Origin of the sequence: Vicingus serpentipes (genome assembly GCF_007993035.1) — a bacterium.
GTDB classification, from domain to species: domain Bacteria; phylum Bacteroidota; class Bacteroidia; order Flavobacteriales_E; family Vicingaceae; genus Vicingus; species Vicingus serpentipes.
The window spans coordinates 1-115,343 of sequence record NZ_VOOS01000005.1; the positions used below are offsets into that span (position 1 = coordinate 1).

General features: G+C 31.7%; 98 protein-coding genes, 1 pseudogene and 1 riboswitch (1 of these 100 running past the window's edge). Of the genes and pseudogenes, 48 read left to right on the forward strand and 51 right to left on the reverse strand.

All coding sequences use genetic code 11. The features are described 5' to 3' along the window. From FRY74_RS10425 to FRY74_RS10465, 9 genes and pseudogenes are all read right to left on the reverse strand, one after another. Positions 1–1,691 (reverse strand): annotated as a pseudogene (locus tag FRY74_RS10425) (hypothetical protein); the annotation flags it as partial. 28 nt (positions 1,692–1,719) lie between these two features. Continuing rightward, positions 1,720–2,112 carry a hypothetical protein gene (locus tag FRY74_RS10430; protein WP_147101243.1) on the reverse strand — a complete coding sequence of 131 codons (393 nt, stop codon included), beginning with the start codon at positions 2,110–2,112 and terminating at the stop codon, positions 1,720–1,722. A gap of 239 nt (positions 2,113–2,351) precedes the next feature. Beyond that, the gene (locus FRY74_RS10435) at positions 2,352–4,346 is read right to left on the reverse strand and encodes a tetratricopeptide repeat protein (RefSeq protein WP_147101246.1); all 1,995 of its coding nucleotides are present in this window, start codon (positions 4,344–4,346) and stop codon (positions 2,352–2,354) included. Positions 4,347–4,366: 20 nt separating this feature from the next. Then, the gene (locus FRY74_RS10440) at positions 4,367–5,305 is read right to left on the reverse strand and encodes a hypothetical protein (protein ID WP_147101248.1); all 939 of its coding nucleotides are present in this window, start codon (positions 5,303–5,305) and stop codon (positions 4,367–4,369) included. Next, positions 5,305–6,738, reverse strand: a complete 1,434-nt coding sequence (locus FRY74_RS10445) for an MBOAT family O-acyltransferase (protein WP_147101251.1) — start codon at positions 6,736–6,738, stop codon at positions 5,305–5,307. Before FRY74_RS10445 ends, FRY74_RS10440 begins: the two co-directional genes overlap by 1 nt. Next, positions 6,728–7,774: a sulfotransferase family protein gene (locus FRY74_RS10450; RefSeq protein ID WP_147101254.1), complete on the reverse strand. Its 1,047-nt coding sequence runs from the start codon at positions 7,772–7,774 to the stop codon at positions 6,728–6,730. The genes FRY74_RS10445 and FRY74_RS10450 overlap by 11 nt, the downstream gene beginning before the upstream one ends. Further along, complete coding sequence (locus tag FRY74_RS10455; protein WP_147101256.1) at positions 7,755–8,816, reverse strand: sulfotransferase family protein; 1,062 nt, start codon at positions 8,814–8,816, stop codon at positions 7,755–7,757. Before FRY74_RS10455 ends, FRY74_RS10450 begins: the two co-directional genes overlap by 20 nt. A 77-nt stretch (positions 8,817–8,893) precedes the next feature. Then, positions 8,894–9,640, reverse strand: coding sequence for an aspartyl/asparaginyl beta-hydroxylase domain-containing protein (locus tag FRY74_RS10460; protein WP_147101259.1), 747 nt, complete (start codon positions 9,638–9,640; stop codon positions 8,894–8,896). After that, complete coding sequence (locus FRY74_RS10465) at positions 9,637–10,398, reverse strand: aspartyl/asparaginyl beta-hydroxylase domain-containing protein (protein ID WP_170228008.1); 762 nt, start codon at positions 10,396–10,398, stop codon at positions 9,637–9,639. The genes FRY74_RS10460 and FRY74_RS10465 overlap by 4 nt, the downstream gene beginning before the upstream one ends. A gap of 107 nt (positions 10,399–10,505) precedes the next feature. Between FRY74_RS10465 and FRY74_RS10470 the strand changes: the two genes are divergently transcribed. Continuing rightward, on the forward strand, positions 10,506–11,168 hold the full coding sequence (locus tag FRY74_RS10470; RefSeq protein WP_147101263.1) for an aspartyl/asparaginyl beta-hydroxylase domain-containing protein: 663 nt from the start codon (positions 10,506–10,508) through the stop codon (positions 11,166–11,168). Here FRY74_RS10470 and FRY74_RS10475 read toward each other — a convergent pair. From FRY74_RS10475 to FRY74_RS10500, 6 genes are read right to left on the reverse strand one after another with little or no spacing between them, the layout of a single operon-like run. Further along, positions 11,165–11,779, reverse strand: coding sequence for a GNAT family N-acetyltransferase (locus tag FRY74_RS10475; protein WP_147101266.1), 615 nt, complete (start codon positions 11,777–11,779; stop codon positions 11,165–11,167). The genes FRY74_RS10470 and FRY74_RS10475 overlap by 4 nt on opposite strands. Next, positions 11,776–12,720 (reverse strand): glycosyltransferase, encoded by a 945-nt coding sequence (locus FRY74_RS10480; RefSeq protein WP_147101269.1) that lies wholly within the window; start codon positions 12,718–12,720, stop codon positions 11,776–11,778. The genes FRY74_RS10475 and FRY74_RS10480 overlap by 4 nt, the downstream gene beginning before the upstream one ends. After that, a complete protein-coding gene (locus FRY74_RS10485) occupies positions 12,695–13,435 on the reverse strand; it encodes an SDR family NAD(P)-dependent oxidoreductase (protein WP_170228009.1) in 741 nt (246 codons plus the stop codon). The genes FRY74_RS10480 and FRY74_RS10485 overlap by 26 nt, the downstream gene beginning before the upstream one ends. Then, positions 13,428–14,483 (reverse strand): 3-oxoacyl-ACP synthase III family protein, encoded by a 1,056-nt coding sequence (locus tag FRY74_RS10490; protein ID WP_147101274.1) that lies wholly within the window; start codon positions 14,481–14,483, stop codon positions 13,428–13,430. The genes FRY74_RS10485 and FRY74_RS10490 overlap by 8 nt, the downstream gene beginning before the upstream one ends. After that, positions 14,470–14,715 carry an acyl carrier protein gene (locus tag FRY74_RS10495; RefSeq protein ID WP_147101277.1) on the reverse strand — a complete coding sequence of 82 codons (246 nt, stop codon included), beginning with the start codon at positions 14,713–14,715 and terminating at the stop codon, positions 14,470–14,472. The genes FRY74_RS10490 and FRY74_RS10495 overlap by 14 nt, the downstream gene beginning before the upstream one ends. Before the next feature lie 13 nt (positions 14,716–14,728). Continuing rightward, the gene (locus FRY74_RS10500) at positions 14,729–15,730 is read right to left on the reverse strand and encodes a 3-oxoacyl-ACP synthase III family protein (protein WP_147101280.1); all 1,002 of its coding nucleotides are present in this window, start codon (positions 15,728–15,730) and stop codon (positions 14,729–14,731) included. Positions 15,731–15,879: 149 nt separating this feature from the next. Between FRY74_RS10500 and FRY74_RS10505 the strand changes: the two genes are divergently transcribed. The 7 genes from FRY74_RS10505 to FRY74_RS10535 all read left to right on the forward strand — a co-directional run bounded on the left by FRY74_RS10505 (position 15,880) and on the right by FRY74_RS10535 (position 24,462). Next, on the forward strand, positions 15,880–18,189 hold the full coding sequence (locus FRY74_RS10505) for an ATP-dependent helicase (RefSeq protein ID WP_147101282.1): 2,310 nt from the start codon (positions 15,880–15,882) through the stop codon (positions 18,187–18,189). A 56-nt stretch (positions 18,190–18,245) separates the two neighbouring features. Continuing rightward, positions 18,246–18,893 (forward strand): DUF4290 domain-containing protein, encoded by a 648-nt coding sequence (locus tag FRY74_RS10510; RefSeq protein ID WP_147101284.1) that lies wholly within the window; start codon positions 18,246–18,248, stop codon positions 18,891–18,893. Then, positions 18,894–20,201: a UDP-N-acetylglucosamine 1-carboxyvinyltransferase gene (murA, locus tag FRY74_RS10515; protein WP_147101286.1), complete on the forward strand. Its 1,308-nt coding sequence runs from the start codon at positions 18,894–18,896 to the stop codon at positions 20,199–20,201. Positions 20,202–20,239: 38 nt separating this feature from the next. Beyond that, a complete protein-coding gene (locus FRY74_RS10520) occupies positions 20,240–20,773 on the forward strand; it encodes a TlpA family protein disulfide reductase (RefSeq protein WP_147101288.1) in 534 nt (177 codons plus the stop codon). Between the two features lie 146 nt (positions 20,774–20,919). Then, positions 20,920–21,462, forward strand: coding sequence for a nucleotide exchange factor GrpE (locus FRY74_RS10525; protein ID WP_147101289.1), 543 nt, complete (start codon positions 20,920–20,922; stop codon positions 21,460–21,462). Positions 21,463–21,471: 9 nt separating this feature from the next. Beyond that, complete coding sequence (gene dnaJ, locus FRY74_RS10530; RefSeq protein ID WP_147101292.1) at positions 21,472–22,593, forward strand: molecular chaperone DnaJ; 1,122 nt, start codon at positions 21,472–21,474, stop codon at positions 22,591–22,593. A 60-nt stretch (positions 22,594–22,653) separates the two neighbouring features. Further along, a complete protein-coding gene (locus tag FRY74_RS10535; RefSeq protein ID WP_147101295.1) occupies positions 22,654–24,462 on the forward strand; it encodes a UbiD family decarboxylase in 1,809 nt (602 codons plus the stop codon). A 204-nt stretch (positions 24,463–24,666) separates the two neighbouring features. Here the strand turns inward: FRY74_RS10535 and FRY74_RS10540 are convergent, their stop codons facing one another. The 3 genes from FRY74_RS10540 to FRY74_RS10550 are packed head-to-tail and all read right to left on the reverse strand — an operon-like array spanning position 24,667 to position 25,533. Further along, positions 24,667–24,852 (reverse strand): hypothetical protein, encoded by a 186-nt coding sequence (locus FRY74_RS10540; RefSeq protein ID WP_147101297.1) that lies wholly within the window; start codon positions 24,850–24,852, stop codon positions 24,667–24,669. 1 nt (position 24,853) lies between these two features. Then, complete coding sequence (locus FRY74_RS10545; protein ID WP_147101299.1) at positions 24,854–25,108, reverse strand: Smr/MutS family protein; 255 nt, start codon at positions 25,106–25,108, stop codon at positions 24,854–24,856. Beyond that, a complete protein-coding gene (locus tag FRY74_RS10550; RefSeq protein ID WP_147101302.1) occupies positions 25,108–25,533 on the reverse strand; it encodes a hypothetical protein in 426 nt (141 codons plus the stop codon). The genes FRY74_RS10545 and FRY74_RS10550 overlap by 1 nt, the downstream gene beginning before the upstream one ends. Positions 25,534–25,762: 229 nt before the next feature. On the opposite strand from FRY74_RS10550, the gene FRY74_RS10555 reads away from it, so the two are divergent. From FRY74_RS10555 to FRY74_RS10590, 8 genes are all read left to right on the forward strand, one after another. Next, on the forward strand, positions 25,763–26,620 hold the full coding sequence (locus FRY74_RS10555) for a hypothetical protein (protein ID WP_147101304.1): 858 nt from the start codon (positions 25,763–25,765) through the stop codon (positions 26,618–26,620). Positions 26,621–26,739: 119 nt separating this feature from the next. Further along, positions 26,740–28,581, forward strand: a complete 1,842-nt coding sequence (locus FRY74_RS10560) for a M61 family metallopeptidase (protein WP_147101307.1) — start codon at positions 26,740–26,742, stop codon at positions 28,579–28,581. Between the two features lie 17 nt (positions 28,582–28,598). Beyond that, complete coding sequence (locus tag FRY74_RS10565; protein ID WP_147101310.1) at positions 28,599–29,642, forward strand: sensor histidine kinase; 1,044 nt, start codon at positions 28,599–28,601, stop codon at positions 29,640–29,642. Between the two features lie 11 nt (positions 29,643–29,653). Then, positions 29,654–30,364 carry a LytR/AlgR family response regulator transcription factor gene (locus FRY74_RS10570; protein ID WP_147101313.1) on the forward strand — a complete coding sequence of 237 codons (711 nt, stop codon included), beginning with the start codon at positions 29,654–29,656 and terminating at the stop codon, positions 30,362–30,364. Positions 30,365–30,475: 111 nt separating this feature from the next. Then, positions 30,476–30,871, forward strand: coding sequence for a DUF1987 domain-containing protein (locus tag FRY74_RS10575; protein ID WP_147101315.1), 396 nt, complete (start codon positions 30,476–30,478; stop codon positions 30,869–30,871). Between the two features lie 116 nt (positions 30,872–30,987). Then, a complete protein-coding gene (locus FRY74_RS10580; protein ID WP_147101318.1) occupies positions 30,988–31,623 on the forward strand; it encodes an OmpH family outer membrane protein in 636 nt (211 codons plus the stop codon). Further along, on the forward strand, positions 31,623–32,183 hold the full coding sequence (locus FRY74_RS10585; RefSeq protein ID WP_147101321.1) for a DUF4924 family protein: 561 nt from the start codon (positions 31,623–31,625) through the stop codon (positions 32,181–32,183). The genes FRY74_RS10580 and FRY74_RS10585 overlap by 1 nt, the downstream gene beginning before the upstream one ends. A gap of 31 nt (positions 32,184–32,214) precedes the next feature. Next, positions 32,215–33,768, forward strand: a complete 1,554-nt coding sequence (locus FRY74_RS10590) for a T9SS type B sorting domain-containing protein (RefSeq protein ID WP_147101323.1) — start codon at positions 32,215–32,217, stop codon at positions 33,766–33,768. Here the strand turns inward: FRY74_RS10590 and fdhD are convergent, their stop codons facing one another. The 4 genes from fdhD to FRY74_RS10610 all read right to left on the reverse strand — a co-directional run bounded on the left by fdhD (position 33,769) and on the right by FRY74_RS10610 (position 37,000). After that, positions 33,769–34,560: a formate dehydrogenase accessory sulfurtransferase FdhD gene (fdhD, locus tag FRY74_RS10595; protein WP_147101326.1), complete on the reverse strand. Its 792-nt coding sequence runs from the start codon at positions 34,558–34,560 to the stop codon at positions 33,769–33,771. It abuts the gene before it with no gap. Between the two features lie 2 nt (positions 34,561–34,562). After that, positions 34,563–35,213, reverse strand: a complete 651-nt coding sequence (locus FRY74_RS10600) for a tRNA1(Val) (adenine(37)-N6)-methyltransferase (RefSeq protein ID WP_170228010.1) — start codon at positions 35,211–35,213, stop codon at positions 34,563–34,565. 137 nt (positions 35,214–35,350) lie between these two features. Further along, on the reverse strand, positions 35,351–36,457 hold the full coding sequence (locus FRY74_RS10605) for a PKD domain-containing protein (RefSeq protein ID WP_147101332.1): 1,107 nt from the start codon (positions 36,455–36,457) through the stop codon (positions 35,351–35,353). Further along, complete coding sequence (locus tag FRY74_RS10610; RefSeq protein ID WP_223265869.1) at positions 36,458–37,000, reverse strand: RNA polymerase sigma factor; 543 nt, start codon at positions 36,998–37,000, stop codon at positions 36,458–36,460. A gap of 107 nt (positions 37,001–37,107) precedes the next feature. Here FRY74_RS10610 and rsmI point away from each other — a divergent pair, with 107 nt between their 5' ends. From rsmI to FRY74_RS12915, 6 genes are all read left to right on the forward strand, one after another. Further along, the gene (gene rsmI / locus FRY74_RS10615) at positions 37,108–37,782 is read left to right on the forward strand and encodes a 16S rRNA (cytidine(1402)-2'-O)-methyltransferase (protein WP_147101336.1); all 675 of its coding nucleotides are present in this window, start codon (positions 37,108–37,110) and stop codon (positions 37,780–37,782) included. A 60-nt stretch (positions 37,783–37,842) separates the two neighbouring features. Further along, the gene (chrA, locus tag FRY74_RS10620) at positions 37,843–38,967 is read left to right on the forward strand and encodes a chromate efflux transporter (RefSeq protein ID WP_147101339.1); all 1,125 of its coding nucleotides are present in this window, start codon (positions 37,843–37,845) and stop codon (positions 38,965–38,967) included. A 114-nt stretch (positions 38,968–39,081) separates the two neighbouring features. Continuing rightward, positions 39,082–39,861, forward strand: a complete 780-nt coding sequence (locus tag FRY74_RS10625) for a VHS/ENTH/ANTH domain-containing protein (RefSeq protein WP_147101342.1) — start codon at positions 39,082–39,084, stop codon at positions 39,859–39,861. Positions 39,862–40,124: 263 nt separating this feature from the next. After that, positions 40,125–42,518, forward strand: coding sequence for a DUF5916 domain-containing protein (locus FRY74_RS10630; RefSeq protein ID WP_147101344.1), 2,394 nt, complete (start codon positions 40,125–40,127; stop codon positions 42,516–42,518). Positions 42,519–42,743: 225 nt separating this feature from the next. Continuing rightward, positions 42,744–44,654 carry a DUF4153 domain-containing protein gene (locus tag FRY74_RS10635; RefSeq protein ID WP_147101347.1) on the forward strand — a complete coding sequence of 637 codons (1,911 nt, stop codon included), beginning with the start codon at positions 42,744–42,746 and terminating at the stop codon, positions 44,652–44,654. Beyond that, positions 44,644–44,793, forward strand: a complete 150-nt coding sequence (locus tag FRY74_RS12915) for a hypothetical protein (RefSeq protein ID WP_170228011.1) — start codon at positions 44,644–44,646, stop codon at positions 44,791–44,793. The genes FRY74_RS10635 and FRY74_RS12915 overlap by 11 nt, the downstream gene beginning before the upstream one ends. Positions 44,794–44,836: 43 nt before the next feature. Here the strand turns inward: FRY74_RS12915 and FRY74_RS10640 are convergent, their stop codons facing one another. From FRY74_RS10640 to thiL, 4 genes are read right to left on the reverse strand one after another with little or no spacing between them, the layout of a single operon-like run. Further along, positions 44,837–45,409, reverse strand: coding sequence for a type 1 periplasmic binding fold superfamily protein (locus FRY74_RS10640; protein ID WP_147101350.1), 573 nt, complete (start codon positions 45,407–45,409; stop codon positions 44,837–44,839). 19 nt (positions 45,410–45,428) lie between these two features. Next, positions 45,429–47,756, reverse strand: coding sequence for a TonB-dependent receptor (locus FRY74_RS10645; protein WP_147101353.1), 2,328 nt, complete (start codon positions 47,754–47,756; stop codon positions 45,429–45,431). A 50-nt stretch (positions 47,757–47,806) separates the two neighbouring features. Next, a complete protein-coding gene (locus FRY74_RS10650; protein WP_147101356.1) occupies positions 47,807–48,136 on the reverse strand; it encodes a hypothetical protein in 330 nt (109 codons plus the stop codon). 18 nt (positions 48,137–48,154) lie between these two features. Beyond that, positions 48,155–49,207, reverse strand: coding sequence for a thiamine-phosphate kinase (gene thiL / locus FRY74_RS10655; RefSeq protein WP_147101359.1), 1,053 nt, complete (start codon positions 49,205–49,207; stop codon positions 48,155–48,157). Between the two features lie 162 nt (positions 49,208–49,369). Here thiL and FRY74_RS10660 point away from each other — a divergent pair, with 162 nt between their 5' ends. The 9 genes from FRY74_RS10660 (at position 49,370) to FRY74_RS10700 (ending at position 56,231) form a co-directional block, all read left to right on the forward strand. Then, positions 49,370–49,969 (forward strand): YdcF family protein, encoded by a 600-nt coding sequence (locus FRY74_RS10660; protein WP_147101362.1) that lies wholly within the window; start codon positions 49,370–49,372, stop codon positions 49,967–49,969. 103 nt (positions 49,970–50,072) lie between these two features. Next, positions 50,073–50,399 carry a HesB/IscA family protein gene (locus FRY74_RS10665; protein WP_147101364.1) on the forward strand — a complete coding sequence of 109 codons (327 nt, stop codon included), beginning with the start codon at positions 50,073–50,075 and terminating at the stop codon, positions 50,397–50,399. A gap of 8 nt (positions 50,400–50,407) precedes the next feature. Beyond that, positions 50,408–51,853: a Fe-S cluster assembly protein SufB gene (gene sufB, locus FRY74_RS10670; protein WP_147101367.1), complete on the forward strand. Its 1,446-nt coding sequence runs from the start codon at positions 50,408–50,410 to the stop codon at positions 51,851–51,853. Between the two features lie 18 nt (positions 51,854–51,871). Beyond that, positions 51,872–52,624: a Fe-S cluster assembly ATPase SufC gene (sufC, locus tag FRY74_RS10675; RefSeq protein WP_147101370.1), complete on the forward strand. Its 753-nt coding sequence runs from the start codon at positions 51,872–51,874 to the stop codon at positions 52,622–52,624. Positions 52,625–52,650: 26 nt separating this feature from the next. Beyond that, positions 52,651–53,949, forward strand: a complete 1,299-nt coding sequence (sufD, locus tag FRY74_RS10680) for a Fe-S cluster assembly protein SufD (RefSeq protein ID WP_147101373.1) — start codon at positions 52,651–52,653, stop codon at positions 53,947–53,949. 17 nt (positions 53,950–53,966) lie between these two features. Then, positions 53,967–55,184 (forward strand): SufS family cysteine desulfurase, encoded by a 1,218-nt coding sequence (locus tag FRY74_RS10685; RefSeq protein WP_170228022.1) that lies wholly within the window; start codon positions 53,967–53,969, stop codon positions 55,182–55,184. Next, positions 55,184–55,603: a SufE family protein gene (locus tag FRY74_RS10690; RefSeq protein WP_147101378.1), complete on the forward strand. Its 420-nt coding sequence runs from the start codon at positions 55,184–55,186 to the stop codon at positions 55,601–55,603. Before FRY74_RS10685 ends, FRY74_RS10690 begins: the two co-directional genes overlap by 1 nt. Before the next feature lie 5 nt (positions 55,604–55,608). Then, a complete protein-coding gene (locus FRY74_RS10695; RefSeq protein ID WP_147101381.1) occupies positions 55,609–55,941 on the forward strand; it encodes an iron-sulfur cluster assembly protein in 333 nt (110 codons plus the stop codon). Positions 55,942–55,988: 47 nt separating this feature from the next. Continuing rightward, entirely contained in the window at positions 55,989–56,231 is a 243-nt protein-coding gene (locus FRY74_RS10700) for a PID-CTERM protein-sorting domain-containing protein (protein WP_147101384.1), read from the forward strand. Positions 56,232–56,234: 3 nt separating this feature from the next. On the opposite strand, the gene FRY74_RS10705 is transcribed toward FRY74_RS10700, so the two are convergent. Continuing rightward, entirely contained in the window at positions 56,235–57,725 is a 1,491-nt protein-coding gene (locus FRY74_RS10705) for a fused MFS/spermidine synthase (RefSeq protein ID WP_170228012.1), read from the reverse strand. Positions 57,726–57,922: 197 nt separating this feature from the next. Between FRY74_RS10705 and FRY74_RS10710 the strand changes: the two genes are divergently transcribed. Continuing rightward, entirely contained in the window at positions 57,923–58,501 is a 579-nt protein-coding gene (locus FRY74_RS10710) for a 30S ribosomal protein S16 (protein WP_147101390.1), read from the forward strand. A 6-nt stretch (positions 58,502–58,507) separates the two neighbouring features. Beyond that, the gene (gene rimM / locus FRY74_RS10715) at positions 58,508–59,047 is read left to right on the forward strand and encodes a ribosome maturation factor RimM (protein ID WP_147101393.1); all 540 of its coding nucleotides are present in this window, start codon (positions 58,508–58,510) and stop codon (positions 59,045–59,047) included. On the opposite strand, the gene FRY74_RS10720 is transcribed toward rimM, so the two are convergent. From FRY74_RS10720 to FRY74_RS10760, 9 genes are all read right to left on the reverse strand, one after another. Beyond that, complete coding sequence (locus tag FRY74_RS10720) at positions 59,044–59,418, reverse strand: group III truncated hemoglobin (protein ID WP_147101396.1); 375 nt, start codon at positions 59,416–59,418, stop codon at positions 59,044–59,046. The two genes, rimM and FRY74_RS10720, sit on opposite strands and share 4 nt — an antisense overlap. After that, positions 59,415–60,392: a hypothetical protein gene (locus FRY74_RS10725; protein WP_147101399.1), complete on the reverse strand. Its 978-nt coding sequence runs from the start codon at positions 60,390–60,392 to the stop codon at positions 59,415–59,417. The genes FRY74_RS10720 and FRY74_RS10725 overlap by 4 nt, the downstream gene beginning before the upstream one ends. Continuing rightward, complete coding sequence (locus FRY74_RS10730; protein WP_147101402.1) at positions 60,389–60,865, reverse strand: DUF6265 family protein; 477 nt, start codon at positions 60,863–60,865, stop codon at positions 60,389–60,391. Before FRY74_RS10730 ends, FRY74_RS10725 begins: the two co-directional genes overlap by 4 nt. Then, positions 60,831–61,256: a DUF1801 domain-containing protein gene (locus tag FRY74_RS10735; RefSeq protein WP_147101405.1), complete on the reverse strand. Its 426-nt coding sequence runs from the start codon at positions 61,254–61,256 to the stop codon at positions 60,831–60,833. Before FRY74_RS10735 ends, FRY74_RS10730 begins: the two co-directional genes overlap by 35 nt. Positions 61,257–61,346: 90 nt before the next feature. After that, a complete protein-coding gene (locus tag FRY74_RS10740; RefSeq protein ID WP_147101408.1) occupies positions 61,347–63,788 on the reverse strand; it encodes a TonB-dependent receptor in 2,442 nt (813 codons plus the stop codon). A 181-nt stretch (positions 63,789–63,969) separates the two neighbouring features. After that, a complete protein-coding gene (locus FRY74_RS10745) occupies positions 63,970–64,485 on the reverse strand; it encodes an AAA family ATPase (protein WP_147101410.1) in 516 nt (171 codons plus the stop codon). Further along, a complete protein-coding gene (gene pnuC, locus FRY74_RS10750; RefSeq protein ID WP_147101413.1) occupies positions 64,478–65,068 on the reverse strand; it encodes a nicotinamide riboside transporter PnuC in 591 nt (196 codons plus the stop codon). Before pnuC ends, FRY74_RS10745 begins: the two co-directional genes overlap by 8 nt. Then, positions 65,049–65,297, reverse strand: coding sequence for a hypothetical protein (locus FRY74_RS10755; protein WP_147101416.1), 249 nt, complete (start codon positions 65,295–65,297; stop codon positions 65,049–65,051). Before FRY74_RS10755 ends, pnuC begins: the two co-directional genes overlap by 20 nt. A 50-nt stretch (positions 65,298–65,347) precedes the next feature. Continuing rightward, a riboswitch (TPP riboswitch) is annotated at positions 65,348–65,437 on the reverse strand. A gap of 67 nt (positions 65,438–65,504) precedes the next feature. Beyond that, positions 65,505–67,715: an NADP-dependent isocitrate dehydrogenase gene (locus FRY74_RS10760; RefSeq protein WP_147101419.1), complete on the reverse strand. Its 2,211-nt coding sequence runs from the start codon at positions 67,713–67,715 to the stop codon at positions 65,505–65,507. Between the two features lie 231 nt (positions 67,716–67,946). On the opposite strand from FRY74_RS10760, the gene rpmB reads away from it, so the two are divergent. Both rpmB and FRY74_RS10770 read left to right on the forward strand, forming a co-directional pair. After that, positions 67,947–68,180, forward strand: coding sequence for a 50S ribosomal protein L28 (gene rpmB / locus FRY74_RS10765; RefSeq protein WP_147101421.1), 234 nt, complete (start codon positions 67,947–67,949; stop codon positions 68,178–68,180). 73 nt (positions 68,181–68,253) lie between these two features. Beyond that, positions 68,254–69,684 (forward strand): aminopeptidase P N-terminal domain-containing protein, encoded by a 1,431-nt coding sequence (locus tag FRY74_RS10770; protein WP_147101425.1) that lies wholly within the window; start codon positions 68,254–68,256, stop codon positions 69,682–69,684. Here FRY74_RS10770 and recQ read toward each other — a convergent pair whose 3' ends face one another. Next, on the reverse strand, positions 69,685–71,892 hold the full coding sequence (gene recQ / locus FRY74_RS10775; RefSeq protein ID WP_394344902.1) for a DNA helicase RecQ: 2,208 nt from the start codon (positions 71,890–71,892) through the stop codon (positions 69,685–69,687). Between the two features lie 128 nt (positions 71,893–72,020). Between recQ and FRY74_RS10780 the strand changes: the two genes are divergently transcribed. Continuing rightward, complete coding sequence (locus FRY74_RS10780; RefSeq protein ID WP_147101431.1) at positions 72,021–72,986, forward strand: KpsF/GutQ family sugar-phosphate isomerase; 966 nt, start codon at positions 72,021–72,023, stop codon at positions 72,984–72,986. 3 nt (positions 72,987–72,989) lie between these two features. Here FRY74_RS10780 and rodA read toward each other — a convergent pair whose 3' ends face one another. The 6 genes from rodA to purH all read right to left on the reverse strand — a co-directional run bounded on the left by rodA (position 72,990) and on the right by purH (position 80,141). Then, positions 72,990–74,294, reverse strand: coding sequence for a rod shape-determining protein RodA (rodA, locus tag FRY74_RS10785; protein ID WP_147101433.1), 1,305 nt, complete (start codon positions 74,292–74,294; stop codon positions 72,990–72,992). Next, the gene (gene mrdA, locus FRY74_RS10790) at positions 74,291–76,114 is read right to left on the reverse strand and encodes a penicillin-binding protein 2 (RefSeq protein WP_147101435.1); all 1,824 of its coding nucleotides are present in this window, start codon (positions 76,112–76,114) and stop codon (positions 74,291–74,293) included. The genes rodA and mrdA overlap by 4 nt, the downstream gene beginning before the upstream one ends. Further along, positions 76,111–76,629 (reverse strand): rod shape-determining protein MreD, encoded by a 519-nt coding sequence (locus FRY74_RS10795; protein WP_147101438.1) that lies wholly within the window; start codon positions 76,627–76,629, stop codon positions 76,111–76,113. Before FRY74_RS10795 ends, mrdA begins: the two co-directional genes overlap by 4 nt. Then, complete coding sequence (gene mreC, locus FRY74_RS10800) at positions 76,626–77,459, reverse strand: rod shape-determining protein MreC (protein ID WP_147101442.1); 834 nt, start codon at positions 77,457–77,459, stop codon at positions 76,626–76,628. Before mreC ends, FRY74_RS10795 begins: the two co-directional genes overlap by 4 nt. Positions 77,460–77,483: 24 nt before the next feature. Further along, complete coding sequence (locus FRY74_RS10805) at positions 77,484–78,506, reverse strand: rod shape-determining protein (protein WP_147101445.1); 1,023 nt, start codon at positions 78,504–78,506, stop codon at positions 77,484–77,486. A 108-nt stretch (positions 78,507–78,614) separates the two neighbouring features. Further along, positions 78,615–80,141, reverse strand: coding sequence for a bifunctional phosphoribosylaminoimidazolecarboxamide formyltransferase/IMP cyclohydrolase (gene purH / locus FRY74_RS10810; RefSeq protein ID WP_147101448.1), 1,527 nt, complete (start codon positions 80,139–80,141; stop codon positions 78,615–78,617). Between the two features lie 198 nt (positions 80,142–80,339). On the opposite strand from purH, the gene FRY74_RS10815 reads away from it, so the two are divergent. Beyond that, positions 80,340–80,645, forward strand: coding sequence for a DUF4286 family protein (locus tag FRY74_RS10815; protein ID WP_147101451.1), 306 nt, complete (start codon positions 80,340–80,342; stop codon positions 80,643–80,645). Between the two features lie 172 nt (positions 80,646–80,817). Here the strand turns inward: FRY74_RS10815 and FRY74_RS10820 are convergent, their stop codons facing one another. Continuing rightward, entirely contained in the window at positions 80,818–81,618 is an 801-nt protein-coding gene (locus FRY74_RS10820; protein ID WP_147101454.1) for a hypothetical protein, read from the reverse strand. A gap of 1 nt (position 81,619) precedes the next feature. Beyond that, a complete protein-coding gene (locus FRY74_RS10825; protein WP_147101456.1) occupies positions 81,620–82,132 on the reverse strand; it encodes a biotin/lipoyl-containing protein in 513 nt (170 codons plus the stop codon). Positions 82,133–82,227: 95 nt separating this feature from the next. On the opposite strand from FRY74_RS10825, the gene FRY74_RS10830 reads away from it, so the two are divergent. From FRY74_RS10830 to FRY74_RS10850, 5 genes are all read left to right on the forward strand, one after another. After that, the gene (locus FRY74_RS10830; RefSeq protein WP_147101459.1) at positions 82,228–82,992 is read left to right on the forward strand and encodes an alpha/beta fold hydrolase; all 765 of its coding nucleotides are present in this window, start codon (positions 82,228–82,230) and stop codon (positions 82,990–82,992) included. A 136-nt stretch (positions 82,993–83,128) separates the two neighbouring features. Next, the gene (locus tag FRY74_RS10835) at positions 83,129–93,409 is read left to right on the forward strand and encodes a T9SS type B sorting domain-containing protein (protein ID WP_147101461.1); all 10,281 of its coding nucleotides are present in this window, start codon (positions 83,129–83,131) and stop codon (positions 93,407–93,409) included. A gap of 7 nt (positions 93,410–93,416) precedes the next feature. After that, entirely contained in the window at positions 93,417–94,340 is a 924-nt protein-coding gene (locus FRY74_RS10840) for a PorP/SprF family type IX secretion system membrane protein (RefSeq protein ID WP_147101464.1), read from the forward strand. 61 nt (positions 94,341–94,401) lie between these two features. Further along, positions 94,402–94,890 carry a hypothetical protein gene (locus FRY74_RS10845; RefSeq protein ID WP_147101467.1) on the forward strand — a complete coding sequence of 163 codons (489 nt, stop codon included), beginning with the start codon at positions 94,402–94,404 and terminating at the stop codon, positions 94,888–94,890. Positions 94,891–94,978: 88 nt separating this feature from the next. Continuing rightward, a complete protein-coding gene (locus FRY74_RS10850; protein WP_147101469.1) occupies positions 94,979–95,344 on the forward strand; it encodes a DUF1801 domain-containing protein in 366 nt (121 codons plus the stop codon). A gap of 4 nt (positions 95,345–95,348) precedes the next feature. On the opposite strand, the gene FRY74_RS10855 is transcribed toward FRY74_RS10850, so the two are convergent. After that, entirely contained in the window at positions 95,349–98,807 is a 3,459-nt protein-coding gene (locus FRY74_RS10855; protein ID WP_147101472.1) for a hypothetical protein, read from the reverse strand. Positions 98,808–99,029: 222 nt separating this feature from the next. Here FRY74_RS10855 and FRY74_RS10860 point away from each other — a divergent pair, with 222 nt between their 5' ends. Continuing rightward, complete coding sequence (locus tag FRY74_RS10860; RefSeq protein ID WP_147101474.1) at positions 99,030–100,766, forward strand: ABC transporter substrate-binding protein; 1,737 nt, start codon at positions 99,030–99,032, stop codon at positions 100,764–100,766. 87 nt (positions 100,767–100,853) lie between these two features. Beyond that, complete coding sequence (locus tag FRY74_RS10865) at positions 100,854–101,792, forward strand: hypothetical protein (protein WP_147101477.1); 939 nt, start codon at positions 100,854–100,856, stop codon at positions 101,790–101,792. On the opposite strand, the gene FRY74_RS10870 is transcribed toward FRY74_RS10865, so the two are convergent. Continuing rightward, on the reverse strand, positions 101,789–102,304 hold the full coding sequence (locus FRY74_RS10870) for a DUF420 domain-containing protein (RefSeq protein WP_147101479.1): 516 nt from the start codon (positions 102,302–102,304) through the stop codon (positions 101,789–101,791). The two genes, FRY74_RS10865 and FRY74_RS10870, sit on opposite strands and share 4 nt — an antisense overlap. A gap of 2 nt (positions 102,305–102,306) precedes the next feature. Further along, positions 102,307–103,197 (reverse strand): heme o synthase, encoded by an 891-nt coding sequence (gene cyoE / locus FRY74_RS10875; RefSeq protein WP_147101482.1) that lies wholly within the window; start codon positions 103,195–103,197, stop codon positions 102,307–102,309. Positions 103,198–103,397: 200 nt separating this feature from the next. Between cyoE and secA the strand changes: the two genes are divergently transcribed. The 3 genes from secA (at position 103,398) to FRY74_RS10890 (ending at position 111,439) form a co-directional block, all read left to right on the forward strand. Further along, positions 103,398–106,745 (forward strand): preprotein translocase subunit SecA, encoded by a 3,348-nt coding sequence (secA, locus tag FRY74_RS10880; protein ID WP_147101484.1) that lies wholly within the window; start codon positions 103,398–103,400, stop codon positions 106,743–106,745. A gap of 186 nt (positions 106,746–106,931) precedes the next feature. Next, complete coding sequence (locus tag FRY74_RS10885) at positions 106,932–108,014, forward strand: acyloxyacyl hydrolase (RefSeq protein ID WP_170228013.1); 1,083 nt, start codon at positions 106,932–106,934, stop codon at positions 108,012–108,014. 125 nt (positions 108,015–108,139) lie between these two features. Next, positions 108,140–111,439, forward strand: coding sequence for a S8 family serine peptidase (locus FRY74_RS10890; protein WP_147101489.1), 3,300 nt, complete (start codon positions 108,140–108,142; stop codon positions 111,437–111,439). A gap of 83 nt (positions 111,440–111,522) precedes the next feature. On the opposite strand, the gene FRY74_RS10895 is transcribed toward FRY74_RS10890, so the two are convergent. Next, positions 111,523–113,070, reverse strand: a complete 1,548-nt coding sequence (locus FRY74_RS10895) for a YifB family Mg chelatase-like AAA ATPase (RefSeq protein ID WP_147101491.1) — start codon at positions 113,068–113,070, stop codon at positions 111,523–111,525. After that, on the reverse strand, positions 113,071–113,646 hold the full coding sequence (lpcA, locus tag FRY74_RS10900) for a D-sedoheptulose 7-phosphate isomerase (RefSeq protein ID WP_147101493.1): 576 nt from the start codon (positions 113,644–113,646) through the stop codon (positions 113,071–113,073). It abuts the gene before it with no gap. Between the two features lie 103 nt (positions 113,647–113,749). Between lpcA and FRY74_RS10905 the strand changes: the two genes are divergently transcribed. After that, positions 113,750–114,196 carry a hypothetical protein gene (locus FRY74_RS10905; RefSeq protein ID WP_147101496.1) on the forward strand — a complete coding sequence of 149 codons (447 nt, stop codon included), beginning with the start codon at positions 113,750–113,752 and terminating at the stop codon, positions 114,194–114,196. A 68-nt stretch (positions 114,197–114,264) separates the two neighbouring features. Here the strand turns inward: FRY74_RS10905 and kbl are convergent, their stop codons facing one another. Beyond that, positions 114,265–115,343 carry the 3' portion of a glycine C-acetyltransferase gene (kbl, locus tag FRY74_RS10910; protein ID WP_147101498.1) on the reverse strand. 112 nt of this gene lie beyond the right edge of the window, so only the last 1,079 of its 1,191 coding nucleotides appear in the window; the start codon falls outside the window, past its right edge; the stop codon is at positions 114,265–114,267.

A 115,343-nucleotide genomic window follows, 5' to 3' on the forward strand; every position in this document is an offset into this window, starting at 1 on the left:
TCAGGAAGAACAGTAATAGTACCAGTAGCATTAACTGTCCCACATCCTCCTGTTAAAGGAATAGAATAAGTAAAAACTCCTCCGGTAGTTGGTGTTCCACTAATCGTAATGGTTCCTCCTGACCAGTTTGCGCTTACACCAGCTGGCAAACCTGTAGCAGCTCCTATTCCAGTAGATCCTGTAGTTGTGTGAGTTATATTGGGATTAATAGTTGCATCAAAACATAAAGAAGGTGAACTAGAAGCAGCACCTACTCCCATATCTGGTAGAATATTAATTGTACCTGAGCCTGAAGCTCCACAAGGCATGGTGCCTACGCTGTAATTAATTGTATGAATCCCGACAGGTGCAGTAGCGACATTGATTACACCAGTACTCGTATTTAAAGACGCTCCTAATGTTCCAGAAGAATATGCTCCTCCTGCCGTACCAACTAATGTTGGGTTAACTGAACCTCCAGTAGATTTACAAATTGTAGAATAAGACAAACTTGTAAATGAATAAGGATTAGTAACTGTAATCGTTTTAGTTAAAGAATCATTACAACCTCCTAAATTCCAATAGTAAGTAAAATCATAAGTTCCTGGCCCAGAAATTACCGGATCAAAATATGCATAACCTGCATCATTAGCTCCAACAGAACCTCCAGGAGCATTAGTAGCCCAAGTAGCATTACCAGAAGGAGAATAAGGCCCCAAACGAGTACACCCATTTCCTGATGCATCAGTACCATTATCAAATATTACTCCTGTCCCTCCATCGTAAATATAGTAATCAACACTAGTTTCATCACATATTTCAACATAATAATCAGTAGTTGGACTTAAATGATCTCCATAAACAGTTAAAACTGTTCCATTAGTTAATGGCCCATTATAAATTAATGTTCCTGAACCTAAAGCTCCAGTTCCTCCTGAATATATTGAAACATAATCATTAGCATCATTTGTAGGTGTAAATTCAAAATGAAGTGCAGGTGTAATATAACCACCAGCTGTAGCAGAATCATTTGCTACTAAATAGATAAAATCATCTTCACAATTCATTGAAGATGGAAAAGGACTAATAGTATTGTAAGGAGATACGCTTTCTTCAGCATGAAAATCAACTGTTCCACAACTTGGTGGAAAAACAATACTACAATTAGTAGCGCCAGAACCTCCAGTTTGAGAAAACGAAATTGTACCTTGATCATCAGAATAATTTGTAATTAACATTAAATACACATCTCCTACTTGAGCTCCTGTAATATTTGCTGTTTCGGTAGGATCTGGAGCAAAACTACAATCCACAATTTGATTAGGATCGGCAGCAGTAGAAGCATTACCATGATCTCCACAATAACTAATGGCTTCAGGCAAATTAGCATAAGGTCCATACAAAATAAAATCTACATCCAGACCTCCTCCTGTATTATCAAATTGCTCAATAAAAATATCAATATTTCCTGCAGTACTAACTTCCATATAATACCAGGCTGGATTAGGCTGATCTGATAAACAACCATAATTATTCCCAGGGTCTAAGGTTGAAGCTTCGGATGAACCATAAGTATTAGGGAAAGTATAGGTAGTTCCCGTACAAAAAGGATCTGCATCAACACAATAAGTGCCCTGAGCATAAGTAGTTGAATTAAATACATTTACCAATATAAAAAAAGTAAATGCTAATAAGTGGTATATTTTTCTCATAATTTTATGATTTACAGAGGATCGCATTTTATTGAGCTGCTTCAGCTCTATATTTTTCTTTTATTTTGTCTAAATTATTTTTTGACCAAGTTTTCATTATTTGAATATATTGATCTTCAGATTGCCCTTTTATATGCTTAGGAAAACCATCAGGAATTTGACCTGTAACCGATTTTTCCATAATTTTTTTAGTAAATGTTAAGTATTTACCTTCTCCGACAACAATTCCTCCATTAACACTTTTTGATTGGGCATTACTACTCTTTAAAATAGGTCTTGTAGAAGTAGTTATTCGAGGCGATTGCCTATCTATATGCGTGGGTTTAATTACTTTTTTTTCTTGTTTACTGGTTGTTTGCGCATTTACAGTTGCAGAAAAACTGATAAAGAAAATGGATGCAATAGTAAAAGTTAATTTCATAATATGATGAGTTTGATATATGATGAGTTTGATAAATGTTTTACTTGACTAAAACCTGATAAAAATAAACAATATATCGATAATACTTGTTAAAATATCGACAAACTGCCTAAACACAATTAACGGCAATTTTAAGAAAAAGGTTGCACTAACTATTTTAAAATTAAAAAATACTAAGAAAAAGGAGTGTTTTGTTAAATATATAACACAATAGCTTTATTAATAAAATAAAAGTAATTCTATTTACAATATTTTAAATATTCTTGATAGATATTCTGCTTTCCTAATCGATTACTTAGGACCAAAATATGATTGCACAACTGGATATCTGAGTTATCTTCTTGATATGCCTTAACAAAGTAATCTAAAGCAACATCGTAATAACCATCGCCTAATGAAGAATATAAATTACCAATATTAACATATATGAATTTAGGCCTAACAGATTCTTCAGCTAAATCATTTAAAAGTTCAATTCCTTCAATTGTTTTATTATTCTTGGTTAAAACACTATTGAGTAAATCGTAAACATTTAAATAATCTGGTTTAATTTCTATTATTTTTTTAATATTAGTTATGGAGGCATCGTAATTTCCAATTGCATTGTAAGAAAAGGCTAAATTAAAATACGCTTCAACATAGTTAGAATTATAAATCAATGCTTTTTCACAATATTTTATAGCCGATGAATAGTCTCGTTTAAAATTTAAATAAACAGATCCTAAATTATTTAAGCTTGTGTAATAAGTTGTATCAATTCTAACTGCTTCTTTGTAATGATAAATAAGTTTTTGAACATCTTTACCCAATGATGGGTTTCCAGGGTTTTTCTTAAATTCTCTCGCAACTTGTGTATAATATGTGTTTGCAATTAGAGCATGAGCCTTTGCAGATTCAGAGACATAATCAATATCATGTTCATACAAAGTTAAATAATCATGCCAATCAGGATTTCTTGCAATTGTTCTCCCTGAATAAAACAATCCTATTACTAAAATAGTCCATAAAAACTTAGTAGGAATTTTATGATTGTGGTTTTTTATTTCTGAAAAATCTAACTTTAAAATTTTTGAAATCCCCCATACCAAAACAATACAAAATCCTAATGATAACATATAAGTAAATCTATCTGCAACTATTCCAGGTAAGAGTATCAATGAATTATTTACCCCCATCATCACTCCTAAACATATTAATATTCCCAGACCTAAATATTCTCTTTTAAGAAATGAATATAAGCCATAAAACCCACCTCCTAATGTTATAAATAAAGAAACCCATACTTGCCAAAATGACCATGTTGCTATTGGTATTTGATTATATCCGTAATAAAAGGCCATGTCTTTAGGAAAAATTAAACTCTTAAAATAAAACCAATTACAGTATAAACTAGATGAAATTCTTTTCATAGACCATGGTTCATGCATTAATGGATGCTCAAAATATTTAAATAATCTTAATTGATTTTCTCCATCTACTAGCATTTTTTGAGTAATTTTTATAGCCACAAAAAAAACAAGGATTGAAATAATGGATATGGTGAAGTATTTTTTTTGAGCCTTTATAAAATATAAGGTCATAGGTACTAGTGGAGCAATAATCATTGCTGTATTTTTAGTAAACAATGCTATAATCATACATAACAATGCATAGACTAAATAACGAATTTCTGCTTGTTGTGTATATTTTATAAAATTGTTTATGGATAGCAATACCATAAAAAAAACGATAATTTCATCCCTGTTTTTTATACTACTAACTACTTCCGTATGCAAAGGATGTAACATAAATAGTAGGGTAATAGCTAAAGGCACTATAATAGATTGTTCGTATAAGATTTTTTGTAAAACAATTAAAAGAATAACCCCTGTTAATGCATAAAGAAGTACGTTTACAAAGTGGCTAATATTAGCTTGTGTTAACTTATCTTTTTTCTTTTTTTGCTCTTTTGTTTGGAAAGGAGGTAATTTATTAAAAAATTGTTTTTCTATTGCAAATGAAGCAATTACAACTGGCCTATAATCATATGACTGTTTATCATCAGTTGAATATCTTGAAGTGAAAATTTCAGGAAGTGCAGCGATTCCACCTTCTACCAATTTATTTCCATCAACAACAATATTATCATCTAATGCATACTCATTATTAATTGAATTCCCATAGATTACAAAAACTAAAATAGTAAATAAAATATAAATCTTTCGAATAGTAAATGTGGATAAATTTAGTTTCATTTTAGGTAAAAGTATAAATTCTATTTTTCATTAAATTCTTTATTAATTTTGTTTTTTAAGACTGTTGTAAAATCAGTTTTCCCATCTTCATTCATATGATGGGAGTCAAAAAAATAATCATATCTATCTAAATATTGGCCTTCAAAATCCCAAATAGGAATATTATATTCTAATAAGATTTTATCTTGAGGTGGATTACTCAGCATATTTTCTCCACAAAACTGTTTAAGAGTATTTAAATAATAATCGGTTACAGGATATTTAATCCCTATAACTTTTATTTGATGAGATTGGCATAGTTCAATGGTCTTTCTAAAAAAGATTAAAGCATCTTCATAATATAGGTTTTTTGGATTGTTAGATAATAACTTGTGCTTAATAAATAGCTCTGTATTAATTTGCTTTTGTATTGAAGAAAAGTCAGAAAATTTCTGTTTACCTTTTTTGATTTTAACCATATTATTTTTTTTTAATACAGTTTTTAGTTCTATATATGGAAAAATAAGATATGCTATAGACTTTAAATATCTTTCATGATTAATTATTTCAGCATCTAAAAGTTCTTTGTAGTCTATATATTTTCCATAAAAAAAATAATTTTCGTTACGATTAAAATAGTCCGCAGAAAACCTAGTAATGTCAGCTTGTAAAAAAATGTATTTAGGTTTTATATGTAACCGTTCAAGTAAATATTTTAATCGAAAATGAGTAAGAATTGGGTTTTCACCATAAAATGATAGGTTAAATGAATTTTTTATATTTCGTTCTTCAATACACCTATTTGGATGAGAGTCTCCTGTAAATAAGAACTTTGGAGCTTCTTTTAGACTTTCAATTTTTTTTTGATCTTTAACTAAAGCGCTTGTTTCTGATGTGATTATAAAAAACACAACTAACAATACTAAATGAAGGAGCAAAAATGTGATTACAAAAACTTTTATTTTACGTCTGTTAGTCATTAAAATCTAAAGTAATAAAAATTAGCACTTTCATTAACTGAAAAAATTAAAATAGTAAATATTATAACGACATAAAAACTAACTCTAAAGTAGCTGTTTTTTATGCTGTCAAAAGGATGAAATTTTCCATTTTTTGAGAAATAATTAATACCTTCAGTTATAAAAAAAGTTGCCCCTACAACAATAAATGCATCTATCTTGAAATTAAAATCACTAAAAAAATGAAGTAATTTTTTAATAATTATAGAGAGATCATTAAAATCTGTTATTCGAGCAAATATTGCTACAGATAGAAATGAAGAAAATGTAACGAATTTAAATATAAATCGAGGAATTAATTTATCATTAGTAAAATTAATTCTATTAAAAAATTTGTAACGTAAATTCTTAGTTGATGCATCTATAATCATATAAATACCAGCCATCAGACCAAAAAAGAAAAAATTGTAAGATGCACCATGCCATAATCCAATAACAATAAAAACAAAGAGCACATTAAAAAGTGTTTTTAAATTATTGTTTTTTACAACACCTCCCATAGGAATGAAAAGATAGTTTTTAACCCAAATAGATAAAGTAGCGTGCCATCTTCGCCAAAACTCTCTCACATTTATTGATGAAAAAGGTTTAAAAAAGTTTTGACTTAATTCAACTCCAAAATATCTTGCAGAACCCAAAGCAATATCACAATAAGCAGAAAAGTCTATGTAAACATAGTAGGCAAAACCAACAATTGCAAGATAAACTTCGAATCCTTTAGTTTCAGGTGAATCTAATCGCTTAAAAACATTATCCACAAAAATTACCAGACTATCTGCAATAACTATCTTTTTAAAAAAACCTAAAAGAATTAATTTACTTCCTTCAGAAAAATTGATCCAGCTTAAAGTTACTTTATTTTTAAATTGGGGAATTAAAAACCCAGGAGATTCTATTGGCCCAGCAACTAATTGAGGAAAAAATGATATATAAAGAGCAAAATGCCCTAAATGAGTTTCTCTCTTTATTCTTTCCTTATACACATCAACAATATAACTAACACCCTGAAAAGTATAAAAAGAAATACCAATAGGTAATATTAGGCTTCTAAAAGACCAATTGATTGTATTTTTATTTGGTGTAAACAATGTTATTGTATCACTTAGAACTTGATAAAACCACTCAAAATATTTAAAAAACAATAGATGAGAGAGTACTAAAACTACACTTAAAGTAAGAATCGTTTTGGATTTTTTGTTATTAAGTATGAATCCTGTAAAATAGGCTATTAATGTTATACTGCACATTAATAACAAAAACGTAGGTTCAGAAAAACCATAAAAAAAGTAACTAGCTAATAATAATAATGTCCACCGATATTTATGATTGATTGAATAATATGCAAATACAACTAAAGGCAAAAATAATATGTACCATATGGTATTAAACCCCATATTTACTTTTAAAAATATTTTTTTTCAATTTATACGGAAGATTATAATAAGAACAATAATATATTGCAACAGAAAGTCTGAATAAAGGGTAAATTGTTATAATTCTAAGATAAGCCCAAATTTCTTCTACTAAAGTAGCTTTTGAAAAGCTCAAGTAATCAAACTCTTTCGCGGTTTTAGAACAAATGGTTTCTATTAAAATTAAATCTAGTGCAGAAAATTTATTTTCCCAATAATTAATTCTTTCATTATTTAAAGGCATTTTTAGTCGATTATGCATCTCAATTATTTTGTCTTTTGCTGCTTGAGGTAAGTCTGCTTTTTCAAACTTTTTCATAACTGAATTCTCATGGTTATGCAGCATTTGTTCATCAAAAGCAATATTTAAAAAGTCTGTAATTTTATTCAATGTTTCTTTTGGTTTATTTACAATGTTTTCATACTTGACTCTCGTAAACTTATTGGGGAATTTTTGTTCATATTTTAGTATTGATTTATAATACAAGTTCCATGAAGCAGCATAAGAAACCATAAGCTTACTTATTGTACCTTCTGTGTGGGTTCTTCTTGATACTATGTTATCTCTATAATCGCGTGTTAATATTATAAATTTTGCATCAGGAAAAAGTGTAATTAAATTCTTAACATAAAGACTATAAACGGGATTCTTATCAACAAATACTTTTATTAGATTTTTATCTTTAGCTAAATTATTATTGAGGTAAACCTCCTTACAAAGATCTTGATAACTAATGTGGGGTTCATTTAAATCATATTTTTCCAAAAAGCTTAAATCTGGCTTCCAAATGCTTTGTGTATGGTTATGATTTAATTTAAAAAGCGTTTTAAATTCAGTAATTAATTTGTTGCCAGAAAGGGATGAAAGGTCTTTCCCAAATAATATGAAATTATTTTCGGGAGCAGCCGAAATGGATGGATTGCCGTTCAACATATCAGTAAGTAATGTTGTTCCCGACCTTCCTATTCCAACAATAAAGCAGGGAGTAATATCTAAGTTATTTTTTTTTTGTTCCATTCCTTACTCTTTCGATTCGTTCAATATGTTTTTTAAACCTATCTACTTTAAATTTTATAGGCAAATAGAAGGTAGTTTCATCCTTTATTTGTTCAATTAACAAGATATATCTTAAGTGAATTGTTTTAATGAATAAACTTATTTTTTTTAACACAGCTATATTAGATTGAGGTTTATAGCCAAGCTTTTCACCAAATCCATTGCAAATATAATCACTTAAAATTAGTTGCTCATAGGCAAGGTTTTTTTTCCAACTATCTAACCTACTTGTGTTTATAGGCTTTATTAAGTCGCCATATTTCTTATTAAGTCGTTCTGAATAATGGTTTGTTAAATCATCAACTATTGCTTGTTCTTCACTCATCTGCAAGTGGCTTTTCGAATATTTTTCTATCCTTAAAAAGGAAAATATTCGGTCTAATGTATGTTCAGGATGGCTTACTAATTCTTCGTATTTTATTCTTAACACTTGATTTTGATGTTGTTTTTCAAACTTTAAGGCTTTATTCGTAAAATAATTCCATCGTATGGCATTATAAACTACCGAAGGAGGTCGTATATGTATACTTTCTATTCTTGATAAAATATTTGCACGATAATCTCGGGTAATAAATATAAATTTTGCATTAGGGTTTAATTTTAATAATTTTTCGCAATAAAGTGTGTTAGAAGGATTTTTATCTATAATTATTGGTGCATTAACAGAATTATTTGTTTTGTGTTTAAAAAAATTATAGAAATGCTTACAAAGTTCATGGTAACTACCAATAAAAGATTGTTGTAAAAAATCATCTTCTTTAGTTAAAGTATAATCATAACCAATGTAAGGTTGTAATCTGTTAAATAAAAGATTAAATTCGTGTATAAGCATAAGGTCTGAAGTCTTAAAGCAAGTTTTGTTTTTAAATGAATTATAAAAGAAAGTAACGAAATAATTTTCTGGCACAGTATTAATTGCAGGGTGAGCACCTAAAATAGAAGTTAGTAATGTAGTACCAGAGCGACCAATCCCTATAATATAATTAACTTCTACAATATCCATTCTATTTTAAGTAAGATAGTTGAATTTTAGCTGAAAGGTAATAATTATTGACGATATTGCTATTTTCAACAATCAAATCATTCTTTTATAAAAGAATGTATTCTAGTAAACACATAAACAGGTATGGCAAAAGTATTCATCATCCATTTTCTCATAAAAGCTGGAACATGGTACAGTATTGCTGTTTTCTGTAATGTATATTGAATTATAAGGGAAGCTAACATTTGTGCTGAAATCCATTTGGTTTTATGTTGGAATTCTGGTCTGATAATGTCTAATATTAAAACTATTCTTTTTTCGTTAGTGTTATTCCAAGCTAAATGAAGATGAGCATCACAAAAAGCAAATGGGATACCTTCATGCCATGATACTTCATTATCAAGTACTTTAAATCCGCAGTCAGGTAATTTTGCTGGAACTAAAAGCGGTAAATGAACTCTATACATTGCATTTGAATCTCCTGTATGAGGTTTTAATTGAGTTTGTTTACTAAGCTGACTAAAAGATGCAGAAACTAAATAGGGTATCTGTTTGATTATTTTGGTGGTAATCGGAAATTTTTTTTGATTCTTTTTATAATTCAACAACCAAAATTTAAAAGGCAGTATTTTCCAATTAGTAGGTTGATTTGCAAATGTTTTATTGTAATAAGGAATGAATTTTTCTTCGTCAGCGGTTGATAATTCTTTTTGAATTGACAAATAATTGTCTTTTAAAAGTTTATACCAGCTAGTATATTCAATATCAAAAAAAGGAGGTTCGCTACCACTATAAGCACCATTTGAAGAAAAAGAAAACCATATTTTATTTAAGTCAGTATTCAATTATGTTTTTTTATAACACCATGTTTTTTTTGATATGGATAGAGTAAAAATAGCAAAATAAATATGGTTGAATTAATTATTTTATGTATCCATTTAGGCATTTTTTTTATGAAAGAATATTGTTCAAATAATAATTGTAAAATTAGAAAAGAGCGTATTTTTAAGCAAATAGCTTTTTTTTTATATTTATATTCACTTCTAATTACATCAAAAACAACAATTACTCTTTTTTTATCAGACAAATTCCACGCCTCGTGTTTATTGGCGTCATTAAAAATTAATAGTTGGTTGTTTTTCCATTCAGCATCTTGGTTATTTACTCTAAAACCACATTTTGGCAAACCTTCTGGAATATCTATTCCTAAATGACATCTGTAAAAAGTATTTGAATCTCCGTGATGAGCTTTAATTTTTTCTCCAGCTTCTAAAATATTAATCGATATGGATACAATTTCAGGAAATTGAGCTAAAGAATTATTAAAAACAGGAGTTAATGTTAGCGCTTTATTAATTCTTATCCCCCAAGTTATAAAGCTAAATGTTTTCCAGCCAGATTTCTCTGTTAATCCTTTAATAAAATAACCTTTAGGAGTAAAATCTTCAGAGTTGATTATTCGAGTTATTTCTGTAGCTATCTCATCTGAGTTAGCCTCTATAGCTTTTGCCCAGTCAAAACATTCAGAAGAATAAAAATTAGGTGAATCTGAATAGTGTTCAGACGAAAAATAAGCAAACCATTCTTCTTTTAATTGTTCCAAAATAATTACATTTAATCTTGAATTTGGTATAAGAATCAAATTTATAATAATTAATTAAGATTATAGCATATTTAGTGGTAAATCAATTATTAAATAGGTGATTAACTATGGAGAATCAAGCATCAAATTTTCATCATGACTTTTTTGAGTGGACAAAGTTATTGGAGTTAAATTGGAAAATTATAAAAGATGAGTTAATGCATGTATATTCCAATCATGATCAACTACTTTATAAAAGTAATTGGTTTTTAGCTCACCCTCATTATGTCGATTCAAAAACAAATAAAGCCTGGAAGACTTATGAATTTGTTTTTTTTGGAATCAAGCAATTAGGTCATTGCCAGAATTGTCCTAAAACATTTGAATTACTAGAAAAAATACCAAATTTAGTTACTGCTCAATTTTCTGTATTAGAGCCACATACTAAAGTATCTCCTCATAAGGGGTTTACTAAAATGGTATTACGAAATCATTTGGCTCTAGAAGTGCCTTCTTTAACACTATGCAAAATTAAAGTTGAAGATGAAGAAACTTCATGGAAAGAGGGAAAAGTTATCACCTTTGATGATAGTAAAATACATGAAGCTTGGAATTTATCAGATAAACCAAGAATGGTATTAATGATAGATGTAGCCAACCCGTCTATGCCTTATTCTTCAGAAGAAATTTGCAATTATAAAATTGAGAATATAGATGATCCTTTTTTATTAAGCATGGCAAATAAATCAACATGGAAAAAATGGTTGAGCCAAGGGTATTTTGATAGTTAAAGTAATGCATTTATCTTTTCTATATTAGCTTCGCTTTTTTCTCCAACAATAGAAAAAGAACCATCCGTTTCGGTATAGTTCTTTGCTGCCAACCTAAGTTTTTGAGCATTTTTGTTATAACTCTCTTTTGTCAGAATATACCATTGGTTTTTTGATTTTTCTTGACCTGGAATTAATACATAGCCTAACATTTTGTTATATTTAATGGCTTTAGTGTTTTCTGGTAAAATTCTAACAAATGATTTGTCACCAATTTTTAATTCATTAAAAATAAAATCCAATAAAATTAGTGACGCAAAAATTGGGTAAGGAGTATTTAAAAAATCATCATCCCATATAAAAATTCCACCCTCTCCATATTCTTCATTTATATTAACATCTTTACAATTAATTACACCAATTGGTTTATCGTTAATGATAATTAAAAAATAATAATTAAATCTATTGTTAACTTTTTTAAACCACTCAATTTGTTCTTTTTCAGAAATCTTTTTTTTATAACCCATATACTTTCTAATATTTGGGTGATTACGCCATTTACGAATTAACTCAATGTCGTTTTTATTAATTCTTTTAAGAGAAATTCCATATTGATTTAATGTGAAAATCATATTTCTTCACCAATTGAGTATACTGGTCGATTATTCATTAGTTGAAACATTTTACTAAGATATTCGCCTAACACGCCAAGTATAAAAATAATAAGACCTGATGAAAATAAAATACTAACAATTATTGATGTGTATCCAGGAACAGCTATTCCTTGTATTATTTTTCTTGAAAGATAGAAAAACCCTATCCCAAAATTGACAAATGAAAAAAAGAATCCAAAATATTTAATCATTTTTAATGGGAATAATGATGAATACAAAACAACATCGTTAGTTAGTCTAATTAAGCTAATTAATGAATAATTAGATTTAGATCTTTTGCTTTTATTGTGTTTTACATCAACATAAACTATAGCATTGGTATACCATAAAAAGACTTCATCTATAAAAATGAGATGAGTTGCTTCTGTAGCTATTTTTTTTGCTAATTGTGTATTAATTAACCGAAAGCTTGAGCCTTTTACACTTCCACTCCCTTCAATTATTTTTGCAATTGTTTGATAAATTAATTTGAATAATTTTCGAATTAAGGAACGCTCAATATTAGAGTAGATGCCATATACAATTTCGGCTTTGCTTTTAATTTGTTCTTCAATTAACAATTGAATTTGTTGCGGGTTAACTTCTAAATCATCATCTATTGTGATAATGAATTTTCCTGATGACTTAATAAAACCAGCACAAGTGGCGATATGTTGTCCGAAATTTTTACTTAACCTTAAGCCTTTAACAAATAGCGCATGTTCCTTTTTTAAATTTATTATTTTTGCCCAAGAACCATCTTTACTGTAATCATCAACAAAAATCAATTCAAAAGTATATTCCAAAGGCCCAAAAAAAGAAATCAACTTATCACAAAGTTCCTCTATACTCCCTTCACCATTATATACTGGTATTATAACAGAATAATCTATTTTATGCTCCTGCAGTAAGTCCTCCATCTAAAGTAATTTCAGTTCCTGTTATCCACTTAGAAGCGTTAGATAATAAAAAGAAAATTGCATTTGCAACATCTAATGGCTCTCCAACACCTAAAGGGTATTTTTCTATATGATAATCATAAATTTCTTTCTCTACATTTTCTCTTGTATCCTCTAATATTTTTGTTTCAACCAACCCTGCTTTTATGCAATTAGATCTTATCTTTTTGGAAGCCAACTCAATACTTAATGTCTTGCTATAAGTCTCCAATGCAGCTTTTGAGGAAGTGTAAATTGCCCCCCCTTTATATGGGTAGCTACTTGATATTGAAGAGACAAAAACCATTGAAGACCCGTTGTTTATTCTTTTTGACCGCAACAATGATGAAACTAGATATACTGCGCCATCGAATATTGGCATTCTAACTAAATCAACATGCTTCTTATTGATAAATTGAACAGGATACAAACTAACTATTCCTGGCAAATAAACTACACCATCAACTTTCTCTATCTTGTCTGAGGCAGATTTGATTTCATATTCATTTGTAACATCTAACTCAAGATATTTTACATTTTCAGACAATCCTAGATCAGTTTTTAACTTTTTCACATCTCGAGATGTTAACGTTAATTTAGCTTTTTTTTCAAAGCATAATTTTACCAGCTCTAAACCTATTCCTGATGAAGCTCCAATAATCAGTATATGCTTACCTTCTAATAAAAAATTATTCATCTTCATAATTATTTAAAAGTAAGTATTCTATTGGATTATTTTCAATAATTGCATTTGCCCAAGATAATCCTACACCAAACCCTGAAATCAATAATGATACTTCTTTATTCAACCCCTTCATTGTTGTCATAGTTAAAGGTATTGACGCAGAACTTGTATTTCCATAATCTTTTAAAGAATAAGGAGTTATTTCTTTATCAAACTTTAACTTTTTTCTAATGGTTTCATTCATTAACAGGTTAGCTTGATGCATAATAAAATAATCAAAACTCTCTGTTGTTTTTGAGTTTAAATTCAAAAAACTTAAAATAGCTTTAGGCACAGTAGTTACTGAAAAATTAAAAATATCCAATCCATTTAATGCCAAATTAAATCCATTACGAAAAATACCTCCTGAATATTCTTTTTCCAAAAATGATTCTAAACTAGGTAAATTCCTAACTCCTCCATCGTATATTTTTATAGCATCTTCTCCAGAGCCATCTGAATTTAAGTCAAAAATCCAATTATTAGTTCCTTCTGTATTTTCTATAAAAGTTGCAGTACCTGCATCTCCAAAAAGAGGATAGGCACTTTTATCTTTGTAATTACAAGAAACAGTTGAAACATCTCCAGCCAACAAAATTCCCTTCTTTAAACCACCTGCCTTCATCATTGAAGTAATAATTGACAAACCATACACATAACCTGAACAACCCAGCCCTACATCAAAAGCAATACAAGAAACAGGTAATTTTAGTTTGTTTTGACTAACAACTGCAGTTGAAGGCAAATAATAATCTCTAGACTGTGTAATAAAAACAAGTATTTCTATTTCATTCCTTTTCCACTTTAATTTATCAAATAATTTATTAGCTGCCTGAATTGCAAGGTCTGAAGTTGTCACTCCAGTTTTTGCAACTCTTCTTTTTTCAATACCAGTAGTTTTTATTAACATTTTACGCTCCGACATAGTCAATAATTCATAATCTAAATTAGAGAGTTCATGTTCAGGAACAACAGAACTAACACCTCTAATTTGAAATCCTTGAATATTAATTTGAGCCATTCTTCTTCTTTTCTTGAATCACATTAAAAATATCTTGAATAGTAAAAATAGTTTTTAAGTCTGCACCAGAAATCGCAACATCATACTCCGTATCTATCAATGCAATAATAACTAATGCGTGCATAGAACTCCACCATTCAACATCTCGTATACTAGTCTCAGGTGTTAAACTTCCATTCTCAACTTCATCTAACTCATTTTCTAGTTTTTTTATTAAATCTTGTATACCCATAAATTTCAAATTTTTAATACTTTAAAACGGTTCCACTCCAAGAAAATCCAATCCCAAAACCAGCTACGAGAACCTTACTGCCTATTTTTATACGTCCTTCTCTTTCTGCCTTCTTTAAAGCTAAAGGTATTGAAACCGAAACCGTATTGCCATTATCTTCTATATAATAAGCCATTTTTTCATCAGAAACCTTTAGCTTTTTTTGTATAGACTTTAAAATAATATTACTCGCTTGATGAAAAACAAATAAATCAATGTCTTCAAAATTTAATTTGTTTTTTTCTAAAATAGCATTAACTAACAAAGGAACTTCTTTTAATGAAAAAGAAAAAACTTCCAATCCATTCATTTTCATCTGTCCTCTTGGCATTCCTCCCACGTCAGCATTTTCTTCAAGCCAATCAGCATTTGGTGGATTTCGCAAACAACTATGATCAACAAACAAGTGTTTTGCTCCAGATCCATCAACACCATAAACAAAGTTACCTAATTGATTTGAATCAGTTTTTTCTACCCATACTGCTGCTCCAGCATCACTAAACAATGCTCTAAGAGGGAAATCATTGGGATGTGAAACTAATCCAGGGGTATCACCAAATAAAAGTAAAACATTGTCTGACTGACCACTTTCAACAATGGCTTTTGCCATTCCTAAAGCATTCGTAAAACCCGAACAACCAGCTGGCAAATCAAGTGCTCCAATATTATTGTTTAATCCTAACTTGTCTTGCAATATACAAGCGGTCATTGGAGCAATATAATCCAGTCCCTCGGTACAAAATAAAAGAAATTGAACATCTGCTTTTTTGTAATCAGAATTATTAAACAAATCTTCAGCAGCTAAAAATGCTAAATCTGAACCTATTATATTTTTTTCAGTATTAAATCGAGTCTTTACACCTATTTTTTTATAGATTTCATCTTCACTGTAATTTGGAAAAGCAAATGACAAATCTTTGTTTGTTACTTTTAGCGAAGACAAATGATATTCTATATGCTTAATAGTGCAGCCCATCCGAAAAACTCAAATTAAATTTATCAAGCTAAATATACTACTCTTTTTTATTTCAACCGAAAAAAACCAGCCAATCAATCTTTTTTAGCAAAAAATAGTTATTTTTTTAAAAAAAATCAAAAAAGTATAATTGTATCTTTGCTACTAATATGGATTACCTAGAAAAATTAAATACTTCTCAACGACAAGCAGTTCAAGCTACTGAAGGTCCAGTAATGGTTATTGCTGGAGCAGGCTCTGGAAAAACAAGAGTTTTAACCTATCGAATTGCGCATATAATCAATAAAGGAATTGACCCTTTTAATATTTTAGCATTAACTTTTACCAACAAGGCTGCTCAAGAAATGAAAGAGCGTATTGGAAAAATTGTTGGTGGTTCTGAGGCAAGGAACATCTGGATGGGAACTTTTCACTCTGTTTTTGCAAGAATTCTAAGGTCTGAGGCAGATAAAATAGGATACCCTTCAAATTTTACAATCTACGATACTCAAGATGCAAAAAATCTAATAAAAGGCATTTTGAAAGAACAGGGTCTTGACGATAAAGTTTATAAACCTGGATTAGTTTTAAGTAGAATTTCTGCTGCAAAAAACAATTTAATTACTCCACAAGCCTATCTTAATAATACAAGTTTACAATCGGAAGATACTCAATCGGCAAAACCAAAATTAGGAGAAGTTTATAAAATTTATAGTGAGCGTTGCTTTAAAGCTGGTGCTATGGATTTTGATGATTTATTATTTAAAACAAATGTTCTTTTGAGAGACTTTCCTGAAGTTTTATATAAATACCAACATCGATTTAAATATATTTTAGTTGACGAGTATCAAGATACCAACTTCTCTCAATATTTAATAGTGAAAAAACTAGGTGCAGTTTTGCAAAACGTTTGTGTTGTTGGAGATGATGCACAAAGTATTTATGCATTTAGAGGGGCAAATATTCAAAATATATTAAATTTTAAAAACGACTACCCTGAAGTAAAAACCTACAAGTTAGAGCAAAATTACCGTTCAACTAAAAATATTGTTGCTGCAGCAAATAGTATTATAGTAAACAACAAAGAGCAGATTGAAAAAAATGTTTTTACAGATAATATTGAAGGTAGTAAAATAAAAATTTACAAAGCAGCTTCTGATAATGAGGAAGGAAAAATTGTCGCCAATTTAATTTTCGACAAACAACTAAGTGAGCAAGCAAAAAATAATGATTTCGCAATTCTATATCGTACCAATGCTCAATCAAGAGCAATGGAAGAAGCTTTAAGAAGAAAAAACATCCCTTACAAAATATATGGCGGATTATCTTTTTATCAACGTAAGGAAATAAAAGATTTACTTTCTTATTTCAGAATGATAGTAAACCCTCAAGATGAAGAGGCATTAAAGCGAATAATTAATTATCCAGCTAGAGGAATCGGAAATACCACTATTGATAAGTTAACCATTGCTGCGAACAATAACAATGTTGATTTATGGACTATCATTACTAATTTAAATCAATTTAATACTGGCTTAAATTCAGGAACTCAATCAAAAATTCAAAGTTTTGTTTCAATGATGAATAGTTTTAGAGTTCAACTTGAAGCTAAAAATGCTTTTGATCTAGGTAATGAGATTGCATCAACTTCTGGCATTCTAAAAGACCTTTACAGTGATCGAACTCCTGAAGGAATAAGTAAATATGAGAACATTCAAGAGCTTTTAAATGGACTGAAAGAGTTTACTGAAACCGAAAATGAGTTTGAGGAAGACGTAACTCCTAGGGGTCTTACAGAATTTTTACAAGATGTTGCTTTATTAACTTCTGCAGACAATGAAAAAGATGAAGACAAAAACAAAGTAACATTGATGACGATTCACTCAGCAAAAGGGCTTGAATTCCCTTATGTACATATTGTTGGAATGGAAGAGAACTTATTTCCATCTCAAATGTCTTTAACTAGCAGAATTGATTTAGAAGAGGAACGAAGACTTTTTTATGTTGCGGTTACTCGAGCTGAAAAAGAGGCTGTATTATCTTTTGCAGCTAGCAGATACAAATGGGGTAATTTAATTTTTTGTGAACCAAGTCGTTTCATAGAAGAAATTGACGACAAGTGTTTAGAATACATGTTCTCAGAAACAACCCAAGCACCAAGATCACAAAACAATTATGAAACTAGTAGTTCTAACGGGTACTATTCTAAACCAAAAAACACACTACCTCCTAAACGAAATGAACCTCCTAAAATAATTCATACTACACCAAAAAACCTTAAAAAAATAACCCCTAACATTTCAACGAATCAAGACAGTGCCGCAAACCTAGACTTGAACGTAGGGACAAGAGTTCAACATCAAAAATTTGGGCAAGGGTTAGTTGAATCTATTGATGCAGGAAAGGCGACAATAAACTTTATCTCAGCGGGTAAAAAACAACTTTTATTAAAATTTGCCAAACTCGAAATTTTAAATTAATTACCTTTGGCTTAAATCCTACTCAAATTTTAAGTTGAGTTGATTAAAAATTATACATGAATCCAATAGAAAAAGATTACAACACCCGAAGACCAGATATGGTTATTCCTGAATATGGTAGAAATATTCAAAAAATGGTTGAGCATGCAATTACCGTTGAAGATAGAAATGAACGAAACAAAGTAGCTCAAGCAATAATTAACGTAATGGGGCAACTAAATCCTCACCTTAGAGATATTACAGATTTTAAACACAAACTTTGGGATCATATTTTTATTATCTCAGATTTTAAATTGGATGTTGATTCCCCATACCCTATTCCAGATAAAGAAACAATCTTTAAGAAACCTGAAAAACTTGACTACCCACAAAGTAGAATTAGATTTAAGCATTACGGGAAAAGCACCGAAGCGATTATTGCTAAAGCAATAGAAATGGAAGATGGCGATGAGAAAAATGAATTAATTCAACTTATTGCAAATCTTATGAAAAAGTCTTATTTAACATGGAATAGAGATTCTGTAGATGATAGTTTAATTATTTCTGATTTGAAAAATTTATCTAAGGGAAATTTAACCGTTCCTGATGATTTTAGATTGACACAAACTAATGAAATTTTAGCTCAAACAGTCACTAAGAAGCGCCCTGCTAATCAAAACAAAAACAATAACAAAAAACATTTCCAGAAAAAAAGAAGATACTAGATGAGTACATTTAAAATTAAAGGAGGATATCAGTTAAGAGGTGAATTAACGCCTCAAGGAGCTAAAAACGAAGCGCTTCAAGTTGTTTGTGCTGTTTTATTAACTCCCGAAAAAGTGACCCTACACAACCTCCCAGATATTAGAGATGTAAATTTTCTTATTGACCTTTTAGAGGAACTTGGTGTTAAAGTTAATCGTTTAGGTAATGGAACTGTTGAATTCACTTCTGACGAAATAAATTTAGAATACCTACAAAGCGAGCAATTTAAAACAAGAGCAGCTTCACTTCGTGGATCGGTAATGATTATGGGACCATTATTGTCTCGCTTTAAGAAGGCTTATATGCCAAAACCAGGCGGAGACAAAATTGGACCTCGACCGCTTGACACTCACTTTTTAGGTTTTTCAAAACTTGGAGCTACATTTAGTTATGATGCAAAAGCAGGATTTTACACACTAAAAGCAGACAATCTAGAAGGTAAATATTTATTACTAGACGAACCATCTGTAACAGGTACTGCTAACATCTTAATGACTGCCGTAATGGCAAAAGGAAAAACAACCATTTACAATGCAGCATGCGAACCTTACTTACAGCAACTATGCTTAATGCTAATTAGTATGGGTGCTAAAATTACTGGTGTTGGTTCAAATTTATTAAATATTGAAGGCGTTACAGAATTAGGTGGTTGTACGCATACTTTACTTCCCGATTTTATTGAAATAGGTTCTTTCATTGGTTTAGCAGCAATGACTCAATCTGAAATTACAATTAAAGACTGTAGAATTGATATGCTAGGTCGAATTCCAGAAACGTTTAGACGCTTAGGAATTCAAGTTGAGATTAAAGGAGATAATATATTTATTCCTTCTCAAACCAAATATGAAATTCAACGAATGATTGATGGCTCGATACCAACTATATATGATGCCCCCTGGCCAGGTTTTACTCCTGATTTATTAAGTATTATTCTAGTAACTGCTATACAAGCAAGTGGTACAGTTTTAATTCATCAAAAAATGTTTGATAGTCGATTATTTTTTATTGATAGATTAAAAGATATGGGAGCTCAAATTATTTTATGTGATCCTCATAGAGCAACAGTAATCGGAATTAATAGAGAATATAAATTAAGAGCAACTTCTATGTCATCGCCTGATATTCGTGCTGGTGTAGCATTGTTAATCGCTGCTTTATCTGCTGAAGGAACAAGTACAATATCAAATATCCATCAAATAGATAGAGGATATCAATACATTGATAAAAGGTTAAATGCAATTGGAGCGAATATTGTAAGGGAAGACTAAAACAATCGTCTTATCTTAATAAATATAAAAACAGATTTATGAAAACAATAAAAAAATTTAAAGCAACAATTATACTATCAGCAATAATTTTAATTACAGCTGGTTTTATGTTTAAACAACAAGGTGGACCAGCAATTGGAACAAAAGCTCCTGAATTAGCTTTTAACAATCCTGAAGGAAAAGAAATTAAACTATCTTCATTAAAAGGAAAATTAGTTTTAATAGATTTTTGGGCATCATGGTGTGGGCCATGCAGAAGAGAAAACCCTGCAGTTGTAGCAGCATACAATAAGTATAAAGATAAAAACTTTACTAACGGAAAGGGCTTTACTATTTATAGTTACTCTTTAGATAAAGACATGAATAGATGGAAAGGTGCAATCACTCAAGACAAATTAGTTTGGCCTTATCACGTAAGCGATTTACTTGGATGGAGTGCAGCAGGAAGTAGATTATATGGCGTAAATTCAATTCCAACTAACTTCTTAATAGATGGAAAAGGCACTATCGTTGCTAAAAACTTAAGAGGTAAAGCTCTTGAAGAAGCTCTTGAAAAATTAGTGAAAAAATAAAAAACAATAAAATTTTCAAAAAAGGCAGAAGATAAACTTCTGCCTTTTTTTCTTGCTATAATCTCAGTTTTAATATTTTTCTGTCATTATGACTTTATTTTAAGCAATGGTAGTATTTTTGCCAACCTTGTAAAAAAATATTAGCTATGAGTAAGAAAGAAAAAGTTGAAGAAAATGAAAACATCGAACACAACGAAGAAGTTGTAGCTGAAAAAGACCAGCAAGAACAAGAAGCTCCAAAAGAAAAAACCGAAGAAGAGAAAGCTGAGGAAGAAAGTAATAGATACCTTAGATTGTATTCTGAATTCGAAAATTTTAGAAAAAGAACTCAAAAAGAAAAATTAGAGCTTTTTAAAACTGCTGCTGAAGATGTTTTAAAAGATTTAATACCTGTTTTAGATGATTTAGAAAGAGCTCAAAAAGCGAACGAAACAGCTGATAATGTTGAGTCTGTAAAAGAAGGTTTCACCTTAATATATGATAAATTAACAAAAACTCTAAAACAAAAAGGCCTTGAACCATTACCTTCAAGTATTGGTGAAAAATTAGACATTGAAAAACACGAAGCTATTACTCAAATTCCTGCCCCAACTGATGATATGAAAGGAAAAGTTATTGATGAAGTTGAAAAAGGCTACTCATTAAATGGTAAAGTAATTAGATATACAAAAGTTGTTATTGGACAATAATTTAACAAAATGAGCAAGAGAGATTATTACGAAATATTAGGAGTTAGTAAAAGTGCATCAGAAGCTGAAATAAAAAAAGCATACCGTAAACTTGCAATTCAATACCACCCTGACAAAAATCCCGATAATAAGGAGGCAGAAGAAAAGTTTAAAGAAGCTGCCGAAGCATATGAAATTTTAAGTAATCCTGAAAAAAAACAACGTTATGACCAGTTTGGTCATGCTGGGATGGGCGGTGCTGCTGGAGGAGGATTTAGTGGTGGAGGCATGAACATGGATGATATTTTCTCACAGTTTGGAGATATATTTGGAGGTGCTTTTGGCGGAGGCGGAGGCTTTGGAGGCCAGCGTGGAGGAAGAAGAGTTCGTAAAGGAAGTAACCTAAGGATTAAAGTAAAACTTACTTTAGAAGATGTAGTAAATGGTGTTCAGAAAAAGATTAAGGTTAACAAGTTAGTTAATGCCGAAGGATTAACATTTAAAACATGTGATACCTGTAAAGGTAGTGGTCAAGTTACTCGAATCGCAAATACAATTTTAGGCCAAATGCAAACTTCATCACCTTGCCCACATTGTGGCGGAGATGGAAAAACCATTGAAAAAAAACCTGCTGGTGCAAATGAAGATGGATTAATTAGAAAAGAAGAATTAATCACTATTGATATACCTGCTGGTGTTGAAGATGGAATGCAACTTTCTGTTACAGGAAAAGGAAACGCTGGTCCAAAAGACGGAATACCTGGAGATTTAATTGTGTTGGTTGAAGAAATACCACATGAAAGAATAAAAAGAGATGGAACAAATCTTTTGTATGATCATTACTTAAGTTTTAGTGATGCGGCATTAGGTGCTTCAGCAGAAATACCAACTGTAACAGGGAAAGTAAAAATTAACATAGAACCTGGAACACAAAGTGGAAAAGTACTTAGATTAAAAGGTAAAGGTGTACCAAACATACAAGGATATGGAAATGGTGATTTTTTAATTTACATAAATGTTTGGACCCCTCAAAAACTATCTAAAGAAGAAAAGAAATTATTAGAAAAATTACAAACGTCTGAGAACTTCAAACCAAACCCAACTCATAAAGACAAAGGTTTTTTTGACAGAATGAAAGATTACTTTAACTAAAAGAATACTGAAAAGCGAGTTAAATTTAACTCGCTTTTTATTTATCCGTAATTTTAATTTATGATTTATTCTAGCACCAAACATTGTGTTGAAGATTTAGAGAAACATGGCCATTTAATTCGAATAAAAGAAGAGGTTGACCCTAATCTAGAAATGGCTGCCATTCACCTACGTGTGTTTGAAAAAGGCGGCCCAGCAATTTTATTTGAAAATATAAAAGGGTGCGAATTTCAGGCTGTTTCAAACCTATTTGGAACTTTAGATAGAAGTAAGTTTATTTTTAGAAATTCTTTTTCTAAAGTTAAACAACTTATTGAACTAAAGAACGATCCTGTTAAAGCTATAAAGTCACCATATAAAAACTTCTCATTAGGACTTTTAGCTCTTAAATCTTTACCAAAAAAAGTAACTACAGGTCCTATTTTATATAGCGAAACTACCATTGATAAGCTGCCGCTTATTAAGTGTTGGGAAAATGATGGCGGTGCCTTTGTTACCTTACCACAAGTTTTCTCTTTAGACCCTGAAAATAAATCTATACTTAAATCAAATTTGGGGATGTATAGAGTTCAATTAAATGGCAACGATTACGAAAACAACAAGGAAATTGGTTTGCATTATCAAATTCATCGCGGAATTGGAGTACATCAAACAAAAGCGAATAGACAAGGAAAACCTTTAAAGGTCAGCATATTTATTGGAGGCTCTCCTGCTCATACAGTTGCTGCAGTAATGCCTTTACCCGAAGGATTATCAGAATTAACTTTTGGAGGAGCTTTGGCTGGTAAAAGATTTAGATACATAAATAAAGACGGACATACATTGTCAGCTGATGCCGATTTTGTAATAACAGGGGAAATTTTTGAAAACGAAACAAAACCTGAAGGTCCATTTGGAGATCATCTAGGATATTATAGTTTAACCCACGATTTTCCAGTTTTAAAAGTAGATAAAGTTTACCATAGAAAAGACGCCATCTGGCCATTCACCATTGTTGGCCGTCCGCCTCAGGAAGACACACAATTTGGTGCTTTAATTCATGAATTGACTGGTAGTGCTATTCCTGAAGAAATTGCTGGATTATACGAAGTAAATGCTGTTGACGCAGCTGGTGTACACCCTCTTTTATTAGCTGTAGGTAGTGAACGCTATACTCCCTATCAAAAAATTAAACAACCTCAAGAGCTATTAACAATTGCAAACAACATTTTAGGTTTTGGCCAATTAAGTTTAGCAAAGTATTTGTTTATTTCTAATAAAGAAGACAACCCTAATTTAAGTTGCAATAACATCAAAGACTTCTTTACACATATATTAGAAAGGGTTAATTGGGAAAGAGATTTACACTTTCAAACCAATACAACTATTGACACATTAGATTATAGTGGAACAGGAATTAATCAAGGTTCAAAAGTAGTTATAGCAGCTGTAGGCGAAAAAAAGAGAACATTAAATTCGAATTGTAAAATTGAAAATTCTGAACTTGTAATGCCTGGTATAATAGCAACCTCTTTTAATCCATATACTTCATCCGAAAATGCTGAAAAAGAAATCAATAACTATTCTCTACAAATAGCAAATCAAGATTTAAATGGAATAATGATGATTTTGCTTGTTGATGACGCCCGTTTTGTTGCTGAAGAATTGAACAATTTTTTATGGGTTACATTCACAAGAAGTAATCCTGCAAATGACATTTACGGTGTAAATAGTTATACAAAAAATAAACATTGGGGATGTAAAGGCCCATTAATTATAGATGCTAGAATTAAACCTCATCATGCTCCTCCATTAATCAAAAACCGTGATATTGAAGCTAGAGTAGATAAACTTGGTGAAAAAGGCGGTTCGCTACACGGTATTATTTAAATGTTAAATACCTCTTTTATGGTATTGTTTAAAATCATTCTAAATAAGATATTTGCAGTGAATGAATAAAATCAAGGCAAATATTAATTTAAACATTACCCCTGAGGTAAAAACTTATTCATTTAAGAAAAAGAAAAAAAATTGCTGCGAAAAGTTTAAGAAAAAAGGTAAATCTTGCTGTAAATCTTGCCCTTTAAATTGGGCTTAATGCACAAGTTTAGTAAGTGTAACGTAAGCCAACATTACAGCCATTATTGTTATTAAAACCCAATAAGTTCCTTTAAAAAGTTTTTTATTCTTCTTTCTGTCAAGGTAAAATTGATAACCAATCCCAATCAAAAAAACAACGATAAAAAGAATAGCAAATATTTTTTGTCCGTCAGTAAACATATTAATATTTAAAGTGAACAAAAGTACGTCCAAAATTTTTACTATCCTTTTCTACTCTATGATACTTTTGCTTAAGTTCTGATTGATTTAAATAACGTAAAACTCTTTTTTTTAGTTGTCCAGAACCTTTTCCATGTATAATTTCTAATGTTTTAATCTTAGATTCATACACATAAAAAAAAGCATCATTTAATGATGCTTCAATAGCTTTTGAATTGGTATAAGAATCGTGTAAATCGACAGTAAACTTACTCATTAACCAGCTTTAGAATCAACAATCTTCCAATCATTATTTTCTTTTTTCATGCTAACATTAATAGCTATAGGTTCATTTTTTCTGAATGAAGCTTTAATTTTAACCTCATCTCCTTTAAACTCAATAATTTCAAATACAAAATAACTATCTAAATTCTTTTGTGACATATTTTTAAAAGTCTCTATTTCACCAAAAGACATCACTTTTACTCTTTTGTTAAATTTAAATACAATTAAATTATTAGGAATTTTATCGTCATTAATGATAATAATAGGTATATCTCCTGATTTTTCTTCATCATTAAAATAAGCTTTCAAAGCATGTAAATCAACTGTTTTTTGAATTATAACATTAATGTCTCTTGCAGTTTGCGCAAAGAAAGATAAAGGTATAGAGAGTATAAAAATTAAAAATAGCTTTTTCATGACTTTAATATTTTAATTATCAGTTAATTATACGTTTAAAAACAACATTTGTTTCACGATAATCATACAATAAGTATAAATAACTGATTATTGATTAACTTTTCTTTTACTAAAATAGTGCCAATAAATTGATTAAAGCATATAATGGTGAAGATAAATTTAAAGTTTTAGATAAAAGCTTTAATTTTAACGACATGATAATCTTAAATCAAGATTTAAAATAATTATTATGAAGCAAAGTATTAAATTTCTATCAGTTATTTCATTTTTATTAGTACTAGCATTTTCATGTAAAAAAGATGAAAAAGTGGATAATCAAACTAATTCTGCACTAGACAACTCTATTGCTCAAAATCTTTTTCAAGACATCAAAAAAGTGGTTGAGGAAGCTGCTAATGATGAAGGAGCAAGTAATATAAATAAAAAAACAGGATATAGTTTTGGTAATTGCGCTTCTGTTTCTGTTACTCCTGCATGGTCAGACACAGCTACTTGGCCTAAAGTAATGACTATCGACTTTGGAGCTACAAATTGTGTTGACAATTATGGGACAAACAGAAGAGGAAAACTTATTATCACATTATCAGATAGGTATAAAAATATTGGTAGTGTTCTATCTGTTGTACCAGAAAACTATCATGTAAATAATTACATGGTTGAAGGAAATAAAACACTTACTAATAATGGCAGAAATGCAGCTAACAACTTAAACTGGACTGTTCAAGTTACAAATGGAAAAATCACCTATCCTGACGGAAGGATATCAACTTGGCAAGCCACTAGAAATAACGAATGGATAACTGGAGAATCTACTACTCTCTTTTCTGACGGAGTTAGCGGAATATGTGATGATGAATATTTAGTAACTGGTTCTTCAAATGGTATAAATACAAACGGATTAGCATACACTACTAACATTACTTCTCCTTTAAAAGCTAAAGTTTGTTGCAGATGGATTACTAGTGGCAACATTGAAATTTACCCTCAGGGATTAATCACAAGGTCAATAGATTTTGGAATTGGAAATTGTGATGCATTGGCTACAATTTCGATTGGAGGTAATTCTTTTCTTATACCATTAAACTAATCATAATTAAAGAAAAGTTCTCTTTTTTTCCTTTAATCAAACCATTAAGCCATTGATGTAATATTAGTTTTGATTAACTAATATCTAGAATAACTTAGCTAAAATTTAAAATTATATACATGAACAAAATAGTACTAAGTTTATTGGGTTTATTCATTTCATCTTTTGCAATAGCTCAAAACGATAACACTTACAAATTTCATATTGATCTAACAAAGGTAAGTAGTGATATGATTCAGGTAACATTAGATGCTCCTGAAATTAAATCAGAAAAAATTATTTATAATATGCCTAAAATGGTTCCTGGAACATACAGCATATATGACTTTGGACAATATGCTATGGATTTTGAAGCATTTAACAAAGAAGGTCAAGCATTAAGCGTAAATAGACTTGATGATAACAGATGGGAAATAGATAATGCTGCAACACTTGATAAAATTTCTTATTGGGTAGAAGATACATGGGATGCAAAAGTTACGCCGTTAGTTTTTGAACCAGGAGGAACAAATATTGAAAAAGATGAAAATATTGTATTAAACAATCATGGTTTTTTCGGCTATTTTGACGAAATGAAAACGCTTAAATACGAATTAAACGTAACACGCCCTGATAACTTTTATGGAGCTACAGGTTTAACTTCTATAGCTACTAATGGAAATATAGACACCTATACAATCAACAACTATATGGATTTAGTTGATGCCCCGATAATGTATAATGTTCCTGATACATCTTATTTAAACGTAGGTGGTGCTGAAATTTTAGTTTCTGTATATTCAAAAAATAAAACAGTAACTTCTAAAGAAATAGCTGTAAATATTAAAGACATTCTTGAAGCACAAAAAAATTATTTAGGAGGTAAGTTGCCTATTGATAAATATGCATTTATTATATATTTATACTCTGGCCGAAGTGGCTCTGGTGGAAGTGGCGCACTAGAACACTCTTACTCTTCTTTTTATTACCTACCTGAAATGCCAGCCGAACAACTTTCAGGCATTATCGTTGATGTTGCTGCTCACGAGTTTTTTCATATTGTTACACCATTAAACATTCATTCTGAAGAAATTGGTGATTTTGACTTTATCAACCCTAAAATGTCGAAACACTTATGGATGTATGAAGGAGTTACAGAATACTTTGCAGGTCATGTACAAGTTTATGAAGGAATGATTTCTCCAGAGGAATATTTAAACACCATTACAGGAAAAATTAGAGGTGCTAATTACTATAAAGATGAACTTCCTTTTACTGAAATGAGTTTAGGTTGCTTAGATGAATATAAAGATCAGTATGGAAACGTATATCAAAAAGGTGCTCTAATTGGAATGTGCCTTGACATTCTTTTAAGAGATGAAACAGATGGAAAAATTGGAATGAAAGATATGATGGCTATACTTTCAGAAGAGTATGGAAAAGACAAATCATTTAAAGATGAGGTGCTTTTTGATAAAATCAGCAGTTTGTCATCACCTAAGGTTAGAGAATTCTTTACAACATACGTAGAAGGAAAAAAAGCATTACCTCTAGAAGAATTACTTGGAAAAGTGGGAGTAACATACAAAACAGATGTTAAAGTAAAAGAATTTAGCTTAGGAAAAATTGCTTTAGGTTACAACTCTGAAACAAACAGATTAAAAGTAATGGATAATAGCAATATGAATGAATTTGGAATTAAACTTGGCTATAAAAATAATGATGAATTAATTTCTTTAAATGGAGAACAATTAACTCCTGATAATTATGAGGAAGTTATTAATAAATATAAAACTGAAACAAAAGAAGGTGACAATATATCTATTGTAGTAGCAAGAACTGAAAAAGGTAAAACAAAAAACAAAACTTTAAAAACTAAAGCTTTTAAAGTAGAATCGTCTAAGAAAGTTTTAATGGAGTTTGATCAAAATGCAACTGAAGCACAATTGAAATTACGAAGCCAATGGTTAAGTAAAAACTAAACCTTTTTTAAAAAATAATGCTAAACAAAAAAAAACTATATTGGTATGCCCAATTATTTGGATGGCTAGTATATGTTTTTATTGTTGGGCTATTTAATAAGTTAAGTGGGAATGAGGTAACAACAGAGTTAATAGTTAGCTTGCTTTCTATTTACCTTATTGGCTTATCAATAACCCACTTTTATAGAGCAATCATTATTAAATTTAACTGGATGCGCTATTCAGTTGGTTTATTGGTTCCTCGTGTTCTTTTAAGCGTTGTAGTATGGGGCATTGTAGTTTATCTAATTCAAACATTAGTACTAGAAGTAATTATTGCCAAAGGATCTTTTGAATTTGAATTTGCAGATGCTTTTCAAAAAATAATAAACTGGGCATTACTCCTACTTTTATGGTCTTTATTTTATTTCTTATTTCACTTTATTAATAATTATAAACAAGAAGAAATAAAAAATTTGAAATGGCAAGCCGCCAAGAATGAAATTGAATTGAATAAACTTAAATCTCAATTAAACCCTCATTTTGTTTTCAATTCGATGAATAGCATAAGAGCTTTGGTTGATGAAAACCCGATACTAGCTAAAGATGCGATTACACAGTTATCTAACGTTCTAAGAAATTCGCTATTGATGGGTAAAAAAAAATTAATTCCACTTGCTGATGAATTAAAAATAGTTGACGACTATTTGAGTTTAGAAAAAACTCGTTTTGAAGAGAAGTTATCCATCATCAAAAATATTGATGAAAATTCTTTAACGTTTTTAGTTCCTCCTTTAATGATTCAAACTTTAGTTGAAAATGGTATAAAGCATGGAACTTCTAAACTGTCTAAAGGAGGTACAATAGAATTAATTACAGAACTTAAAAACAAAACACTTTATATCACAATATACAATAGTGGGTATTATGATAAAAACAAGCCTTCAGAAACTGGATTTGGACTTTTAAACACCATACAAAGATTACAATTAATGTATGGAGAAACTGCTAAATTTAATATTGAAAACGAAAACGAACGAGTAAAAACAACATTATTAATTCCTCAAAAACTAACGCTCTAAAACTATAAACCATGAAAGCAATAATTGTAGATGATGAACGATTAGCTAGAAAAGAGCTTCACAATTTATTAGCTAAATATCCAAGCATTGAGATTATTGGTGAATATGATAATGCAGAAGATGCAATTAATGAAATTGAAAGACAAAAACCAGATTTAGTCTTTTTAGATATTCATATGCCTGGAAAAGATGGATTTGGTGTTCTTGAAGAATTAATTTATGTTCCACAAGTAATTTTTGTTACGGCATACGATGAATATGCCATAAAAGCTTTTGAAGTTAACGCATTAGATTATTTATTAAAACCTATTCAGCCTGAACGCTTGGAAGAAGCAATTAATAAACTTTCTGCACAACTTCAAACCAATGAAACATCAACTAATAAACTAACAGCTAAAGACCAAGTTTTTGTTAAAGATGGAGAAAAGTGTTGGTTTGTAAAATTGGAAGATGTTCCGATGTTTGAATCTGAAGGAAATTATGTTCGTGTATATTTTAAAGGCAACAAACCTCTAATATTAAAATCGTTAAACAATCTAGCAAATAAGCTTGATGAAGATGTTTTTTTTAGAGCGAACCGTAAATTTATTATTAACCTAAACTGGATTGAAGATGTTGAAAATTGGTTCAACGGAGGATTAATGGTTAAGTTAAAAACGGGTGAAAAAGTTGAAATATCAAGAAGACAAGCCACTAAACTTAAAGAAATGAAGAGTCTTTGACCATTTCATCCTAAAATAATAGGGTTTTGTCTTAATAATAGCATTATAGGTATAAAAATGAGTATGTTACAATTTATTTTTTATAAATTTATATTCATAATACTTTATTAGATGGAATCTATACAAATAAGTGCTACCGAAAATTCACCTGAAATTAACTTCAATATTAATGAAGGTCTTTTTATCATTAAAGGTAAATCTATCGTTTCTGAAGTTGATAAATTTTACGCTCCAATATTAGATTGGCTACAAGAATTTCAAACTAAAGCAACTAGTGAAATTAATTTCATTTTTGATTTAGAGTATTTCAATATTTTCTCATCCAAACGTATACTATTTATCTTATATACCCTTAGTGACATTAGAGCAAGAGGTATTGATGTTAGAGTAACTTGGTACTTTTCAATGGAAGATGACGACATGAAAGAAGTTGGAGAGGATTATGCTTGTATGGTAAACATCCCTTTCGATTTTATAAGCAAGTCTGTTGCTCACGAATTAATTTAATTCATATTTCCTTATTTTTGATTTTAATGTGCAACTTTGCTACATTAACAATCTCAATATTAACTATTTTGTTATGTTAAAGATTAAAATCTATACCTAACAACAAAAAATCTTTTATGAAAAATATATCATTATTAATAAACGGAGTTTTAGCCGTTGCAATTGCAATTTTATATTACCTACACTTTTCTTACTCGTCACAATGCGAAAGTCCTAAAGAAATTGAAGATGATACTGTTATAACTTCATCTATACCAGAGGAAACTAATAATGATGTGAGTTCTAATATTGGTTATATAAATGTTGATTCTTTACAAGAGAAATATGCTTTATATGAAGAGTTAATTCAAAAATTAAAAAGCAGACAAACAAAATATGAAAGAGAAATCTCTGCTAAAATGACAGTATTTGAGCAAAAAGTAAAAGATTTCCAAGAAAAAGCACCTACAATGTCTCAGTTTGAAGGCCAAATGAAACAACAGGAACTAGCTGAAGAAGAACAAAAACTTTATAAAATGAGAGAAGACTTTTCTGTTAAATTTCAGGAAGAAGAGATAAAGTTAAATGATGAGTTTCAAAAAACAGTGAAAGCTTACATTGAAAAACACAATAAAGAAACAAATTTTGATATTATTATTGGCGCCTCTCAAATGGGTAATGTGGTTTTAGATCACAAGCCAGGAATAGACATTACAAATAGTGTTGTTGAAGGTTTAAACGCTGAGTATAAAAAACAAATTGAAACAAAATAATGTTAATTGCTCAACATAAAAAAGAAACTAACATTGCTGAATATATTCTATATATGTGGCAAATTGAAGATGTTATTCGCTCAAACAATTTTGATTTATCAAGAATTGACGAAGCAATAATTCAAAAATTTAATGTAGAAAAAGACACCCAATATGAAATTAAGTTATGGTATCAAAACTTAATTGAGCAAATGATGAAAGAAGGTGTAATTGAAAAAGGACATTTAAGTTCAGTATCTAAATACACAAATGAACTAAACAATTTACACAATTCTTTACTCACTACAATTCAAGATGCTGAATATCAAAACGCTTATCACAAAGCAAAAGATGATATAAAAGTTTTAATAATAAAGTCGGGAGGCGAAGCTCACAACGAAATTGAAGCTTGCCTAATAGGCTTGTATGGATTTTTAATGCTGAAATTAAAACAAGCCGAAATTAGCGAAGCAACTAAGTCTGCAATGAATTCGTTTAGTACATTAATAGCTCTCTTAGTTGACCGATACAATAAATTGTTAAAAGGAGAGTTACATCTATCTAAAGAAAAAAGTAACTAAACAATAGTTTTGTAGCTATTTGTTAACCATTTTGAGATATCTAATTTTCATATTATTTTCATGTATATTATTTTCACGTGGATTTTCTCAATGTGCTGTTGGAAATATACCAGACCCTATAATTGTTGACAGTGTTTCTGTTTTACCAAATGGAGATGTAGTAATCTCTTGGCAACCAAGTGTTTTTCCTGATTTAGTGAAATATCAAGTTGTAATTCTTGATCCAATCACCTCAAACATTGTAATTATCGATTCCGTTTCTGCTGGCACTACAACTTTTACGATTCCTTTTAATTTAACACTGGCTTTTAATGTAAATGCGTCAGATATTACCTCTAATGATTTTGCAATAAGAGTTCGAGATAATTGTAATAATTTATCACTTGCGCTTCCTGAGTCGTTTAACAACACAATTTTTTTAGAGCATAATATTGATATTTGCTCTTCTTCAGCTATTTTAAGATGGAATGCTTATGATGATTTTCAATCTGGAACAAATGTTATGTATGAAATTTTTATGAGTGTAAATGGCGGAATTTACAATTCCGTCGGAACAACCTCCTCACTTACTTATAATTATGCAGGTTTAAACAAAGGTGATAATTACCAATTTTTTGTGAAAGCTATAGAAAATAATGGTGCCGGTCCTTTTGCTTCCTCCTCAAACGTTATTGATGTTTCTGGCAACTTTTTAATTGAACCTAATTTTTTATATGAATATACTGCTACTGTTATCGATTCTAGCCATATTCAAATTTATTTTTATGCAGATACAGCTGCTGATATTAGTGAGTATATTGTAAAAAGAGCACTAGCAAATAGTCATGTATATACTACTATTGCAACCATAACCGATTTTAGTGGAATGAATCCTCTCATTCAATATGATGATTATGAAGTTGAAGCAAATAACTTTTCTTATTTCTATCAAATATATTCGGTAAATACTTGTGGGGATTTACAGCTTATATCTAATGAAGGTAGAACTATCAAGTTAATTATTGAGAACAACAATGTAATGGCAAAAAACACTCTTACTTGGAACTGGTATGAAGGCTGGCTTGGCGGAGTAAATAAATATGAAATTTATAGAAGCGAAAGCGGAAATTTTAATTTTGAACTTGTTACCTCAATCAGCTCAGCGGGAGATGAAATCATGACTTTTGAAGATGATGTATCAAATTTAACTGAAGGTACAGGTGAGTTTTGCTACAAAATAAAAGCAATTGAAAATAATGTAGCACATGTCGGTAATTTACCTTTTGCAAACAGTTTTTCAAACGAAGTATGTGTAAAGCATACCCCACTAATTTATATACCAAATGCTTTTAATCCATCATGGACTGCAAATACAACCTTTAAACCTTCTGCAATTCTTTTTGACTTCACATCTTATTCTTTTATAATTTATGATAGATGGGGGCAAAAAGTATTTGAAACAACTGAATACGAAGAAGCTTGGAATGGAAAATTTAATAACTCAGGAGCTAGTTTACCAACCGGAACATATATCTATGTGCTTAAACTACTTTCTTCAAACGGTGAAGAATTCACAAAAAGAGGAATGGTAACAATTGTTCAATAATTAGTTATTTATTCGATATGAATGAGAATAACAAGTTGCATTTTCACCCCTACAAAACCCTAATAATGTAATTCCTAATTCTTTTGCAAAATCAACAGCTAAGGTTGAAGGCGCTGAAATAGCAGCAAGAACACCTATTTTTGCAGCAAAAGCTTTGGTTACTATTTCGTAAGATATTCTACCACTTACCACAATACATTTTGCTTCTTTTAACGTTTTATTTAAGATTAAAGCTCCAATTACCTTATCAACAGCATTATGTCTCCCTATATCTTCCATAATCGATAATAAACATCCTTTTTTATCGAATGCTGCTGCTGCATGAGAACCTCCAGACTTATGAAATGTATTTTGGCCTTTCCCCATTTGTTGAAACATCTGTAAAAGTGTTTCTTTTTTTATTTCAAAGTCCCCTATCTTAATGTTGGTATTTACCAATTCATCCAACTCTTTTTTTCCACAAATTCCACACGAAGAAACCGACAAGATGTTTCTGCTATTTAAATAGCCTTTTCCTAAATCTGTTTCTTTTATTGATATAGCAGCACTAGTTATATTGTTTTTTGTAGTGTGATAGTTAATTATTAATGGGTTATTTATACTTCTATAAATATCTTCAGAATATAATAAACCTGTAATTAACTCATTATCATTACCAGGTGTTCGCATAGTAATTGTAAAAGGTTGATTATTGATATTTATTTGTAAAGCTTGTTCAACAGTTAAATTATCATCAACTATTTCATCACCATGTTTGGTAAATTTTTTTGCTTGGTAATTATCAAAAGCCATAACTAAAATTTCAGATAGAAATCTTTGGTTAAATTACGATATTCTTCAGTGTAATGGTGCCTAATTTCTGTTTCTATTATCAACTCTTCCTCAATTGTTTCTATTTTAGAAAAAGAGAACTCTAAAAGAACTCGCTTAGGCGCTTTCTGATAATTTGGTTTAACTAAGCACTTTCGATTTATATGCAAGTTATTTTTTAACGCTAATTCGGTAAAAAGTAATGATTCATTTACAGGTAAAATCAATGTGAATAATCCATGAGGAGCCAATAAATTAATTACCGAATTAATGAATACTTTAAATGGTAATTCATCTGTATGTCGAGCAGTATTTTTAGCTAAATCTGTCGATTTATAAGCATTATTAAAAAAGGGAGGGTTAGATATAATTAACTCATATATTTTTTTTGTATCAAATAACTGAAGCGACGTATTGAAAACTTTAATTCTTGAATTCCATTTACTTGCTATTACATTCTGTTGAGTTTGTAAAAAAGCATTTTGGTCAATATCAATAGCATCAATTTCACAATTCAAATTTCGTTGTGCAACCATTAAACTAATTAACCCCGAACCAGAACCTACATCTAACACATTTCCACTTGGAACTTTACTCCAAGCACCTAACAAAACACCATCAGTGCCTACTTTCATAGCACACAAATTTTGCTTTATTGAAAACTGCTTAAATCTAAATTCGTTCATCAATTTCAAAAATAGCCATTTACCACAAACAAAGAAGTCATACTTTTCAGTATGACCCCCTCTTTCTAAGATATGTTACTAGAAAACTAGTACAGTTGAATACTTTTTTTATCGATGTGTTGTTCCCCATCTTCTCCAGTAGCAGTAACTACAAGATAATAAGTTCCTTTAGGAATAATATTATTGTTATTATCTCTTCCATCCCAAAACCCATCTATAGAGTCCCATTCATAAATTAAATTTCCTTTACTATCTAATACAGAAGCATGAAACTTAGATATATTTTCACCATCAACCTTAATAATATCATTGATACCATCTCCGTTAGGAGAAAATACATTTTGAATTTCATCAAGCTTAGAAATTTTATTTTTTTCTACTTCAATTAATTGATAGCTTATTTTTGAATTGGCATTTTTATCAATAGCCGTTAAGGCAACTTTATAAGTACCTGGTTTTTTGAATGTGTGGTAAGGGGTTTCTTCGCTTGAAATTGAGGTGTTATCACCAAAATCCCACAAATAACTCACCGCATCACCATCGACACTAAACTCAACATCTAAAGGTGCTTTACCTTTTTTAACATTACTTCTAATGCTAACTTTTAGTTCTTCTACCACCAAAACTTTAGAAGGAACTATATTCTCTTCCTTTTGTTTGTTTGCTGATGAAACAGTGACTTCATCTGAAGTATTTCCACTTAGAACTGGAGAAGCTTTAACCATTTGTTCGCTATCAGCCTTATCACTCGATAAAGTATTATTAAATTGATTATCGTTTGATTTTTTTTCTATTGCTACATCATGATCTTTTACAACAAGACTAGATTCTTCAACCTTAGCAGATTCTATCATTTTCTCATCTTGAGTTAAAACATTCAACACTTCTACTTCTTCAGAAATAGGGGCTGTTTCCTTTATTTCATTTTTAACAACATTTTTCTCAGCCGGATTACTGTTTAATAAATAAACCGAACCAATAACAGTTGCTGTAGCAATAATACTTGCTGCTGCATAAAATAAAATAGATTTAGACCCAGCACTTACTGCTGCTCCACCAGCAGCAGATGTTGCACCTGCTGTATTTCCAATACTTTGTGAAACATTAGCCCAAACACTTGGGTCAACATTTGCTTCAAAGTTCTCTAACGAGTTTTTGAAAATTTCATCAATATGGTTTAAATCATTCTTCACTTATAATATGTTTTCTTCTATAATTATTTTTTGTAAATACACTTTAGCTCTCGAATATTGCGACTTAGATGTACTTACTGTAACTCCTAATTGTTCTGCAATTTCTTTGTGTGAATAACCTTCTATTGCATAAAGGTTAAAAACTGTTCTAAAACCAGGTGGCATTTCTTGAATTATTTTTAATAAATCTTTTGCCGACAAAGCGTCTAAGCCAGTTTCACTATTATTATCTAATTGAAAATCTACTTTATCTAATTCTATATTTTCGTTAAACTTTTTGTTTTTACGAATATTATCTAAAGCTGTATTTACAATTACTTTTCTAATCCATCCTTCTAAAGAACCTTCGCTACTATACATATGTAGCTTTTCAAACACTTTAATAAACCCCATCTGTAAAACATCTTGGGCTTCTTCCTGATCTTGAGAGTAGCGTAAACAAACCCCCATCATTTTTCTCGAAAAAGAATCAAACAATTGCTTTTGAGCAAGAGGGTCTTTCTCAAGACACTTTTTTACCAATTGCTCATTATCAATTTTCATCTATTCGGTTTTAAGATGTTTTTTATTACTAAAAGGTTGCATTAACAAATATAAAGTTAAGCAATTCAATTTTTGGAGTTTATCTTTACCTTTGAATTTTATAACAGATGTCGAAACTATACATAATACCCACACCTATAGGTAATTTAAAAGATATTACGCTTCGTGCTTTAGAAACATTGCAAGAAGTTGATGTGATTTTAGCCGAAGACACGCGACAGACTTCAAAATTATTAAAGCATTATAATATTGATAAAAAGTTAATTGCTCACCATCAACACAATGAGCACCATAAAATTGAGCGTGTAATTGAAGAAATTAAAAGTGGTGTTGTTATAGGTTTAGTTTCTGATGCAGGAACACCAGCAATTTCTGACCCTGGTTTTTTATTGGCACGAGAATGCATAAAAAATGGAATTGAGATTGAAACGTTACCTGGAGCTACAGCATTTGTTCCAGCTCTAGTTAATTCTGGTTTCCCTTGCGATAAATTTGTTTTTGAAGGGTTTTTACCTCATAAAAAAGGTCGTCAAACTAGATTAAATGTATTAAAAGAAGAGACTCGCACCGTAATATTTTATGAATCGACTCACCGTTTAATAAAAACTTTAACCCAGTTAGCTGAGTTTTTTGGTGAAGACAGGCAAGTTTCTGTTTCTCGTGAATTAACCAAAATGCACGAAGAAAACATTAGAGGAACGGTAAAAGAAGTATTAGAATATTATAACAACAATATAATAAAAGGCGAAATTGTAATTGTTGTTCATGGAATAGTAAAATAGTTTTGAAAACTATTTTACTTGTAACTTCTATAAAAAATAATTCATCTTTATTTTTGTTCTATGTCAAATCTTAAAGAAATAGCACAAGTATTTTTTAAAATGGGCTGCTTTGCTTTTGGTGGTCCTGCGGTTCATATTGCCATGATGGAAGATGAAATTGTTTCCAAACGAAAATGGATGAACCATGAGCATTTTTTAGATTTAGTTGGTGCAACTAATTTAATTCCAGGCCCAAATTCTACCGAGATGACGATGCATTGCGGACACGACCGTGGAGGTTGGGCAGGCATGTTTGTTGCTGGTATTTGTTTTATTTTTCCTGCTGTATTTATTACTGGTATTTTAGCTTGGTTTTATGTTAGGTTTGGTGAACTCCCAAATGTAAAACCATTTATAAATGGCATTCAGCCAGCAGTAATTGCTATAATTATTCAAGCTGTATTTAAGTTGGGTAAAAAGGCCGTGAAAAATGTAGAACTAGCAATTTTTGGGATTATTGCATTAATCTTAAACTTAATTGGTATTAATGAAATATTGAGTCTTTTAGCTACTGCAATAATAGGCTCTGTTTACTTTTTCATTAAAGACAAAAGCAAAGCTAACAACCTTAATCCTTTAGTAATTTTATTATTACAACCATTAGGTTTAGCCGCAACTAAAATATCTACACTTAGTGTATTCTTGAGTTTCTTTAAAATTGGTGCCATATTATATGGCAGTGGATATGTATTATTTGCTTATTTAGATGCCGAATTTGTAGAAACAGGTATAATGACTCGAACTGCTTTAATGGATGCTGTAGCTGTTGGTCAATTTACTCCTGGTCCTGTGTTGTCTACCGCTACCTTTGTCGGTTTTCAATTAAATGGTTTTTGGGGTGCTATAGCTGCAACTACAGGCATATTCTTACCTTCATTTTTGTTGGTTTTATTGCTGAATCCTTTAATACCAAAAATGAGAAAATCGGCAGTATTAAAACACTTTTTAAACATTATGAGTGTGGGAGCTGTAGCCTTAATGATAGCCGTAATTTTAAAAATGGGTACTACTTCTTTAGTTGACCTTAAAAATTTAGTAATTTTTATTATTAGTATGGTTTTAGTGTTTTTTGTGAAAAAAGTAAATGCTATGCACATTGTATTATTAGGCTCAATATTAGGGTTTGGATTGTCTTTTATTGATTAACTCCTAAAACATTAAGTTTTTACAGAATATTTACATCAATTTACAATTGGTTTACTCTTAAAAATATCTTTAGGATATAGCTTTGTGGCATATTAACCCTTAAAATTAAAAGATATGAAAACGAGTATCGCATTTATTTGTGCTGCATTTATTATGATAGCATTAACATCCTTTGAATATTTTAACCCCATAATTCAATCTTCACAAAAATTCTGTTCTCAAGTATCATTAGAAAACAGAGAAGAGCCAAAGTTGGATTTTTTCTATGGTTATGGATCAAGGTTTTCGGGTATAACAAAAACTGCTATTCTTAAAGCTACTTCAATAACTGATTTTTTTCCAGAAGAACACGTGCAACGAATAATTTCTTATGGTGAAACAAGCCTTGTTATTGTTAAATACGAAAGAGAATCTGACGAAAGAGAATATAGCGTGGGTCCACTACTAAGTGATGCCCAACGAAAGATTTTAGAATCAGCAGATTACTCAACTAACTTTAACATTAGAGCTGTATGTAAACAGCATAACCCAGAAACTGGTATTTTAGAAAATAGCGTTTACAACCCTCACTTTACAATAGTACCAGAAAAGCAAGCAGAATTTACAGAAGGAAAAGAAGTACTAATAAATTACCTAAAAGAAAACAGTACGAAAGAAAAAGCAATTGCTCAATCGAGAGAAAAATTAAGACCTGCTAAAATCTATTTTACAGTAACTAAAGATGGAAAAATTAGTAATGTTAAATTGGGCAATCATTCGGGGTATGAAGTTATTGATGCTAAAATGATGAAATTGATAACCAATATGCCTGGCAATTGGAAACCAGCAGAAAATGAAAAAGGAGAAAAAGTTGATCAAGAATTGGTTGTTTCTTATGGTTTAGAAGGCTGCTAACTTAGTAAAAAAATAAAATTTAATAAGCGTATAATTCTATTAAATATTGAAAGTTGTAATTTACTTGATTAGAATTAATATACTTAGCCGCATCTATAACCCATAATAGTTTCTGATTATACTAACCTAATAGCGTCTTAAAATATCCTCCATTAAAAGTTTAGAGTGTTTACCTTATCTAATTTATTTTTATAATAATATCTTTGCCGCGATCTAAAGATTTTAGCAAGTTGCTCAAGTATTTCAACATATTTTTTCTCTTCATGATCTCCTATTCATCTTGGGGGCAAGTAAAGGAATTTTCCGCTTTAAGAACGAACCAGGAGATTACTATTGATGGTCAAATGTATGAAGAAAACTGGGCAAATGCTCAGGTCGCAACCCACTTCCTTGAACGCAATCCAACAGAAGGTAAACAGCCAAGATTTAAAACAGAAGTGAGAATCCTATTTGACGATAATAACATTTATATTCTAGGATATTGTTATGATGATAATCCGGATAGTGTATTAACTCAACTTGGGGAACGTGATGATGATTTGAATGCTGATATCTTCTCTATATCTTTTGATACTTACAATCAAATGCTAGATGCCTTTACCTTTTCAGTAACTGCATCAGGAGTTCAATCCGATTCCAGAATTTCAGATCCTTCGTTTAATTCTGTTTGGGAAAGCGAAGTAGGAATCGTTGAAGATGGTTGGATTGCAGAAATCAAAATTCCTTACTATTCCCTTCGCTTCCCAAAGGGTGATAAACAAATATGGCGAGCTCAATTCGAAAGAGAAATCCGAAGAAGCCGAACTGAATTACAGTGGTCTCTGGTACCTAAAAATGTTGAAACCGAAATTAATTACTGGGGCAAATTAGTCGGTTTAGACGACATAAAAGACCCTCTTCGACTTTCACTATCTCCTTATCTATCTACATTTACTGAATTCACAAAAGATGAGAGAACCTTTGGTTACGGAGCGGGTGCAGACCTTAAATTGGGGTTGAATGAAAGTTTCACCCTGGACATGACATTACTTCCTGATTTCTCTCAAGTTAGATCAGATAATATCGTTAAAAATCTAGGAGCGTTTGAAGTTGTTTTTGATGAACAACGTCCTTTTTTTCAAGAAGGGGTTGAGCTCTTTAACCGTGGAGATCTTTTCTATTCCAGACGGATTGGTGGTCTTCCTGAACAGTACTTACAGGCATTTGAAAACCTAGACTCCAGCGAAATTGTGATCGAGAACCCAGTTACTTCTAAACTCGTAAATGTAGCAAAAGTCTCTGGAAGAACTAAAAGTGGTTTAGGTATTGGTGTTATGAATGCAATTACTTCGCAGAGTTCAGCTGTAATTGAAAATACTCTCACAGGAGAAACAAGAGAAGTAGAAACGAATCCCTTAGTGAATTACAACATTATTTCATTCGATCAAAACTTAAAAAACAACAGTTCAATTTATTTCATAAACCTTAATACTACAAGAGCTGGTAATTTTATAGATGCTAATGTCTCTTCTTTAGGAGTCAACTTGGTTTCTAAAAAATCAAACTATTCCCTATCAGGGGATATTAAAGTCTCACAGCGAGATACCAACTTACTCAAAAATGTATTTAAAACTAGTGAAAATGATGGCTTAAGCTATCGGATCAATTTAGCAAAAATATCGGGCAACTTTAAATATGGTCTTACCAGTGAGAGTAAATCTCGTAATTTTAACCCAAATGATCTAGGAGTAAATTTCACCCAAAACATACGAACACATTCCATTAATCTTCAATATAATAAATATAATCCTTTTTGGATCCTTAATAGTAGTTATAACTCCTTAACGTTTAGTTTAGAACAGGACTATACCACAAATGAACTGCTAAAGAAAAAATACGATGGAAACTTCTTTTTCATTGATCCAAATTTCAATGCGTTCTTTCTAAGTGTAAGCTCACAAATTGGAGATGGAATAGACTTGTTTGAATCAAGAGTGCCTGGTCAGAAGTTTATTACTCCTGAGTTTTACTACAATGGTATTGGTATATCTACGGATTATAGAAAAAGTTTCGCTTTGGACGCTGAGATTGGTTATGGACAAGGCTACTTCACAGATTATGTGGTCAACAATTATTTTGAAGTTAATCTTGAACCTATTATCCGTGTAAACGATAAATTAACCTTACGCCCATCATCTAACTATTCAGTCTTTTTAAATGGCGCTGGTTTTGCAGGCTATTTTGATAATATACCAAAATATGGTGTGCGGGATGTAAAAACACTAACAAACATAATCCAGGCAAAATACTTGTTCAAGAATAACTTATCTCTAACGCTTAGAATAAGGCATTATTGGTCATATGGGATTTATGACTACTTTGGAGACCTAAATAACGAAGGATATATTATTCGAGATTATTCTTTTAATGGAAATTCTGATTTTAATTTCAATGCGTTTAATAGCGACTTGATATTTGGGTGGCAATTTGCCCCTGGAAGTTTTATAAATATTGTATATAAAAATGCTTTACAATTAGATGAACAAAACATTCAAACCTCATATTTTCAAAACCTCAATTCTGTATTGAGTGAAGGCCAGAGAAATACGATAACAATGAAGGTTGTTTACTTTTTCGATACCGTTTCTTCTTACAAAAAGTTAATCAAAAATCAATAGATTTAGACATAAGTGTTTCTAAGTTATAACTCCAGCCAACTAAAATAAGAACACAATATTTAATGTAACTCGTCGTGAAATAAAATCATTTTTACCTATAATATTTATATCAAGTATTTTAATACTTAAAAATTCATAGGTGTAAAGAAAATCTAAAATAGTTAAAAAATCATAAAACAACACTAATTTGATTTTTAGTAAGTTAGTAGTGTAAAAATTTACATTATGCAATTACCATCAATCAATTACTTGTACCAAAAAGCCAAAAATTCGGCACTTCGGTTTCCGTTAACTTTAATTTCTTCTTTATTAGCTGTAACAATAGGCATCTATTTAGCCGAGCAAGAAGGTGTTATTGGCAATATGTTTCCCTTCATTAATGCCATGCTGTTTTTGGCATTGGGTATTCCATTGTTTTTTTGTCTAAATGTTTTTACCAAAAAATTAGACTTAACTAATCTTCATTCTATTGGGGTTAAAGTAGGAGCAGCTATTATACTCTTTTTGCTTTATTTTACATTACCTAATTCTGAAGAAACTGCCAATACTTCTTTGCCTTACATTCGTTATACCATATACAATATTGCTATTCACTTATTGGTATCGTTTGCTCCTTATTTAAAAGGCAAGCAGCTCAATGGTTTTTGGCAATACAATCGTTTATTGCTTACTCGCTTGGTGTTATCGGCAATCTACTCCGGTTTTCTATATGTAGGCATTGCGTTAGCTTTAGTTTCACTAAACCTTTTGTTTGAAATTAAAATTCACGACAAATTATATTTAGATTTATGGATAGTAATTGTTGGTTTTTTTAATACATGGTTTTTTATAGCTGGTATGCCAACTAATTTTGACGACCTTGAAGAAATTGATGAATATCCTTTTGGTTTAAAAGTATTTTCGCAATACATTTTACTACCATTATTGGTGCTTTATTTGGTTATTTTATACTTGTATGGTGCAAAAATTATTGCACTGTGGGATTGGCCGAAAGGAGTAGTTTCTTGGTTAATTATTGCAGTAGCAGTATTGGGTATTTTTGCTTTTTTACTCATCCATCCTTTTGGGCAAAAGGAAGAAAATTCGTGGATTAAAAAATTCTCCAAAGCTTATTATTTCATTTTACTTCCTTTGGTAATTATGCTTTTTATTGCCATTAGCATGCGCTTGGCCGATTACGGGGTTACAATAAATCGCTACATCGTTTTATTACTTGGGGTTTGGCTAACCATTGTTTGTTTCTATTTTATTATGGGTAAAAACAACATTAAGTTTATTCCAATTTCACTTTGTGTAATGATGTTGTTAATGTCGTTTGGCCCATGGAGTATGTTTAATGTTAGTGAAAACAGTCAAGCTGAACGATTAAAAACTATCTTAACCGAAAACGGGATACTAAAAGATGGCAAAGTGGTAAATGAGCAAACGATTAAAATAGATAGTAATTATTACAGCCAAGATTATGAGTATCCGAATAATAAATTAGTTACCGATTCTTTAAACAATGAAATAAAATCTATCATCGACTATTTAGACGATTACCATGGTTTTAATGGCGTTAAAGACATTTATTCTCAAGATTTTGAATCTCAAATTTTAAATTACAACAATAAAAAAGAACGCTGGAGCAGAATTAACGAAGCCGAAATTTACATGAAAGCTTTGGGATTAGAGTACAAACATACTTATATCGACTACAAGAACGATTACTCTTCATATTCCGTAACTTATAACAACAATTTAGTAGATGTTTCGGGTTATGATTATATGATTAAGTTTAATTATTATGACAGTAAAAGCAGTTATGCGCTTACAACCTTTACAATTGGAGAAGACAAATTTGCGCTTAAAAATAACGAGCATAATTCGTTTAAAATGAACCTCTTTAAAAATGATAAATTGGTTACCGAAATCGATTTTAAAGCAACTCAAGAATATTTGTTTAACAAATTTGGAAAAGGTAATCATTACGATTTAACCCAAAAACAATTGTCATTTTCTGGATTAGCTGAAAATATAGGTTATAAAATTAGCCTCGAAAACATAGCTATTACAACTAGCGATAATAAGTTAAAACTTAACTCAACTAACGGAACTTTATTTTTAAAACTAAACCAAGCAAAAAATGAAGAATAACAAAAACGCAGGAATTTATATTGCCTTGGGAGCAGGAATTGGTGCAGCAATAGGGGTTGCAATAAAAAATATTGCAGTTGGCGTGGGGGTTGGAGTAGCAATTGGTGCAGCTTTAGCTGTGCGTAAGGCAAAAAAATAGGGTGTAATTTTTTAGAATTACACCCTACATGATATTACTATTTTTATTGAATTTTTGTAACAAAGGTTACCTCAACATCTGTATCACCAGGCGAACAAGTTCCATCTTTTACACCTGGTTGATGTTTTAACGATATTGTTGTTTCTCCATTAGCAACATTGCCTGTAAACCATCTCGATTTAATGCCAAGACCATAAGTTCCATCGCTATCAGTTCTTATAATAGATACATTTGTATTTGAAACTGCATAGCAAAATAAATGCTCCGATGCTTCTTCTTCTACCTCTAGAGTTATATCCTCTGCAGGAGAAACTGACTCATTTAATAATTGTACAGTAGCATTATAATAAGTATTGACAACTAAACGAATAGTATCGTGCTGAGTTGGCAAGCTTCCACCTTCTCCATCTGGATCTCTAAACGCATATTGAACAGATGGTTGAACCCCAGCAGTATCTTCAAATGAAATAATCAAACTAGTGATTAATTCTTCTTCATTTACTGGAGGAGTTGTTGGTGAAACTGGACTTGGGCTATCATCATCTTTTTTACATCCAATTAAAAAAGAAATAAATAAAGCCGCTAAAATGATTGTATAATTTGTTTTTGTTTTCATTGTTATAAATTTTATAAGTTTAAAAAGTCATTTTTAATTTGAGAGAATAATTTCTCCCCATTTCGTCTGCGTAATAACGAAACCTGTTAAGGTAATCGCGATAAGCAGTATTTAATAAATTACTGATTTCAAAATCCACTATTATTTTTTGTTGCTTATAGGTTGGCAGGCTAAATCCTGTTTTAAAATTTAACAATCCATATCCTTTTGGAGGAGCTAAATAATCACTATTTGCAGGAACATTGTTTTGGGTTAACACATTTTGAAAACCTACCTCAGCATAAATATCTTTAAAACGCTTAATGCTTTCTAGTTTGTATTCAATAGCATTTTCAAAACGATTAGCAGGCATTCCTACAATTCCTTCTTTAGCTGTAAGGTTATATGCTCTCAAAAAAGAAGCCTTACCTTTCCATGAAAGCGATTTATAAATAGAATACGTAGATTTTAAATCTACTCCTGCAAACGAAGCATTTACCTGCTCATACTTGAATGTTGGAAATGCGCCTCTAATGGTTAATGTTGCTGGCAAAACAGGTTTTAAATATATAAAGTTGTTAATGTAATTATAGTAACCCTCTGCTTGAATCAACCATTTTCCTTTTACATAATCAACTCCCAATATAATATTATGTGCTTTCTCTGCAATCAAATTAGTATCGCCATACTCTACAGCAGCAGCACCATGATGCAAGCCATTGCTATAAAGCTCACTTACATTAGGTGGGCGCCAAGCCATGCCATAATTAATCTTAGCTGTTAGAGTTTCTGTTGGTTTATAAACTGCACCTAAACTTCCTGAAACATTATGGTAAATGTATTCAGGAGTGATATACACTTTTTTCAACCATTTATAAACTTGCTGATAAACGTAATCATACCTTAACCCTGCTTCCAATTCTAATTTGGCATTTTTATTTCTCCATTTTTCAATGATAAAAGCACCGCTTCCATATTTAATAAATGCAGGTATAAACTCTCTTCCGGTATAGGTATTAGCTTGATAAATTCCCGAAACACCCAATTGCGCTTTAAAAGCATTTTTTCGGTTTTGAGACCAAATTAAACTTCCAGTGTGAGTTGTAATCTCAAATTGTAATTCGGGTAAATTTAATGCTGCAATACTATCATTACGAGAAACATGTTTATCATATTCTTGCCTTAAATTATACTGTCTAGCATAAATTAATTCAAGTTTACCTATTTCTCCAGTTGCCAAATAAGATTTTACTTTAAACAGCTCATGTTCAATATGCTGATATGGCCGATTTATATCGTATGTAAAATCTGCAGATTCCAAAGGAACATCAGATTCTATTGCGCGTTGCAAATCAGTTAAATTTCCAATATGTGCAGCAGAAAATATTCCTATATCACTATTGAATTGACTATAAAAAGTTTCTATTCCATACTTCGCTTTTAAATAACCTGTAGCCCAAGAAAAATTGTATTCTTTTAGTCCAGTATTTTTCATGAAGTAATTTGGAGTTGAAACATTACCTGATCGTTTTAAGGTTCCTTGTACCCTCCAGCTTAAGCCATTTAGTTTACCAATATTTCCTTCAAGCATAGCAGAACTTACACCAAGTCTTCCGTTAGTTGCTCCGGCTAAATTTAATTCGCCATTAATTCCTGAAGAATCTCTTAGCTCATTTGGTTCAACCAATACAACTCCAGCAATGGCATTTGCTCCATATCGAATACCTTCTGCTCCCTTAATCACACTTAACTTATTCGCTATATAAGGATCAATCTCTGGAGCATGTTCATTACCCCATTGTTGTCCTTCTTGTCGAATACCATTATTAAGAATTAATATTCTGTCGCTATGCAAACCATGAATTACAGGTTTAGAAATACTATTACCTGTATTCAAAGAAGTAACACCTGTTAATTCTTTTAAACTTTCGCCTAAAGATTTTCCTCTTGATTGATTTAATTCTTTAATAGAAAGTTCTTTTCTGTCAACAGTTTGCTCTTCAACATATGCTTGCTCAACAAAAGCAAATTGCTTAAGCTCTTCAGCATGATGTTCGGTATAAAAATTTTGTTTTGTATCTCCAGTTATTGCAATGTTTATTGTAACAGGTTCGCAACCAACATGACTAACTGTAACTTCATATTTTCCGGCACATAAATTATGAATTACATAATTACCATTAGTGTCAGAAACAGCACCTTTCTCGAGTTCTTTAATGTAAACATTAGCAAACATTAAAATTGATTTATCGTGATTATCAATTGTTTTACCCGAAAGTGAAAAATTACAGTTGCTTTTGTCTTGTGCAAAAGAAGTAAACCCCAATAACAATATTACAATAACAGAAAACAACTTATTGCTAAGCATGTTATTTGTTTTAGTAAACTAATTTGTTTGTTATTTAAATAATAGTGGATTTACACAAATTGAGGAGGTCCTCTCAAAGAGAGGGTATTAAAATAAGTGTTTTGATTAGTTGAGACATAAAAGAATACTGATTCTTTATCAACTTCAAAAAGTTGATGATTGAAAGAGCTAGTAAAAAAGTGATTTAAAGATGCAGAAAAATTAAAACTACAAATTAAATCAACCTCATTTAATTCTGTACCGTGGAAGTGTTGAGTTGTTTTAGCAGAACACTCTATTTCATGGTGATGAAAAAATAACTCGTGTACAGTCTTACCAACAACAACATTCGTAATTGTTAAGACAAGTAAAAAACTAATTATATTTTTAAACACTTTCACTAATACAAAGTTAATACTTTATTGTTTTGAAATAGCATCCCAACCTTGAGCGACTAATTTATGTACTACTTCTGCTTTATCTACAATTTGGTAAGCACCTTCAACCCCAGTAATATGACCAATAACAGCAACTCGCTTACTATCTTTAATTTTGTTGTAATCATCTAAAGCAATTGTAAAGAGCAATTCATAATCTTCTCCTCCATTTAGTGCACAAACAGTAGGGTCAAGATTCATTTCAGCTGCAAGATTAACAACAGTAAAATCAATCGGAATTTTATTTTCATAAATGGTACATCCTACTTTAGATTGTTTACAGATGTGAGTTAAATCAGAAGATAATCCATCAGAAACATCAATCATAGCTGTTGGTTGAATCCCCAACTCTTTAAACATATCTATTACATCTTTTCTTGGCTCAGGCTTAAGTTGACGCTCTAAAACATAATCATGTCCATCAAAATCAGGCTGAACTGTTGGTGCTTCATTATAAACTTTCTTTTCTCTTTCTAATAATTGAAGCCCCATAAAAGCTCCTCCTAAATCTCCAGAAACACAAATTAAATCGTTTTCTTTTGCTCCTTTTCGAGTAACAACTTCTTTTTTATCTGCTTCACCTATAGCTGTTATGCTGATTATCAATCCAGACAACGAAGATGTTGTATCTCCACCAATTAAATCAACTCCATAAATTTCACAAGCTAACAACATCCCTTCATATAGTTCTTCAAGCGCCTCAACAGAAATGCGATTAGAGACAGCCAGCGACACTGTAATCTGTGTTGGAGTTCCGTTCATTGCATAAATATCAGATAGGTTTACCACAACAGCTTTGTACCCTAAATGCTTAAAAGGAGTATACAACAAATCAAAATGAACACCTTCTACTAACATATCGGTAGTTACTAATGTTTGTTTACTCTTAAATTCTAAAACAGCAGCATCATCACCAACACCTAATTTTGATGATTTGTTTTGTAATTTTATATTTTCTGTTAAATGGTTAATTAAGCCAAACTCACCAAGAGTGCTTATATCATTTACAGGATTTGGATTTTTATCTTCTAACATAATGCAAAGTTATGAAAAGAATAAATTGTTTACATTAGATTTATTAAATCACTTAAAAACATATTATCCTATTTAATAAGTCCACTAAAATGGAGTCTAATTAGTTTTGGTGTAATTTTTATAACCATTATAATCCTTTCTTTTACTTCAATTCCTTTTTGGATGTATTTTTATTTGGGTCAATCTGACACGAAACTTGATACTGACCCCGCATACATTGTTGTAATGAGCGGTGGTGGAATACCTAGCGAATCGGGGTTAATGAGAACTTATATGACTGCAGAAGTAGCCCATAAATTTAAAACTGCTAAAATTATTGTTACCATGCCTGGCGACTATACCGACACCTTATCTTCTTCTTATTTAATGAAAAAAGAATTAGTAATAAGAGGTATAGATGAAAATCGAATTATATTTGAAAACAGAGGAACAAATACTCGTTCTCAAGCTTTAGAAGTTGGTAAATTAATGGATAAAAAACTGCCTACACTTTTGGTTACTTCTCCCGAACATATGTATAGATCGTTAAAATCTTTTCAAAAAATTGGCTTTACCAAAATTAGCGGGCAAGCCGCCTTTTCACATCCTGTAGAAGCTTCTTTTTTATTCGAAGACAACGAATTAGGAGGAAACAACATGATTCCTAACATTGGCAACAATACTCAACTCCGTTACCAATTCTGGAGTCATTTAAACTATCAGATAATAGTTTACCGCGAATATGTTGCTATTGCTTTTTATAAAATAAAAGGCTGGTTATAACAACCCTTATCTTCTTTTTTTAAAAAAAAATCAATTTACTTGGTTCACTACCTCTTTTTAGGTACATTTGCATTAATTTAGAATCAATCTAAATAAGATAAAAATGATAACAGTTTCAGAAAACGCAAAAAACCAAGCCATTAAATTAATGTCTGAAGATGGCTCACCTAAAGATAGTTTCATCCGTGTTGGTGTTAAAGGTGGCGGATGTTCAGGTCTAGTTTACGACTTAACTTTCGATCATGTAATTAATGAAGATGACAAAGTATTTGAAGACAATGGCGTAAAAATAGTTTGCGACAAAAAAAGTATTCTATACTTAGCCGGAACAGAATTAGACTTTTCGGGAGGATTAAATGGTAAAGGCTTTTTATTTAAAAACCCTAACGCAAATAGAACTTGCGGTTGTGGTGAAAGTTTTTCTTTATAAAAAAGATTATGGCAGGATATACAGAGGAAGATTTAGAAAAGGATTTAGAGAATCAAGAATATAAATATGGTTTTACTTCTAATATTGAATCAGAGGTAATTCCTAAAGGTTTAAATGAAGATGTTATTCGATTAATTTCTTCAAAAAAAGAGGAGCCACAATGGCTTTTAGATTATAGACTTAAAGCATTCGCTTTATGGCAAAACATGACCGAAAAGCATTGGGCTCATGTAAAATACCCTAAAGTGGATTTTCAAGACTTGTCTTATTATTCCGCTCCAAAAAAGAAAGAAAATGTTAATTGGGAGGATGTTGATCCAGAAATGAAAGCAACAATGGATAAGCTTGGTATTTCTATGGATGAACAAAAAGCTTTAAGTGGTGTTGCCGTTGATTTTGTATTTGATTCGGTTTCTGTAAAAACTTCTTTTCAAGATAAATTACATGATTTAGGAATTATTTTCTGTTCATTTAGTGAGGCAGTTAAAAATCATCCCGAATTGGTAAAACAATATATGGGAACAGTTGTACCTGCAACAGATAATTTTTATGCAGCATTAAATGCAGCCGTTTTTTCAGATGGGTCTTTCTGTTATATTCCTAAGGGAGTAAGATGCCCTATGGAACTTTCAACTTATTTTAGAATTAATGAAGCTAGTACCGGACAATTTGAAAGAACACTTTTAATTGCAGACGAAGGCAGCTATGTAAGTTATTTAGAAGGTTGTACTGCTCCCCAAAGAGATGAAAACCAACTACACGCGGCTGTTGTTGAGCTAATTGCTTTAGACAATGCTGAAATAAAATATTCAACTGTACAAAACTGGTATCCAGGAGATAAAGAAGGTAAAGGTGGAATATACAATTTTGTAACTAAAAGAGGAATTTGCCATAATAATTCAAAAATTTCATGGACCCAAGTTGAAACTGGCTCTGCTGTTACATGGAAATATCCTTCTTGTATTTTAAAAGGTGATAATTCAATTGGGGAATTCTATTCTGTTGCTGTAACTAATAATTACCAGCAAGCAGATACAGGAACCAAAATGATTCATTTAGGTAAAAACACAAAAAGTACAATTATATCTAAAGGAATTTCTGCTGGATTCAGCAACAACTCTTATAGAGGGTTAGTTCAGATAAACAAGAACGCAACTAACGCTAGAAACTTTACTCAATGTGACTCTTTATTAATGGGAGATAAATGTGGCGCTCACACCTTCCCTTATATAGAAGCAAAAAATAGTTCCGCAAAAATTGAGCACGAGGCAACAACTTCAAAAATTGGGGAAGACCAAATATTTTATTGCAATCAAAGAGGTATAGATACTGAAAAAGCAATCAATTTAATTGTAAATGGATATTGTAAAGAAGTATTGAACAAGCTTCCAATGGAATTTGCAGTAGAAGCACAAAAATTATTAGAAATTAGTTTAGAAGGTTCTGTAGGATAGAACATTAAAAATAAAGAGATGTTAAGTATAAAAAATTTACACGCGAGTATAAACGACAAAGAAATTCTTAAAGGAATTAATTTAGAAATTAAAGCAGGAGAAGTTCATGCTATAATGGGACCAAATGGTTCTGGTAAAAGTACTTTGTCGTCTGTATTAGCCGGAAGAGAAGATTATGAAGTAACTCAAGGTGAAGTTAATTTTGATGGAAAAGATTTATTAGAATTAAATCCCGAAGATAGAGCTAGAGAAGGTTTATTCCTTGCTTTTCAGTATCCAATAGAAATACCTGGGGTTAGTAATATCAATTTCTTAAAAACTGCTATAAGCGAAAAACGAGAATATCTTGGCCAAGAACCTGCTACAGCTAAAGAATTTTTAGCTATGGTTAAAGAAAAATCGGCTTTAGTAGAATTAGATGCTAAATTAGCTTCTCGTTCTGTTAACGAAGGTTTCTCAGGTGGTGAAAAGAAAAGAAATGAGATATTTCAAATGGCAATGCTTGAGCCTAAATTGGCAATCTTAGATGAAACAGATTCTGGTTTAGATATTGACGCTTTAAGAATTGTTGCTAATGGTGTAAATTTATTAAAATCACCAAAAAACGCTACAGTTGTTATTACACACTACCAAAGACTTTTAGACTATATAGTGCCTGATTTTGTACACGTATTATACAATGGTAGAATTGTGAAATCTGGAACTAAAGAGTTAGCTCTTGAATTAGAAGAAAAAGGATATGATTGGATTAAAGAAGAAGTGAACGCTTAATCTTTAAAGTAAACTAACCCACTAGAATGACAACACAAGAACTCACAAAAAAAGATATTTTATTAGAAAATCTAAGCCAATTAGACTTTTCTAACGAACCCCAATTTGCTAAAGAATTAAGAGCAAAATCTAAATTAGCCATAGCTAAACTAGACTTTCCTTCTTCAAAAACCGAGTATTGGAAATATACAAGAGTTGGAAAAATCATCAACAAAAACTACAACATTCAAAGAGAAGTATCTACAAATAATCTTGACATTTCAAGTTTTTTGATCCCAAATTTAGATGCTAACATTGTAGTAATTGAAAATGGTTTTTACCGTGAAGATTTAGCAAAAGTTGAAAATGAAAATGGCGTTAAAATAATTTCTATAAAAAACTCTATTGCTAATTCTGATGAATTTGTAAAAGACCATTTAGGAAGTTTGGCTAAAGTTGAAAATGAAATATTTGTTGCGTTAAACTCATTTTCATTCACAGATGGTGTCTACATAGGTTTAGATAAAAATATTATTGCATCCAAACCAATACATATTATAAACATTGTTACAGAAAGCAGTTTACACACTAACACTAGAACAATTGTAAAAGCTCATGATGGAGCTTCTGTTAAAATTATAGAAACATTTGTAAAGCTAAATGCTGAAAATAGTTTCTCAAACAGTGTTGCTGAGTTTTTCTTGAATCCAAATTCTAAAATAGAATATAACAAAATTCAAGATAAAGAAGATAATAATTACCATATAGCTACCGAACAAGCTTACCAAAGAGCAGACAGTACATTTACAATTAACACAGCAATTTTTAATGGCGCTATAGTTAGAAATAACTTAAACATTGAAGTGAATGCAAGTAATTGCGAAACTAATCTTAACGGCTTGTATTTAGGAAAAAATCAAGACCATATCGACAACCATACTGTTGTAGATCATATGAAACCTCATTGTAATTCTAACGAAGTTTATAAAGGTGTGTTGGATGATGAATCTATTGGGGTATTTAACGGTAAGGTTTTCGTTCGTCAAGACGCTCAAATAACAAATGCTTTTCAGCAAAACAACAACATTTTATTATCAGATAACGCAAGTGTAAACTCTAAACCAGAGTTAGAAATATATGCCGATGATGTAAAATGTAGTCATGGTTCTACAACTGGGCAAATAGATGATGAAGCTATTTTTTATTTACAATCTAGAGGAATTAGCAGAAGAAGTGCTTTAAACTTAATGATTAACGCTTTTGCTAAAGATGCATTAGAAAAAATAACATTAGAGCCATTACAAATCTATATTGATCAAAAAATAGAAGAACGATTCGCAAAATAATGCCTACACAAACCGAAATACTTAACATTAAAAAAATTAGGGCTGACTTTCCAATTTTAGCTAGAGAGGTTAATGGAAAACCATTGGTTTATTTTGATAATGGAGCAACTTCTCAGAAGCCTCAACAAGTAATTGATGTAATTGACAAATACTATACTTTTCAAAACAGTAATATACACAGAGGCATCCATACGCTTAGTCAAGAAGCTACAGATGCTTACGAGAAAGCAAGAATCACTGTTCAAAATTTTATTAATGCAAAACATGAGCACGAAGTAATTTTTACTTCCGGAACTACTGGAAGTATTAATTTAGTAGCATCAAGCTTTGCAAAAAAACACCTTAACAAAGGCGACGAGATTATCATCTCAACAATGGAGCATCATTCAAACATTGTTCCTTGGCAAATGGTATGTGAAGATTACGGAGCAATTTTAAAAGTTGTGCCAATAAACGACAAAGGAGAATTTTTGTTTGAGGAATTTGAAAAATTACTTTCAGATAAAACCAAATTAGTTGCTGTAACACATGTTTCTAATACTTTAGGCACAATAAATCCTGTTAAAGAAATTATTAAAAAAGCAAAAGCAATTGGTGCTTTTACATTAATAGATGGAGCGCAAGCTGTTCCTCATAAAAAAGTAGATGTACAAGAGTTAGATTGTGATTTTTATGTTTTTTCAGGACATAAAATGCTGGGACCAACTGGAGTTGGGATTCTATATGGTAAAGAAGCCATATTAAACAGCCTCCCTCCTTACCAAGGTGGTGGCGATATGATTAAAACTGTTACTTTCGAAAAAACGACCTACAACGAATTGCCACATAAATTTGAAGCTGGCACACCCAATATTGTTGGTGGTATAGCATTAGCTGCTGCTATTGACTATATGAACAACATCGGCATCCATAATATTGAAGCTTATGAGCATGAGTTATTGACCTATGCTACAGAAAAAATAAAACAAATAGAAGGTTTACGAATAATTGGGGAAGCTAAACAAAAAGCAAGTGTTTTATCATTTGTGGTTGATGGAACACATCCATCTGACATCGGAATGATAATAGATAAATTAGGAGTAGCAATTAGAACAGGTCATCACTGTACAGAGCCTTTAATGAACAGGTTAAATGTACCTGGAACCGCAAGAGCTTCTTTTGCTTTTTATAATACAACCGAAGAAATTGATATCTTCATTGAAGGGCTGAAAAGAGCTATTAAAATGCTAGTTTAATGACAATAAAAGAAATACAAGAAGAAATAGTTGATGAATTTGCTTTGTTTGATGAGTGGATGGATAAGTATGAACATATCATTGAATTAGGGAAGGATTTACCAATTATTGAAGAAAAATACAAAACAGAAGACAATTTGATTAAAGGTTGTCAATCAAGAGTATGGTTACATGCAGAATTAAATGATGGAAAAATCATTTTTACTGCAGATAGTGATGCAATTATTACAAAAGGGATAATTGCTTTAATGATAAGAGTTTTCTCTAACCATACACCTAAAGAAATTGCAGAATCTGATTTGTTTTTTATAGATCAAATTGGTTTAAAAGAACATTTATCACCTACCAGAAGTAATGGATTATTGTCAATGGTTAAACAGATAAAAATATACTCAATCGCTTTTCAAGCTAAAGCTTAAGTAAGATGGAAGAACATAATAAAGAATTGTCAAAAAAAGATGTTGAAGAGTTAGTTATTGAAACTCTAAAAACTATTTATGACCCTGAAATTCCTGTTGATATCTACGAAATGGGATTGATTTATGAAATTAAAATAGATGATGAATTTAATGTTCAAATTGATATGACATTAACATCTCCATCTTGTCCTGTAGCAGAAAGTTTACCTGAAGAAGTTCGACAAAAAGTAGATGATATGTGGAGCGTAAAATCTGCAAAAGTTGAATTAGTTTGGGAACCAACTTGGGGAAAAGAAATGATGAGTGAAGAGGCGCTATTAGAATTAGGTATGATGTAAACTTTTTTACTAATTTTGAGCCTCATTGATTTTAACCTTTTGACTCTTTGAAAAAAACATTATTATACCTTTCGTTTATCTTTTTAAGTTACCTTTCTTATGCAGCAGCAGGAGGTAATGGAAATGGCATGGGGGCTCCTGGAGGAGGAAATGGCATGGGTAATAATGGTATGGGACCAAACAGTGGAGTACCAATAGATGGTGGTATTGGTTTTTTAATTGCTGGAGGATTATTGTATGGAGCTAAAAAAACATACGATTTAAGAAAAGATGAAAACCAAAAGCATTAGGCGCTAATTAGTAGTTTGATTATTATTAATAGCCGAAATTCTCCAATCAAGTCCCGCTAAGCCATTTAACATTTCAAAAGCTGGGTATTCATCTGTTAGTACTTGAGCTTTAGAAATATCTATTTTACTCATATCAAGAAACTCTTCATTTTTTTCAACTTTATTTAATGACGAAATAAATAACAAGTTTCTGTTATTAACATCAATAGAAGTTGGCCAAACTTCTGTACTTAAATTTGCATCAATAAGCGTTTTATAAATTGACTGTAATCCAACACCTTTCTTTCCTTCAATATAATTATAACTATTAATCAAAACGTGGCCATCTTTATTAAGAATCTTTTTAACCTCAACTAGGCTTTCTTTTGTTATAATATGACTTGGTGTTTCTTCACCTCTAAACGTATCAAATATAATTACATCATATTTATTTTTTGAAAGCTTTATAAAATGTCTAGCATCATCAACAGTTACATTAATTGTTTCCGGTAAATCAAAATAAGTTTTAGCAACATAATTTATTCTTTTATCTAATTCACAAACCTCAACATTATATCCATTTTCAAATAAACTTTTAGCAAGACTTCCTCCCCCTAAACCAAGCAAAAGCACACTCTTATTTTTTAAATTTAATGATGAGATATAATCTGTTAGCTTTGGAACGTAAGTAAAATATTTTTCTGAATTTTCATCTAGGGTGATGCTTCTATTTTCTTTAGTTTGAGAGATTCCATTTACATAAAGCCACCTAACTTTTTCTGAATTATTACCGGCTTTATTGAAATTATTACTAGAATAATCATAAACAGAAATTTGCCCTAATATTCCTTCACTTTGATAAATTAAATCTACACCCTCTCTTGGTTGATTAAAGTCAAAAATCAATTGATATAAAGAAATAATAATACCAATTACAAAAGGGAGTGTATCGCTATATCTTTTTCTTTTAATCAACATTATTAAAGGGAGTATTCCTAAGGTGGCTCCTGAAATAATTGCAGGCATTGTTAATCCATAAACTGGAATAACATAGAACCCAAAAGCCAAAGTAGATATAATACCCCCAAAAGTAGATATCGCGTATACAGTACCAGCAGAATTACCAGATTCATTAGTGTTTTTAGAAATTATTTTTATAATAATAGGTGAAACCATACCCATTAAAAAAACAGGAGGAAATAAAACAATAAAAGTAGAGCAAAAAACAGCTGGAAGTAAAGAGTAAAACCCAATAATATTCAATGCTACTTTTGACGTAAAAGGCATCAACATTGTAAATAAAGACCCTATTAATAATATCTTATATAAATTCAACTCTTGCTTTTCTCTGAGGGAAATTTTTCCACCAAAAAAGTATCCAAAAGCTAATCCGCCAAGTGTAATAGCCATAACAGAAGACCAAACATATAATGAAGAACCAAAAAAAGGTGCTAGCATTTTAGCTCCTAAAAGCTCTGTCCCCATCACAACAAGCCCTTCAATGAAAGAAAGCAACAGAAAAAATTTAACAGAATTATTACCCATATCGATGTAAAGATAATAAAATGACACTCATTTTAATTGTCAAAAAACATGAATACACCAATAAAATTGATTGAAAAGACAATTTATTTACATCATATCCAAATATTAAGAAACAAATCACTACATTTGCAGGCTCAAAAAATAATTAATTAATTAAATTTTAAAAAATGCCTACAAAAATTAGATTACAAAGACATGGTAAAAAAAGATTTGCTTTTTACCACGTTGTAGTAGCTGACAGCCGTGCCCCACGAGATGGGAAATTTATTGAAAAATTAGGCACGTACAATCCAAACACTAACCCTGCAACAATCGATATCGATTTTGATAGATCTTTGCACTGGGTTAAAACAGGAGCTCAACCTACTGAAACATGTAAAGCCCTTTTATCTTATAAAGGAGTAATACATAAAAATCACCTTGATAAAGGTGTATTAAAAGGAGCTTTAACTCAAGAACAAGCTGACAAAAAATTTGCTGCTTGGCTAGAAGAAAAAGCTAGTAAAATTGATGGTAAAAAAGATAGCTTAGCTAAAGCTGCTGATGCAGATGCTAAAGCTAGATTTGCTGCTGAACAAGAAGCTAATGCAAAAAAAGCTGCTGAAGTTGCTGCTAAAATGGCACCTCCAGTAGAAGAAGTAGTTGAAGAAGCTGCCCCAGAAGTAGAAGCTGTTGCTGAAGCTACTCCAGAAGTTGCTGCTGAAGAAGCACCTGCTGCTGAAGAAGAGAAAAAAGACGCTGAATAATTAACTATGAATATTGAAGAGTGCTTTTATTTAGGTTACACTTCTAAACTTCATGGTAAACAGGGAGAACTCATCGCTAAATTAGATGTAGATAATCCCGAAAAATACAAAAAATTGGAATCAGTCCTTATCCGAGTTCATAAACAGGATAATGTGCTGATTCCTTTTTTTATTACCAATACTCAAGTACTGAATAACGGAACTATTAAATTAAAAATAGATGATGTTGATTCGGTTGATTCAGCCAAAGAGCTTATTGGAAAAGAGTTATACCTTCCTTTAACACAATTACCAAAATTAACTGGCAATAAGTTTTATTACCACGAAGTTGTTGGCTATAAAGTTGTTGATGAAATTAAAGGTGAGTTGGGAATTATTAAAGAAGTTTTAGACTACCCTACTCAAGCTATTATTGAAATAACTCATCCCAGCAAAAAAGAAATTTTGATACCAATTACTGACCAAGTAATTAAGAATGTAAACAGAGAAGAGCAACTTATTGAAGTTTTAGCTCCTGAAGGATTAATTGACTTATATTTAGATTAATTCATTTTACCCAACTTAAACTGCATTACTCCTGCAATTGAATTTGCACTATTCAACATTCTTTGCGCTTTTTCTCCTTTATAATGCTCTTTTACAGTTTCAACAAGCAATTCCAACCACCGATTAAAATGAGCCTTCTGAAGCTCCTCTTTAGCATTTAGTTTAAAATGGATATCCATTACATTCTTTTTATACCCATTCGCGTTTAACAACATGTTCTCCCAAAAATTGGTTAACGATGGTAAATGCTTTTGTAAATCCAAATGAGCAACATCAGTAAAAATGTAGCCAATCAAATCATCTTTTAGCATTTTAGAATAAAATTCATTCATTAAAAATGCAATATCTTCTTTGGTTTCGATGTCTCTCATTTAAACTTAATTTCTTGTAACGACATAGGTAACTCTTTTGCAAGCGACCAAAATTCTATTTCTATTGGGCACAACCCGATTGATTTACGCCTTATATTTAACTCTTTTGGCTTTACAATTTCATTAAAACTTACTTGATAATCCTTATAAGTATAAATTGGGTGTAAATACAATAGAGGGTTTTTAGTTATTCCATTATAACTATCTTCTAGTCTTCCATAAATAAAAGGTTTTAAATTTCCCAACTCAATTTCTTTAATTATCAAAGGTTTTATCTTTTCCCATTGTGAATCTAAGTCATTAAACCCTTTAATAAAATTAGACTCTAACATACGAATTGCATCAAAAGCAGCTCCTCCAACCTTTCTATAAGTTGGAAAACCTTTTTCAAAAAATAAATCCGTTAGATTTTCAAAGTTTACTGAATCTTGCTTTTCTACCGCAGCAATCTCAACTGAATCTTTTAATTCATAAACAATATCACCATCAATAGTTTCAACTCTTTTATATCTTGTATTATTTGATAAGGAATTAATTTCCATTATTTCTTTATAATACACCGAATCAATTTGTAATTCAGCAACCCAACTTAAATACTCTTGATGCCATTTGTCGTAATTCAATTCAAAAACAATGTTTAAATGACTATTTCTAAACTTATCTAAGTCGTACATTTTTTCTACATCTACTTTTGTAGTTCCTCGTTTTACTGCTTTTTTAAGGTAAAATAAAGATTTATCGAACTCATTATTTAAAGAATAAACTCTGGCAAAAAAATAATAGACTTGTCCATTCACATATCTGTTATCTTTTAACGAATCGACATATTGCGTGGCTTCTTGATACAAACCTCTATTGTAATAACCATGCATCATTTTATAATTTACATCAAATTGATAATGCTGTTCTGCAAACGATTGTGCATTAGCAACTAATGATAATATAAGTATGAATAATGTAAATACTAGTTTCACTTCGTTTTTATAAAATAAAAATCAATTTTCTTGTCCCCGCCCTCTATCCAAACATTAATATTACCACCATCTTTGTAGTAACAAATTCTATTTGGAAAATCATGCTCCTTGTTCTCAAAAATTAATTGCTCTGGGTGTTCCGATTTTAATTCAAATAAAACAGGCTCTCCTCCATTTTGGTCAAATACTAACGGAATATAATAGATAATATTTTCTTTTTGAATAACTTGAATGGTTTCGGTTAGCACTGTGTCGTATTGGGTAATATTATACGATTTTCCAATAAAGAGCGTATCATTTTCTTGCTCCCAAGTTTCAAGAATTAACTGATTACCTGAAACCATTTCTCTGCTTCCCAACAACCAGTTTAATTGATTAAGAGTTATCGTTTCTTTTGGAGTACAGCTAGTTAAAAAGATTAAAACAACTATAAATAGTTTAATGCTCTTCTGTGCCAATGTGCCCATTTTCATAACCCTCTTTTATCATTTCTTTTAACACTTCTTTATCAATATCGGCCAATTTATTGATGTATAAACAACCCTTCCCAGTTTTATGTTTCCCAAGCCTACCTAGCATTTCATCGGCCTTAGAAACATCACAACCCATTAAGTACAATGAAATTTTTGCTTTACGAGGCGAAAAGCCCACTTTAAACCAATCTCCTTCTCTACCACTTGCATATTTGTAACGTACATCACCAAAACCAATTATAGAAGCACCCCACATACGAGGCTCTTCTTTAGTTATGGTTTTCATCATTTCTAAAATTTGAAATCCATCTTTTCGTTTCCCTTCGTGGTCCACCGAATTAATAAAATCTTCAACACTTTGATTTGTTTTTTGAGTTTTATTCTCTGCCATGATTTAAATTATTGAGTCTTATCAAATTTAGTAATAATCCCAAACAAAAAAAGCTCCCCAAATGGGAGCTTTTTTTAACTATAAATTATTTTAAAATTTAACCGTTATACCTGCTAAAAAATTAGAGCCTGCTTGAGGGTAAAAAAAGTTTTCAGTAATAGTCTCCCCATAAATATAACTGTAGGTGTACCCATTACTACTATATAAATTGTTTAATATGTTGTTTGCTAATATGCTAAACGAAACCTCTTTTAATTTTTTAGGGAATAAAGTATAAGACAAACCAGCATCTAATGTATAATAAGCGTCTATTTGTCTTTTGCTGTTTGATGTATTATCTAAAAATTGTTCTCCAACATACTTCCCTTGAAGCATTAAGCTTAATGATTTTAAAGGATTATAAACCATCGAAGCTGCACTAATAACATTTGGAGAAAAAGCAATATCAGTGTTGTTATATTTATTTTCAATCACATCATAACCATTTGTATAATCGTAAAGAACTTCTGTAAAATCAGCAATTTTATTTTGTGAAATAGTTGTATTTAAATTTACTGATACTCGTTTACTTAATAACACGCTTGTATTCAACTCAAAACCTGCACGATAACTTTTGTCAACGTTTGCTCGAATTGATGACCCAACATCATTTAGTTCTCCAGTCAATATCAACTGATTAGTATAATCCATATAATAGAAATTTCCTTGAATCAATACTTTTTTCAATTTCACATCAACTCCTAATTCATAATCAATCATCATTTCATGTTTTGGTTGTTTATTGGCAGGATTGTCAATAAAATCATTACGCACTGGCTCATGATTACCAACACTTACAGAAGCATAAGTTCTAACCTTATCACTCAATTGATAACTCAACCCACCTTTAGGATTAAAGAAAATAAAAGTAGTATCGATTGCTAAAACATTTTGATTGTTGTCAATTCCTTTTGTTGAATACTCAACTCTTCTTACCTGCATATCAGCAAAAACAGTCAGTTTTTCACCAACTAAATAATCTGCTTTTAAAAAAGAATTAAAATCTTTTTTCTCACCTGTATTATCATAATAACGATCTCTGATGTTTGATCCATTAGCGTATTCCATCCAAACTAACTCTCCAAAGTGACCACCTTCATAAACGTTATTTCCTCCACCCAAGGTTATTGCCAATTTAGTTGAAGTATATTTTAAATTATAAGTAGCTCCATAAAAATCGTTATCCAACCACCTTCTTCTAATTAGATTAGTAGAAGTAATAATATCGCTCCCAATTACTAAATCAGGTAAATTATAATCAGCAAAATCATCTCCCTGCCTGAATTGCTCATAATATCCTCTCCCATAAGTATAATGCAATGCTGCATTAGCTGAAAATTTAGCATTAAACTGATGGGAGAAATGTAATTGAAAATGATCTTGAGCATAGTTATCTATTTCATTTTCATATTCATAATAATTATATGTTCTTCCAGCATTTAATAAATTGTGTGTTTGTGAAGAGTCTAATCCATTATTTAATGCATGAGCTTCCATGTCCTCTTTATTGCCAGTTATTCTGCTTTCTGGTGTTCCCCACCATGATTGGTAAGTTTTTTCTTTTCCTGCAAAATAGATTGCTTTTATAGCTGTCTTTTTACCATAATAACCTCCTGAAAAATAATAACTCTTTAAATCAGAAGTTGCTCTATCAATATAACCATCAGACTTTATGTAAGATGCTCTCCCATCAAAAGCCCAATGTCCATTAATTAATCCTGTACCTACTTTAGCTGTATACTTTTGGGTATTAAATGAGCCATAAGAAGTTGACAACTCACTATAAGCTTTCTCTTTTAATGTTGTTGTTTGCAAGTTTACAGAACCTCCAAAAGCACCAGCTCCATTTGTAGAAGAACCAACTCCTCTTTGTATTTGAATATTTTCAGTAGAAGAAGCTAAATCTGGCATGTTCACCCAATAAACTCCTTGTGATTCTGCATCATTTACTGGAATTCCATTTATCGTTACATTAATTCGAGTGGCATCTGAGCCTCTTAATCTAAAACCAGTATAACCAACTCCTGCTCCAGCATCACTTGTAGAAACCATTGATACAGAATTTTGAAGTAAGAATGGAATATCTTGCCCTAAATTATTTTTCTCCAACTCTTTTCCGGAGATGTTAGTATGAGCAATAGGTGAATTTTCACCAACTCTTGTTGCCGAAACAACTACTTGATCTAAATTTTGAGATGAATTTTTTAAATCAAAATTTACCTCTACATCTTTGTTTAATCCTTTAATCACAAAAGTTTGAGTAGAGTAGCCAACAAAACTAACTTCAAGCTTATAATCCCCTTCAGCGAGATTTTTTAACTCATAAAAACCATTGTTATCAGAAAAAATCCCTTTAAAGGTTTCTGAAATTCGAACTGTTGCACCAGGCACAGGATTCGACAACGAATCTTTAATTGTTCCTGAAATTGTGAACTGTGAAAAACAATTGACTGATAAGCCAGTTGCTAACGCCAAAAAAAATAACTTTTTCATTATTTAAATAATTTTTGACGAACGATGTGGGGTAACACATTCGTTATGTTAATAATATATTTTTAATTTACCTACGCCAGCATTATCTGGATCAGGTTTTTCTTTCTAATTACATAGAAAGAATGGGTATAATCTCAGCCTGAAAAGTAAGGCACCCCATGAGATGATGCAAAAGTAGAATTTATATTGAACTCTCTATTATTTCTTTTGCTTTTTTTAATCGTGCATTAACATCTCCAGAAATAATATAATATGATAATTTGTGTTTTCCTAGTAGCTCAACATAATTTCCGAATAATCGTTTTCTATCTTCTATACTTGGATGCTCTCTTAAGGGGTCTTCTTCCCAAGGAATATCAATATCACACAACAAATAAATTTTATTATGAGGCTGATCTAAGTGTTCATTAATCCAATCCACTTCTTTATTGTATTTTTCTTTAATCCAAACATAAAAAACCGTTAAGTCAGTGTCCAAAAACAACAATTCATTTTTCAAGATAGCTTCCTTTTCACTTTTTAATTGAATTTTAGCCATTTCAATTACATCTTCAAAAGTGTAATCTTCTCCTAATTTATTTAGATATTCACGAGCATATTCCTTTACCCAAGAGGTATTGTATTCTTGAGCTAGCATTTTTGTTAATGTCGATTTTCCAGTAGATTCTGGACCTGTTATTACGAATTGCTTAGCCAACTTTAATTACTTTTAATTTCTTCCATTCAAAATATCCATAAACAACAATAATGGTGTAAACCAACATTAATAGAGCATAAATATTTAAATCACGTGTAAAATAAAGGTAAACAGAAACACCATCTATCACAATCCAATAAAACCAATTTTCTATCCATTTTTTAGCCATTAAGTATGTTGCAATAAAACTAAAAATGGTAGTAAAGGAATCAATTAATGGTTTTTGAGCTTCTTTAAAAAAATAAACTAATCCAAAATACATTAAAAAAGAAAGCACTATACCAACACTTACAAGCTTAACATGTGTCATTATTTTTCGTTGATAAACTTCTTCTATAACTTCTTGTTTTTTCCAAACCATCCAACCATAAACTCCAGCAAACACATAATAAACAGACAGTAAGGCTTCAGCATATAGCTTGGCATAAACTAAAAATAAATAGACACTTAGAAGCGAACCAATAATTCCAAAAATCCAACAAGAAATTTTATTCTTTGCCATCAAAACAGTGTAAAGCACACCAAAAATAACGGCTAAAATTTCTATTAATAAAGCAATATTATTAGATATCCAAAGCTCCATTCAACACTTTCATTACAAAAATTGCTTTACCATATTTTTCAAAAGAATCTTTTATTTCTTTTTGAATAATATTCATTACCTCATCGTAATCTCCAACAATATGAGTGCTTGTTGCATTTGTTTTTACAGTAATGTTTTCGTTTGCCTTAACTCTACATATAAAATCTAAAATAGGTGGTTCGTAATCTGCATTTAATGGATAGTTACTAATCTCTACAGTTGTTTTCATTCTTCAGTTTTAAATTAAGATCAACTTTAGGAATCAACAAGAAAGAATCAACTTGCTCAGAAACTTTTCCCTTCGGCTGAATTACCAACATCAGGTCAAAAGGGTATAATCTCAGTCTTATGACACCCCTAAAGCTTTCCAAAAGTAAGTATAAAAAAAAAGGCTATACAAATTGCATAGCCTTTTAATTCAATTTATTAAAATCTATTAAGCAACACTTAAAGGTGCTAATATATTGTTTAAAGTAACACTAGGCTGCATAGCTTTTGCAACTAAATCTTCATCTGCAAAGTAATAACCATTAATGTTCTGAGATTTACCTTGAGCTCCAATTAATTCTTGATTAATAGCTACTTCATTAGTTCTTAATGCATCAGCAATTGGAGTAAATTCTGCTTTTAATTCAGCATTATTATTTTGAGCAGCTAAAGCTTCTGCCCAATACATTGCTAAGTAAAAATGAGAACCTCTATTGTCGATTTGTCCAATTTTACGAGCTGGTGATTTATCATTTTCTAAAAACTTTTCAGTTGCTGCATCTAAAGCATCTGCTAAAACTTGTGCCTTAGGATTGTTTCTTGTTATAGCAACATGCTCTAACGAAACTGCTAAAGCTAAAAATTCACCCAAAGAATCCCAACGTAAATAACCTTCTTCAATAAATTGTTGAACATGTTTTGGTGCAGAACCTCCAGCACCTGTTTCAAACAACCCTCCGCCATTCATTAACGGAACAATTGACAACATTTTTGCGGATGTTCCTAATTCTAAAATTGGAAATAAATCTGTTAGGTAATCTCTTAAAACATTTCCAGTTACCGAAATGGTATCTTGTCCGGCTTTCACTCTTGCTAAAGTGAAAGTAGTTGCTTCATCAGGGTTTTTAATTAAAATTTCTAATCCTGATATATCATGATTTGGCAAATATGTATTTACCTTTTTAATAATCTCTCTATCATGAGCTCTGTTTTCATCTAACCAAAAAACAGCAGGCACTCCAGTTGCTCTAGCTCTACTAACAGCTAATTTTACCCAATCTTGAATTGGAGCATCTTTTACCTGGCACATTCTAAAAATATCTCCAGCTTCTACTTTCTGCTCCATTAATACCGTCCCATTTGAGTCAATTACCTTAACCGATCCATCGGCCTCCATTTGGAATGTTTTATCGTGAGAACCGTACTCTTCTGCTTTTTGAGCCATTAAACCAACATTAGGAACTGTTCCCATTGTTGTTGGGTCAAAAGCTCCATTCTTTTTACAGAAATCAATAGTTGATTGATATATACCAGCATAACATCTGTCTGGAATTATTGCTTTTGTATCTTGTTGCTGTCCAGCTGCATTCCACATTTGACCTGAAGTACGAATCATCGCAGGCATACTTGCATCAATAATTACATCACTTGGCACATGTAAATTTGTAATTCCTTTATCAGAGTTTACCATTGCCACAGCTGGTTTAAATTTATACAATTCATCAATTGCAGCCTTTACCTCAGCTTCTTTAGCATGACCAGTAATTTTTGTATAAACATCACCCAAACCATTATTTGTATTCACGCCTAATTCAGCAAACAAATCAGTATATTGTTCAAATATCTCTTTGTAAAAAACTTCTACTATTGCTCCAAAAATAATTGGATCAGATACTTTCATCATGGTCGCCTTCATATGAACTGAAAACAAAACACCTTTAGCTTTAGCATCTTCTATTTCTTTAGCAACAAATGTTTTTAAAGAACTTAAACTCATTGCTGAACAATCAATTATTTCTCCTGCTAAAAGCGGAGTTGATGCTTTTAATGTTTTTGTATTTCCATCATTGCCAACAAACTCAATTTTTACATCTGTAGCATTGGCAATAGTTAACGATTTTTCACTTCCATAAAAATCATTAGCACTCATACTTGCCACATGCGTTTTAGAATCAGCACTCCAAGCACCCATAGAATGTGGATGTTGTTTCGCATAATTTTTTACTGCTTTTGGAGCTCTTCTATCAGAGTTTCCCTCTCGTAAAACAGGATTAACAGCAGAACCTAACACTTTTGCATATTTTGCTTTAGTAGCATCATCACCTGGATAATCAGGAATAGCATAACCTTTTGCTTGTAATTCTTTTATTGCTTCAGTTAATTGAGGAACAGAAGCAGAAATATTTGGTAACTTAATAATGTTTGCTTCTGGAGTTTTTGCTAAAGCTCCTAACTCAGCTAAAGCATCGTTTACCTGTTGGTTAGCAGGTAAAACATCAGCAAAATTTGCTAGAATTCTTGCCGCCAATGAAATATCTTTCGTTTCAACCTCTATATCAGAAGAAGCAGTAAAAGCCTTTACGATTGGAAGGAATGAGTATGTTGCTAAAGCTGGAGCCTCATCAGTTTTAGTGTAAAATATTTTTGATTTTTCTGCCATTTTTTGCTGTTTTTATAGTGAAAATAATGTTCCGTAATTCGACTGCGAAGCTACTTATTTTAAGCCTTTTATTCAAGAGAATAACAAGGTAAATTATAAGTATTTTATCTTATGTTTGCAGAGAGAAATTTCTCATTCAAAAAAAGAGTGAAAATTATTCACAATTATTTGTTTGAATATTAAAATAAATTTTACGTAATTTGCACTCCTCAAAATTTAAAGAGATAAGATATGTCAAAAGTTTGTCAAATAACAGGAAAGAAAGTAATTACAGGTAATAATGTATCTCACTCTAAGAGAAGAACAAAAAGAAAATTTTACCCAAACTTACAAACTAAAAAATTCTTTATTCCAGAAGAAGATAAGTGGATTACACTTAAAGTTTCTAATGCAGCATTAAGAACTATTGATAAAAATGGTATTACTGCTACTATGAAAGAAGCTAAAGCTAAAGGATTTTTATAAAATATTACAATAATTTTATTATTGGTATAAACGTTGTTACATTAGTAGCAACGTTTTTTTTTTGCAATAAATCATGGTTAAAAAATTAATTTTTATATCCCTTTGTTTCTTACTTACTTTTATCAGTAAAGCTCAAGAAAACACACTTGCTATTCAAACAGTTCCTGAATTAATAAACCTAGACTACGATACTGATTTATTAACTCCTAGTTTTTTCTCAAAAAATAGAAATGCTTTAAGACAATTAATGCCTGCAAACTCTGTTGCTGTATTTTTTGCAAACCCAATACGTAACCGTTCTAATGATGTAGATTATGAATATCATCAAGATCCTAACTTTTATTATCTAAGCGGATTAAGAGAACCACATGCTGTACTTTTAATTTTTAAAGAGCCTCAACAATTTGGGAACGGAACAAAAACTGATGAACTTTTGTTTTTACAAAAAAGAGATGCGAGTGATGAAGTATGGACAGGAAAAAGACAAGGAGTAGAAGGGGCCACAAAATTTCTAGGAATAAATATTGCCTTCACTGGCGAAGAGTTTAGTTCATTTGAAACAGAATTAGACTCATTTGATAAGATTTTAATTACTGAATTACCCGAAGATGTAAAAAATTTAGACCAAAAAGACGATCTCTATAATCTTATCGGTTCTTTTAAATTAAAAACAGAAAAATCTAATGCTAAAATTGACGATCAAGATTTAAAATACATGATGGCTCAATTGCGTCAAATAAAATCTGACGAAGAAATTATATTGCTAAAAAAAGCAATAGAAATGACTTGTGATGCTCAAATTGAATTAATGAAAGCATTAAAACCGAATATGACAGAATATCAATCAGAAGCTATTGTTGAATATGTTTTCAAAAAAAATGGAGCTGAATACCCTGGTTTCCCTTCAATATTAGGTGGTGGTGAAAACTCTTGTATTCTACATTACACTTCAAACCGAAAACCACTTAATGGAAATGATATGTTGGTAAGCGATATTGGAGCTGAATACCATGGATACACCGCTGATGTTACCAGAACACTACCAACAGATGGTATTTTCTCTGAAGAAGAAAAAATTATTTACAATATTGTTTATGAAGCTCAACAAGCGGGAATTACACAATGTAAAGCTGGCAACAAGTTTTGGGACCCACATAATGCTGCAACAGAAATTATTTCTACAAAATTAATGGAGCTAGGAATAATTGACAAAGCCTACAAGGTTAGAGAATATTTTATGCACGGCACTTCTCACTATTTAGGATTGGATGTGCACGATGCTGGACTTTACACTCCTTTAGAAAAAGGAAACGTAATTACTGTAGAGCCTGGAATTTATATTGCTGAAGGCAGTGATTGTGACCCAAAATGGTGGAACATTGGTGTAAGAATTGAGGATGACATTTTAATAACTGAAGGCGAACCGATTACTTTATCTGCTAAAGCTCCTCGTAAAATTGAAGAAATTGAAGCATTGATGAAAGAGGAAAGTAAGTTTGAGTAACTAATTTGCAACCTCTGACATAAACTTAATACGCAACATACGCATTTCTTCTTCAGAGAAGGAATCTTCAAATTCATCTAAAGCTTCTTCTATATCATCTGTTTCAGCTTCCATAAAGTATTCAAAAACTTCTTCTTGGTCAGCTTCATCTATCAAATCATCTAAATAATAATTGATATTTACTTTTGTACCTGATTGAACAATCATTTCCATTTCACTCAACACATCATCCATCTCAATTCCTTTTGCAGCGGCAATATCTTCTAAAGGCATTTTTCGGTCAATACTCTGCACAACAAAAACTTTTAATCCTGATTTATTGACAACAGATTTTACCACCATATCTAATGGTCTCTCAATATCATTGTCTTCTACATATTTCGCAATAACCTCAATAAATTCATGACCAAATTTTTCTGCTTTTCCTTGTCCAACACCAGAAATGGCTGTCATCTCTTCCATTGTAATTGGATATCGAGTTGCCATATCTTCTAAAGAAGGGTCTTGAAAAAGAACATAAGGAGGAAATCCTTTTTCTTTAGCGATTGATTTTCTTAAGTCTTTTAAAATCTTAAACAACACTTCATCTGCAGCCCCTCCACCTTTTTGATGCACTATATTTTCTCCATCGTCAACATCACTATAATCATGCGCTCTTACAATCATAAACGAATGCGGCGATTCAATAAAATCTTTCCCTTTCTTGCTAATTTTTAAAACACCATAATTTTCAATTTCTTTAATAATGAAACCTTCAATAATGCTTTGTCTAATTAGGGCATTCCAATAATTTTCGTCTTTATCTTCTCCTTCTTTCTGTTTTCCTAAGCCAAACATTTTATGTGTATCGTGTCCAAACGATTTTATATCTGAACTTCCTTTACCCGCAACAAAATTGGCAATATATTTTGCCTTAAACATTTCATTTAATCCTAAAATAGATTCTAACAACAACTTCACATCATCCTTACCTTCTAATTTTTCTTTAGGATTTGCGCAGTTATCACACATCCCCTTATCAGAACAATCGGTATCAGTATATTTCTCACCAAAATAGTGCAACAGTTGAATTCTTCTACACACAGCAGTTTCTGCATAAGAAACCATTTCGAAAATAAGCTGCATTCCTATTTCCATTTCTGCAACTGGTTTCCCATGTAAAAACTTTTCTAACTTTTCAATGTCTTTGTAGCTATAAAAAGCAATACAATGCCCTTCTCCCCCATCTCTACCAGCCCTACCTGTTTCTTGGTAATAGCTTTCTAAACTTTTTGGTATATCATGATGTATAACAAAACGAACATCTGGTTTATCAATACCCATTCCAAAGGCAATAGTTGCAACAATTACATCTACATCCTCCATTAAAAACATATCTTGATGTTTTGCCCTAGAAGCAGAATCTAAACCTGCATGATAAGGCAATGCTTTTATTCCATTTACCTGTAAAAGTTCAGCAATTTCTTCAACTTTTTTACGACTTAAACAATAGATAATTCCACATTGTCCTTCGTGTTGTTTAATTGCTTTTATAATTTCTTTTTTAACATCTTTCTTAGGTCTAATCTCATACATTAAATTGTCTCGATTAAACGATGCTTTAAATACTTTAGCATCAGTCATTCCTAAGTTTTTCTGAATATCTTCCTGAACTTTAGGTGTGGCTGTAGCTGTTAATGCTATAATTGGCACTCTGTCTATGGCTTCAATAATCGACCTTAATCTTCTATATTCTGGCCTAAAATCATGCCCCCACTCTGAAATACAATGCGCTTCGTCAATTCCAAAAAAAGATATTTTAATACTTTTTAAAAACTCAACATTTTCCTCTTTAGTTAACGACTCTGGTGCAACATATAATAATTTAGTAATACCATTAGTTACATCTTCTTTAACTTTTTTTGCTTCTGTTTTATTTAAAGAAGAATTATAAAAGTGAGCAATACCATCTTCACTAGCAATACCACGAATAGCATCAACTTGATTTTTCATTAAAGCAATCAATGGTGAGACGATGATTGCCGTCCCTTCACATATTAATGCTGGGAGTTGGTAACACATAGATTTTCCACCTCCTGTTGGCATTATTACGAAAGTATCATTACCTTCTAATAAATTTAAGATTACTTTTTCTTGTTCACCTTTAAACTTATCGAAACCAAAATGTTTCTTTAAATAATCAGTAATTGGAGCTTCTAATGTTTGTATCGACACTTGTTTTGGTATTTTATTACATTTGCATATTAAAGATACAACATTTAATCGGTTTAAATTTAGATTTTTACTAAAAAAAGCACCATAATTTAGCCCAAATATTATTTCTAAACTCTCAATGAATGGCATTAGCTGATGAAATTAAAAAACATGCTGTAGAAGCATTAAAAATTGAAGCTCAATCAATTGAGAACTTAATTTCTTTTATTGATGATGATTTTACAAACGCCGTAGAATTAATTTTGAATTCGAAAGGTAGGGTTGTAATTACTGGAATAGGTAAAAGTGCAATTGTTGCTCAAAAAATTGTAGCGACATTAAACTCAACTGGTACTCCATCAATTTTTATGCATGCTGCAGATGCTATTCATGGCGACCTTGGAAATATTCAACAAGACGACGTTGTAATTTGTATTTCAAAAAGCGGAAATACTCCAGAAATAAAAGTTTTAGTTCCTCTAGTAAAAAGCTTTAACAATAAATTAATTGCTATTACTGGAAATACAGAATCGGTTCTTGGAAAACAAGCTGACTATATATTAAATACTTACGTTGAAACCGAAGCTTGCCCAAATAATTTAGCCCCTACTAGCAGTACTACTGCTCAGATGGCAATGGGAGATGCTTTGGCTGTTTGCCTATTAAATCAACGTGGATTTACCAGTAAAGATTTTGCTAAGTATCACCCAGGTGGTTCTTTAGGGAAAAAATTATATTTACGTGTAGCCGATGTATTTATTAATAATGCTAAACCACAAGTTTCTGCTAACCAAAAATTATCTGAAGTAATCATAGAGATATCATCAAAACGATTAGGAATAACTGCTGTGGTTGAAAACGAAACCTTACTCGGTGTTGTTACCGACGGCGATTTAAGAAGAATGTTAGAGAAAAACCAAGATATAACTACTTTAACAGCAAAAGATATTATGAGTGCCTCTCCAAAAACCATTAAACCTGATACTTTAGCTATTGAAGCTTTACACATTATGGAAAACAACAACATTACTCAATTGCTAGTTGCTGAAAACAACATCTACCTTGGCGTAATCCACTTACATGATTTGCTTAAAGAAGGAATAATTTAAATCTTACCTCAAAACATTTATTCGTTCGGCGTCAAGCTTTACAAAAATAAAAAGTAAGATGGTGAATGACCATAATGAAGACCCTCCATAACTAATAAATGGTAATGGGATCCCTATAACGGGAGCTAACCCAATTGTCATTCCTATATTGATTAAGAAGTGAAAAAATAGAATTGAGGCAACAGAATATCCATAAATTCTAGAAAAAATAGAACGTTGTCGTTCTGCCAAAAAAAGCAACCTTAAAAACAAACCTAGATAAATACAAACCAAAATAAAAGTCCCAAAAAAGCCCCACTCTTCTCCAATTGTACAGAAAATAAAATCGGTAGACTGCTCTGGTACGAAGTCAAACTTAGTTTGTGTTCCATCCAAAAACCCTTTACCAAAAAAACCTCCTGATCCAATAGCTATTAGAGATTGATTTACATTGTAACCTGCTCCATGAGGATCAGATTCAATTCCTAATAATACATTAATTCTTTTTGATTGATGAGGCTCTAATACGTTTTCGAAAATATAATCGACACTATAAATTAAACCCACGGAAAGTATTAAAGCAGTTGAAACTACTAACCACATTTTCTTCACTTTTCGAGTATTGTAAATAATAATTCCAGCAATAGCAGTTAAGACAAGCATCAATAATACATCACCACTTAAAACGATGTTTTCAAAGAAAGTGAAATCATTAATCCTTAATAATAAGGAGAGCACAAAAAGAAAAGCGGTATAAAGTCCAATTAAAAGAATATTACCAGACAAGCCCTCTCTGTAAAGCACAAAAACAAATGAAGCATAAACCAAAGTAGAACCAGTATCGTTTTGCAATAAAATTAAAACAGCAGGAATTCCAATAATTATGGATGCAATGACCTTGGTTTTAATATCTTGCATTTTAATATTTAGGGTTGAAAGATATTTGGCAAGGGCTAATCCTGTGGCAAATTTGGCAAATTCAGAAGGTTGTATTGCAAAACTCCCAATTTTAAACCATGAACGAGCACCTTTAATATCTGAACCGACTAACAATACAGCAATTAACAGCAAGAGTATAACTCCATAAATTGGATAGGCAAAGGAGGTGAAAAATTGCCCTTCGAATAAAAGAATAATAAATGCAACAACTAGTGCTAAACCTATCCACAATAGTTGCTTTCCATATCGTTGAGAAATATCAAAAATAGAATGGTGCTCTTCATTGTAAACAGCAGCATAAATATTAATCCAACCAATAAAAACTAACACTAAATAAATTAATATCGTAGGCCAATCTACATTTGCGAATATGTTTCGTTGATTTCTCATTTCTTTTGTACAACGTCCATTAAATTAGCTTCTAAAATTCTTTTTTCTTTCAAAGGATCGGCAATAGTATCATGTAAATATTTTTCCATCATTAAACTTGCAATTGGTGCAGCCCAGGTCCCACCAAATCCTGCATTTTCAATATATACAGCAATAGCAATTTTAGGGTTATTTTTAGGTGCAAATGCCATAAAAATAGAATGATCTTCACCGTGTGGATTTTGAGCAGTGCCTGTTTTTCCACAAACCTCAACACTATCAATTTTTGCTCTTCTTGCTGTTCCACCAGCTTCTTCAACTACTCGTTGCATACCATCTAAAATAGGATCAAAATATTTAGCATCTATTCCTACATCATTTTTAATCTTAAAAATAAAAGGGATAGTATCTTGACCTTTTACTTCTTTCATTAAATGGGGAGTATAATAATAACCTCTGTTCGCAATTATTGCTGATAAATTAGCCATTTGTAAAGGAATTACACCAATCTCACCTTGACCAATACTTAATGAGTAAATTGTACTAAACGCCCATCTTCCTTCTCCATACCACTTATTATAAAATTTAACATCAGGAATGTATCCACTTTTTATCGCTGGTAAATCTGTTTGTAATCTTAATCCAAGACCAAATTTTTTCACTTTTAAATTCCAATTAGCCAATCCTATCTCACTATCTTTAAAAATACTCTTCGATTTACCTTGCATTAATATACGCTTAAACACACTGTAATAATAAGGATTACAAGACATTTTAACAGATGAAGAAACATTTGTTGCTGCTGGGTGATTGTGACAACCAACATAACTTTTAATACAAGGAAATCCGGTATTTTCAGTAATAACTCCTTCCTGCATACCAATTAAAGCTTGTATAATTTTAAAAGTAGATCCTGGTGGATAACTTGCCATTAAAGCCCTATTAAACAAAGGCTTAACTTCATCATTCAATAAAATTGGGTAGTTTTTTTTCACATCCCTACCCACAAGTTTATTAGGATCATAAGCAGGAGCTGAAACAAGAGCTAAAATTTCACCTGTTTCAGGCTCTATTGCAACAATACTTCCTTTTTTATTTCCCATCAATAACTCACCATACTCTTGCAATTCTGCATCTATTGTGGTAAATATAGTTTGTCCTGTAACAGCCATTGTATCAGACAACCCTCCATTAAAACTCCCTTTTTCGCGATTATGAACGTCAACTAAAATTCTTTTTACCCCTCTTTTACCTCTTAATAATTCTTCATAAGAAAGCTCAATTCCACTCTTCCCAATATAATCTCCAGATTTATAATATTTATTTCCCTCTATATCTGATTGATTAACCTCTCCAATATACCCTAGAATATGTGCTGCGCTTTTTCTTGGGTATTTTCTTAACGTTCTGGTTTGCACAAAAAAACCAGGATATTCATAGAGTTTTTCTTGAATTTTAGCATATTCCTCTGATGAAATTTCTTTTTCAAAAACAGATGGCTTGTACCTAGAATAATTCCTTGCTTTAGTATATTTCTGAATGAAATTTTCTTTCGAAACGCCTAAGAGTTCACAAAAAGCAATAGTATCCATTTCTTCTACTTGCTTTGGAATTACCATTAAATCATAAGCCGCTTCATTATATACCAATAATAATCCGTTACGATCATATATTAATCCACGAGCAGGATATTGAACAATTTCCCTTAAAACATTGTGATCAGAATCTAACTTATACTTATCGTTTAATACTTGAACATTAAACAATCGTATTAAAAAAATAAATCCTATTACTAGGAAAATCAAACCAATTGTAAATTTTCTATTGGAAAGATTATTCATTTTCTTTTCCCCGATTTATAACTGAAAAGTTGAGTAATTAATATTAGAATTAATGTAAAAATTGAACTCATCAGGATTCTTCCTAAAGTAGAAAAGAAATGTGAAAAAGTAAATGATTCTATAAAAAACAAAAAGATATGATGCAAAAAAACCAAGATACCAGAATATATTAAAAACCAAGTCAACCCCATGTATTGAATTTGAGGTTCAGTACCAAACTCATAACCTCCCCTTGGCTCAATCAATTTTAAAACATACTTTCTAGTAAAAGCCATAAATAAAGTGGCTGAAGTATGCATACCAAGTGTGCTAGTAAAAACATCTATCGAAACACCCAAAACAAAAGCAATTAACAACCCTAACCATGATGGCATTTCAAAAGGAAGTAACAGAATAAGCAACACATATAAATAAGGATTTATATACCCTCCAAAACCTATATTATTAAGAATTAACCCTTGAGTTAAAACCAATAATATAAAAATGATTGTATATTTTATTATATCTCTAATCATCCCCCTTCAAGGTTTTTTGATTCAAGTAATTCTTTTTCTTCTTTCAATAAAGATCTAACTATATAAACGTGTGAAATATTTTTATAATCTTCCGAAAACTCAACTTTAATATTGTAAAAATTATTCCCTTCTGGCAAATCAAATTCTTTAACTGTACCTATCAATATATTTTCAGGAAATATTGAAGAAAAACCACTTGTAACAATAGTATCTCCAATAGCTAAATTTACATGATTAGGAATATCTTTTAAATCGGCAATTCTGTAATCATTATTTCCCCAAACTAGAGACCCAAAGTAGCCTGATTTTTTTATTTTAGCGCTTAGTTTATTTTTTTCGTGTAAAACGGACATTACTGAACTAAAATGTTCCGACACATTTTTTACAATGCCGACTACACCTTTAGATGAAATCACACCCATTTCAGGTCTTATCCCATTAATACCACCTTTATCTAGGGTAATGTAATTTTGTCTTTTATTGGTTGAATTGTTAATAACCTTAGCCGAACTGTAAACGTAATTTTGAAGGTAAGTTGTATCGTTAATTTGAACAAGTCGTCCAAAAACTTTCATAAACGAAGATACATTTGTTGATTGCAATCTTGCATTTTGGTCTGCTAAAACTTGATTTTCTTCTTTTAAATGAAAATAATCATTAAAGTTATTTACGGTAGCATAAAGGTTTCCTACCAAAAAATTAGATGAATTAAAAAACTTCGAATTTTGGTAATTATTATTTTGAATAAGCATTCCAAAAGCAACAACTTCAAGAACGACAAAAAGGAAAATAAATGAATTTTTGGTTAAAAACCGAAGTAAATTCCTCATTATAATTTAATTTGTTTTGATTAATTACTTAATCAAGAAAGGTAATTTGCTTACATTCTTTAAAGCAATTCCTGTTCCACGAGCTACAGCTCTCAATGGGTCTTCTGCAATATGTACAGGTAATTTTGTTTTTAAAGAAATACGTTTATCCAGACCTCTTAACATTGAACCACCTCCTGCTAAATAAAGACCCGTTTTATAAATATCTGCTGATAATTCAGGAGGAGTCATTTCAAGAGCACTTAAAACAGCCTCTTCTATTTTTGCAATAGATTTATCTAAAGCATGAGCTATTTCACTATATGAAACAGTAATTTCTTTAGGTGTTCCTGTCATTAAATCTCTACCTTGAACTGCATAATCTTCAGGTGGGTTTTCTAATTCAGTTAAGGCTGAACCACATTCTATTTTAATTTGCTCTGCCGAACGTTCTCCAATCAATAAATTATGCTGTCTTCTCATGTAGTCAACAATATCATTGGTAAAATCATCTCCTGCAACACGAATTGATTTATCACAAACAATACCTCCTAATGCAATTACTGCAATTTCTGAAGTACCACCTCCTATATCAATAATCATATTTCCCATTGGCTCTAACACATCAATACCAATACCAATTGCTGCAGCCATAGGCTCATGAATTAAATAAACTTCTTTTCCTCCTGCATGTTCTGCAGAATCTTTTACTGCACGTTTTTCAACTTCAGTAATTCCTGAAGGAATACAAATTACCATTTTTAATGATGGTGTAAACAACTGCTTTTTAGGGTTAATCATTTTAATCATCCCTCTAATCATATGCTCTGCAGCATCAAAATCTGCAATTACTCCATCTTTTAACGGTCTAATTGTTTTAATATCCTCATGAGTTTTACCATGCATTTGCATTGCTTTTTTTCCAACAGCAATAATTTTGCCTGACATCCTATCTTTTGCAACAATTGAAGGTTCATCAACAACCACTTTATCATTATGTATGATAAGTGTATTTGCAGTACCAAGGTCAATGGCAATTTCTTGTGTTAAAAAGCTGAATAATCCCATTCGTGAATATTATATAGTTTCGTTTATTAAGGTAATAAATTTATGATTAAAAAATGTACATCTACCTTTTAACTAAAGAAAAGATAAACAGCATTTTGTTGATTACGTTTAATGTCTAAAATGTCTAATTCCTGTTGTTACCATTGCCATATCATTTGCATCACAATAATCAATTGATTCTTGATCCTTAATAGACCCTCCAGGCTGAACAACAGCAGTAATTCCAGCTTCTTTTGCTAATGCTACACAATCTGGAAACGGGAAAAATGCATCAGAAGCCATTACAGCTCCTTTTAAATCAAAGCCAAATGCATTTGCTTTTACAACAGCTTGTTTAAGAGCATCAACTCTTGAAGTTTGACCAGTTCCACTAGAAATTAAGGTTTGATTTTTAGCAAAAACTATTGTGTTTGATTTCGTATGCTTCACTAATTTATTAGCAAACTCTAAATCTTTTATTTCTTGAGCTGTCGCTGTTTTTTTAGTAACTATAGTAAAATCATTTCCTCCAGCAGTTTTTAAATCTTTATCTTGTTCTAAGACACCATTTAAAATTGTTCTGAATTGTTTTTTAGCCAATTCAATTGGTTTTTGAACAAGAATCACTCTATTCTTTTTTCCTTTTAAAATTTCTAAAGCATCAGCATCATATCCAGGAGCAATTACCACTTCACAAAACAATTGGTGAATTTCTTCAGCAGTTGCTTTATCAATTTTCTGATTGCTAATTAATATTCCTCCAAAAGCAGAAACTGGATCTCCAGCTAGTGCATCTTTATAAGCATCCAACAAATTTTCTCTTGTTGCTAAACCACAAGCATTATTGTGTTTTAAAATAGCAAATGTTGCATTATCTTTAGAGAATTCTGAAATCAGATTTACAGCAGCATCTACATCTAATAAGTTATTGTAAGAAAGTTCTTTTCCATGTAACTTGTCGAACATTTCATCTAAATCTCCATAAAAAACACCTTCTTGGTGAGGGTTTTCTCCATATCGAAGAACTTGTGATTTCGTAATGCTTTGTTTGAAATATTTTTCTTCTTCGTTATTGAACCAATTAAAAATTGCCGTATCATAATGAGACGAAACATTAAAAGCCAATTTTGCTAAATGTTTTCTATCTGCTAATTCTGTTACACCATTATTCTTTTGCAAAACAGAAAGTACATCTGCATATTGTTCTCTTGAAGAAACAATTACAACATCTTTAAAATTTTTAGCCGCAGCTCTAATCAAAGAAATTCCACCTATATCAATTTTTTCAATAATATCTTGTTCTGTTGCTCCAGAAGCTACTGTATCCTCAAAAGGATACAAATCAACAATTACTAAATCAATTTCTGGGATTTCATATTCTTCAAGTTGAGCAATATCTGAATCCAACTCTCTTCTACTTAAAATACCTCCAAAAACCTTTGGATGCAAAGTTTTTACTCTACCTCCCAAAATTGAAGGGTAAGAAGTTAAACTTTCAACTGGGGTAACTTCAATATTTAAATCTTCAATAAATTTTTGTGTCCCTCCGGTAGAAAATAATTTAACACCTTGCTTATTTAATTCTTGAATAATTGGCGCTAAGTTATCTTTATGAAAAACTGAAATTAATGCGTTTTTAATCTTCTTTTGACTCATTCTTAATGGTTTATGAGATTATTTATTTAAATTATTTTTTGAATTTTTGAAGATGCAATTTTACTGCTTTTTAAACCCTTAACCAATTTGAAAAGCTGCAATTTCATACTTTGTTGATAAATGACCTGAATTGTTTATAAACACTCTCGATGAGTATTCTTTTTTGATTGATTAATTTTGAAATAAAATTATACAACTATGATTATCTATAACGTAACAGTAAATATTGAAAATGATGTACATGATGACTGGTTTAATTACATGAAAACCACTCATATTCCTGAAGTAATGCAAACTGGTTTTTTCTTAGATCATAAAATTTGTAAAGTACTCAGCACGCAAGAAGATGAAACAGGGCATACTTATGCTATTCAATATACTTGCGCAAAAATGGAAGACCTAGAAGAATACCAAGCAAAACACGCACCTGAATTACAAAAAGACCACATGAGTAGATTTGAAGGTAAATTTGTTTCGTTTAGAACTTTGTTGGAGGTGGTTTAGAAATGTCTCAGCTAGACATAATAATTAAATAAGTTGATTGTTAAAAGTACAACTCCAACTATCATATAAATTATTAACATCCAGACCATTGACTTCAAGTAAAATGGAAATTGATTTGGAAGTCTACTAATCCAAAAATTAAGATAAACAAATAATTTTTTCATCGAAAAAACTAAATTGACTTATTAGTCAAATTAAAAACCCTCTCCCCAGAATCATTAAAAGGCCCATCAACTAAATTTCCATTGTTGTCTATTAACTGAATACGAATAGTATTATCAAACTTAGACAAACCCTCGATTTGATAAGCTGCCCATTTCTCAATTATAAAATTAACTTCATTAATGGTCACTTTTACTTTATTTCCTGTTGCAGAAATTGATGTATTTACCAAATAAAAATCTAAAATAGGATTCTCAGTATTTTCTTGTGGCAAATGAAAAAACAAATGTGGCTGCTTCATGTTAAACAAACTTTCCATATCGCCAATTACCACATTCTTCAACACATTAGCCTTATTGGTTTTAACACTAATTTTATTGGGATAAGTTAAAAAGCTTAAAAACACATTATTTCCATACAAAAACTCCTTTTTAATTTGAGCTTTATCAAAATAATTTAAAGTAAAATTATTTTCGATAGTTGCAATATTATAATCAGATATTCCATCAACCGAATAATCAAGTTCATTAACACCTTCTTTAAATTGTTTGGCATTTAACTTTAATGAAATTTCGCTTGCCGCCTCGGTTTTAAGTTCAGTTAATTTTATTCCATTTTTTTCTAAAACAACTATTTCTTCATCAGCAATAGGCTCTATAATTACAGCATCTTCTTGGTTAATTTTTGGAGCATCAACTTTCACTAAAGTATCATTTGTTTTAGGTTCTTTCTCGCTAGTTTTTGTATCATTTCCACAAGAGAGAAATAAACCAAAAACTAAAAAACAAAGACTAAAAACTGAAAACTTCATTTTATTCAAAATTTAACAATACTTGGTTTTTCTCAACTGCCTCTCCCTTTTTTGCCACTATGCTTTTTATCACTCCATCAGTTGGGGATTTTATCACATTTTCCATTTTCATAGCTTCTAAAATCAACAACGTATCTCCTTTAGCAACAGACTGGCCTACCTCAACATCAATTTCCAAAACTAACCCTGGCATTGGTGCTTTTAAATCAGAAACTTTTGCAGAAGCTAGATTATCCATACCTAAACTATGCAGCAATTCATCAAATTTGTCTTTAATTTGATATTTATATTTAATGCCATTTACCTTTAAAAAAACCTCTTTGGTTTCAGGTTTAAATTTCAACACTTCAATATTATATGACTTATTATCTTTTATTACATGAAAAGTTGTCTCATTTATTTGAGCTACATCCCAGCTAAACTTTTCACCATCAACAACTCCCGAATTGGTAGTTTTATCAAAAGCAACATTAAACTCCGTTTTATTTTCTGCTATAACTTTTAAATCGTCCATTTGTAGTGTTTTTATTTACTTCAAAAATAACCATATTCATTAAAAATTAGAACTTTGATTTTTTATTTTGAAAAAGACTTAAGAATAATAGTAAAATGGAATTGAATTATAAGCGAATAGGTTCTGGTGAATCCTTAATTATTTTACATGGTTTATTTGGTTCTCTTGACAATTGGATGACTCTTGCCAAAATATTAAGTGAAGATTTTGAAGTTTTTATAGTAGACCAGCGAAATCATGGTCAATCTCCTCATAGCAATGAATTTAATTATGACGCTATGGCTGATGATTTATATGAATTTATAAATACTCACCAAATAGTTGATCCAATAATTTTAGGTCACTCTATGGGAGGAAAAACAGCCATGCAGTTTGCAATGAATTACCCTACAAAACTTTCAAAACTAATTGTAGCTGACATCGCTCCAAAATCATATCCTGTTCATCATCGTGGTATTATTGATGGATTATTAAGTTTAAATTTTGATGAAATAAAATCAAGAGGAGAAGCTGATACTATTTTAGCAGCAAGCATTGAAGAGCCTTCTACCCGTCAATTTTTATTGAAAAATTTGTACTGGATAGAAAAATCAAAATTAGCTTGGCGATTCAATTTACCTGTAATTAATAATAATATTGAAACTATTGGCGAAGGTTTACAAAACACATCCGCTTTTGAGAAACCAACTCTCTTTATTCGAGGAGAATTGTCAAATTATATAGTTAATTCTGACTTCAAAAATATTCAAGAAATATTTCCAAATTCCTCAATTAAAACAATTAATAATTCTGGACACTGGGTTCATGCGGAAAAACCCGCAGAGTTTTTAACATTAGTTACTTCATTTTTATTACCTTAGTTGCGTTTATTGCAACTAATAATCACATATATTCGTCAACTATAAGTAGTTAGGCTAAATATTGTCATTTAAAACAGTAACTTATTTGGTATTATTGCCGTAAACGCAACATTGTTTAAAATTAACTTGCACATTAATGAGTTTAAAAAAATACTTTCTTTTTATAATCGCAATTTTATTAGTTAACTTAGGTTTTGCGAACGATTTTTATTGGGTTGGGAATAGTGGAAATTGGAACGATGCATCACATTGGTCAGCATCTAGTGGAGGAAATGGAGGGATAGGTATACCTACTCAATCAGACAATGTAATTTTAGATGAAAACTCATTTAAAAAAAATGGAGAATTAACAATTAATGGTAACGTTTATTGTAATAGCTTCACTTCTTCAACTAAGAAAAACTTAACTATTTCTGCTAACAATTCTGCTAGCCTTAAAATAGGAAAAGATTTTATCGTAAATGAAAAATTCAACAACAACTTTTTAGGGAGAATTATTTTCGTTAACCCTACTCAAATTGCCGATATAAATGCTGGAGATTCTCAGTTTTATGGTGATATTGAATTTAATGGAGCCGGAACTTGGCACTTAAAAAGTAATTTATTTTTACAGGAAACTAATTCCTTAGTTTTTGAAGAAGGAACCCTTCTAGCCAACAATGTTACTATACTTACAGGCTCATTTGAAATTAATAAGAATAAAACCCAAAAATTAGAATTAATCAAGTCTAATTTTCATGCAGTAAACAAGTTCGATTTAAAAAATTCTACCACTTTTGATTTAGTTTCAACTAATTCAAACATATTCATTAATAGACATGCTTCTAAAGCGAACATTAATACTTCAAGTTTAAACAAAAACTTATTTACATTTGGAGAAAGCACTGTAATGAAAACTTGTGGCGACATGGGGTTAGCTGTTACGGCTACTGTTCTATCCGACTACAATTCCTTTGGTGTTTCATGTGATGGTGTTTGTGATGGTATTGCTTATGTTACTATTACTGGAGGTGTTGGCCCATTCGTAGTGAACTGGGTAGGATACGGAACACTTAATGACCCTGACACCTTACAAAACGCTTGTCAAGGTAACGTTGGGGTTGAAGTAACCGATCAAGGTCAAAATCCACCTTTTGGAAGCCAATGTGCTGCTCAAATTTTAATTTCAAATCCTATTGAACTAACTCTAAATGTTATAGGCACAATAGACCCAACATGTTTTGGAGATTGTGATGGAGGTATTGGAACTAGTATTAGCTTTGGTGTTCAACCTTATGATATTGCTTGGTCTGGCCCTGGAATTACCCCAGCCGATACAAACTCATCTATTTTAAACAAATGTAATGGTGCTTACGATCTGACTGTTATAGATGCTAATGGATGTCAAATTGATAGTACTTTTAACATCACTGAACCTCCAAGGGTAACTTTTAATTTAGATAGTATAGGAATAAATTGCTTTGGAGATTGTTCTGGACAAGCACTGGCAACTAATGTCGCTGGAGGTAATGGAACTCCTTATTCTTATCTTTGGGATGACCCTAGCGCTCAAGTTACTCCAACTGCAAGTAACCTTTGTGCTGGATTTGTTTCTGTTACCGTTACTGATCCTCAGAACTGTTCTGCAACAGATAGTATTGAAATTATTGAACCTCTTCCTTTAACATTCAACTCTAGCTTCCAACCAGTATCTTGTGGCGGTCTTTGTGATGGATCTATTACATCTACAGTTACAGGAGGTGGTGTTGGACCTTATACTCACCATTGGAGTAATGGAACTATTGATGTTGGTGCCTCATCAACAATTGGTTCGTTATGCTTTGGGACATATACCGATTCAATTGTAGATGCAAATGGTTGTGATACTGTTTTTACTTTTACTATAATTGAACCTACTCCTTTAATTACTTCTACAAATTTTAGTGATGTTAATTGTTTTAGTGCTTGCGATGGATTTGCTGTAACTAATACTTCTGGAGGTAATACTCCTTACAGTTATGTTTGGTCATCAATTCCTGCTGGTCAAGTAAATACTGGACAAGGAACTGATTCAATTTCTGGCTTATGCCCTGGTCAATACATAGTTGACATCACTGATTTTAAAAATTGTACTGTTTCTGATACCGTTACAATTACAGAACCTGATTTACTTGTTGTAAACCCAAGTTCAACTGACATTTCCTGCCCTGGATTTTGTAATGGAACAGGAACTGCTGCACCAACAGGAGGAACAACGCCTTATACTTATAATTGGACAACAGTCCCTCCTCAAAATACACAAGGGGTTAATAGTTTATGTCCTGGTACATATTTCATAACAGTTACTGATTCAAACTTATGTGTAAGCACAGATAGTATTGTAATTGTTGAACCTATACCAATGGTTCTAACTATGAATAGTACTGACATGAGTTGTAATGGCGTATGTGATGGTACAGCAGATGTTGGAGTCGCTGGAGGAGTAACACCTTATACTTATGTATGGTCATCAGTTCCAGCTGGTCAAGTTACTACTGGGCAAGGTACTAATGCTATTTCAAATTTATGTGACGGAACTTATACCGTAACCGTTACCGACAGTAATAATTGTACTATTAATAATAATACAGTTGTTATTGAACCAAACCCTATTACTGTAAATTTAACAACTGTTGATCTATCTTGTAATGGAGTTTGTAATGGTTCTGCAAGTGTTTCTCCTAGTGGTGGTAATTCTCCATACACTGTATCTTGGAATGGAGGACCTTTTACTGCTGTAACATCAATTTCTGGATTGTGTGCAGGCCCACAAATTGTTGATGTTAGAGATAATAACGGATGTATTGAAACTGTCAACTTTGATATTAATGAACCAACTTTACTAACAACAACTACATCAGGAACAGATTTACTTTGTAATAGCGTTTGCTCTGGAACTGCAAATACAGCTCCAATTGGTGGTACTGCTCCATATAATTATACATGGACTGGGCCTGGAGCTCCATTTACAAACACTCCTTCCCTTACCAATTTATGTGCTGGCACTTACTACATTACAATTACTGATGATTCCTTATGTACTGTTTTAGATTCTATTATCATTACTGAACCTCTTCCAATAGACGCAAACGCACAATCAACTGACATGAGTTGTAATGGTGTGTGTGATGGAACGGCTATTTCGTTGCCAATTGGAGGTACTGCTCCTTATAATTTTTCATGGTCTCCAGGCGGAGCTAACTCTCAATCCTTATCCAACTTATGTAATGGTCAATTCATTGTTACAGTTACAGACTTCAATAATTGTATAGATTTAGATACTGTTATTGTTGATAACCCTCCACTTTTAACAGTAAACGCAACTAGTATTAATGCAAGTTGTGGTGCTATCTGTGATGGTACAGCTTTAGCTACTCCAAATGGAGGGACATCACCATACTCATACCTATGGAGCAATTCTGACACAACACAATCATCTGGTAATTTATGTTCTGGATCATATGATGTAACTATTACTGATGCTGCAGGATGTACAGCTAATGACAACGTTGTAATTGACAATTTAATTATAATTAACATTACTACTAATTCAATTGGAATAAGTTGTAACGGCTTATGTGACGGAGAAGCTACTGCTAACCCTTCTGGAGGAGCAACCCCATATCAGTTTAGCTGGAATACAGTGCCTGCACAAAACAATCAAACTGCAACAGGTCTTTGCCCCGGAAATTATGAAGTTACAGTTACAGATTTAAATGGTTGTGCATCAACAGAAACTGTTAACATGCCTATTGACCCGTCAGTATTAGTTCCTAATGGAATAGCCACAAACGTTTCTTGTAATGGAGATTGTGATGGTACTTTGGCTTCGGCACCAACTGGTGGTGTACCTCCATATACTATTGTTTGGTCGGTTGCCGACACAAACAATGTCTGCCCTGGAACTTATACCGTTACAGTTACAGACTTTAATAATTGTTCTCAAACCGATACTTTAAGAGTAAATGAACCAGATTCAATTAGTACTAATCCCTCTATTTCACATGTAACTTGTAATGGAAATTGTAATGGAACTATTACTTTAAATGCAACTGGTGGGACAGGAACTTTATCATACCTATGGGCACATGACAGTTCTACAAATCCAGACCTAACAGGTTTATGTGCGGGAAATTATTCCGTAACTATTACTGATTCAACAAATTGTTCAAGAGTTTTTGATTTTACTATTACAGAACCTTCTGCTTTAACTGCGACCCCTTTAAGTACAGACGTTAGTTGTTTTGGGGGTAGCAATGGTACTGCTTCTGTTCTGGTAGGCGGAGGAACAACTCCTTACACCTATTTTTGGTCTCCAGGAGGTCAAAACACTGATACTATATTTGGACTTTCACCTAACACCTATACTGTTACAATTACAGACAGTAACAACTGTATTATCAATCAAAATGTTGTTGTTGATCAACCAAATCAACTACTTGCAAACCTAACAGGAACAACAATAGCATGTAATGGAAATTGTGATGGAACAGCTATCGCAACTCCATCTGGCGGTACTTCCCCATACGATTACAACTGGACATTTAATGGAGCTTCAACTCCTTCTATTGGGCTACTATGCGTAGGAACTTATACTGTTGAAATAACTGATGATAATGGCTGTACTGTTACTGACAGTTATGATGTAACTTCTCCTGCTATGTTAGCTGTAACTCTTGACAGCACTAATATAACATGTAATGGCAGCGATAATGGGACAGGTACAGTCACTCCAAATGGAGGAACTCCTCCATATACTTATCTTTGGGTTACAAGCAATCAAAACACTCCAACTGCAACTAATTTAACTCCTGGCATTCATACCGTTACAGTTACTGATTCTTTGGGCTGTTTCTTTACAGGTTCTATAAACATTCAAGAACCAGCAATTATTAGCACAAATGAAACTGTAACTGACGCAAATTGTGGTTTTAATGATGGAGTTATTAGTACTAATCCTTCAGGGGGTACTCCTCCTTATACTCACTCATGGTCAAGTGGGCAATCATCTCCTACAATAAGCAACTTAGGGGTAGGTTTTTACACAGATACAATTACAGATTTTAATGGATGTTCTGAAGTTTTCACTTTCGCAATAAGCAATCCAACTGGACCAACTGGAGTTACTGCCACAGTTAATGATGCTTCTTGTTTTGGCTCTTGTGATGGGAATGCAAATGTTATACCTATTGGAGGTACTCCAACTTATGGATACTTATGGTCTGGAGGCGAAGTTGATTCTACAATAACTGGTCAGTGCGCTGGAACTTATAGTTTAACTATAACTGACGCTTTAAATTGTGTATTAAACACCTTTGTAGTTATAGGAGAAGCTGACAGTATAACAGCAAACTTATTAACTACTAATACTAGCTGTAATTCATCTTGTGATGGAACTGCAAGTGTCACTCCAAGTGGAGGAACTGCTCCTTATGATTATTTATGGTCTAATGGTTCTACAAGTTCTTCAGCTTCTGGATTATGTGCTGGACCAGCTAGCGTAATTATTACAGACCATAATGGTTGTAGTAAAACAATAAACTTTGATATTACAAGTCCAAACACTATAGTATTAGCAACATCATTTACAGATGCTTTATGTAATGCTTCCTGCGATGGAACAGCAACAGCAATTGTTTCTGATGGAACTGCACCTTATAACTACTTATGGGATGATGGTTTATCACAAACTACTCCAACAGCTACCGGATTATGTTCCGGAAATTACAATGTAATTGTTACTGATAATAATGGATGTTCTGCGAATGCTTCAGTATTTATAGACGAACCTTCTTTAATAAGCCCAAATGAAGTTATAACTGATGCGACTTGTGGTGCAAATGATGGAAGTGCAATCCTTACTCCATCAGGAGGAACTTCAGGTTATACTTATGTATGGAGTAATGGACCTACAACACCTAATGTAGGTGGTTTAAGCGCAGGCACTTACACAGTTGATATTACTGATGCCAACAACTGTACACAATCATTCCCTATTGCAATTAGCAATGTAAATGGACCAACTATAAATACTACTCAAAATAATGCTTCATGTAATGGTGTTTGTGATGGAGATGCTAATGTTTCTATAAATTCTGGAACTCCTAATTATGATATCTTATGGACTCCAGGTAACCAAACAACATCTTCAATAACTGGTTTATGTGCTGGTAATTACACTGTTGAAGTTACAGACGGTTTAGGATGTATTACAACTCAACCTATAACAATTAGTGACAACACTTTAATTACATCAACTATCACAACTATAGATGCTACTTGTAATGGTTCTTGTAATGGTTCAGCATTAGTAGTTCCTTCAGGTGGAGTTCCTCCATACCAATACAATTGGAGTACTGGCCATACTACTAATGGTGTTGGAGGATTATGTGCTGGTAATTATTCCGTAACAATAACTGATGATCTAGGTTGTTCTATTACTGAAAATATTAATATCTCTGAATCTAGTTTATTAAATATAACTCCATCAGTTATTGACGCAAACTGTAATGGAGGGTGCGATGGTGAAGCATTAGTTAGTGTAACGGGCGGAACCGCTCCTTTCAACTATACTTGGTCGAATGGAGCAAGTACCCCTAATATTGTTGGGTTGTGTGCTGGTAATTATGATGTCATTGTTACTGATATTAATGGTTGTTTGGGTACTCGTTCTTTAACTGTTGGTCAAGGAACAGCGATTACAGCTACAATTACAAGTAATGATGCTACTTGTGGAATTTGTGATGGTGATGCCACAGTTTCTCCAGCTGGAGGATCAGGAGCTCCTTATGATATTTTATGGTTGCCATCTGGACAAAACACTCCTAATGCAACAAACTTATGTCCAGGAGCATATAGCGTAGAAATAACAGATAATGTAGGTTGTTCAGAAACTGTAAACGTGTTGATAAGCAACCCAAATGGTCCTGATATTACTACCGAGGCAGATAGTGTTTCATGTTTTGGAACATGTGATGGAAATACTTGGACAACTATAAATTCAGGTACTGCCCCATACATCTATCAATGGGATGATATATTATTACAATCAAATGATACCGCTAACAGCTTATGTGGAGGTTTATATAATGTTGTCGTTCAAGATGCTAATGGTTGTATCTCTGTAGATTCTTCTAGAGTATTTGAGCCAGAAGAAATTTTAGCAAACATTACTTCTACACCTATAAACTGTATTGGAAATTCAGACGGAACTGCAACAGCAAATCCAACGGGTGGAATTGGAAATTATCAATATACATGGAATACTATACCTGTTCAAAATTCACAAACAGCTACAGGCTTAGCAGTTGGAACTTATACCGTAACCATTACTGATGACAATAACTGTTCAATAATAGATAGTGTTACTATTACTTCTCCAACCTTAATAGATATAACAATTAGCGCAACAAGTGCAACTTGTAATGGAGATTGTGATGGGACAGCATTAGCTACGGCATCAGGGGGCAATCCTCCATACCTTTATACTTGGGATGATGCTTTAACTCAACAAAACTCATTAGCTGCAGGTTTATGCTCTAGTTTATATACAGTTACCGTTTCAGATAATAACGGCTGTACAGTAACAGATACTGTTACGGTTCCTAATCCAACTACACTGTCGACTTCTTCAGTTCAGACTCCTGTTAATTGTTCTGGAAATTGCGATGGAACAATTACAACTAATCCAGTTGGTGGTGTAGCTCCTTACAATTTTGTATGGAGTGATGGCCAAACTTCACAAACAGCTACAGGATTATGTGCTGGAACTTACAATGTAGTAGTCATAGATGCAAACAATTGTACAACTTCTGATACAATCATTTTAACTGATCCTTCAACTATAAATGATAGTACAACTATTAATGGACCTACTTGTGGTTTATGTGATGGCGATGCAACAGCAAATCCAGTTGGAGGCGTTGGCCCTTATACCTATTTATGGGGAGATGGACAAACAACACAAACAGCTGTTGGGTTATGTGCTTCAATCATTACTTTAGAAATTACAGACCAAGGTACTGGTTGTGTTTATAATTTTAATGTAATAGTAAATAATATTACCGGGCCAAACACAACAATAACTAGTATAGATGAAACTTGTACATCTGCATGTAATGGTTCTGCAACTGTTAGTGCAAGTGGAGGTTTAGCTCCATATTCTTATACTTGGAATACATCTCCAGTACAAACAGATTCAACAGCAATTGGGTTATGTACAGGAAGCTACAATGTAACTATTGAAGATGCTCAAGGTTGTATCTCAATTGATACTGTTACAATTGGAACTAATGGATTGAATTTATCTATTACCAATGTAACACCTGAGAGTTGCTATGAAAACTGTGATGGTGAAGCGACTGTAGTTGTAGGTTCTGGAACTTCTCCATTTGTTTATCAATGGACGCCTACAAGTCAATCAAACCCAACAGCAACTGGATTATGTGTTGGGACTTATCTTGTAACTGTTACGGATAATTTAATTTGTTCTGATTCTATTAGTACAAACATTACTGGACCAGACTCAATAAGTGTTTCTATTATTACAAATACACCTATTGGTTGTAACGGAGTTTGCGATGGACAAATTACGGCTTCAGTAACTGGAGGTTCTTTACCTTATCAATATACTTGGGATAATGGAGAAACAACTCAAACCATTTCTAACTTATGTGCAGGAACTTACGTTGTAACGATAACTGATGCTAACGGTTGTACCAATTCAGCAACAGTAACTTTAACTGAACCTAATCCTATCGTGGCTAACGAAAGTTTAGTTCTTCCTTCATGTAATCAATGTAATGGAAGTATCAGTTTAGCTCCAAGTGGAGGAATTGGACCTTATTCGTTTGTTTGGTCTAATGGTCAAAGTACAAATCCAATTATTAACTTATGTGCCGGTGCTTACACAGTAACAATAACAGATAATGCAACTGGATGTTCGACTATTGCTCCAATTGCTTTAAGCAATAGTAATGCACCTCAAACAAATGTAACAGCAACACCAATTAGTTGTAATAATGTTTGCGATGGTGAATTAACATCTACTCCAACTGGAGGAACAGCTCCTTATAACTATTTATGGAATCCAACAGGACAAACAACTCCAACGGCAACTGGGCTATGTACTGGTATTTACACTTTAGAAGTAACTGATGATTTAGGTTGTATTGGTGTCTCAATAGATACTTTAGCAGAACCTCAAACTTTTACTGCTAACATTACTGCTGATGACATTTCATGTAACGGATTATGTGATGGGTGGGCAGTAGTAAATCCTATTGGAGGAACTACTCCATATCAAACAGCAGTTTGGACTCCTGGCAGTATGGCAATAGATTCTATTACTAATTTATGTGCAGGTACTTATTTTGTATCTGTTGCAGATGCAAATGGATGTAATGCAATTGATAGTGTTACAATTTCAGAACCTACAGCAATAACTATTAGCTCTACTTCAGTAGATGTAACTTGTAGTGCTAATTGTGATGGAAGTGCAAATGTTAATCCTTCGGGAGGAATTGGTCCTTACTTATATTCTTGGTCACCAGGTGGGCAAACTACAAGTAATCCAACAGATTTATGTTTAGGATTGAACACTGTAACAGTGACTGATCAAAACGGCTGTACAATGATAGACGTGATAACTACAGCTGCTACAGACACAATTGATGCACAAACAGAAGTAGATTTTAATGCTTGTATTGGAGCTCCTTTCAACTTAAATGGAATTACTACAGGAAATGTAAATTCTGTTGAATGGTTTGCTATTCCAGGAATGATTTCTATTGGAACTTCTGACACTGTAATAGTTAACCCAACTACTACAGGAGCATTCCAATACGTATTTGAAGCAAGCGGTGCTTGTAATGATTTTGACACAATTACAGTAACTATAGAAGCTTTACCAATAATTGATGCGGGTCTTAATGTCACAATTATTGAAGAAACTAGTACTGTATTAAATGCAACTGGAGGAGTTACTTATACTTGGTCTCCTTCTGCTGGATTAAGCGATTCTACAATTTCTAATCCAACAGCAACACCTCTAGTTACCACTACTTATTATGTAACAGGCACTAGCATTAATGGTTGTATTGCAACAGATAGTGTAACGGTAACAGTTATTCCAACTATTCAATTCCCTGATGGTATCACACCAAACGGAGATGGTAAAAATGATACTTGGGTAATTGATTACATCGACCAATATCAAGATGCAGTTGTAGAAATTTATAATCGATGGGGTGAATTGTTATTCCACTCTGATGATTACCAAAACGATTGGGATGGAACTTATAATGGAGAAAATTTACCTATTGGAACTTACTACTACATTATAGATTTAAAAGATGGTAAAACTGAAGCATTTACTGGTCCATTAACAGTATTAAGATAATTTGAACATGAGAAAAATACTTTTAATATCATTTTTATTACTAAGTGGAGGATTGTTGTTTTCTCAACAACTTCCTCACTTTAGTCAATATTATTTAAATGATTTTTTAATAAATCCGGCTATCGCTGGTACTCGCCCTTATTTTGAAGGTAAATCGGCACACCGATACCAATGGGAAGGAATTACAGATGCCCCTAGAACTTATACACTAAGTGCTCATGGGCCAACCAAAAATCAAAAAATGGGGTTGGGAGGTTATTTATTTACCGACAATGTTGGACCTACTAGAAGAACTGGCTTTAATTTAGCTTATGCCTACCACTTAAAAATAAATCAAAAATTAAACTTATCGTTAGGTTTATCTGCAGGTATTTTACAATTTATGATTGATGGCTCTAAAATTACCTTACGTGAGGAAGATGACGACATCATTACGAATGGCGTGCAATCTACCTTAATACCAGATGCTGGTTTTGGTTTGTATTTATACCACGAAAAATATTACTTCGGTTTTTCTGCACCACAACTATTAAACAATAAGATTAACTTTTTTGAAGATGGTAGAAACCCAACTGGAACTTTACCAAGTCACTTTTTTGCAACAGCAGGTTATAACTTACAATTAAATGAGGATTTCACCTTGCAACCTTCTGTTTTTGTAAAATATGTAAAACCAGCACCTATTCAGTTTGAAGGAACATTAAAAGTATTATACAAAAACAAATTGTGGTTAGCGGGTACTTACCGTGATAAAGATGCAATAACAGCTTCGTTAGGATACTTAATAAACGATAGTTTTACTGTTGCCTATGCTTATGATTTTACAACCACCAATCTAAGGAACTATAGCAATGGTACGCACGAGTTGTTAGTAGGTATTCGTTTTTACAGTTTTGCTCCTAAAAAAGATTCTGAAGCTTCTTTTGAGTAAATCTATAGTGCGAATATGTACACTGGTGTACATATTCGGATGTTAGCACCAATTAAAAGAAATGGAAATAATATTTAAACATACTTGGATAATGTTCATTGCAGTAACTATTGCAAACGGACTAATTCTAAAATATCGCTCAAAGAAATATATCCTTCAAAACCCTGAATTAAAAGAAGGCTATGACAAATATTTCAAGGGATGGATGATTTTCGGAAATATTCCTTGGGTTATTATGATGATTGGAAATCTGAGTGGAATAACACAAAACACTTTTGAATACTTTAATCCAAAAGCTATGAATACAATGGTATTAATATTTCACTTTTCAATAATCGTGCTTTGGGTGCTAAGTGTGAGATGGATTTATTTTAAAAATGGTGCTGAGTTTATTGAAACACATCCTGGACTATTTCAAAAATCGATTTTTAGTGGAAATACGAATTTGACTGCAAAACAGGTTAAGCTATTTTTTCCATTAATGCTTTTGGGAGGAATAGCAGGAATGATTATGATGTGGGTAATGGATATTCCAAGTCCACAGTTTTAAAAATAAAAAAAGGTGCTAACACTGTATATGAAATCATAGCCGCCTATCGGCAGGCTACGCTTCATATACTAAACGTTAACAATTCCTAATGAACGAACAAGACCATTTTTACCTTGATAAAGAAGAACCAAACAAGGGTTGTTTAATTACATTAAGAAACATCATTTTACAACAAGACGAAAACATTACTACTACTAAAAAATACGGCATGCCTTGTTTTTGTTATAAAAATAAAATGTTTTGCTACTTATGGGTAGATAAAAAAACGAATGAACCCTATATACTATTTGTAGAGGGACAAAACATCAATCATCCTAAGTTAGAAACTGGCATTCGCAACCGAATGAAGATACTTCGGGTAAACCCTAACAAAGACATTCCAATTGAAACAGTTACAAGCTTATTAAATACTGCTCTAGATTTATACCGGAAAGGAGTAATAAAAGTGAGCTAATTTTTTAGAAAAACGCTCTTACCTGCACTCCTCCAATATGTATTATTTTAGCGTCATTCGATTTTCGCCCATTATAATTTAAACTTAATTGCATATGTTTCGATAGATTTTGTTGAAACACCAATTCCCATGTGGTATTTGAACCTTGCTGCAAGCCTTCTAGCATTTCATAATTTAAGCTCTCGTTATTTATTATGCTCTTGTATTTATTTTCAATAAAATTAATACTAAACAAAAAACTTCCTTTTGATGCAATATTATATCGAAACTCGCCTCCTACTTTGTTTGCTTTTAATTCTTGCCCCCCTAAAAATTCATCATTGTATTTCTCTTTGTATTTATACAAAATCGTAATTCGAAATTTTACATTTGGTTGTATTACCAATTTGGGTTCCGCTTCATAATTTGTTAAATAGTAATTTTGATTGGTAAAAAATTGCGATTTATTGTTTTTTACTCCATTAGCTAAGGTTGTATTAAAGGTTATTATTCGAGTCAAATTCCACCTAACTTTTAGCGTTCTAATAAAATATCTTCTCGACTCTTTTCCATTAGTTAACAAAGATTTATCTTGATTATCTTGATAAGTAAAGTCGGCACTCCAATTGGTATTTGTTCGATTAAAATAAATGGTATTTAAAAATCCTAAATTAAGGGTAACCAAACTACTATCATCTACACTTCCTATAAAAGGATTGTAATAATCTGTTTTATCAGATACTTTACGAGCTACTCTGTAATTAGTACGGTTTGAAAAACGCGACAAAAACTTTTTAACACCCTTGCCTGTTCCCCATTGTGTTTCCGGATTTAAAAACAACCCTTGATTAAAATCGTTGGTGTAAGTTCTTACGTAATCGTTAGTTGGTGTAAATATTTTAATAAAATTAGCTTGATCCTGAAATGCCGCAACTTCAAATTCATTTAAATCATTAACTCCATTTCCATTTAAGTCTCCTAAATAGGCATGTGTACCTTGCCCTGGCTGAACCTCTGCATAAGAAAATTCTCTTTTTACCTCAAGCCCAGAGCCAACTTGATAATAAGTATTTAATGTAATTGCACTTTTTAGCAACTTCCCTACATATTCTAATCTTGATAAAACATTTTCATCAGGCTGAATTGCAGATAAAGTAGGCTCGAGAATTTCTAATTTACGATAAGTAAACTTTGTTCTTAATATATGATTTTTGTTTTTCAACCAATCATACCCAATGGCAACATCTTCTGCTTTTGTAGTTGGTATTAGTTGATTAATCAGCGGAACATTATCAGTTCGCTGCTGGTAGCTCAACGTGTATTTGTTAATAGAAGTATCCGCATTTTGTAAAAACGATTTCCAAACTAAAAACTGATAACTATTTGCTTTTAAGGTATCTGATAAATTGACCAAAAATTTATTTTGCTCAAACTCTTCTTCTGCACCTAATACAAACCAACCTAAATTTTGAGTTAATCTTAACTTATTTCTAAAAAACCTTGTGTTTTGTAATCCATCAGTATATAAAAAGCTACCACTACCAATAGCATTAAACCCATTTAGGTTATAATTAAAATTCACATTATTTTTAACTCCTTTATATTCATTAATATTTTGTAAAACATCAATTTGATAAACTAGACTTGCTTTTTTTTCTTTTTCAATTCCTAAATGAACTTGCCCTAAATGCTGGTCAGAAAACAAAGTTAAATTAGATGTGTTCCAATCTCGTTGAAATTCAATATTTCTGAACGGACCAAGAAAATTAAAATCCTTATCAACAAATTCATAACCTCCACCAACAAGCATTTGCCAACCTTTTTCTTGAGTATTATCTATGCTAACTTTATTAATAGAGTTTACCTTAAAAGCATAACCGATGTTATCTTCACCATCTAATGTAGAAAATGTGTTTTTATCATAATTTGATAATGCTCCTTCCCAACTAATAATTGATTTATCAGAAAACTTATACGATCCACCCAAAGTGGTTACTTGTAATTTTTTAGGGCTAATCAATAAAATAACAGGTTCAAAATTTCCTTGAGGAATACCGCCAACAGGAGCAACCCACTCATATACTTTTCCATTAGCTGAACTCTGTATTTGGACATAATTTCCATTATTAGCTCCTACTTGAGAAAAACCTAATTGATAAATTGCAGAATCAGGATTTGTTGAATACACAAAAACAGAATCATACCCTAAAGTATCTATCATTTGATAGAGTACTTTGTTTTCAGAAAATTCTACAGCAGTAAAATTTGGTACTACAGCTTTTTGCAAACTATCTCCAACATTAGCTAAAACTAACTTTTGCTCATTTGTTAAATCCTGTTGTAGAGGTTGGTCTTTTAAATCTTGTTCTGAATAAATATTGAAATCCAGTTTTAATTTTTCACTCTCATATTCAGTATTAAAATGATAAATCGTACGTGAATAATTCCTGTCCGAATATTCAAAAGTTACAACTATCCTTTTATCTTTTGTAATTAAAAAATTAGCTGTAAAAGTTATCTCAGAAGTATTGTAATCAATTACATAATCAAACTCATTACCTCTCTTTAATAATTGACCATCAACAAAAACTTGTTCTGTACCAGATAGCACTACTATAAAAGTTTCGTTATCATTCCCTTTTAATCGATATGGCCCCTGATTCCCTTCTATTCCAACAAACTGATTTCTTGCAAATTTTCCTTTTGCAATTGCTGCACTAATATAGGGTGTTAATATTCTGTTTTCATTTTTTTTACTTGGCTGTAACGCAATTTCAAAACTTCCTCCTTTTGCTTTCTTATTGTAATTTAAAAAATAACTCTTAGGTTGCTTCATAAAAAAATCTCCCGCAGTAAGCCTCCATTGATCATTAAATAATTGAATAAAAACGTTGTCAAAATCTTGTAATTGTTGCGTGTTCCCTTCTGCTTGAATAGGTATATTTTCATCTGATATTGAGGCTAGAATGCTAATATCATTGGTAACTTTTCCTGACAACTGAAGATTTAAGCTGGAATTTACGGCCAAATCTTGGTTATTTCCAAAAGTTACTCCACGAGAAATACTTCCACTTTTATTTAATCCATTTAAATAAAAAACATCCTCAGTCGCTGGAACATACTCAAATAAAAATGGGTTTTTAGATACCGGATCATACCGTTCTATTTGACCTATTTTTTTATGTTCATAGGATGTTGAAAAGGAAACTGGTAAAACTCGATAAGAAATTTTAACCTTTTTATTTAAAATTGAAGGATTTTTAACACGTAAAATTGATGCCCCATAATCTATTTCATAAAACGAATTATTAATTAAAACATCATCTAAATAAAGTAATTCAGACTGAGGAACAATTGCTAAACTATCTAAAAAAACTGAATCTGAAGATAAGGAAATAATAGCAACCTTAAAATTACTTAAAGATTGGGCTTCAATAAGATATGGTGATAAAAGAACAAATAATATGTAAATAAATTTCTTCAAATAATAAGGTTGAAACTCATAAAGTCGTTCATCTGTAAAAATACCATTTGTGGCCTTTAGAAAAGGTTATTAATAAACATTTTACTGGTTAATATAAAATTCTCAAAAATAGATAAACGCATTTCATCTAAAAAAAATTAGAGTTTATCTAAGTTTGTTTAAATTATTATAAGGTATTAATTATATTTGTGTTTCTTTGAAAAGAAGTTTATATTAGACATTATGAAAAAATTAATTTATTTATTGATAGGTGCTGCAGTAATTTTAACAAGTTGTGGCGGTAATGAGAACACTAAAAAAGATGATGCTAAGGTAGCAAAAGGTAGTGTTAAATACGGTGGTGTTTTCAAATTAAACGAAACTGAAGACTTTCGAAGTTTATATCCTTTAAACATTACAGAGGTAGTTGCACATAGAATTACCAATCAAGTTTATCAAGGTTTATTAAAACTTAACCAAGAAGATTTGACTGTTCTACCATCTTTAGCTGAGAAATGGGAAATAAATGAAGATGCTACTACATTTACTTTTCATCTTAGAAAAGGCGTTAAATTTCATGATAATCAATGTTTTACTGATGGAAAAGGAAGAGAACTTAATGCTAACGATGTAAAATATTGTTTTGAAAAAGCATGTGAAAGCTCTCCTGAAAATCAAATGTTCCCATTTTTTAAAGATAGACTTAAAGGAGCAAATGAGTATTATGAGTCAACAATTAATAAAACTCCTTTAGCTGGAGGTATAGAAGGCATAAAAGTAATAGATGATTACACTATTGAATTTAACTTAAACTATTCATTTGCAGGATTTTTAAAAATACTTAGCCACCCTGCATGTTGGGTTTATCCAAAAGAAGCTTTTGATATGTATGGAATTGACATGAGAAAAAATTGTGTCGGAACAGGTCCTTTTAGAGTAAAAACTATAAAAGAATCAGAAACTGTTATTCTTGAAAGAAATCCTGATTACTGGGAAAATGATCAATATGGAAACCAATTACCTTATCTAGATGGAATTAAATTTTCATTCATTAAAGAAAAGAAAGCTGAATTACTTGAATTTAGAAAAGGTAATTTAGATATGGTTTATCGTTTGCCTCTTGAAATGATAAAAGATGTTGTTGGTGAATTAGAAGATGCTAAAAAAGGCGGAAATAAGCCTTATGTAATGCAAGTTGTTCCTGCTATGAGTGTTGTTTATCTTGGTATGCAACATAAACTTCCTCCTTTTGACAATGTTGATGTTCGAAAAGCTTTTAACTATGCAATTGACAAAAATTCAATTGTAACATATACGTTACAAGGAGATGGAAGACCTGGAGTTCATGGATTTGTACCTCCTTTTAAAGGTTATGACTACGAAAGCATAGAAGGTTATGTCTTTAACCCTGAAAAAGCTAAAGAGCACTTTAAAAAGGCTGGGTATGAAAATGGTAAAGGATTCCCTGAAATTACATTACAAATTAACTCTGGTGGTGGAGATAGAAATGTTCAAATTGCAGAAGTTGTTCAAAAAATGTTAAGTGAAAATTTAGGTGTTAAAATTAATATTGAGCAGCTACAATTTCCTCAGCACTTAGACAACTTAGAGACAGGGAAAGCATTATTTTGGAGATCAGCATGGATAGCTGATTACCCAGATCCTGAAAACTTCTTAAGTTTACTATATGGTAAAAATGTACCTGAAGATATGTCTACAAATTCTTATTTAAATTCTGTTAGATATCAAAGTGAAGCATTTGACGCTAAATTTAATGAAGCTTTAAGAGAAGTTGACGAGGCAAAGCGTTACGAATTGTACAAACAAGCTGATCAGATAGCAGTTGATGATGCAGCGACTTTACCTATTTTCTATGATGAAAATACACGTTTAATTCAAGTATATGTAAAGAACTTCCCTTCAAATGCAATGGAATATAGAGACATGACTGCTGTATATTTTGATAAAGACGAAGAGTAATTAAACATTATATAGTTAATAAAAAAGCATCTTAAAATTTAAGATGCTTTTTTATTTATAGTTCTTTGTACTTCTAATAAAACTTCATTGAACAAGTTAATCACTATATCCATTCTATTTATTTGCTTTAGTTTAAGCTCTTTTGGTCAAATATTAGACCTTAATAAACCTCTTTTTAGTGACGAACCATTTTTCAACACAAACTTTATTCGCCTGAATAAAATAAAATCAATCAAAGGCTCTCGATCTACAAAAAAAGTAAAAGATATTATCAGAACTAAAGGACTCGATTTTTATTACGAGTTTAATGCTGTTGGAAATTTAACCATGCAGATTTCCACTTTCCATGATGCTAGACTTAGAAAAGACACTAATGTGATTAATTATTATTATGATACTAATAACAATTTAGAATTGATTCGTAAAAATGATACTTATGGGTATTATTCACATGAGTTTTCTTATGATAAATTAGGAGGAATAAACAAACAAACATATTGTAGGGAAGAAAATTTATGTGAAGCGAAAAATTATTTCCAATTAGGCAATCGCTATATAATCAAAAGTGATAGTTTTTCCTATCAAAAACTTAGTGATAAACAAATTCAAAAGACCTTTTATAACAATTATAAAAAACCATATAAAGAGCAAATTGACTATTACAATGAGCTAGGATATTTAAGTGAAAAATATACCAAGTTTTTAATTGGAAATAAAAAACATAAAACCACTTATAAATATGATGAAAAAGGACGCATCATTGAGGTAATAACAAATGAAGACTTAAGCACTTCTAACACAAAAACCGAAAAATATTATTATGATGATTTTGATAATGTTTTAGAAATAAAGATTTATGAAAATGAAACATATAAAATATCTAAACAGTTTTTATACGACAAAACAACATTTCTCTTAACTGCACAACTAATTCAAGAAGTAGAAACTGAATTTATAAAAATTATTCAGTATCAGTACACATTTTTTAATGGAGAATCAACTAATCTATCTTTAGAAGATAATTAATAATAAGGGGAAATCATTAAATATACTACCACCCCACTAACAGCAACATAAAGCCATAAAGGAAAAGTAATTTTTGCAATCCTTTTATGTTTATCAAATTGATTTGACAACGTTTTAACATAAGTAATTAATACTAATGGTATAATTGCAATTGATAAAATAATATGAGAAATTAGTATAAAGTAATAAAGGTACTTTATACTTCCTTCACCTCCAAATGGAGTAGGATCTGATGTCATATGATAGGCAACATACATCAACAGAAACAAAATTGACAAAATTAAAGATGCCTTCATTAATCGTTCATGAAGAATACGATTTCCATTTTTAATTGCAACTACTGCTAAAAGAAGAAAAATTGCAGTTAAGCCATTTGTTGAAGCATAAATAGGAGGTAGAAAACTAAGTGGTTCAACATTAGGCAATCTAACACCAAATAAAGTAGCAACAGCTATTGGTAATATTATAGAAATAGATGTGATTAGTTTATTATAAGAGGCTTCCGTTTTCATTGTTAAACTTTATCTGCCAAAATAAATAAAAGAGAAAAAATCAAATACACATAAGACATCAACATTACTCTTAATGCATATTTATCATCTTGAGTTTGCATTAACTTAAATGCTGGAAAAACCATTAAACAAGACAGTAAGAACAAACCAACTGTAGCAATTCTTCCAGTTACATTAAAATATTCAGGCAAATAACTAGAAAGCATTAATAATAAACTGCTAATAAAAATAATAACAGCGCTAGTTTTATTCTTCTTATCATAAGGCAACATTTTAAACCCGGCTTTTTGATACTGCCCATGCAAACGCCAAGCGATGGCCCAAAAATGAGGAAATTGCCATAAAAACTGGATAGCAAACAACATACCTGCCTCAAAGCCAAAACTACCAGTTGATGCTACCAACCCCAACATTGGAGGGATTGCTCCGGGAAAAGCACCAACAAAAACTGCATAAGGAGAAATTCTTTTTAGAGGAGTGTAAATTGCAGCATACATAAAAATAGCCAATAAGCCTAGCACACCACTTAGTGGATTTAAGGCAATCCATAAAACAGTAATTCCAATAATTCCTGACAAAAAAGCAAAAACAATTACCTCATTTACATTTAATTTATTTTGAGGCAGAGGTCTACCCTCTGTTCTTGTCATAAGTTTATCATGATTACGTTCAATAATTTGATTAAACGTATTAGCAGAACCAGTAACTAAAAAGCCACCTATTACTAAACTTATAATTTCTGAAAGATTATATGTTGCAGCTCCTATAAAATAACCAAAAACTGCTGAAATCACTACAAAAACAGTAATCTTAAGTTTTAAAATTTGAGCATAGCATTTCAATTTTTCCATTAAGCTAATTGCTACTATACTTTCTGTTTTTACTTGATTCATATAAATTTAACGAGCCACAAATATAAATAATTGAGCGCATAATCAAAAATGTAAATAATCAATACTGTTTTTTTATTTCAACCTTCAAAGTTCTTAGTTAATTAACTACATTTGTCGGTTATACAAGTCAAATTGTCCGACTAGTAAAAATGGTAAAATTTTTGACTTTGTAGCGATTCATTTATAAACAAATATTTAAGATGGCTGGAGCAGGATTATTAAATAAAGTTCTAAAAACTTTTTTAGGAAGCAAAACCGATAGAGATTTAAAAGAATTATCACCTATAATAGAGCAAACTAATGCAGTTTACACTCAACTTAATTCATTGTCTAATGATGAATTAAGAGCTAAAACAAATTCTTTTAAATCAAAAATAAAAGAATATACAAAAGAAACCGAAGATAAAATTGCAGCGTTAAAAACTAAAATTGACGAAGACAATAATCTTTCCATTCATGATAAAGAAAACATCTACAATGAAATAGATGAACTAGACAAAAAAGTTCTTGAACAAATTGAAGAAGTTTTACTAGAAATTCAAGCTGAAGCCTTTGCTGTTATAAAAGAAACATCAAGAAGATTTGCAGAAAATAAAACCATAGAGGTTACCGCAACCCAAATGGATAGAGATATTGCTGCACAAAGAGATAGCGTTGAGATTAATGGTGATAAAGCAATTTATCATAATTCATGGCTAGCAGCTGGAACAGAAGTCACATGGGCTATGGTTCATTACGATGTTCAATTAATTGGCGGTAGTGTGTTACACCAAGGAAAAGTTGCTGAAATGCAAACTGGTGAAGGTAAAACTTTAGTTGGTACATTACCCGTATATTTAAATGCTCTTGCTGAAAGAGGGATTCACTTGGTAACAGTAAATAATTATCTAGCAAAAAGGGATTCTGAATGGATGGCTCCAATTTTTGAATTCCATGGAATGACTGTTGACTGTATTGATAAGCATGAACCTAATTCGCCAGAAAGAAGAAAAGCATATTTAGCAGATATTACTTATGGTACAAATAACGAATTTGGATTTGATTATTTAAGAGATAATATGGCTCGCTCGCCAGAAGATTTGGTTCAACGGAAACATCATTATGCAATTGTAGATGAAGTAGATTCTGTTTTAATTGATGATGCACGTACACCTTTAATTATTTCTGGTCCAACTCCTAAAGGAGACAAACATGAGTTTCATGAATTAAAACCTAGAGTTGAAAAATTAGTAGCTGAACAAAAGAAATTTGCTACTGAAGCATTAAGTGAAGCTAAAAAATTATTATCTCCATTAAGTAATGGAGAAAAAATAAGTAAAGAAGATCAAGAAAAAGGTGGCTTAGCTCTATTAAGAGCACATAGAGCATTCCCAAAAAACAAAGCTTTAATTAAGTTTTTAAGTGAGCAAGGAATTAAAGCCATGCTCCAAAAAACTGAGAATTACTACATGCAAGACCAAAACAAAGAAATGCCTAAGGCAGATGAACCTTTGTTTTTTGTGGTGGATGAAAAAAGTAACTCAGTAGAATTATCAGAAAAAGGTATTGACTTAATTACTGGAGCAGGAGAAGATCCAAAATTCTTTGTCATGCCTGATATTGGTTCTGAAGTTGCAGAGATAGAAAAATCTAATACTTCAGAAGCTGAAAAACTTGCTGAAAAAGATAGAGTTATACAAGATTACTCAGTAAAAGCAGAAAGAATCCATACTATTAACCAATTATTGAAAGCATATGCAATGTTTGAGATTGATGTTGAGTATGTTGTAATGGACAATAAAGTAAAAATTGTTGACGAACAAACTGGCCGTATTATGGATGGCCGTCGTTATTCTGATGGATTACACCAAGCTATTGAAGCTAAAGAAAATGTGAAAGTTGAAGCTGCTACGCAAACTTATGCAACTGTAACTTTACAAAATTATTTTAGAATGTACCATAAACTTTCGGGAATGACTGGTACTGCGGAAACTGAATCACAGGAGCTTTGGGATATCTATAAATTAGATGTAGTTATTATTCCAACTAACAGACCTATAGCCAGAGATGATAGACAAGATTTGGTTTACAAAACTAAAAGAGAAAAATATACAGCAGTAATTGATGAAATTGTAACATTAGTAAATCAAAAAAGACCCGTATTGGTAGGTACTACTTCTGTTGAAATTTCTGAGTTATTAGGAAGAATGCTTAAAATGAAAGGCATTAACCACAATGTATTAAATGCAAAACTACACCAACGTGAAGCTGAAGTGGTTGCCGGAGCAGGTCAACCAGGAGCTGTAACAATTGCAACAAATATGGCTGGTCGTGGTACCGATATTAAATTAGGAGAGGGTGTAAAAGAAGCTGGAGGTTTAGCAATTATTGGTACTGAACGCCACGATTCTCGTAGAGTTGACAGGCAATTAAGAGGTCGTGCTGGTCGTCAAGGAGACCCAGGTTCATCTCAATTTTTTGTTTCGTTAGAAGATGATTTAATGCGTTTATTTAATTCAGAGCGTATCATTAAATTAATGGATAGAATGGGCCTTGAGGAAGGTGAAGTTATCCAGCATTCAATGGTTACTAAATCAATCGAAAGAGCACAGAAAAAAGTAGAAGAAAATAACTTTGGTATTCGTAAGCGATTATTAGAGTACGATGATATTATGAACTCGCAACGTGAGGTTGTTTACACTAAACGTAGAAATGCTTTACATGGAGAACGTCTTGGGGTTGAAATATCAAACATGATTTATGATGTTTGTGAAGACATTGTAAATGATGCTCAAGATCATGGTGATTTCGAAACCTATAAAATTGATTTAATTCGTTTATTATCTATTCAAAATCCTTTCCAAGAAAAAGAATTTTTTGAAGGAAATGCAATAGAATTAGTTGAAGAATTACATGATTTAGCATTAACTCACTATCACAAAAAATCTGAGTTAATTGCTCAAATGGCATTCCCTGTTATTAAGGATGTTTATGAAAATCAAGGAGCTCACTACGAAAACATTTTAGTGCCAATTACAGATGGTCAAAAAGTTTTAAATGTATCAACTCCTCTCGAAAAAACTTACCAAAACGAATGCAAAGAGTTAATAAAATCTACAGAAAAAAATGTGATTTTAGCGATGATTGATGAGGATTGGAAAGAACACTTACGTGAGATGGATGAATTAAAGCAATCGGTACAAAGTGCAGTTTACGAGCAAAAAGACCCATTACTGATTTACAAATTTGAGGCATTTAAATTATTTAATTCTTCGTTATTAAAAATAAATAAAGAAGTAGCTAGTTTCTTAATGAAATGTAGCTTACCTCAGCCAAAAGAAGGTGCTCCAGAAATTGAAACAAAAGAAGCGCAAGCTCCACAAAAAAGTGAAGTAAGTAATCTTCAAACTAGCAGACCGGATAATTATGCTGCTCCTCAACAACAAGGACAACCTCAACAAGCAGAAAAACCAAAAGCCCAACCTGTAAGAGTTGAGAAAAAAGTAGGTAGAAATGATTTGTGCCCTTGTGGAAGTGGTAAAAAATTTAAACAATGTCACGGAAAATAAATTAAACGATAAGTATATTAAAGGGCTATGAAATTCATAGCCCTTTTTATTGCTTTTATATTTTTATATTTGAACACTAAAACTCTAGTTATTACTTTCTTTAAACAGATATCACTTTTCTTTCTTTTCTTAATTGTTGTTTGTAGCTCCTTTGGACAATCAAAATACTTTTTAGAAACCGAATTAATGGGCGGGAAAATAGTCCCTAACTATTCTGTTAATTTCCCAAAATCAACTCTTCAAACTGCATTTGCTATTAATTTAGGCTCTTTTAATACGGACACTTCAAGTTGGGCAAGATATTACAATTTTCCCGAAACAGGTTTAGCTTTTTTTGGGTCCAACCTAGGTAATAATAAAATTTACGGTAATCAGTTTAGCTTATCACCCTATATACAGTTTAAGTTAAAAAATAAAAAAAATCCTTTTTACATAAAATTAGCCATTGGAGCTTCTTACTTTACTACTCATTTTGACAGTATTAGTAATACAGACAACGTTGCTATTGGCTCTGGTTTCACTTGGGGGTTTCAGGCTTTTTTATATAAAACCATTTACCATAATAATGGGTTACATCTTCGTTTCGGAGGAGGATATTCTCATGCTTCAAACGGACACACACAGCTCCCTAATTTTGGATTAAATTCAGGACTATTAAGTTTAGCTGCTCAATTTTACAATCCTAAAAAAGAACCTAAGAATCTCCTTTCTGTTTCAAAACAAAAATCAAAATCCATCTTCATTAATTTTAGACAAGGGATAGGGTTTCATGAATTAGGCGGAACTGCAGAACCTATCGGAGGTACAAAAAGAGAAGTTTACACTTCAGCTCTATCTTTAGGAATCATATTTAATAAACACTTAAAAGTGAGAACTGGGTTTGCTTATCGTTATTATGAACAGTACAATAATTATATCGTAACAACTCAAAACGCTGATTATATTTCAGCCCCAAAAATTAATTCTTCTAACATCTATTTTTTTATTGGCTCAGAGTTTTTAATGGGGCACATTGGATTAGATGTAATGGGAGGTTTAAACTTATATAAGCCGTTTTATAAAGAATTTAATACCGTATATGAGAAAAATGAAGGGCCAACTTATTATTTAAAAAAACTATTTGCTTCGCGAATGGGTTTGAATCTGTATCTAATTAATACAAATAAACTTCCTCAACACAACTTTTTTATTGGCACACATATAAATGCAAATTTTGGTCAAGCAGACTTTACGGAATTTAACATAGGTTATCATTTTCAATTAAATTAAACATAACTGTTTTTATTGTTAAATTCTCAACAATCCAAGGGTGTGGGAAATTAAAATTTATTTATTAAAACTTATTTAGTAATTTTAATACTCTTTTAATTTACACTAACTAAACTAAAATAAGTATGAGAAAAATTGCTTTGGCAGTCGGCTTACTGATAAGTAGCTTTGGGTTTGCCCAAACGTATGATTCCAATTTTTTGGATGGTAGCATCTTGTTTCAACTCAAGAAAAATGTTCAAACAGCTGAAACATTAAAAGATAAACCTGAATCATTGGTTAAAAATGAAAATATTGGTGATTACCCTGTATTAAGAAATGCTCTTAAAGCGTTCTCAATTTCAGACTTTAATCGTCCAGTTTATCACACAGGAAAAGATGAATTACAAAAAATTTATCGTTTAAAATTTAGCAATTACGCTGAAATTGATGAAATCATAAAAAAGTTAAGTCAATTAGAGGATGTAGAATATGCTGAAAAAGAACCTATTTATAAGTTAAACTTCGTACCTAATGACCCTTTATATAATGGTACTGGAAAATGGTATCATGATTTAGTTGGTTCTGAAGCTGCATGGGATATTAGCCAAGGTAGTAACTCAATAAAAATTGCAATTGTTGATAATGCAGTATATGCTGATCACGTTGATTTGACAACATATAAGCAATGGGATATTGCTGACAATGATGCTGATGCTACTCCTCCTGCTGGTGGAGGTTGGGCTCATGGAACTCACTGTGCTGGCTTAGCAACTGCCGATATTAATAATTCTATTGGTGTTGCTTCTTTAGGTGCAAATTGCGAATTAATTGGAGTTAAAGCAACTCCAGATAACGCTCCAAGTGGTGATGCAATATATTATGGATTTGAGGGTGTTGCATGGGCTTGTGCTAATGAAGCCAATGTTGTTAGCATGTCTTATGGAGGTACAGGTAACAGTACTGCTATGCAAAACTTAATTAATTCTTATCCTGAAGTGGTTTTCTTAGCTGCTGCTGGAAATGATGGGAATACAGTTTTACAATATCCAGGAGCATATGACAATGTTATTTGTGTTGGATCTGTTAATGGAAATAATTCACCTTCAAGTTTTACAAATTATAATGGTGCTACTTCTTTTGTTGATATTGCTGCACCAGGTGGAGGTGCTGGTTCAAATAGCTTTGGCGGCTTAAACAGTACATACTATAGTGGTTCTACAGGAAATTATGCTGCGATATCAGGTACTTCTATGGCAACACCATTTGCTGCTGGGCTAGTTGGTTCTATGCTAAGCATTAACCCAACTTTAACACCTACTCAAATAGAGAACTGTTTAAAAACAACTGGAGTACCAACTGGCGGCACAAGAGATATTGGACCAAGAATTGACGCTGCTGCTGCTCTAGCTTGTGTTGCTGCAACTGTTACAGGTGATCCTTTAGTTCAATTTATTGGAGCTCCAACATCAATTTATGAAGGGCAAACTGTAACATTTACAGACCAATCTATCGATGGCGGAAACACTATTACAGATTGGCAATGGTCATTCCCTGGAGGAACTCCTTCAAGTTTTAATGGTCAGACACCACCAGCTATTACTTATTCTACGGCAGGGGTTTATACCGTTGAATTAACAGTAACCAACACACAAAGTGCAGCTACAAAAACAAGAACAGACTATATTAATGTTAGCCTTGAACCTTATGGTGCTTGGATTATACAAAACTCTGGATTTACAAATGCAAGTACAGGAATTGGACACATGGATGTAGTTGATATAAATACCGTATGGGCTATTGGTCAAGATGGTACTGGTGGTGGTGCTAACTACCAAGAAATGACTAAAACAACTGATGGAGGAAATAACTGGAGCGTTCAAACAATTGACATTGGTGATCCTAACTTAGGTATTTCTATGGTTTCTGCAATAGATGACATGAATGCATGGTTGGTTGCTTATCCTCAAGCTGCTGGACAAACAGGCGGAATATGGAAAACTACAGATGGAGGAGCAAATTGGACAAGACAAAATAGTGCTTCTTATAATAATGCTTCATCTTTTAGTAATGTTGTTCATTTTTGGGACGCTAACAATGGGTTTTGCCAAGGAGATCCAATTAATGGAGAATACGAAAACTATACAACCACTGATGGTGGTGCTACATGGAATCTTGTAAATGGAGCAAACATTCCGAATCCAACAGCTGGAGAGTATGGTTATGTTAGAGACATTGAAGTAGTTGGAGACACTGTTTGGTATGGAACAAATACTGGGAGACTTTATCACTCTACAGATAGAGGATATACATGGAATGTGTACCAAACTCCTGTAACTGATATGGGTGGTTCAAATTACTCATTTAAAGACGGTTATACTGGAGTTTTAACTACTGGTGGTGTTGTATATAAAACTACAGACGCTGGAGCTAACTGGACTCAATTAACTACTACAGGATCAGTGTTTGAAAGTGGGTTGTGTTATATTGAAGGCACAGAAGTGATATTTACAACTGGTACACAAGGTTCTTCTTATAGTGAGGATGGTGGAACTACATGGAATATTATTGATACTGACCAACATACTGTTTGTGAATTTGTCAATCCAACTGTTGGTTGGTCAGGTTATTTTACTGTAAGTTCTGTTGAACATGGTATCTGGAAATGGAATAGTTTAAACACAAACTTAACTGCAGATTTTAACGCTTCTCCTTTAATTGCTTGTGTTGGTGATACTATTCAGTTTACAGATTTAACTACTGGAGGAACTCTTACTGATTGGAACTGGCAATTTTTCGGAGGGACTGCACTAGATGCAACCGTTCAAAATCCTCAAGTTTATTATTCTGCTCCAGGAAGTTACAGTGTTCAACTTACTGTTGGAGATGCTGGTGGCCAAACAACAGTATCTAAAGGTGCATTTATTACAATTGTTGCTGCTCCTGCTAAACCACTTGTTGTTGGCGGACCTGCTACTGTATGTCAAGATTCTCTTGCTAGTTATGGTTGTCCTTCAGTTCCAGATGTATTCTATGTATGGCAATTACCAGCAGATTGGTTAGGCACTAGTACTACTCAAAACATTACTGCTACGGTCGGTACAATGTCTGGAACAGTTGGTGTTGCAGCATCTAATGTTTGTGGAGTAAGTGCATTTAAAACTAAAGCTGTAACCGTAGATGTATGTAGTACAGTAGGAATTAATGAAGTTGAAAATGGTGTTTTAAATGTATATCCGAACCCAGCTTCAACTGCATTAAATATTTCTGTTGATAACAAGCTTCTTAATAACTCAATTAATGTTATTGATGTATTAGGTAACATAGTTTATACTAATTCAATCAATTCAAATATTGAAACAATTAACATTTCTAATTTATCTAAAGGAATGTACTTTGTTAAAATTGAAGGAATAGATAATCCTATCAAATTTATTAAAGAATAATTTTGTTAGAATACTAACACAAAAAAGGGCTTTGAAATATTCAAAGCCCTTTTTTATTTATAAAGAAATAATGTTTTTGTACTTTAACCAGCCCACCCTTCTCTGTCTAGACTTCTATATTGAATAGCTTCAGCTACATGGTTTGTTTTAATCTGTTCAGAAAAATCTAGGTCAGCAATAGTTCTACTTACTTTTAAAATTCTATCATAAGCTCTTGCAGATAAACCTAATTTATCCATTGCTTTTTTTAATAAGCCTTGAGCTTTTTCATCAATAACACAAATTTCTCTTAATTGTTTAGCATTCATTTGTGCATTTGAATGCACCCCTTTATTTTTAGAAAATCTTTCCTCTTGAAGTTCTCTTGCTTTTATAACTCTGTCCCTAATTTGATTACTACTTTCACTATTAGAGACCTCGACCTTTGAGCTTAATTCATTAAATGATACAGGAGTAACCTCAACATGTAAATCAATTCTATCTAATAGTGGTCCTGAAATTTTACTTAAATATTTTTGTACTACACCAGGCGAACAAACACAGTCTTTCTCTGGGTGATTATAATATCCACACGGACATGGATTCATAGAGGCAACCAGCATAAAACTTGCAGGATAGTCAACAGTAAATTTTGCCCTAGAAATAGAAACTCTTCTATCTTCCAAAGGTTGTCTTAACACCTCAAGAACTGTTCGTTTAAATTCAGGTAATTCATCTAAAAAAAGTACTCCGTTGTGTGCTAAAGAAATTTCACCAGGTTGAGGAAATCCACCTCCTCCAACTAAAGCAACATCAGAAATGGTGTGGTGTGGCGATCGAAATGGCCTTACACTAATTAAAGAGGTTTCTTTTGCTAACTTACCTCCTACTGAATGAATTTTTGTTGTTTCTAGTGCCTCATTTAAGGATAGCGGAGGTAATATTGTAGGTAATCGTTTTGCAAGCATTGTTTTACCTGCTCCAGGAGGTCCTATTAAAATTACATTGTGCCCTCCAGCCGCAGCTATTTCCAAGGCCCTTTTAATATTCTCTTGGCCTTTAACGTCTAAAAAGTCAAAATCTACACTGTTTAAGTTTTCATAAAACTCTTTTCGGGTATCAATTTCTGTTGCTTCAAGTTTTTTATCACCGTTAAAAAACTCAATAACTTCTTTAATATTATCAACACCATAAACTTCAATGTCGTTAACAATTGCAGCTTCTCTTGCGTTAGCTTTAGGCAAAATAAACCCTTTAAAACCTTCTTTTCTAGCTTGAATAGCTATTGGTAAAGCACCTTTAATTGACTGTAAGCTTCCATCTAATGAAAGTTCTCCCATTATTAAGTATTCGCCAACTCTATCATCTTTTATTTGTCCTGAAGCTGCTAATATTCCGATAGCAATAGTTAAGTCGTAGGCAGATCCTTCTTTTCTGATATCTGCTGGTGCCATGTTAACTACTGTTTTTTTACCAGGCATTTTATATCCTACATTTTTCAGTGCTGATTCTATTCTTTGTTGACTTTCTTTAACAGCATTATCTGGTAGTCCTACCATAAAAAATTTCATGCCACGATCAACATTTACTTCAACAGTAATTGTTATCGCATCAACGCCAACAACAGCACTACCAAAAGTTTTAACTAGCATTTACTGTAATTTTTCTTCTATATAATGTATTAATGAATGGATTACTTTGATGTGTATTTCTTGAACTCTATCAGAGTATTGAGAGTGTGGAGCTCTAATTTCAACATCACACATTTCAGATAACTTACCTCCATCTTTTCCAGTCAACGCAATAACTTTTATGCCCTTTTGCTTAGCTACTTCAACTGCTCTTAATACATTCTTTGAGTTTCCACTAGTACTTATTGCCAACAACACATCTCCTGGATTTCCAACTGCTGAAACATATCTTGAAAAAATCTCATCAAATCCATAATCATTACCCACACAAGAAATATGAGATGGATCTGAAATTGAAATTGCAGCTAAAGGTTGCCTATTCTCTCTAAATCTTCCTGTTAATTCCTCTGCAAAATGCATTGCATCACACATAGAACCTCCATTTCCACAAGAAATTACTTTTTTACTTTTTAAAAATGAATCTACCATCAAATCTCCAGCTTCAACAATTTTAGTTAAGTTATTTTCATCAGTCAAAAATTGGTCTAAAATTTGTTTAGCTTCTATAAAATTGTTTTTTATTAACTTTAAACTCATTATAAATAGGATATTTTACGATTATAACACATTTTTTAATTATCAAATTTAGATAATAAATAAAGTATTTCTATTTTTATATCCACTTTTAAGAATTACACTTATGAAAAAATTATTACTAAGCTTACTTACTTTAATTACAATAAGTACTTTAAAAGCTCAAACAGAAGACGACAGTCAAATTACTTGTTATCAAAAATATGCTGAAGTTTTTGAAAAAAGAGGAGCGGAAGATGTTGATGATGGAACTTACAATGATGTTATAATTACTTTTAGAAAAGGTAGTATGGCAGATTGTTTTATGGGAAAAGTAACTGTTAAAGGCGGCGCAATTGATCCCAACGAAATGTATTTACGATTTGTAGATGATGAGTATGAAAAAGTAGACCGTAAGTATAGATACCCTGATCAAGTTGTAAAGATTATTAATGGTATGAGTAGAACTATGGTAACTGTAGATGACGAATTAATCGATGTTTTATTTACCAAAAAAATTAAACCTAAGAAAAAATCCTACGTTAGAGCTTCAGATCCTGACTTTGATTTTTAACAAAAATATATCCTAAAATAATAAAGGCGAGCCAACTGGTTCGCCTTTATTATTATCACTGTTTCTAATTATTTTATAACTCCCAATTCTTTAGCAATTTTTTCAAAAGCATTAATTGCTTTATCTAAATGGGCTTTAGTATGAGCTGCAGAAATTTGAACTCTAATACGTGCTAAATCTTTCGGCACAACTGGATAAAAGAATCCAACAGCGTAAATTCCTTCTTCTAGTAATTTATCTGCAAATACTTGAGCTAATTTTGCATCATACAACATTACCGGAACTATAGCTGAATCTCCATTTCTAAACTCCAATCCAATTCTTCTCAAACCATCTTTAAAATAATTCGTATTCGATTCTAAAGTATCTCTTAACTCAGTTGTTGTACTTAAAAGGTCAAATACTTCAATTGATGCTCCTACAATTGAAGGTGATAATGAATTTGAAAACAAATATGGTCTGGAGCGTTGGCGTAACATATCAATCACCTCTTTCTTACCTGAAGTAAAACCACCCATTGCTCCACCCAGAGCCTTTCCTAAAGTAGAGGTAATAATATCTACCCTCCCCATTACATTGTTATGCTCGTGTGTTCCTCTTCCCGTTTTACCAATAAACCCTGTAGCATGACAATCATCAACCATAACCATCGCATCATATTTTTCAGCTAAATCGCAAATTTGATCTAACTTAGCAACATATCCATCCATAGAAAACACGCCGTCTGTTACAATAATTCTGTTACGCTGAGCTTGAGCAGCTTTTAATTGTTCTTCCAAGTCAGCCATATCACTATTTTTATAACGGTAACGAGCAGCTTTACATAATCTAACACCATCAATTATAGAGGCGTGATTTAATTCATCAGAAATAATAGCATCATCAGCACCAAATAATGGCTCAAAAACTCCTCCATTAGCATCAAATGCAGCTGCATAGAGAATAGTATCTTCCATACCTAAAAAATCAGAAATCTTTTTTTCCAATGTTTTATGAATATCTTGAGTTCCACAAATAAATCTAACCGAAGACATTCCATATCCATGAGTATCAAGTGCTTTTTTAGCTCCTTCTATTACTTTTGGATGAGAAGATAAACCCAAATAATTATTCGCACACATTATTACCACGTCATCACCTGTGTTAA

Bases quoted from the DNA above. Each gene is read 5' to 3' on its own strand.
- FRY74_RS10430 (WP_147101243.1), bottom strand. From the start codon at position 2,112: ATGAAATTAACTTTTACTATTGCATCCATTTTCTTTATCAGTTTTTCT.
- FRY74_RS10435 (WP_147101246.1), bottom strand. From the start codon at position 4,346: ATGAAACTAAATTTATCCACATTTACTATTCGAAAGATTTATATTTTA.
- FRY74_RS10440 (WP_147101248.1), bottom strand. From the start codon at position 5,305: ATGACTAACAGACGTAAAATAAAAGTTTTTGTAATCACATTTTTGCTC.
- FRY74_RS10445 (WP_147101251.1), bottom strand. From the start codon at position 6,738: ATGGGGTTTAATACCATATGGTACATATTATTTTTGCCTTTAGTTGTA.
- FRY74_RS10450 (WP_147101254.1), bottom strand. From the start codon at position 7,774: ATGGAACAAAAAAAAAATAACTTAGATATTACTCCCTGCTTTATTGTT.
- FRY74_RS10455 (WP_147101256.1), bottom strand. From the start codon at position 8,816: ATGGATATTGTAGAAGTTAATTATATTATAGGGATTGGTCGCTCTGGT.
- FRY74_RS10470 (WP_147101263.1), top strand. From the start codon at position 10,506: ATGGAGAATCAAGCATCAAATTTTCATCATGACTTTTTTGAGTGGACA.
- FRY74_RS10475 (WP_147101266.1), bottom strand. From the start codon at position 11,779: ATGATTTTCACATTAAATCAATATGGAATTTCTCTTAAAAGAATTAAT.
- FRY74_RS10480 (WP_147101269.1), bottom strand. From the start codon at position 12,720: ATGGAGGACTTACTGCAGGAGCATAAAATAGATTATTCTGTTATAATA.
- FRY74_RS10485 (WP_170228009.1), bottom strand. From the start codon at position 13,435: ATGAATAATTTTTTATTAGAAGGTAAGCATATACTGATTATTGGAGCT.
- FRY74_RS10490 (WP_147101274.1), bottom strand. From the start codon at position 14,483: ATGGCTCAAATTAATATTCAAGGATTTCAAATTAGAGGTGTTAGTTCT.
- FRY74_RS10495 (WP_147101277.1), bottom strand. From the start codon at position 14,715: ATGGGTATACAAGATTTAATAAAAAAACTAGAAAATGAGTTAGATGAA.
- FRY74_RS10500 (WP_147101280.1), bottom strand. From the start codon at position 15,730: ATGGGCTGCACTATTAAGCATATAGAATATCATTTGTCTTCGCTAAAA.
- FRY74_RS10505 (WP_147101282.1), top strand. From the start codon at position 15,880: ATGGATTACCTAGAAAAATTAAATACTTCTCAACGACAAGCAGTTCAA.
- FRY74_RS10510 (WP_147101284.1), top strand. From the start codon at position 18,246: ATGAATCCAATAGAAAAAGATTACAACACCCGAAGACCAGATATGGTT.
- murA (WP_147101286.1), top strand. From the start codon at position 18,894: ATGAGTACATTTAAAATTAAAGGAGGATATCAGTTAAGAGGTGAATTA.
- FRY74_RS10520 (WP_147101288.1), top strand. From the start codon at position 20,240: ATGAAAACAATAAAAAAATTTAAAGCAACAATTATACTATCAGCAATA.
- FRY74_RS10525 (WP_147101289.1), top strand. From the start codon at position 20,920: ATGAGTAAGAAAGAAAAAGTTGAAGAAAATGAAAACATCGAACACAAC.
- dnaJ (WP_147101292.1), top strand. From the start codon at position 21,472: ATGAGCAAGAGAGATTATTACGAAATATTAGGAGTTAGTAAAAGTGCA.
- FRY74_RS10535 (WP_147101295.1), top strand. From the start codon at position 22,654: ATGATTTATTCTAGCACCAAACATTGTGTTGAAGATTTAGAGAAACAT.
- FRY74_RS10540 (WP_147101297.1), bottom strand. From the start codon at position 24,852: ATGTTTACTGACGGACAAAAAATATTTGCTATTCTTTTTATCGTTGTT.
- FRY74_RS10545 (WP_147101299.1), bottom strand. From the start codon at position 25,108: ATGAGTAAGTTTACTGTCGATTTACACGATTCTTATACCAATTCAAAA.
- FRY74_RS10550 (WP_147101302.1), bottom strand. From the start codon at position 25,533: ATGAAAAAGCTATTTTTAATTTTTATACTCTCTATACCTTTATCTTTC.
- FRY74_RS10555 (WP_147101304.1), top strand. From the start codon at position 25,763: ATGAAGCAAAGTATTAAATTTCTATCAGTTATTTCATTTTTATTAGTA.
- FRY74_RS10560 (WP_147101307.1), top strand. From the start codon at position 26,740: ATGAACAAAATAGTACTAAGTTTATTGGGTTTATTCATTTCATCTTTT.
- FRY74_RS10565 (WP_147101310.1), top strand. From the start codon at position 28,599: ATGCTAAACAAAAAAAAACTATATTGGTATGCCCAATTATTTGGATGG.
- FRY74_RS10570 (WP_147101313.1), top strand. From the start codon at position 29,654: ATGAAAGCAATAATTGTAGATGATGAACGATTAGCTAGAAAAGAGCTT.
- FRY74_RS10575 (WP_147101315.1), top strand. From the start codon at position 30,476: ATGGAATCTATACAAATAAGTGCTACCGAAAATTCACCTGAAATTAAC.
- FRY74_RS10580 (WP_147101318.1), top strand. From the start codon at position 30,988: ATGAAAAATATATCATTATTAATAAACGGAGTTTTAGCCGTTGCAATT.
- FRY74_RS10585 (WP_147101321.1), top strand. From the start codon at position 31,623: ATGTTAATTGCTCAACATAAAAAAGAAACTAACATTGCTGAATATATT.
- fdhD (WP_147101326.1), bottom strand. From the start codon at position 34,560: ATGGCTTTTGATAATTACCAAGCAAAAAAATTTACCAAACATGGTGAT.
- FRY74_RS10600 (WP_170228010.1), bottom strand. From the start codon at position 35,213: ATGAAAGTAGGCACTGATGGTGTTTTGTTAGGTGCTTGGAGTAAAGTT.
- FRY74_RS10610 (WP_223265869.1), bottom strand. From the start codon at position 37,000: ATGAAAATTGATAATGAGCAATTGGTAAAAAAGTGTCTTGAGAAAGAC.
- rsmI (WP_147101336.1), top strand. From the start codon at position 37,108: ATGTCGAAACTATACATAATACCCACACCTATAGGTAATTTAAAAGAT.
- chrA (WP_147101339.1), top strand. From the start codon at position 37,843: ATGTCAAATCTTAAAGAAATAGCACAAGTATTTTTTAAAATGGGCTGC.
- FRY74_RS10625 (WP_147101342.1), top strand. From the start codon at position 39,082: ATGAAAACGAGTATCGCATTTATTTGTGCTGCATTTATTATGATAGCA.
- FRY74_RS10630 (WP_147101344.1), top strand. From the start codon at position 40,125: ATGATCTCCTATTCATCTTGGGGGCAAGTAAAGGAATTTTCCGCTTTA.
- FRY74_RS10635 (WP_147101347.1), top strand. From the start codon at position 42,744: ATGCAATTACCATCAATCAATTACTTGTACCAAAAAGCCAAAAATTCG.
- FRY74_RS12915 (WP_170228011.1), top strand. From the start codon at position 44,644: ATGAAGAATAACAAAAACGCAGGAATTTATATTGCCTTGGGAGCAGGA.
- FRY74_RS10640 (WP_147101350.1), bottom strand. From the start codon at position 45,409: ATGAAAACAAAAACAAATTATACAATCATTTTAGCGGCTTTATTTATT.
- FRY74_RS10645 (WP_147101353.1), bottom strand. From the start codon at position 47,756: ATGCTTAGCAATAAGTTGTTTTCTGTTATTGTAATATTGTTATTGGGG.
- thiL (WP_147101359.1), bottom strand. From the start codon at position 49,207: ATGTTAGAAGATAAAAATCCAAATCCTGTAAATGATATAAGCACTCTT.
- FRY74_RS10660 (WP_147101362.1), top strand. From the start codon at position 49,370: ATGTATTTTTATTTGGGTCAATCTGACACGAAACTTGATACTGACCCC.
- FRY74_RS10665 (WP_147101364.1), top strand. From the start codon at position 50,073: ATGATAACAGTTTCAGAAAACGCAAAAAACCAAGCCATTAAATTAATG.
- sufB (WP_147101367.1), top strand. From the start codon at position 50,408: ATGGCAGGATATACAGAGGAAGATTTAGAAAAGGATTTAGAGAATCAA.
- sufC (WP_147101370.1), top strand. From the start codon at position 51,872: ATGTTAAGTATAAAAAATTTACACGCGAGTATAAACGACAAAGAAATT.
- sufD (WP_147101373.1), top strand. From the start codon at position 52,651: ATGACAACACAAGAACTCACAAAAAAAGATATTTTATTAGAAAATCTA.
- FRY74_RS10690 (WP_147101378.1), top strand. From the start codon at position 55,184: ATGACAATAAAAGAAATACAAGAAGAAATAGTTGATGAATTTGCTTTG.
- FRY74_RS10695 (WP_147101381.1), top strand. From the start codon at position 55,609: ATGGAAGAACATAATAAAGAATTGTCAAAAAAAGATGTTGAAGAGTTA.
- FRY74_RS10710 (WP_147101390.1), top strand. From the start codon at position 57,923: ATGCCTACAAAAATTAGATTACAAAGACATGGTAAAAAAAGATTTGCT.
- rimM (WP_147101393.1), top strand. From the start codon at position 58,508: ATGAATATTGAAGAGTGCTTTTATTTAGGTTACACTTCTAAACTTCAT.
- FRY74_RS10720 (WP_147101396.1), bottom strand. From the start codon at position 59,418: ATGAGAGACATCGAAACCAAAGAAGATATTGCATTTTTAATGAATGAA.
- FRY74_RS10730 (WP_147101402.1), bottom strand. From the start codon at position 60,865: ATGAAAATGGGCACATTGGCACAGAAGAGCATTAAACTATTTATAGTT.
- FRY74_RS10735 (WP_147101405.1), bottom strand. From the start codon at position 61,256: ATGGCAGAGAATAAAACTCAAAAAACAAATCAAAGTGTTGAAGATTTT.
- FRY74_RS10740 (WP_147101408.1), bottom strand. From the start codon at position 63,788: ATGAAAAAGTTATTTTTTTTGGCGTTAGCAACTGGCTTATCAGTCAAT.
- pnuC (WP_147101413.1), bottom strand. From the start codon at position 65,068: ATGGAGCTTTGGATATCTAATAATATTGCTTTATTAATAGAAATTTTA.
- FRY74_RS10755 (WP_147101416.1), bottom strand. From the start codon at position 65,297: ATGAAAACAACTGTAGAGATTAGTAACTATCCATTAAATGCAGATTAC.
- FRY74_RS10760 (WP_147101419.1), bottom strand. From the start codon at position 67,715: ATGGCAGAAAAATCAAAAATATTTTACACTAAAACTGATGAGGCTCCA.
- rpmB (WP_147101421.1), top strand. From the start codon at position 67,947: ATGTCAAAAGTTTGTCAAATAACAGGAAAGAAAGTAATTACAGGTAAT.
- FRY74_RS10770 (WP_147101425.1), top strand. From the start codon at position 68,254: ATGGTTAAAAAATTAATTTTTATATCCCTTTGTTTCTTACTTACTTTT.
- FRY74_RS10780 (WP_147101431.1), top strand. From the start codon at position 72,021: ATGGCATTAGCTGATGAAATTAAAAAACATGCTGTAGAAGCATTAAAA.
- rodA (WP_147101433.1), bottom strand. From the start codon at position 74,294: ATGAGAAATCAACGAAACATATTCGCAAATGTAGATTGGCCTACGATA.
- mrdA (WP_147101435.1), bottom strand. From the start codon at position 76,114: ATGAATAATCTTTCCAATAGAAAATTTACAATTGGTTTGATTTTCCTA.
- FRY74_RS10795 (WP_147101438.1), bottom strand. From the start codon at position 76,629: ATGATTAGAGATATAATAAAATATACAATCATTTTTATATTATTGGTT.
- mreC (WP_147101442.1), bottom strand. From the start codon at position 77,459: ATGAGGAATTTACTTCGGTTTTTAACCAAAAATTCATTTATTTTCCTT.
- FRY74_RS10805 (WP_147101445.1), bottom strand. From the start codon at position 78,506: ATGGGATTATTCAGCTTTTTAACACAAGAAATTGCCATTGACCTTGGT.
- purH (WP_147101448.1), bottom strand. From the start codon at position 80,141: ATGAGTCAAAAGAAGATTAAAAACGCATTAATTTCAGTTTTTCATAAA.
- FRY74_RS10815 (WP_147101451.1), top strand. From the start codon at position 80,340: ATGATTATCTATAACGTAACAGTAAATATTGAAAATGATGTACATGAT.
- FRY74_RS10820 (WP_147101454.1), bottom strand. From the start codon at position 81,618: ATGAAGTTTTCAGTTTTTAGTCTTTGTTTTTTAGTTTTTGGTTTATTT.
- FRY74_RS10825 (WP_147101456.1), bottom strand. From the start codon at position 82,132: ATGGACGATTTAAAAGTTATAGCAGAAAATAAAACGGAGTTTAATGTT.
- FRY74_RS10830 (WP_147101459.1), top strand. From the start codon at position 82,228: ATGGAATTGAATTATAAGCGAATAGGTTCTGGTGAATCCTTAATTATT.
- FRY74_RS10835 (WP_147101461.1), top strand. From the start codon at position 83,129: ATGAGTTTAAAAAAATACTTTCTTTTTATAATCGCAATTTTATTAGTT.
- FRY74_RS10840 (WP_147101464.1), top strand. From the start codon at position 93,417: ATGAGAAAAATACTTTTAATATCATTTTTATTACTAAGTGGAGGATTG.
- FRY74_RS10845 (WP_147101467.1), top strand. From the start codon at position 94,402: ATGGAAATAATATTTAAACATACTTGGATAATGTTCATTGCAGTAACT.
- FRY74_RS10850 (WP_147101469.1), top strand. From the start codon at position 94,979: ATGAACGAACAAGACCATTTTTACCTTGATAAAGAAGAACCAAACAAG.
- FRY74_RS10860 (WP_147101474.1), top strand. From the start codon at position 99,030: ATGAAAAAATTAATTTATTTATTGATAGGTGCTGCAGTAATTTTAACA.
- FRY74_RS10870 (WP_147101479.1), bottom strand. From the start codon at position 102,304: ATGAAAACGGAAGCCTCTTATAATAAACTAATCACATCTATTTCTATA.
- cyoE (WP_147101482.1), bottom strand. From the start codon at position 103,197: ATGAATCAAGTAAAAACAGAAAGTATAGTAGCAATTAGCTTAATGGAA.
- secA (WP_147101484.1), top strand. From the start codon at position 103,398: ATGGCTGGAGCAGGATTATTAAATAAAGTTCTAAAAACTTTTTTAGGA.
- FRY74_RS10885 (WP_170228013.1), top strand. From the start codon at position 106,932: ATGGGCGGGAAAATAGTCCCTAACTATTCTGTTAATTTCCCAAAATCA.
- FRY74_RS10890 (WP_147101489.1), top strand. From the start codon at position 108,140: ATGAGAAAAATTGCTTTGGCAGTCGGCTTACTGATAAGTAGCTTTGGG.
- FRY74_RS10895 (WP_147101491.1), bottom strand. From the start codon at position 113,070: ATGCTAGTTAAAACTTTTGGTAGTGCTGTTGTTGGCGTTGATGCGATA.
- lpcA (WP_147101493.1), bottom strand. From the start codon at position 113,646: ATGAGTTTAAAGTTAATAAAAAACAATTTTATAGAAGCTAAACAAATT.
- FRY74_RS10905 (WP_147101496.1), top strand. From the start codon at position 113,750: ATGAAAAAATTATTACTAAGCTTACTTACTTTAATTACAATAAGTACT.